The 113,937-nt window shown below is 66.8% G+C and carries 104 protein-coding genes, 3 tRNA genes and 1 pseudogene (1 of these 108 only partly in view); 40 read left to right on the plus strand and 68 right to left on the minus strand.

Features of this window, described 5'->3' with window-relative positions; all coding sequences use genetic code 11:
- A pseudogene (locus tag IM708_RS07710) lies at positions 1-103 on the minus strand (transposase); the annotation flags it as partial.
- A gap of 460 nt (positions 104-563) precedes the next feature.
- The gene (locus IM708_RS07715; RefSeq protein WP_209425770.1) at positions 564-1,628 is read right to left on the minus strand and encodes a tellurium resistance protein; all 1,065 of its coding nucleotides are present in this window, start codon (positions 1,626-1,628) and stop codon (positions 564-566) included.
- A 178-nt stretch (positions 1,629-1,806) separates the two neighbouring features.
- On the opposite strand from IM708_RS07715, the gene IM708_RS07720 reads away from it, so the two are divergent.
- Positions 1,807-2,538, plus strand: a complete 732-nt coding sequence (locus tag IM708_RS07720; RefSeq protein ID WP_209425772.1) for a hypothetical protein — start codon at positions 1,807-1,809, stop codon at positions 2,536-2,538.
- Between the two features lie 85 nt (positions 2,539-2,623).
- Positions 2,624-3,304 (plus strand): M48 family metallopeptidase, encoded by a 681-nt coding sequence (locus IM708_RS07725; RefSeq protein WP_209425773.1) that lies wholly within the window; start codon positions 2,624-2,626, stop codon positions 3,302-3,304.
- Between the two features lie 117 nt (positions 3,305-3,421).
- Here the strand turns inward: IM708_RS07725 and IM708_RS07730 are convergent, their stop codons facing one another.
- From IM708_RS07730 to fabI, 3 genes are all read right to left on the minus strand, one after another.
- Entirely contained in the window at positions 3,422-3,973 is a 552-nt protein-coding gene (locus tag IM708_RS07730; protein ID WP_209425918.1) for a VOC family protein, read from the minus strand.
- 261 nt (positions 3,974-4,234) lie between these two features.
- The gene (gene gpt, locus IM708_RS07735) at positions 4,235-4,741 is read right to left on the minus strand and encodes a xanthine phosphoribosyltransferase (RefSeq protein WP_209425774.1); all 507 of its coding nucleotides are present in this window, start codon (positions 4,739-4,741) and stop codon (positions 4,235-4,237) included.
- A 133-nt stretch (positions 4,742-4,874) separates the two neighbouring features.
- On the minus strand, positions 4,875-5,699 hold the full coding sequence (fabI, locus tag IM708_RS07740; protein ID WP_209425775.1) for an enoyl-ACP reductase FabI: 825 nt from the start codon (positions 5,697-5,699) through the stop codon (positions 4,875-4,877).
- 149 nt (positions 5,700-5,848) lie between these two features.
- Between fabI and pdxH the strand changes: the two genes are divergently transcribed.
- The 7 genes from pdxH to IM708_RS07775 all read left to right on the plus strand — a co-directional run bounded on the left by pdxH (position 5,849) and on the right by IM708_RS07775 (position 12,474).
- Positions 5,849-6,466 carry a pyridoxamine 5'-phosphate oxidase gene (pdxH, locus tag IM708_RS07745; protein WP_209425776.1) on the plus strand — a complete coding sequence of 206 codons (618 nt, stop codon included), beginning with the start codon at positions 5,849-5,851 and terminating at the stop codon, positions 6,464-6,466.
- A 90-nt stretch (positions 6,467-6,556) separates the two neighbouring features.
- Positions 6,557-7,087, plus strand: coding sequence for a cold shock domain-containing protein (locus IM708_RS07750; RefSeq protein ID WP_209425777.1), 531 nt, complete (start codon positions 6,557-6,559; stop codon positions 7,085-7,087).
- The gene (locus IM708_RS07755; protein WP_209425779.1) at positions 7,088-7,573 is read left to right on the plus strand and encodes a DUF192 domain-containing protein; all 486 of its coding nucleotides are present in this window, start codon (positions 7,088-7,090) and stop codon (positions 7,571-7,573) included. It abuts the gene before it with no gap.
- Positions 7,574-7,624: 51 nt separating this feature from the next.
- Positions 7,625-7,701 (plus strand) — tRNA-Pro (locus IM708_RS07760).
- Between the two features lie 254 nt (positions 7,702-7,955).
- The gene (gap, locus tag IM708_RS07765) at positions 7,956-8,957 is read left to right on the plus strand and encodes a type I glyceraldehyde-3-phosphate dehydrogenase (protein ID WP_209425781.1); all 1,002 of its coding nucleotides are present in this window, start codon (positions 7,956-7,958) and stop codon (positions 8,955-8,957) included.
- A gap of 415 nt (positions 8,958-9,372) precedes the next feature.
- Entirely contained in the window at positions 9,373-9,855 is a 483-nt protein-coding gene (locus IM708_RS07770; protein ID WP_209425783.1) for a host attachment protein, read from the plus strand.
- Between the two features lie 111 nt (positions 9,856-9,966).
- Entirely contained in the window at positions 9,967-12,474 is a 2,508-nt protein-coding gene (locus tag IM708_RS07775) for a cation:proton antiporter (protein ID WP_209425784.1), read from the plus strand.
- A 51-nt stretch (positions 12,475-12,525) separates the two neighbouring features.
- Here IM708_RS07775 and coaD read toward each other — a convergent pair whose 3' ends face one another.
- From coaD to IM708_RS07790, 3 genes are all read right to left on the minus strand, one after another.
- Positions 12,526-13,032 carry a pantetheine-phosphate adenylyltransferase gene (gene coaD, locus IM708_RS07780; RefSeq protein ID WP_209425786.1) on the minus strand — a complete coding sequence of 169 codons (507 nt, stop codon included), beginning with the start codon at positions 13,030-13,032 and terminating at the stop codon, positions 12,526-12,528.
- A 77-nt stretch (positions 13,033-13,109) separates the two neighbouring features.
- Positions 13,110-13,541, minus strand: a complete 432-nt coding sequence (locus IM708_RS07785) for a CBS domain-containing protein (protein WP_209425788.1) — start codon at positions 13,539-13,541, stop codon at positions 13,110-13,112.
- Between the two features lie 80 nt (positions 13,542-13,621).
- A complete protein-coding gene (locus IM708_RS07790; RefSeq protein ID WP_209425790.1) occupies positions 13,622-14,536 on the minus strand; it encodes a LysR family transcriptional regulator in 915 nt (304 codons plus the stop codon).
- Positions 14,537-14,636: 100 nt separating this feature from the next.
- On the opposite strand from IM708_RS07790, the gene IM708_RS07795 reads away from it, so the two are divergent.
- The 6 genes from IM708_RS07795 (at position 14,637) to IM708_RS07820 (ending at position 20,903) form a co-directional block, all read left to right on the plus strand.
- Positions 14,637-16,136, plus strand: coding sequence for a CoA-acylating methylmalonate-semialdehyde dehydrogenase (locus tag IM708_RS07795; protein ID WP_209425792.1), 1,500 nt, complete (start codon positions 14,637-14,639; stop codon positions 16,134-16,136).
- Between the two features lie 287 nt (positions 16,137-16,423).
- Complete coding sequence (rsfS, locus tag IM708_RS07800; RefSeq protein WP_348524952.1) at positions 16,424-16,750, plus strand: ribosome silencing factor; 327 nt, start codon at positions 16,424-16,426, stop codon at positions 16,748-16,750.
- 17 nt (positions 16,751-16,767) lie between these two features.
- Entirely contained in the window at positions 16,768-17,238 is a 471-nt protein-coding gene (gene rlmH, locus IM708_RS07805; RefSeq protein ID WP_209425794.1) for a 23S rRNA (pseudouridine(1915)-N(3))-methyltransferase RlmH, read from the plus strand.
- A gap of 57 nt (positions 17,239-17,295) precedes the next feature.
- Complete coding sequence (gpmI, locus tag IM708_RS07810) at positions 17,296-18,825, plus strand: 2,3-bisphosphoglycerate-independent phosphoglycerate mutase (RefSeq protein WP_209425795.1); 1,530 nt, start codon at positions 17,296-17,298, stop codon at positions 18,823-18,825.
- A gap of 249 nt (positions 18,826-19,074) precedes the next feature.
- Complete coding sequence (locus tag IM708_RS07815) at positions 19,075-20,409, plus strand: S41 family peptidase (protein WP_209425796.1); 1,335 nt, start codon at positions 19,075-19,077, stop codon at positions 20,407-20,409.
- Positions 20,406-20,903, plus strand: a complete 498-nt coding sequence (locus tag IM708_RS07820; protein WP_209425797.1) for an RNA pyrophosphohydrolase — start codon at positions 20,406-20,408, stop codon at positions 20,901-20,903. The genes IM708_RS07815 and IM708_RS07820 overlap by 4 nt, the downstream gene beginning before the upstream one ends.
- A gap of 30 nt (positions 20,904-20,933) precedes the next feature.
- Here IM708_RS07820 and IM708_RS07825 read toward each other — a convergent pair whose 3' ends face one another.
- Positions 20,934-22,160, minus strand: coding sequence for a glycosyltransferase family 87 protein (locus IM708_RS07825; RefSeq protein ID WP_209425798.1), 1,227 nt, complete (start codon positions 22,158-22,160; stop codon positions 20,934-20,936).
- 137 nt (positions 22,161-22,297) lie between these two features.
- On the opposite strand from IM708_RS07825, the gene IM708_RS07830 reads away from it, so the two are divergent.
- Both IM708_RS07830 and IM708_RS07835 read left to right on the plus strand, forming a co-directional pair.
- On the plus strand, positions 22,298-23,476 hold the full coding sequence (locus IM708_RS07830; protein ID WP_209425799.1) for an MFS transporter: 1,179 nt from the start codon (positions 22,298-22,300) through the stop codon (positions 23,474-23,476).
- A gap of 77 nt (positions 23,477-23,553) precedes the next feature.
- Positions 23,554-24,369, plus strand: a complete 816-nt coding sequence (locus IM708_RS07835; protein WP_209425800.1) for a TlpA family protein disulfide reductase — start codon at positions 23,554-23,556, stop codon at positions 24,367-24,369.
- 3 nt (positions 24,370-24,372) lie between these two features.
- Here the strand turns inward: IM708_RS07835 and IM708_RS07840 are convergent, their stop codons facing one another.
- Positions 24,373-25,800: an amidase family protein gene (locus IM708_RS07840; protein WP_209425801.1), complete on the minus strand. Its 1,428-nt coding sequence runs from the start codon at positions 25,798-25,800 to the stop codon at positions 24,373-24,375.
- 117 nt (positions 25,801-25,917) lie between these two features.
- Between IM708_RS07840 and IM708_RS07845 the strand changes: the two genes are divergently transcribed.
- The 5 genes from IM708_RS07845 (at position 25,918) to IM708_RS07865 (ending at position 30,309) form a co-directional block, all read left to right on the plus strand.
- Positions 25,918-27,369 carry an amidase family protein gene (locus IM708_RS07845; RefSeq protein ID WP_209425802.1) on the plus strand — a complete coding sequence of 484 codons (1,452 nt, stop codon included), beginning with the start codon at positions 25,918-25,920 and terminating at the stop codon, positions 27,367-27,369.
- On the plus strand, positions 27,366-28,808 hold the full coding sequence (locus IM708_RS07850) for an aldehyde dehydrogenase family protein (RefSeq protein WP_209425805.1): 1,443 nt from the start codon (positions 27,366-27,368) through the stop codon (positions 28,806-28,808). Before IM708_RS07845 ends, IM708_RS07850 begins: the two co-directional genes overlap by 4 nt.
- 11 nt (positions 28,809-28,819) lie before the next feature.
- Positions 28,820-29,560 carry an SDR family oxidoreductase gene (locus tag IM708_RS07855; protein WP_209425807.1) on the plus strand — a complete coding sequence of 247 codons (741 nt, stop codon included), beginning with the start codon at positions 28,820-28,822 and terminating at the stop codon, positions 29,558-29,560.
- Between the two features lie 93 nt (positions 29,561-29,653).
- Positions 29,654-29,728: transfer RNA gene (locus IM708_RS07860), tRNA-Gly, on the plus strand.
- Between the two features lie 251 nt (positions 29,729-29,979).
- Positions 29,980-30,309, plus strand: coding sequence for an HPF/RaiA family ribosome-associated protein (locus IM708_RS07865; RefSeq protein ID WP_209425809.1), 330 nt, complete (start codon positions 29,980-29,982; stop codon positions 30,307-30,309).
- Positions 30,310-30,746: 437 nt separating this feature from the next.
- Here the strand turns inward: IM708_RS07865 and IM708_RS21560 are convergent, their stop codons facing one another.
- The 31 genes from IM708_RS21560 to IM708_RS08020 form a co-directional block, all read right to left on the minus strand.
- Positions 30,747-34,208 (minus strand): caspase family protein, encoded by a 3,462-nt coding sequence (locus tag IM708_RS21560; protein WP_209425811.1) that lies wholly within the window; start codon positions 34,206-34,208, stop codon positions 30,747-30,749.
- A gap of 11 nt (positions 34,209-34,219) precedes the next feature.
- Complete coding sequence (locus tag IM708_RS07875; protein ID WP_209425812.1) at positions 34,220-36,505, minus strand: C1 family peptidase; 2,286 nt, start codon at positions 36,503-36,505, stop codon at positions 34,220-34,222.
- 214 nt (positions 36,506-36,719) lie between these two features.
- Positions 36,720-37,736, minus strand: a complete 1,017-nt coding sequence (locus tag IM708_RS07880; RefSeq protein WP_209425813.1) for a FliM/FliN family flagellar motor C-terminal domain-containing protein — start codon at positions 37,734-37,736, stop codon at positions 36,720-36,722.
- Positions 37,737-37,807: 71 nt separating this feature from the next.
- On the minus strand, positions 37,808-39,475 hold the full coding sequence (locus IM708_RS07885; protein ID WP_209425815.1) for a ribonuclease J: 1,668 nt from the start codon (positions 39,473-39,475) through the stop codon (positions 37,808-37,810).
- Entirely contained in the window at positions 39,472-40,245 is a 774-nt protein-coding gene (locus IM708_RS07890; RefSeq protein ID WP_209425817.1) for a type III pantothenate kinase, read from the minus strand. Before IM708_RS07890 ends, IM708_RS07885 begins: the two co-directional genes overlap by 4 nt.
- A 13-nt stretch (positions 40,246-40,258) precedes the next feature.
- On the minus strand, positions 40,259-41,002 hold the full coding sequence (locus tag IM708_RS07895) for a biotin--[acetyl-CoA-carboxylase] ligase (RefSeq protein WP_209425818.1): 744 nt from the start codon (positions 41,000-41,002) through the stop codon (positions 40,259-40,261).
- On the minus strand, positions 40,992-42,431 hold the full coding sequence (gene nuoN, locus IM708_RS07900) for an NADH-quinone oxidoreductase subunit NuoN (protein ID WP_209425820.1): 1,440 nt from the start codon (positions 42,429-42,431) through the stop codon (positions 40,992-40,994). The genes IM708_RS07895 and nuoN overlap by 11 nt, the downstream gene beginning before the upstream one ends.
- Positions 42,432-42,445: 14 nt before the next feature.
- Entirely contained in the window at positions 42,446-43,987 is a 1,542-nt protein-coding gene (locus IM708_RS07905; protein WP_209425821.1) for an NADH-quinone oxidoreductase subunit M, read from the minus strand.
- On the minus strand, positions 43,987-45,951 hold the full coding sequence (gene nuoL, locus IM708_RS07910; protein WP_209425823.1) for an NADH-quinone oxidoreductase subunit L: 1,965 nt from the start codon (positions 45,949-45,951) through the stop codon (positions 43,987-43,989). The genes IM708_RS07905 and nuoL overlap by 1 nt, the downstream gene beginning before the upstream one ends.
- Before the next feature lie 3 nt (positions 45,952-45,954).
- Positions 45,955-46,260: an NADH-quinone oxidoreductase subunit NuoK gene (gene nuoK, locus IM708_RS07915; RefSeq protein WP_209425825.1), complete on the minus strand. Its 306-nt coding sequence runs from the start codon at positions 46,258-46,260 to the stop codon at positions 45,955-45,957.
- Between the two features lie 104 nt (positions 46,261-46,364).
- Positions 46,365-46,979 carry an NADH-quinone oxidoreductase subunit J gene (locus tag IM708_RS07920; RefSeq protein ID WP_209425827.1) on the minus strand — a complete coding sequence of 205 codons (615 nt, stop codon included), beginning with the start codon at positions 46,977-46,979 and terminating at the stop codon, positions 46,365-46,367.
- A complete protein-coding gene (locus tag IM708_RS07925; RefSeq protein ID WP_209425829.1) occupies positions 46,976-47,386 on the minus strand; it encodes a carboxymuconolactone decarboxylase family protein in 411 nt (136 codons plus the stop codon). Before IM708_RS07925 ends, IM708_RS07920 begins: the two co-directional genes overlap by 4 nt.
- 6 nt (positions 47,387-47,392) lie before the next feature.
- Positions 47,393-47,887: an NADH-quinone oxidoreductase subunit NuoI gene (gene nuoI / locus IM708_RS07930; protein WP_209425830.1), complete on the minus strand. Its 495-nt coding sequence runs from the start codon at positions 47,885-47,887 to the stop codon at positions 47,393-47,395.
- A gap of 1 nt (position 47,888) precedes the next feature.
- Entirely contained in the window at positions 47,889-48,926 is a 1,038-nt protein-coding gene (gene nuoH, locus IM708_RS07935) for an NADH-quinone oxidoreductase subunit NuoH (RefSeq protein ID WP_209425832.1), read from the minus strand.
- Between the two features lie 152 nt (positions 48,927-49,078).
- On the minus strand, positions 49,079-51,088 hold the full coding sequence (nuoG, locus tag IM708_RS07940; protein WP_209425834.1) for an NADH-quinone oxidoreductase subunit NuoG: 2,010 nt from the start codon (positions 51,086-51,088) through the stop codon (positions 49,079-49,081).
- A 3-nt stretch (positions 51,089-51,091) separates the two neighbouring features.
- Positions 51,092-51,544: a DUF5333 family protein gene (locus tag IM708_RS07945; RefSeq protein ID WP_209425836.1), complete on the minus strand. Its 453-nt coding sequence runs from the start codon at positions 51,542-51,544 to the stop codon at positions 51,092-51,094.
- An 8-nt stretch (positions 51,545-51,552) separates the two neighbouring features.
- Positions 51,553-52,848 carry an NADH-quinone oxidoreductase subunit NuoF gene (gene nuoF, locus IM708_RS07950; RefSeq protein WP_209425837.1) on the minus strand — a complete coding sequence of 432 codons (1,296 nt, stop codon included), beginning with the start codon at positions 52,846-52,848 and terminating at the stop codon, positions 51,553-51,555.
- Between the two features lie 9 nt (positions 52,849-52,857).
- A complete protein-coding gene (locus IM708_RS07955; RefSeq protein WP_209425839.1) occupies positions 52,858-53,082 on the minus strand; it encodes a DUF5337 domain-containing protein in 225 nt (74 codons plus the stop codon).
- An 11-nt stretch (positions 53,083-53,093) separates the two neighbouring features.
- On the minus strand, positions 53,094-53,681 hold the full coding sequence (locus IM708_RS07960; protein ID WP_209425841.1) for an NADH:ubiquinone oxidoreductase: 588 nt from the start codon (positions 53,679-53,681) through the stop codon (positions 53,094-53,096).
- Between the two features lie 51 nt (positions 53,682-53,732).
- Positions 53,733-54,875, minus strand: a complete 1,143-nt coding sequence (locus IM708_RS07965) for an NADH-quinone oxidoreductase subunit E (protein ID WP_209425842.1) — start codon at positions 54,873-54,875, stop codon at positions 53,733-53,735.
- A gap of 12 nt (positions 54,876-54,887) precedes the next feature.
- The gene (locus IM708_RS07970; RefSeq protein WP_209425844.1) at positions 54,888-55,829 is read right to left on the minus strand and encodes a hypothetical protein; all 942 of its coding nucleotides are present in this window, start codon (positions 55,827-55,829) and stop codon (positions 54,888-54,890) included.
- Positions 55,826-57,040 carry an NADH-quinone oxidoreductase subunit D gene (locus tag IM708_RS07975; protein WP_209425845.1) on the minus strand — a complete coding sequence of 405 codons (1,215 nt, stop codon included), beginning with the start codon at positions 57,038-57,040 and terminating at the stop codon, positions 55,826-55,828. Before IM708_RS07975 ends, IM708_RS07970 begins: the two co-directional genes overlap by 4 nt.
- Positions 57,040-57,219, minus strand: coding sequence for a hypothetical protein (locus tag IM708_RS07980; protein ID WP_209425847.1), 180 nt, complete (start codon positions 57,217-57,219; stop codon positions 57,040-57,042). Before IM708_RS07980 ends, IM708_RS07975 begins: the two co-directional genes overlap by 1 nt.
- On the minus strand, positions 57,219-57,824 hold the full coding sequence (locus IM708_RS07985; protein ID WP_209425849.1) for an NADH-quinone oxidoreductase subunit C: 606 nt from the start codon (positions 57,822-57,824) through the stop codon (positions 57,219-57,221). The genes IM708_RS07980 and IM708_RS07985 overlap by 1 nt, the downstream gene beginning before the upstream one ends.
- Positions 57,825-57,832: 8 nt before the next feature.
- Positions 57,833-58,366, minus strand: a complete 534-nt coding sequence (locus tag IM708_RS07990; RefSeq protein WP_209425850.1) for an NADH-quinone oxidoreductase subunit B — start codon at positions 58,364-58,366, stop codon at positions 57,833-57,835.
- Positions 58,357-58,722: an NADH-quinone oxidoreductase subunit A gene (locus IM708_RS07995; protein ID WP_209425852.1), complete on the minus strand. Its 366-nt coding sequence runs from the start codon at positions 58,720-58,722 to the stop codon at positions 58,357-58,359. Before IM708_RS07995 ends, IM708_RS07990 begins: the two co-directional genes overlap by 10 nt.
- 258 nt (positions 58,723-58,980) lie before the next feature.
- On the minus strand, positions 58,981-59,766 hold the full coding sequence (locus IM708_RS08000; protein ID WP_209425854.1) for a crotonase/enoyl-CoA hydratase family protein: 786 nt from the start codon (positions 59,764-59,766) through the stop codon (positions 58,981-58,983).
- Positions 59,763-60,620 carry a hydroxymethylglutaryl-CoA lyase gene (locus tag IM708_RS08005; RefSeq protein ID WP_209425855.1) on the minus strand — a complete coding sequence of 286 codons (858 nt, stop codon included), beginning with the start codon at positions 60,618-60,620 and terminating at the stop codon, positions 59,763-59,765. The genes IM708_RS08000 and IM708_RS08005 overlap by 4 nt, the downstream gene beginning before the upstream one ends.
- Complete coding sequence (locus tag IM708_RS08010; RefSeq protein WP_245243066.1) at positions 60,613-61,275, minus strand: glutathione S-transferase family protein; 663 nt, start codon at positions 61,273-61,275, stop codon at positions 60,613-60,615. The genes IM708_RS08005 and IM708_RS08010 overlap by 8 nt, the downstream gene beginning before the upstream one ends.
- A complete protein-coding gene (locus IM708_RS08015) occupies positions 61,272-63,212 on the minus strand; it encodes a biotin carboxylase N-terminal domain-containing protein (RefSeq protein ID WP_209425856.1) in 1,941 nt (646 codons plus the stop codon). The genes IM708_RS08010 and IM708_RS08015 overlap by 4 nt, the downstream gene beginning before the upstream one ends.
- Positions 63,212-63,718, minus strand: coding sequence for an O-acetyl-ADP-ribose deacetylase (locus IM708_RS08020; protein ID WP_245243067.1), 507 nt, complete (start codon positions 63,716-63,718; stop codon positions 63,212-63,214). The genes IM708_RS08015 and IM708_RS08020 overlap by 1 nt, the downstream gene beginning before the upstream one ends.
- Before the next feature lie 63 nt (positions 63,719-63,781).
- On the opposite strand from IM708_RS08020, the gene IM708_RS08025 reads away from it, so the two are divergent.
- The gene (locus IM708_RS08025; protein WP_209425857.1) at positions 63,782-64,267 is read left to right on the plus strand and encodes a hypothetical protein; all 486 of its coding nucleotides are present in this window, start codon (positions 63,782-63,784) and stop codon (positions 64,265-64,267) included.
- A gap of 10 nt (positions 64,268-64,277) precedes the next feature.
- Here the strand turns inward: IM708_RS08025 and IM708_RS08030 are convergent, their stop codons facing one another.
- The 7 genes from IM708_RS08030 to IM708_RS08060 all read right to left on the minus strand — a co-directional run bounded on the left by IM708_RS08030 (position 64,278) and on the right by IM708_RS08060 (position 72,673).
- Positions 64,278-64,679, minus strand: a complete 402-nt coding sequence (locus tag IM708_RS08030) for an ASCH domain-containing protein (RefSeq protein ID WP_209425858.1) — start codon at positions 64,677-64,679, stop codon at positions 64,278-64,280.
- A 64-nt stretch (positions 64,680-64,743) separates the two neighbouring features.
- On the minus strand, positions 64,744-65,313 hold the full coding sequence (locus IM708_RS08035; protein ID WP_209425859.1) for a thermonuclease family protein: 570 nt from the start codon (positions 65,311-65,313) through the stop codon (positions 64,744-64,746).
- 141 nt (positions 65,314-65,454) lie between these two features.
- Positions 65,455-67,059: a carboxyl transferase domain-containing protein gene (locus IM708_RS08040; RefSeq protein ID WP_209425860.1), complete on the minus strand. Its 1,605-nt coding sequence runs from the start codon at positions 67,057-67,059 to the stop codon at positions 65,455-65,457.
- Between the two features lie 57 nt (positions 67,060-67,116).
- Complete coding sequence (locus IM708_RS08045) at positions 67,117-67,593, minus strand: lysozyme inhibitor LprI family protein (protein ID WP_209425862.1); 477 nt, start codon at positions 67,591-67,593, stop codon at positions 67,117-67,119.
- A 4-nt stretch (positions 67,594-67,597) separates the two neighbouring features.
- On the minus strand, positions 67,598-68,761 hold the full coding sequence (locus IM708_RS08050; protein ID WP_209425864.1) for an isovaleryl-CoA dehydrogenase: 1,164 nt from the start codon (positions 68,759-68,761) through the stop codon (positions 67,598-67,600).
- A gap of 195 nt (positions 68,762-68,956) precedes the next feature.
- Positions 68,957-69,709, minus strand: a complete 753-nt coding sequence (locus IM708_RS08055; protein WP_209425865.1) for a cytochrome c biogenesis protein CcdA — start codon at positions 69,707-69,709, stop codon at positions 68,957-68,959.
- A 126-nt stretch (positions 69,710-69,835) separates the two neighbouring features.
- Positions 69,836-72,673 carry a ribonuclease E/G gene (locus IM708_RS08060; RefSeq protein ID WP_209425866.1) on the minus strand — a complete coding sequence of 946 codons (2,838 nt, stop codon included), beginning with the start codon at positions 72,671-72,673 and terminating at the stop codon, positions 69,836-69,838.
- A gap of 360 nt (positions 72,674-73,033) precedes the next feature.
- Between IM708_RS08060 and IM708_RS08065 the strand changes: the two genes are divergently transcribed.
- On the plus strand, positions 73,034-73,384 hold the full coding sequence (locus IM708_RS08065; protein WP_209425867.1) for a hypothetical protein: 351 nt from the start codon (positions 73,034-73,036) through the stop codon (positions 73,382-73,384).
- Here the strand turns inward: IM708_RS08065 and IM708_RS08070 are convergent.
- The 5 genes from IM708_RS08070 to rplM form a co-directional block, all read right to left on the minus strand.
- Positions 73,375-74,721 (minus strand): sigma-54 dependent transcriptional regulator, encoded by a 1,347-nt coding sequence (locus IM708_RS08070; RefSeq protein ID WP_209425926.1) that lies wholly within the window; start codon positions 74,719-74,721, stop codon positions 73,375-73,377. The two genes, IM708_RS08065 and IM708_RS08070, sit on opposite strands and share 10 nt — an antisense overlap.
- 89 nt (positions 74,722-74,810) lie before the next feature.
- The gene (locus IM708_RS08075) at positions 74,811-76,529 is read right to left on the minus strand and encodes an ATP-binding protein (protein WP_245243075.1); all 1,719 of its coding nucleotides are present in this window, start codon (positions 76,527-76,529) and stop codon (positions 74,811-74,813) included.
- A gap of 111 nt (positions 76,530-76,640) precedes the next feature.
- Positions 76,641-77,309, minus strand: coding sequence for a phosphoribosylformylglycinamidine synthase subunit PurQ (gene purQ, locus IM708_RS08080; protein WP_209425869.1), 669 nt, complete (start codon positions 77,307-77,309; stop codon positions 76,641-76,643).
- 321 nt (positions 77,310-77,630) lie between these two features.
- Positions 77,631-78,125, minus strand: coding sequence for a 30S ribosomal protein S9 (rpsI, locus tag IM708_RS08085; protein WP_209425870.1), 495 nt, complete (start codon positions 78,123-78,125; stop codon positions 77,631-77,633).
- A 2-nt stretch (positions 78,126-78,127) separates the two neighbouring features.
- Entirely contained in the window at positions 78,128-78,592 is a 465-nt protein-coding gene (gene rplM, locus IM708_RS08090; RefSeq protein ID WP_209425871.1) for a 50S ribosomal protein L13, read from the minus strand.
- Between the two features lie 497 nt (positions 78,593-79,089).
- Here rplM and IM708_RS08095 point away from each other — a divergent pair.
- Positions 79,090-79,161 (plus strand) — tRNA-Ser (locus IM708_RS08095).
- A gap of 14 nt (positions 79,162-79,175) precedes the next feature.
- On the opposite strand, the gene IM708_RS08100 is transcribed toward IM708_RS08095, so the two are convergent.
- Positions 79,176-79,973 (minus strand): SseB family protein, encoded by a 798-nt coding sequence (locus IM708_RS08100; RefSeq protein ID WP_209425872.1) that lies wholly within the window; start codon positions 79,971-79,973, stop codon positions 79,176-79,178.
- Between the two features lie 195 nt (positions 79,974-80,168).
- On the opposite strand from IM708_RS08100, the gene IM708_RS08105 reads away from it, so the two are divergent.
- On the plus strand, positions 80,169-80,738 hold the full coding sequence (locus IM708_RS08105; protein WP_209425874.1) for a hypothetical protein: 570 nt from the start codon (positions 80,169-80,171) through the stop codon (positions 80,736-80,738).
- A 28-nt stretch (positions 80,739-80,766) separates the two neighbouring features.
- Here IM708_RS08105 and cobU read toward each other — a convergent pair whose 3' ends face one another.
- The 6 genes from cobU to IM708_RS08135 all read right to left on the minus strand — a co-directional run bounded on the left by cobU (position 80,767) and on the right by IM708_RS08135 (position 87,494).
- Positions 80,767-81,288, minus strand: a complete 522-nt coding sequence (gene cobU, locus IM708_RS08110) for a bifunctional adenosylcobinamide kinase/adenosylcobinamide-phosphate guanylyltransferase (RefSeq protein WP_209425875.1) — start codon at positions 81,286-81,288, stop codon at positions 80,767-80,769.
- The gene (locus tag IM708_RS08115) at positions 81,285-81,815 is read right to left on the minus strand and encodes a histidine phosphatase family protein (RefSeq protein WP_209425876.1); all 531 of its coding nucleotides are present in this window, start codon (positions 81,813-81,815) and stop codon (positions 81,285-81,287) included. The genes cobU and IM708_RS08115 overlap by 4 nt, the downstream gene beginning before the upstream one ends.
- On the minus strand, positions 81,806-82,537 hold the full coding sequence (locus tag IM708_RS08120; protein WP_209425878.1) for an adenosylcobinamide-GDP ribazoletransferase: 732 nt from the start codon (positions 82,535-82,537) through the stop codon (positions 81,806-81,808). The genes IM708_RS08115 and IM708_RS08120 overlap by 10 nt, the downstream gene beginning before the upstream one ends.
- Positions 82,537-83,550 (minus strand): nicotinate-nucleotide--dimethylbenzimidazole phosphoribosyltransferase, encoded by a 1,014-nt coding sequence (gene cobT / locus IM708_RS08125; RefSeq protein WP_209425880.1) that lies wholly within the window; start codon positions 83,548-83,550, stop codon positions 82,537-82,539. The genes IM708_RS08120 and cobT overlap by 1 nt, the downstream gene beginning before the upstream one ends.
- Positions 83,551-83,627: 77 nt before the next feature.
- Positions 83,628-86,126, minus strand: a complete 2,499-nt coding sequence (locus IM708_RS08130) for an ATP-binding protein (protein WP_245243068.1) — start codon at positions 86,124-86,126, stop codon at positions 83,628-83,630.
- A 198-nt stretch (positions 86,127-86,324) separates the two neighbouring features.
- Positions 86,325-87,494: an RsmB/NOP family class I SAM-dependent RNA methyltransferase gene (locus IM708_RS08135; protein WP_209425882.1), complete on the minus strand. Its 1,170-nt coding sequence runs from the start codon at positions 87,492-87,494 to the stop codon at positions 86,325-86,327.
- Between the two features lie 108 nt (positions 87,495-87,602).
- Between IM708_RS08135 and IM708_RS08140 the strand changes: the two genes are divergently transcribed.
- The 5 genes from IM708_RS08140 (at position 87,603) to xth (ending at position 95,551) form a co-directional block, all read left to right on the plus strand.
- Positions 87,603-88,775 carry an aminotransferase gene (locus IM708_RS08140; protein ID WP_209425884.1) on the plus strand — a complete coding sequence of 391 codons (1,173 nt, stop codon included), beginning with the start codon at positions 87,603-87,605 and terminating at the stop codon, positions 88,773-88,775.
- Positions 88,776-89,185: 410 nt separating this feature from the next.
- Positions 89,186-91,111 carry an elongation factor G gene (locus IM708_RS08145; RefSeq protein WP_209425885.1) on the plus strand — a complete coding sequence of 642 codons (1,926 nt, stop codon included), beginning with the start codon at positions 89,186-89,188 and terminating at the stop codon, positions 91,109-91,111.
- A 120-nt stretch (positions 91,112-91,231) separates the two neighbouring features.
- The gene (locus IM708_RS08150; protein ID WP_209425886.1) at positions 91,232-93,091 is read left to right on the plus strand and encodes a SurA N-terminal domain-containing protein; all 1,860 of its coding nucleotides are present in this window, start codon (positions 91,232-91,234) and stop codon (positions 93,089-93,091) included.
- Between the two features lie 13 nt (positions 93,092-93,104).
- Complete coding sequence (trpE, locus tag IM708_RS08155) at positions 93,105-94,619, plus strand: anthranilate synthase component I (RefSeq protein ID WP_209425887.1); 1,515 nt, start codon at positions 93,105-93,107, stop codon at positions 94,617-94,619.
- A 155-nt stretch (positions 94,620-94,774) separates the two neighbouring features.
- Positions 94,775-95,551 carry an exodeoxyribonuclease III gene (gene xth / locus IM708_RS08160; RefSeq protein WP_209425888.1) on the plus strand — a complete coding sequence of 259 codons (777 nt, stop codon included), beginning with the start codon at positions 94,775-94,777 and terminating at the stop codon, positions 95,549-95,551.
- A gap of 71 nt (positions 95,552-95,622) precedes the next feature.
- Here the strand turns inward: xth and IM708_RS08165 are convergent, their stop codons facing one another.
- From IM708_RS08165 to IM708_RS08195, 7 genes are all read right to left on the minus strand, one after another.
- Positions 95,623-96,825 carry an FAD-dependent monooxygenase gene (locus tag IM708_RS08165; protein WP_209425889.1) on the minus strand — a complete coding sequence of 401 codons (1,203 nt, stop codon included), beginning with the start codon at positions 96,823-96,825 and terminating at the stop codon, positions 95,623-95,625.
- A 92-nt stretch (positions 96,826-96,917) separates the two neighbouring features.
- Positions 96,918-97,340, minus strand: a complete 423-nt coding sequence (dksA, locus tag IM708_RS08170; protein ID WP_209425890.1) for an RNA polymerase-binding protein DksA — start codon at positions 97,338-97,340, stop codon at positions 96,918-96,920.
- Between the two features lie 281 nt (positions 97,341-97,621).
- Positions 97,622-98,353 (minus strand): proteasome-type protease, encoded by a 732-nt coding sequence (locus tag IM708_RS08175; RefSeq protein ID WP_209425891.1) that lies wholly within the window; start codon positions 98,351-98,353, stop codon positions 97,622-97,624.
- A 36-nt stretch (positions 98,354-98,389) separates the two neighbouring features.
- On the minus strand, positions 98,390-99,193 hold the full coding sequence (locus IM708_RS08180; protein ID WP_209425893.1) for a transglutaminase family protein: 804 nt from the start codon (positions 99,191-99,193) through the stop codon (positions 98,390-98,392).
- Positions 99,190-100,143 carry an alpha-E domain-containing protein gene (locus IM708_RS08185; RefSeq protein WP_209425895.1) on the minus strand — a complete coding sequence of 318 codons (954 nt, stop codon included), beginning with the start codon at positions 100,141-100,143 and terminating at the stop codon, positions 99,190-99,192. The genes IM708_RS08180 and IM708_RS08185 overlap by 4 nt, the downstream gene beginning before the upstream one ends.
- 178 nt (positions 100,144-100,321) lie before the next feature.
- Positions 100,322-101,734 (minus strand): circularly permuted type 2 ATP-grasp protein, encoded by a 1,413-nt coding sequence (locus tag IM708_RS08190; RefSeq protein ID WP_209425897.1) that lies wholly within the window; start codon positions 101,732-101,734, stop codon positions 100,322-100,324.
- A 157-nt stretch (positions 101,735-101,891) separates the two neighbouring features.
- A complete protein-coding gene (locus tag IM708_RS08195; protein ID WP_209425899.1) occupies positions 101,892-103,799 on the minus strand; it encodes a CoA-transferase in 1,908 nt (635 codons plus the stop codon).
- Between the two features lie 127 nt (positions 103,800-103,926).
- Here IM708_RS08195 and IM708_RS08200 point away from each other — a divergent pair, with 127 nt between their 5' ends.
- The 8 genes from IM708_RS08200 (at position 103,927) to IM708_RS08235 (ending at position 112,673) form a co-directional block, all read left to right on the plus strand.
- Positions 103,927-104,907 (plus strand): zinc ABC transporter substrate-binding protein, encoded by a 981-nt coding sequence (locus IM708_RS08200; RefSeq protein ID WP_209425901.1) that lies wholly within the window; start codon positions 103,927-103,929, stop codon positions 104,905-104,907.
- Between the two features lie 15 nt (positions 104,908-104,922).
- A complete protein-coding gene (locus IM708_RS08205) occupies positions 104,923-105,705 on the plus strand; it encodes a metal ABC transporter ATP-binding protein (RefSeq protein ID WP_209425903.1) in 783 nt (260 codons plus the stop codon).
- Positions 105,702-106,841, plus strand: a complete 1,140-nt coding sequence (locus IM708_RS08210; protein WP_209425905.1) for an iron chelate uptake ABC transporter family permease subunit — start codon at positions 105,702-105,704, stop codon at positions 106,839-106,841. Before IM708_RS08205 ends, IM708_RS08210 begins: the two co-directional genes overlap by 4 nt.
- Complete coding sequence (locus tag IM708_RS08215) at positions 106,838-107,977, plus strand: metal ABC transporter permease (protein WP_209425907.1); 1,140 nt, start codon at positions 106,838-106,840, stop codon at positions 107,975-107,977. Before IM708_RS08210 ends, IM708_RS08215 begins: the two co-directional genes overlap by 4 nt.
- Before the next feature lie 558 nt (positions 107,978-108,535).
- Positions 108,536-109,666 (plus strand): LysM peptidoglycan-binding domain-containing protein, encoded by a 1,131-nt coding sequence (locus IM708_RS08220; protein WP_245243069.1) that lies wholly within the window; start codon positions 108,536-108,538, stop codon positions 109,664-109,666.
- Positions 109,667-109,719: 53 nt separating this feature from the next.
- Positions 109,720-110,775: a peptide chain release factor 1 gene (gene prfA, locus IM708_RS08225; RefSeq protein ID WP_209425908.1), complete on the plus strand. Its 1,056-nt coding sequence runs from the start codon at positions 109,720-109,722 to the stop codon at positions 110,773-110,775.
- A complete protein-coding gene (prmC, locus tag IM708_RS08230; RefSeq protein ID WP_209425909.1) occupies positions 110,772-111,623 on the plus strand; it encodes a peptide chain release factor N(5)-glutamine methyltransferase in 852 nt (283 codons plus the stop codon). The genes prfA and prmC overlap by 4 nt, the downstream gene beginning before the upstream one ends.
- 231 nt (positions 111,624-111,854) lie before the next feature.
- On the plus strand, positions 111,855-112,673 hold the full coding sequence (locus tag IM708_RS08235) for a DUF4167 domain-containing protein (RefSeq protein WP_209425910.1): 819 nt from the start codon (positions 111,855-111,857) through the stop codon (positions 112,671-112,673).
- Between the two features lie 42 nt (positions 112,674-112,715).
- On the opposite strand, the gene msrB is transcribed toward IM708_RS08235, so the two are convergent.
- Entirely contained in the window at positions 112,716-113,213 is a 498-nt protein-coding gene (gene msrB / locus IM708_RS08240; RefSeq protein WP_348524953.1) for a peptide-methionine (R)-S-oxide reductase MsrB, read from the minus strand.
- Between the two features lie 94 nt (positions 113,214-113,307).
- Here msrB and dnaG point away from each other — a divergent pair, with 94 nt between their 5' ends.
- On the plus strand, positions 113,308-113,937 hold the beginning of the coding sequence (gene dnaG, locus IM708_RS08245) for a DNA primase (RefSeq protein WP_209425912.1). The gene runs 1,302 nt beyond the window's last position; only the first 630 of its 1,932 coding nucleotides appear in the window; its start codon is at positions 113,308-113,310; its stop codon lies beyond the right edge, outside the window.

The following is a 113,937-nucleotide window of genomic DNA, read 5'->3' on the forward strand; positions in this document are numbered from 1 at the left end:
CGCGCTCGGCGGCATTGTTGGTCAGGCGGATCCGCCCATCATCCAGGAAAGCGGTGAAGGCGCCCCAGCGCTCGCGTTTGGGCGGCATCAGATAGTCGATGGCGTCGAGACCCATCATGGACTAACAGAAAAAGTGGACCACTCGATGGGGGCGAGTCCAAACCGGACCCAGAATTCGTCTAACTTGCTTATTATTGTGATAATTGGGAAACTTTGCGTGACCCTGTGCCGCGTCGTGCGGACCCAATCCTCTCGCCCGTGGTCGTCGGCGCCGGGCCGCCGTGAGTGACAATCTGCACGGTGAAATGCCGGCAACTTCCGCCAGTTGTCGTGGAACACTTCGGTTACAACGCATTGATTTCTATTCGTCCGAATAAAACTTATTATGGGGCACAGACCCATCGATATCATTGGTTCTTAGTCGCGGTTTGGTGCGGCTCCTTTGGCTGCGCAGCAAAGGAGATGAACCTCGGGCACAGCGAACGCCGATGAATTTCGCAAGGTCGCGATGCGATAGTTCGGTTCCTTGGTGAAATCCGGCCTTGATAATTTGACCGTCAGCGTCACCCACGGCGACCCGCTGCTCCATCCTGGGGGTTCCGCGATCCGCCAGTGACGCCATCGCGGGGGACGCTGATCGCCGCGGCGTTTGTCTTTGCCGCAAGCCCGCCCTGTGCCCAGTCGCGTAGGATACGCACCGCAACCGGCATGTTCAGCCCCGTTGCGGCCAGGACCAGCGCCGCGCCCAGCCAGGCACCCGCGGGATCCGGCAGCGCGCGCAGTACCGCGGATGCAAGCGCCGCCAGCGGAAAGGTCAGTGCGCCCCAGAACGGCGTGAAACCCGCCGCAAGAAGCCAGCGCCCGGCCATGACCAGGACAGCCAGCAACGCCAGCCCGGCCACCGCAAAACCCAGCGCAAGTTCGCCCCACCCCAGAAGTGCCGCGACCGTGGCGAACAGGCTGACCGGCGCCAGATGGATCGCCAGCAACGGGCGCAGCGGTGCCGGTGGCACACGGGTCGCAAGCTGGCGCAGGCTTTCGGCCCAGATCAGCAAGGCAATGACAAGCGTGATCCAGAAGATCGCCCGCGCGACCCCGACCTGACCCAGCGGGATCAAGGCCAGCGGCGCCAGGATGTAGCCGACGAACACCAGATGAAAAAACGGCGTGACCACGCGCGCTTCCTCGGGGCCCTTGAGGAAATTGCGCGCGATCATCACGCCAAGACCCGCGAGCAACGCCACACCCACCCAGACCAGTCCGCCCGCCAACCCCGGCGCATAGGGCACCAGCGCCGCTGCCGTCAGCATCACGCACAGGACCCCCGCGGAAACGCCCGCCCGCCCCGGCAGAACACGCAGTTCTTCGGCGTGGACGCCGGGACGACGCAACGGCTTGGAGGCCAAAGCGACGGCAGCGAAGGCGAAGAGCAGGACGGCGCCGCCCAAAAACGCCTCGGCCAGGCCGGCGATGACCGGGATTTCCGCGCCCAGGGTCCGCCAGGCCAGTCCCAGGCCAAGCAGCCCCATGATCGGCGGAAATATTGCCGGCGGCACGCGCTGCCACAGGCCGGGGGGCGTGCTGGGCAGCGGAGGGGGCGGCGGGAAATGGCGCTTGGACTTGGTCATGCCGGCATCCGGGTGTGGTTCCGCCCGATAGTCACCCGCGCAGACGGTCGGGGGCAAGGGGTGCTGTCGCCCGCCGCGCCGGACAGCATGTCGCAGCCGGCGCTCGCTTGACACCGGGTGTCCGCAGCCGCAGCGTGCGCCCCACGCCCAGCCAGCACCGCCAGCCAGAGGCCCCGCGATGTCAGACCCCACGATTCTCATGGTCTTTCTGGCCGCGCTGATCACCGCATTGGCGACCGGCCTGGGCGCGCTGCCGCTTCTTGCGATGAAAGAAGCCAGCGCGCGCACGCAGGGCGTCGGCACGGCGATCGCGGCGGGTCTGATGCTGGCGGCCTCGTTCGGGCTGATCCAGGAAGGATTCGCGCTGAACGCGCCGCGCACGCTCTCCGGGATCGTCGCTGGGCTTCTGCTGATCTGGATCGCGCGGGCGCTGCTTCCCGCGCCGACCGAGGTGACCGCCAGCGCCTCGGCCCGGCGGAAGATCTTCCTGATCATGGCGGTCATGACCGCGCATTCCGCCGCCGAAGGCATTGGTGTCGGCGTCGCCTGGGGTGGGGGCGAACGCCTGGGCGAGTTCATCACGCTCGCCATCGCGCTCCACAACATACCCGAGGGGCTGGCGATCGCGCTGGTGATGGTCCCGCGGGGGGCATCGGTCCTGCGCGCCGGGCTTTTCGCCATCGGGTCGAGCCTGCCGCAACCGCTTCTGGCGGTGCCGGCCTTCCTGTTCGTCCTGACCTTCGCGCCATGGCTGCCGGTCGGGCTGGGCCTGGCGGCGGGCGCGATGCTGTGGATGGTCTTCGCCGAACTTCTGCCCGAAGCCGCCGGTCAGGTCGAAAGCGGGCTGCTGGGCTCGCTGGTTACCATGTCCTTCGCGGCGATGCTGGGCGGCATGCTGCTGCTGGAGTGATCGGCGCGGGAATCCTGATGTCTTGCGCGATCACATCGACCTTGGGTGACTTGCTCTGGCAGCCGCCGCGCGCCATATCAGATGCATGCTCAAGCTCACACCATTGCTGCTGGCACTGGCCTACGCGTTTCTGGTCTACCAGTTTTCATCCTGGCGGACCCGCCGCGAACTGGACGCGCGTTCCGCCCAGCTGGCCGATCGTCAGCTGAACGCGCTTTGCGACCGGATGGCGCAAGCTCTGAATCTTCCGAAGATCAAGGTGCACGTCTACGACATCGAACCGATCAACGGTCTGGCCGCGCCGGATGGGCGCATCTTCATTACCCGCGGCTTCCTGCAGAAATACCGCGCCGGCGCGGTCTCGGCCGAGGAGCTGGCCTCGGTCATCGCGCATGAACTGGGTCATGTGGCATTGGGCCATACGCGCAAGCGGATGATCGACTTTTCAGGACAGAACGCGATCCGGCTGGCGCTGGCCACGGTCTTCAACCGGTTCCTGCCCGGGATCGGGCCGCTCATCGCCTCCGGGCTTGTGACGCTGCTGGCCGCGGGGCTGAGCCGGTCGGACGAATACGAGGCCGACGAATACGCCGCGGCCCTGCTGACCAAGGCAGGCATCGGCACCGCGCCGCAGAAGGCGCTGTTTGCGAAGCTGGAAAGGCTGACGGGGATGGGCGGCGGGCCACCCGCTTGGCTGGCGAGCCATCCCAGCACCGAGGACCGCATCAAGGCCATCGAAGCGCTGGAAGCGCGCTGGTTGGCCTGACCGGCGCTCTTGCTACGGAAAATGGGCGGGACCGAAGCCCCGCCCCTTACCAATACCTTCTCAGAACGCGGACGGTATCGCACGGATGTATGAAAAGACCGTGACGCGCTGCGCGGCTCAGGTGACTGGTTCCTTCTCCAGTTCCTTGGCATGCAGCCAGTCGGCGTGCTTCGGCGCGCGCTTCGTCTGGCTCCATTCCTCGAGCATCTCCCATTTCACGGAGTCGAGGCGTTTGAGCATCGCCTCCTCCTCGGGGTCCGGGCAGGCCAGTTCGATCCGGTGGCCATTGGGGTCGAAGAAATAGATCGAATGGAAGATCGAATGATCGGTAACGCCCAGCACGTCGACCCCGTTCGCCTCCAGATGATCCTTGAACGCAAGCAGCGTGTCTCGGTCCTTGACCTTGAAGGCGATATGCTGGACCCAGACCGGCGTGTTCGGATCGCGGCCCATCTCGGGCTTAGTCGGCAGTTCGAAGAAGGCCAGGATATTGCCCTGCCCGGCATCGAGGAAGATGTGCATGTAGGGATCGGGCTCGTGCGTTGACGGCACCTTGTCCTCGGCGATGGCCAGAACGAAATCCATGTTCAGGATCCTGGTGTACCATTCGACCGTCTGCTTGGCGTCGCGGCAGCGATAGGCCACGTGGTGCATCTGCTCGATCTTCAGGGTCGGCGTGGTGATCGGGGCGTTCATCGCAAGCTCTCCATATCGTTGCATCTGCAATGGCATGCCGCCGATACACCACATCTACTGATTCGAGTCAACTCGTTGCAGGTGCAATGACCTGTACGGTGATCAACAACGTTCGCGCGCCCCGAGCGCGACGGCCGCGGACAAAGGTTTCATTGCGGTTAATCGGCCCAATTAACCCACCTGAATCATGGTGTTACAATTTGGTCCGCATGCGGACCGCTGCCCGCGCAGGGCTCAATCGCGCCCGCGGTAGGGCTCGACATATTGCAGCGCCATGTCCCAGGGGAAGAAGATCCAGGTATCCTGGCTCACCTCGGTGATGTAGGTCTCCACCATCGGCTTGCCCTTCGGCTTGGCGTATACCGTCGCAAAATGCGCCTTCGGATAAAGCGCGCGCACGAGTTCGAGCGTCCGTCCGGTATCGACCAGGTCGTCCACGATCAGCACGCCCTCGCCCTGGTTGCCCATGATCTCGGGGTTGGGGGCCTTGATCAGTTCCGGCTCCGCCTGGGTCTGCCGGTCGTAGCTCTTGACCGACACGGTATCGACAACGCGGATATCCAGTTCGCGGCTGACGATCATCGCGGGCGCCATGCCGCCACGTGTGATGGCCACGACCGCGCGCCAGTATCCGTCATCGGGACCAAGCCCCTGCAGGCGCCAGGCCAGCGCGCGCGCATCGCGATGAAGCTGGTCCCAACTGACGTGGAACCCTTTCTCATGGGGCAGACGATCCTGCATCATATCCTCCTTCCATCAGCGATCGACTCAAACCCGCAACTTCGGCGATAGCAGCGGAGGCGCAACTTGCGCGCGCGTGAACACCCGCCCCGCCGGGCCGAGAAGCCAGCGCCACCGAAATACCGTCCCGTGATCAACTTTCCTTGCGCCCCGTGACCGCATCGATATCCGGCGCATCGACCGCCTTCATGCCGACAACATGATAGCCCGCGTCGACATGCAGGACCTCGCCCGTCGTCCCCGATCCCAGGTCCGACAGAAGGTAGAGCGCCGCCTTGCCGACTTCGTCCTGCGTCACGTTCCGGCGCAGGGGCGAGTTCAGCTCGTTCCATTTCATGATGTAGCGGAAATCGCCGATGCCACTGGCGGCTAGGGTCTTGATCGGTCCGGCACTGATCGCGTTCACGCGGATGCCATCCTTGCCCAGATCCTCGGCGATATACATGACCGAGGATTCGAGCGCGGCCTTGGCCAGACCCATGACGTTGTAATGCGGCATGACCTTCTCGGCGCCGTAGTAGGTCAGGGTCAACAGGCTGCCGCCGGGGCGCATCATCGCCGCGGCCCGCTGGCAGACGGCGGTAAACGAATAGACCGAGATATCCATCGTCATCCGGAAATTCTCGCGCGAGGTGTCGACGTAGCGACCGCGCAACTCGCTCTTGTCCGAAAAGCCGATGGCGTGGACGACGAAGTCGATCTCGTCCCACATGTTCTTCACGTCGGCGAACAACCGGTCGAGCGAGTCCATGTCGCCCACGTCGCATTCGAAAAGCCGCGGCACGCCAAGGCGTTCGGCCAGCGGATGAACACGTTTCTTGAGGGCCTCGCCCTGGTAGGAAAAGGCCAGTTCGGCCCCCTGCCCCGCCAGCGCCTGTGCAATTCCCCAGGCAATGGACTTGTCATTTGCCAGACCCATGATCAGGCCGCGACGCCCCTGCATCAACCCTGCCGACATGTCGCTCTCCACCTTGCCAGGACGTCGTGCCCAGCTTTAGGCGAAAGCCAATGCCCCATCAAGGCCGGGCGATCTGCGACGGTTTTGGCTGTTGCATTCGACGCGGCCCGCTGCAACGGTCCGCTCCAAAGCTAACCGAGGTGTTCACGATGACCGAGGATCAAGCCGCCCGCAGCGGTATCTTCGCCGGCGACGATCCCTTCCACGTCGCCCGCCGCTGGCTGGAAGAGGCCGAGAAGACCGAACCGAACGATCCCAGCGCCATCGCACTCGCCACAGTCGACGCAGAGGGCCGACCGAATGCGCGCATGGTGCTCCTGAAGGGGATCGAGGAGGGCGGCTTCGTCTTCTACACCAACTTCGGCAGCGTGAAGGCGGTCGAGATCGAGACCGCGGGCCAAGCCGCCTTCGTTCTGCACTGGAAATCCCTGCGCCGCCAGATCCGCGTGCGCGGCCGCGTCCAACGGGTCGAGGGGACCGTGGCCGATGCCTATTTCGCGTCGCGCTCCTTGCAGTCGCGGCTGGGGGCCTGGGCATCGCGTCAGTCGCAGCCGCTGGCGTCGCGCACCGCGCTGATGGGCGAGGTCGCGCGGCAGACCGCAAAGCTGGGTCCGAACCCGCCGCGCCCGCCTTTCTGGGGCGGTTACAGAATCACTCCGTTCGAAATCGAGTTCTGGGCGGATGGCGCCTTCCGGTTGCATGACCGGTTCCGCTGGACACGCAATGCGGTAGCGGATCGGTGGAAGGTGACCCGTTTGAGCCCCTGATCACGATTTCCAGATGACGAAGCTTGAATTTCGCGGCACATCGGCAGAGAATTAACCATTGTCGTTGCGCCGGGTACTGGGTGACCGAGCATGGTGGAAGTCGATCCCGCGCTACCCAAGGTTCGGGGCCTTGTGAAATGGTTCGACCCCGCGAAGGGGTTCGGCTTTATCGTCGCGGACGACGGTGGCCCGGATATCCTTTTGCATGTCAACGCCCTGCGCAACTATGGTCAGAGTTCGGTCTGCGACCGCGCCGGAATCGTCGTCAGCGTGCAACAGACGCAGCGCGGCCTTCAGGCAGTCGAGGTTTTCGAAGTCATCCCCCCACCGCTGGAACTGGAAGACGATGTCGGTCATCCGGACATCACCGAGGCCGACATCCTCGCGCTGCCGCTGGAGCCCGCGCGGGTGAAGTGGTTCGACAAGATCAAGGGTTTCGGTTTCGCCAATGTCTTCGGTCGAAGCGAGGATGTGTTCATCCACATGGAGTCGCTCCGCCGCTCGGGCTTTGCCGATCTGCAACCCGGCGAAGCCGTCGCCTTGCGCATCCTGGAGGGCGAGCGCGGTCGCATGGCAATCATGATCGCCGCCTGGGAAGCTGGCCTGCGGAGTGCGCGCTGAATGCAACGCGCGACTTTTCTGGCCGGCGCAATCTTCGCGTTCCTTTGTCTTTTCGTTGCCCCCGTCTCGGCGGCCTGTCGCGACGACGTGGTGCATCTGCGCGGTGAATGGGGACAGGTGCGCTTCTCGGTCGAGTTGGCAGATACGCCCGCAAGCCGTGCGCAGGGTCTGATGAACCGCCCGTCGATGCCGCGCATGGCCGGCATGCTGTTCATCTACGAACGCCCCGATCGCGCGGTCTTCTGGATGGAAAACACGCTGATCCCCTTGGACATGCTGTTTCTCGACGAAACCGCAACCGTCAGGCACATCCACAACGAGGCGCGTCCGCTTGACCGCACGCCCATCGACGGGGGCGAGGACGTCTTGTTCGTGCTGGAGATAAACGGCGGCCTTGCGCGGCAACTCGGGATAACACCGGGCAGCGAATTGCGGCACCCGCGCGTCGACCCGGAACTGGCCGCCTGGCCCTGCCCCGACGACTGACCGCGCATTCGTGCTTTTCAGCCTGCGTTGCGTGGGCTATGGAGCCTTCGTCGGGGCGTGGCGCAGCCTGGTAGCGCGTCGGTTTTGGGTACCGAAGGTCGTCAGTTCGAATCTGGCCGCCCCGACCAGCATCTCATTCTCCGCGCGATTCGAAACCCGCAACCTGGGCGTGAACCGGGGTGGCGCCTTGCGCCTCGGCGCTGCACACTGTCGGCGAAGGTTAGCGCCAACATCGGGTGGTTCGGGAGGTTTGCGCTAACACGTTGCCGTTAATGAGTTTTCCGCCTTTCACCGACGCCGCTCCGCCGGTATAGCATGATCAGACACGGGGACGCGGGCCGGGACTGTCCGCGCGGCGGAGTTTCGGACCGGAGGCGTTTTCATGACCATCACCATCGGTATCAACGGATTCGGGCGGATTGGGCGCTGCACGCTGGCGCACATTGCCGAAAGCGCGCGCAACGATGTCGAGGTGGTGGCGATCAACGCTACCGGCCCGATCGAGACGAATGCGCATCTGCTGAAATACGACAGTGTCCACGGCCGTTTTCCCGGCCAGATCCGAGTCGAGGGCGACCGGCTGGACCTGGGCCGCGGGCCGATCAAGGTGTTTTCGACCTACGACCCGACAGAGCTGGACTGGCAGGGTATCGACGTCGTGCTGGAATGCACCGGCCAGTTCAATGATCGCGCCAAGGCTGCGGTGCACCTGGACCGTGGCGCGAAGCGGGTGCTGGTCTCGGCGCCGGCGAAGAACGCGGACAAGACCGTGGTGTTCGGCGTCAATCACCGCCAGCTTCTGCCCGAACATCTGGTGGTTTCGAACGGGTCCTGCACGACGAACTGTCTGGCGCCGCTGGTCAAGGTGCTGCACGAGGCGTTCGGAATCGAGTCGGGCATCATGACCACGATCCACAGCTACACCGGAGATCAGCCGACGCTGGACCGCCGGCACAAGGATCTTTATCGCGCGCGCGCCGCGGCGATGGCGATGATCCCCACTTCGACCGGCGCGGCGAAGGCGTTGGGAGAAGTGCTGCCGGAGATGGCCGGGCGGTTGGACGGCACCGCGATGCGCGTGCCGACCCCGAACGTGTCCGCCGTCGACCTGACCTTTGTCGCGTCGAAGGACGTGACCGTGGCGGACGTGAACGAGGCGGTGCGGGCGGCGGCCGCGGGGTCGATGGGCGCGGTGCTGGCCTACGATCCGGAGCCCAAGGTCTCGATCGATTTCAACCACACGACGCACAGTTCGATCTTTGCGCCGGATCAGACAAAGGTCGTCGGCAAGCGGACGGTGCGGGTACTGGCGTGGTATGACAACGAATGGGGCTTTTCCTGCCGCATGGCCGACGTCGCCGCGCTGATGGGTCGGCTGGACTGAGGCTACAGCGCCCCGGGCGCTGACACGGGTGAAACGATAGAAACGGGCAAGGGTCCAAGCTTGGACCTTTCGTCAAGCCATTGAAGTTATATGGCATATTTTCCGCCGTTAACCTCATTGAAATCTCTGGAAATCAGTTCGCGAGTCCCCCTGAAAAGCCAGCGGGCCGGTGCTGATCGAACCGTTCTTGCTGCATCCTTGCCGCCGGGTTGAGTGCGCTCCCAAGCCCCCGCCTAAGGGCATTCTGCCGGTCCCTGCCCAAGGCGGAGGTCGCGCAGTCCACGGACGGCTGCGCAGCAGAATGCAATCCACTTTCAGCGCGCCCTGCCCGGTTGACCCGTGACCGCGCTGGTTGCAGGATGTCGGCGTGGATCGCGCCGGGCGACCGGGCGCCGTACCACGCAAGGAGGGACGCATGCCGATCGAGAAGCGCAGGATCTGGGCCCTGGTGATGAATTCGACCCATGCGCGGATCGTTCGAAGCCTGGGTTGGCGACCCGGCGACGACGACGAGAACGGACCCCCGGCCGAGATCGACCGCCAGATCGAGGCCAAGCAGCTGCGCGACGTGATGGCGGACCGGCCGGGCCGCAGCTTCGCCTCGGTCGGATCGCGGCGCTCGGCGATGGAATACGGCTCGGACCCGCTGGCCGAGGAAACCCGTGGTCTGATCCGCGAGGTGATCGAACTGCTGGAAAAAGGCCACCGCAAGGGCGCCTTCCGCGAACTGGCGGTCTATGCCGAGCCACAGGTTCTGGGCGAGTTGCGCAAGATGCTGCCCAAGACCCTTCAGGATAGCGTGGTAAGGGAGGCGACGGCGAATTACGCAAATCTCGCGCCGCAGGATCTGGCTGCGAAGATTTCAGCCGACCTGAAACTTGCGCCTGCCGGGCGCTGACCGGGCGCGCAAAGGCGCCAGTATTTCGCCGGCGTCACGAAAATTGAAACCGCACCCCTTTGCCCCCCGGGTTCGGCAAGCTATTGATTAAAGACCAACACCCGGACGCGCATGGAACTTTTTGTCATTGTCGCCATCATTGCGGCCCTTTTCGCCGTGATCGGACTTGCAGAGCCGGTCGCGGCTCGGCTGCGGTTGCCGGCGACCGTGATCCTTGCCGTCCTGGGCACGGGAATCGGCGGCAGCGCGGCGTTTTTCCTGCACACCGGCTTTACCGACGCCTTCGACCCGGTCGCCGAGGCGATCCTGGCGCTGCCGATCCGGTCCAACCTGTTTCTCTATGTCTTTCTGCCAACGCTGATCTTCCAGGTCGCGCTGACCCTGGATGTGCGGCGGATGATGGACGACTGGATGCCGATCCTGGTTCTATCGGTCCTGGCGGTCGGGGTAGCCACGGTTGTCGTGGGCTACGCGCTTTTTGCGGTGGCCGGCCTGTCGCTGATGGTCTGCCTGATGGTCGGGGCGATCGTATCGACGACCGATCCCTCGGCGGTTGTCGGCATCTTCCGGTCGACCCCGGCGCCGCAACGGTTGGCGCGGATCGTCGAGGGCGAGAGCCTGCTCAACGATGCCGCAGCCATCGCGCTGTTTGGCCTGTTCTTTGCCTTCATCGCGATCGGTGTGCCGTCGCCAAGCCTGGGCGAGGCGCTGCTGGAGTTTCCCTGGCTGGTCGCGGGCGGTGTTTTTGTCGGCTGGGCGGCGGCGCGCCTGATGCTGCCGGCGCTGTCGCGCCTGGGTGCCCATCCGCTGGGCCAGGTGTCGCTTTCGGTCGCCCTGCCCTACCTGGTCTTCGTGCTGGCCGAAAACGGACTGGGCGTCTCGGGCGTGATCGCGGTGGTCGCGGCCGGGCTGACGCTGAACTTCCTGGGCCCGGGCCAGTTGTCGCCGCAGGCGGTGGAGAAGCTGCGCGATACCTGGGACTTGCTGGGCTACTGGGCCGGGGGGCTGATCTTCGTTCTGGCGGCGCTGCTGATCCCGCGGCTGCTGGCCGACCTGCGCCTGTTCGATCTGGTGCTGATCGGCGTGACGGTGCTGGCCGCGCTGGCGGCGCGGGCGCTGATCCTGTTCGGCCTGCTGCCGGTGCTGACCACGCTGCGCCTGTCGCCGCAGGTGGAGCCGCGCTACCGCGTCGCGATCCTCTGGGGCGGATTGCGCGGGGCGGTGACGCTGGCGCTGGCGCTGGCGGTGACCGAAAGCTTCCGCATCCCGCCCGACGTCAAGCGCCAGGTGGCGATCATCGCCACGGGCTTCACGCTGTTCACGCTGCTGGTGCAGGGCACGACGCTTCGGCTGATGATTGCCCGGCTGGGGCTGAACCGGCTTTCGCCCATCGACACGGCGCTGTCGGCGCAGGTGGTCGCGGTCGCGCTGCAGACGGTGCGCGATACCGTATCCGAGGCGGCGCGCGACATGGGCCTGACGCGCGAGACCGTGCGCGACGAGGCCAAGCGCTATGCCGAACGGGTCGATGCCGCGGTCCATGCCGCCGAGGAGGCCGCCGGCATCCTGGACCGCGACCGCATCACGCTGGGCCTGGTCGCGCTGGCCGGGCGAGAGCGCGACCTGATCATCGATGACTTCCGCGAGCGCACGATCCCGGCGCGGCTGGCCAACCGGCTGCTGCTGGATACCGACCGCCTGATCGAGGCGACGCGCACGGGCGGCCGCCTGGCCTATCTGAACGAGGCGCGACGCCGGCTGCGGGCGGCGCGGGGGCAGCGGGTGGCCGAATTCCTGCACAACCGCTTGCGCCTGTCGGGCCCGCTGTCCAGCCAGACCGCCGACCGGTTCGAGCGGCTGGTGGCGGTGTCGCTGATCCTCAAGCAGTTGCACGGCTTCATCGACACCCGTATCCGCCGCATCCACGGCAAGCGCGTCGCCGACCTGCTGCACGATCTGCTGGAGCGGCGCGCGGAAGAGACCGAGCAGGCGCTGGAAGGGCTGCGCCTGCAGTTTCCCGGCTATGCCGAGCAACTGGAACGCCGGCTGATCCGGCAGATCGTGCTGGCGCAGGAAGAGCGCGAATACGCCGCGCTGGTCGAGGACGGCCTGATCGGCCCCGAGCTGTGGCAGGCGCTGCTGGTGCGCATCCAGAAGCGCCGCGACGCGCTGGAGGTCCGCCCGCCGCTGGATCTGGCCGTGCAGAAGTCCGAACTGGTGCGCCAGTTCCCGCTTTTCGCCGACATGGACGAGGCGCAGCGCCGGCGGCTGGCACGCCGTCTGCGCACTGTCTATGCCGCGCCGGGCGACCGGCTTCTCAAACGCGGCGAAAATCCGCGCCGGGTGTGGTTCATCGCCTCCGGCGCGGTCGAGGTGGAACGCGGCACCCAGATCGTGCGGCTGGGCCGCGGCGAGATGTTCGGTCACCTGGCGCTGTTGCGGCGCAGCGCGCGCCGCGGCCAGATCACCGCCATCACGCATTGCACGCTGCTGGCGCTGGACGAGGCGCAGTTCCTGTCGCTGCTGGGCCGCAACAAGGCGCTGCGCGCGGCGGTGCTGGCGAGTGCCGAAAAGCGCGGCGTGACCCTGGACCTCACGGGGCTGACCGAGGCCGCCTGAGCGTACTGGAATGCGGGCAAGCGACGGACCGGGTAACGCTGCGCAGGCGCCCTAGCGCGGGTGAACCGGCCCGAAATTCTCGCGCATGCGGGTGTTGACGGCGGGCGTCACGAACTTGCTGACATCCCCGCCCAGCCGCGCAATCTCCTTCACCAGTTTCGAGGCGATGGCCTGGTGTCGCGCCTCGGCCATCAGGAAGACGGTCTCGATCCGGTCGTCGAGCGCGCGGTTCATGCCGACCATCTGGTATTCGTATTCGAAATCCGCCACGGCGCGCAGGCCGCGGATGATGATCTGGGCGCCGACATCGCGGGCGCAGTCGATCAGAAGGTTCTCGAACGGATGGGCGACGATCTCGGTCCCGAAGCGTTCGGACAGTTTCGCCGATTCCGCCTCGACCATCGACACGCGTTCGTCGAGCGAGAAAAGCGGCCCCTTGTCACGGTTGATCGCCACGCCGATCACCAGCCGGTCGACCAGCACGCAGGCGCGCTTGATGATGTCGATATGGCCCAGCGTGACCGGGTCGAAGGTTCCAGGATAAAGCCCGACGCGCATACCGCCCTCCCTGCCCCGCTGCATGCCGACCCTAGAAACAGGATTGGGCCGGGCGATGCAAGTCCGCCCGCGCGGCGTCAGTGCCCCATGATCATCCCGGTAAGCGCGTCCTTCTCGTACTCGAGTTCGGCCAGGCGGGCGGCGACCACGTCGCCGATGGAGATGAGACCGATCATCGCGTCGTCCTCCATCACCGGCATGTGGCGAAAGCGCTTTTCGGTCATCGTGCGCAGCACCTTGTCGGCAAGATCGGTGGGCGCGCAGCCATAGATCTGGCGGGTCATGATCCGCTCCACCGCGTCGCTCAGGCAATCGGTGCCGCGCTTGCCCAGTTCGCGCACGATGTCGCGTTCGGACAGGATGCCCGCGACCTTGGCGCCGTCGGGCGAGACGATGACCGCGCCGATCCGGCGCGCGGCCAGCAACTCGACCACGTCGCGCAGACTGGCGTCGGGCGCGATGGTGACCACGCCGGCGGGCTTGTTCTTGAGAATCTGCGAAACGAGCATGCGCGACCTCCTGCCAGGGGCACACCGGGACAGCGCGCCCTCAAATCGTCCTGCAAACGTCCGACAGGCACGCCGTTCTGTCAAGCTTTCAGCGCAGGTCCGTCACTTGCCGCCTCCAGCCGCGCGATTTCCGCTTTCAGGCCGGCGCTCAGGGCCGCCGCGAAACGGTTGAGGCGCACCACCGCCCGGTCGTCGGCGTGGCGCACCAGGTGAAAGGCGCGTGTCAGGCCGAAAGCGCCGGTCAGCACGCGGCGCACGCCCGGCGTCGCCGGCAGGGCAAAGTCATGAACGACCCCGACGCCCGCGCCGGCCCGGATCAGCTGCAACTGGACCGAGACGGAATTCGAGGCGAGCGCCGGGGCCTCCACCCCCAGGTCGGACAGATAGTCGAGTTCCCGGTCGAAGATCATGTCGGGGATATAGCCGATCACCCGATGCGCCGGCAGGTCGGACGGCGCGGCGAGCGGCGGCGCGCCGGCGAGGTAGCTGTCGGCGGCCGCCAGGTGCAGCCGGTAGTCGGAAATCTTCTGCACCAGCACGCGGCCCGATTCCGGCGGGCTGACGGCGATGACCATGTCGGCCTCGCGCCGGGTCAGGTTGAAGACGCGCGGCAGCGCGACGATCTGCACCTCGAGCCCCGGGTTCGCGGCGCAGATGGCGGCCACGACCTGGGGCAGCAGGTAGTTCGCGCAACCGTCGGGCGCGCCCACGCGGATCTGTCCCTGTATCCCCTCGCCCGGACCGGCCAGCGTGTCGCGGGCGCGCGCCATCTCGGCCTCGACCGACTGGGCATGCGCCAGAAGCCGCCCACCCTCGTCCGTCAACTGGTAGCCCTGGGGCGAGCGGGTGAAAAGGCGCGCGGCCAGCGCCGCCTCCAGGCGGGCGATTCTTCGGCCCACTGTCGCCGCGTCCAGTTTCAGCACGCGGCCCGCCGCGCTCAGGCTTTCGCCGCGCGCCACGGCAAGGAAGATGCGCAGATCGTCCCAGTCGGCCATCGCCCCACCTTTGCAGAATTGCAAGACGCCTTTTGGGAAACTGCCCCTGTTCATGCCAATTCTGCAAGGCTATTCTGTGGCAAACCCAGAGGAGGAAACCATGCGAGAGATCGGACACTGGATCGACGGCAAGCGCGTCGCTGGCACATCGGGGCGTCATGCCGATGTCTTCAACCCCGCGACGGGCGAGGTGCAGGCGCGCGTGGCGCTGGCCTCGAAGGACGAGATGGACGCCGCCGTCGCCGCGGCGGCGAAGGCCCAGATGGCCTGGGGCGCGACCAACCCGCAGAAACGCGCCCGCGTGATGATGGCGCTGGTCGGGCTGATCAACCGCGACATGGACAAGCTGGCGGAAATGCTGTCGTCCGAGCACGGCAAGACCTTTCCCGACGCCAAGGGCGACATCCAGCGCGGGCTGGAGGTGATCGAGTTCTGCATCGGCGCGCCGCATCTGCTGAAGGGCGAATTCACCGACAGCGCCGGCCCCGGCATCGACATGTATTCGATGCGCCAGCCGCTGGGCGTGGTGGCGGGCATCACGCCGTTCAACTTCCCTGCCATGATCCCGCTGTGGAAGATGGGCCCGGCGCTGGCCTGCGGCAACGCCTTCATCCTCAAGCCCAGCGAGCGTGACCCCTCGGTCCCGATCATGCTGGCGGAACTCTGTCAGGAGGCCGGCCTGCCCGATGGCATCCTGCAGGTAGTCAACGGCGACAAGGAGGCGGTGGACGCGATCCTGGACAACGAAACCGTTCAGGCGGTGGGCTTCGTCGGCTCCACCCCCATCGCGCAGTACATCTACAGCCGGGCCACGGCGAACGGCAAGCGCGCGCAATGCTTCGGCGGCGCCAAGAACCACATGATCATCATGCCCGACGCCGACATGGACCAAGCCGCCGACGCGCTGGTCGGCGCCGGCTTTGGCGCGGCGGGCGAGCGCTGCATGGCGATCTCGGTCGCGGTGCCGGTGGGCGAGCAGGCCGCCGAGGCGCTGCGCGAACGGCTGGTGCCGAAGATCGAGAAGCTGAAGGTCGGCCCCTGGACCGCCGGCAACGATGTCGACTTCGGCCCGGTCGTGACCAAGGCCGCCAAGGAAAACATCCTGCGGCTGGTCGAATCCGGTGTCGAGCAGGGCGCCGAACTGGTCGTCGACGGGCGCGATTTCCGGATGCAGGGCTACGAGGACGGCTTCTTCGTCGGCGCGCATCTGTTCGACCGCGTCACGCCGGAGATGGACATCTACACGCAGGAAATCTTCGGCCCGGTCCTGTCGATGGTCCGCGCCGCCAGCTACGAGGAAGCGATCGGCCTGGCGATGGACCATGAATACGGCAACGGAACCGCGATCTACACCCGCGACGGGGACGCGGCCCGCGACTTCGCCAGCCGGATCAACATCGGCATGGTCGGCGTGAACGTGCCGATCCCGGTGCCGCTGGCCTACCACACCTTCGGCGGCTGGAAGAAGTCGGGTTTCGGCGACCTGAACCAGCACGGGCCGGACGCCTTCCGCTTCTACACCCGCACCAAGACCGTCACCGCCCGCTGGCCGAGCGGGATCAAGGAAGGTGGCGAGTTCAACTTCAAGGCGATGGACTGAACAGGCTGGCGGCCGCGGGGAGGTCCCGTGGCCGGCACGCCCGATTGAGCAAAGTTTCCGTTATTTGACGGAAAGGAATACGCTAATCCTTGCCGCACCCAATTGGTCATGATCAGACCAGGCGACTTCTGCATCCGCGACTGCCGCGGCCGATTGAGAATTGGTCCATGCGATGCTATATTTGATGAAAGTATGTCATCCAGGAGGACAGGAAACTGTCGTATATCGACCCGGCCGCCCCTGCGGCTCCCGCCACGAACGCAGCGCCCACCCTTTCGGGCGACGTCATTCTGGATCTGATCCTGCACTCGCTGGAAGACGACAAGGCCGAGGACATCGTGCAGATTGATCTGCGCGGGCGTTCGTCCATGGCCGATCACATGGTGATCGCTTCGGGTCGGTCCTCGCGGCAGGTCAGCGCCATCGCCCAGAAGCTTCTCGACCGCCTGAAGGAGAAGCTGCGCCTATCCGCGCGGGTGGAGGGCAAGGAAACCGGCGACTGGGTGCTGATCGACACCGGCGACGTGGTCGTGCATGTCTTCCGCCCCGAGGTGCGCGAATTCTACCAGCTTGAAAAGATGTGGCAGGTTCCGTCGGGCTTCGCGCGCGCCTGAGGTAGGGCGGCGAACGGATGCGCGTGCATCTCTGCGCTGTCGGCCGCTTGCGCGCCGGGCCCGAGCGCGATCTGCTGGACGACTATCTGAAGCGTTTTGACCGCACCGGGCGCCCGCTGGGGCTGGGGCCGCCGCAGGAGCATCAGGTCGAGGACAAACGCGGCGGCGGCATGGCTGGCGAGGGCGCGCTTCTTGCGCGCGCCTGTCCCGAAGGCGCGGTGCGCGTCGCGCTCGACGAACGGGGCAGAACGCTCGATTCGCCCGGTTTTGCGCAATGCCTCGCCGACTGGCGCGACGGCGGGGCAAGCGATCTTGCCTTTCTCATCGGCGGCGCAGACGGTCTGGACCACGATCTGCGCGCGCGCACAGATTTCTCGCTGTCTCTGGGCGCAATGGTCTGGCCGCATCTGCTGGTCCGCGTGATGCTGGCCGAACAACTCTACCGCGCCGCCAGCATCCTGGCAGGAAGTCCCTATCACCGGGCCTGAGCGGGCATTGCCGCGCGCCCACCCGGCACCTATCTCGAGATGAAACCGGAGACACGCATGAACACCGTTGGCCCCGTCGTGCTCTGCATCCTCGATGGATGGGGGCTGAGTCCCGCGCACGAGGGCAACGCCGTGGCGCAGGCGCGCACGCCCTGTTTCGATCGGATCATGGAAACCTGTCCGACTGCGACGCTGATCACGCATGGCCCGGATGTCGGCCTGCCGACCGGGCAGATGGGCAATTCCGAAGTGGGCCATACCAATATCGGCGCGGGCCGGGTCGTTGCCATGGATCTGGGCCAGATCGACCTCGCGCTCGAAGACGGCTCGTTCGCGCGCAACGCGGCGCTGCAGGAGTTCATCGATGCGTTGCAGAAGACCAGCGGCACCGCGCATCTGATGGCGCTGGTGTCCGACGGCGGGGTGCATGGTCATCTGCGCCATCTGCGGGCAGCGGTGGACGCGATCGCCGGTGCCGGCGTTCCGGTCGCCATCCATGCCCTGACCGACGGGCGCGACGTGGCGCCGACGTCGGCCGCCGGTTTCCTGTCCGGACTGGCGGCAGGCCTGCCGAAGAACGCGCGCATCGCCACGGTGATCGGGCGCTATTGGGCCATGGACCGCGACCGCCGCTGGGAACGGGTCGAACGCGCCTATCGCGCCATGATCCGCGGCGAAGGCGAACGCGCGCCCGACACCCGCGCCGCGGTCGAATGGGCCGCCGCGCGCGGCGAGACGGATGAATTCATCACGCCGACGGTGATCGACGACTGGAAGGGCGCGCGCGCCGGCGATGGCTTCTTCTGCCTGAACTTCCGCGCCGACCGGGCGCGCGAGATCATGGCGGCGATCGGCGCGCCGGCCTTCAACGGGTTCAAGACCGGGCGGCGGCCGGATTGGGCCATGCTGCTAGGCATGGTCGAATACTCCGACGCCCACAACGCCTTCATGCACACGGCTTTTCCAAGGCGCTGCATCGTGAACACGCTGGGCAGATGGGTGGCGCGGCAGGGACGCCGCCAGTATCGCCTGGCCGAGACCGAGAAATACCCGCATGTGACCTTCTTCCTCAACGGCGGCCAGGAAGACCCCGAGGCGGGCGAGGACCGCTACATGGCGCCCAGCCCCAAGGTCGCGACCTACGATCTGGCGCCCGAGATGGCCGCGTCCGAGGTGACCGACCACCTGGTCGCGGCCATCGAGGCCGGCTACGACCTGATCGTCGTGAACTACGCAAACCCCGACATGGTGGGCCATACCGGTGATCTGGCGGCCGCGACACGCGCCTGCGAGGCGGTGGACGCGGCGCTGTCGCGCGTGCTGCCGGCGCTGAAGGCCGCGGGCGGCACCATGCTGCTGACCGCGGACCACGGCAATGCCGAGCAGATGATCGACCCCGCCACCGGCGGACCACATACCGCGCATACCACCAATCCGGTGCCTGTCGCCCTGATCGGCGGGCCGGAAGGGGCGCACCTGCGCGATGGACGGCTGGCCGACGTCGCGCCGACGATCCTGGCGCTCATGGGCCTCTCGCCCCCGCCCGAGATGACCGGACGGAACCTTCTCGGCCCGGTGGGGGACTGAGGCCAACCGAGACGCGCGATTGTGAACTGAACCCCGCGCCAATCTGGCTACCTTGACCATGACCCGCGTTTGGCGCTGCATGTCGGCGAAAGTCCGGTATAAGCGGATACGCCGCAGCGGCGCTGTTGCGGGGCGAAAGGGCCTTCGGGGGCATTGACCCGGAACCGCGCTTCGATTTGGATGGGCGCAAGCGAAATCGGCCGCATGACGGCCCAGGTCGGGCATCAGACCCGCAAACGGGAAGAGAAGATGAGGACATTTCTTGCGGCAGCGCTGGCGGGCATGATCGGCGGTGCGCTTCTGACCACACAGGTCGCCGGCCCGCTGATCGCGCAGGAGCAGGCGCGCAGCCAGTCGGTCTACCAGCAACTCGAACTGTTCGGCGACGTGTTCGAGCGTATCCGCGGGCAATACGTCAACGAGGTGGATACCGGAGAGCTGGTCGAGGCAGCGATCAACGGCATGCTCAGCTCGCTCGATCCGCACTCGAGTTTTCTTTCGCCGGACGATTTCGAGGATATGCGCGTTCAGACCCGCGGCTCCTTCGGCGGGCTGGGGATCGAGATCTCGCAGCAGGACGGGTTCGTGCGCGTGATCGCGCCCATCGACGACACCCCCGCCGACAAGGCGGGCGTGCGGGCGGGCGATCTGATCACCCATGTCGACGGCGAGTCGCTGCTGGGGCTGACGCTGCAGCAGGCCGTCGAACAGATGCGCGGGCCGGTGGGGTCCGAGATCGTCATCACCATCGTCCGCGAGGGGGTGAACGAGCCCTTCGAGTTGTCGATCATTCGCGACACGATCCGCATTCAGGCCGTTCGGATTCGGACCGAAGGCGACATCGTGGTGGTCCGCGTCACGACCTTCAACGAACAGACCTACGACAACCTGCAAGCCGGGCTCGAGGACGCGGTCGAGGAGCTTGGCGGCAACGACCGGCTGCGCGGCATCGTCCTGGATCTGCGCAACAACCCGGGCGGGTTGCTGAACCAGGCGATTCGGGTGACAGATGCCTTCCTCGACCAGGGCGAGATCGTCTCGACCCGCGGGCGTGAGCAGGCCGACAGCGAACGCTACAACGCCTCCGCCGGCGACCTGATCGAGGGGCGTCCGATCGTCGTGCTGATCAACGGCGGTTCGGCCTCGGCGTCCGAGATCGTCGCCGGGGCGCTGCAGGATCACCGCCGCGCGGTGGTCGTGGGCACGCGCAGCTTCGGCAAGGGATCGGTCCAGTCGCTGATCCCGCTGCGGGGGAACGGCGCGATGCGGCTGACCACGTCGCTCTACTACACCCCCTCAGGCCGGTCGATCCAGGCGCTTGGCGTCTCGCCCGACATCGTCGTGCCGCAGCCGCAACGCGTCGATCCGACCGAAGGCGAAGAAACCACCACCCGGCCGCCGCGCACCGAATCGAGCCTGCGCGGCGCCATCGGCGCGCAGTCCATCTCGGACGACGAGCGCCGGATGATGGAGGAAGAAGAACGCGCCGCCGAGGAAGTCGCGCGCCTGCGCGAGGAGGATTACCAGCTTGCTTACGCGCTGGATATCCTGCGCGGCCTCTCGGCCATGAACGGGCGGCAATGACGCCCGAGGCGATCGCGGCGCTGCCCTACCGGCCCTGCGTGGGGATCATGCTGATCAACGCGCAGGGCGAGATCTTTGCCGGTCAGCGAATCGACGCCTCGGCCCCGGCTTGGCAGATGCCGCAGGGCGGGATCGACCCCGACGAGGACCCGCGCCAGGCCGCCCTGCGCGAACTGCAGGAGGAAACCGGCGTCGAACCCGCGCTGGTCGAGGTTCTGGACCAGACCCCGGATTGGCTGCGCTACGACATCCCTGCCGACCTGGTGCCGCGCATCTGGGGCGGACACTACCGCGGCCAGAAGCAGCGCTGGTACCTGATGCGGTTTCTGGGCCGGGACGACCAGATCGACCTCGACGGCAAGCATGCGGAATTCTCGACCTGGCGCTGGATCGACGCCGATACGATGCTGGCCGCGATCGTGCCCTTCAAGCGCCAGATATACGCGCAGGTCATCGCGGCCTTCCGGCCCTATCTGCGCGCGGGATCGGGCTGACGCGGCGCGCTCCGTCGCCTGCGGCAGCGATCACGCCGCGGAACGCCCGCCGAGCCGCGCCGCGGGACGTGCAAGGCAAAATGCGCCAAGCGCCAGAAGCAGCAGATAGATCGGCCCGCTCATCGATAGCGTCGACTGCAGCACCTCGGCGTAGTTCGGATCGGTCTGCATGGGCAATGTATAGGTGCCCAGCATGCCCCAGGCGCCACCGAGCCAGCACAGGCAGACCAGCATCCCCTTCTGCGCCGCCGAACAGCGGGTGACGATCTCGCGCGCGATCAGGGCAAGGCCGACGCCGAAGATCGTCATGTCGTAGTCGTAGGTATAGGGGCTGATCGCGACCGAGGCGAAACACGCCACCGCCAGGGCATGGCGCAACTGCCAGCGCCGCGCCGTCCAGATCACCGCGGTCAGCGCCGCGGCCGCCACAGTCGCCTGCGCCAGCAGGGCGTGCTGCGGCGCAATGCCCAGCGTGTGCAACGCCGCATAGAGCGAGGTCATTCGGAACATCGGATAATAGCCCGCCTGCAGAAAACCGCCCGCCTCGTGCACGCCGCCAAGAAAGGCCGCCCAGATCGAGACGCCGAACACCAGGGTCGCCAGACCGGAGCTGAAAACGACCGTTGCGGCCGCGACCGCCAGCACACGCCAGTCTCCGCGCGCCAGCACCAGGACCCCCAGCGCGACGCCCAGATGCGGCTTGATCACCATCAGCCCCAGCGCCAGCCCGGCGCTGGCCCGCCCGCTAAGCAGCATCAGGCAGAAGGCGCCGACCAAGGCGCCGGTCAAAAATCCGTTCTGCCCGATCAGCGCGGTCACCATCAGGACCGGCAGCAACGCCAGAAGCACGAAGGTCAGATGATGCCCCGCGATGCGGCGCAGGACCAGCACATAGGCGGCAAGCGTCACGGCGATGAAGATCGAGTAGGCCACGGCGCGCCCCGCCATCGGCAAAAGCGCCGCGATCAGGTTGAACTGCGGCGGATAGGTCCAGGGCATGAAGCTGTCACTGCCATTGAACGCGTGCTGCACCGCCCGCATGCTGCCGAAATGATAGGCCTCTTCCAGCCGCCCTTCGCCGATCAGCAGCCCGACCAGGTAGAACGCGTCGAAATCGACGAGGGTATTTGCGGCCCCCAGTTCCGGCAGCGCGATGTTCACATGCACGACAAGAAGGCCCAGCATGGCCAGGATCGCCGCAAGCAGCAGCGGACTGGTCTCGATCACCGTGCCCTTTTCGCGCAGCAAGCTTGTCATGATCGCCCCCTCGGTTGCCGCGCGCAGTCTGCCGCGCGGCGGTAAAGGAAACGTTCCGCCCGGCGCCACTGGACCTTTGCCGCGACATGAGTGAGTGTCGCGCCGGTAATTAACATGTGTCGCAGTCGGGGGCGGGAATGAAGCTGGGCATTGCCTTTCTGGTCGTGGGCTACCTGTTCAGCCAGTTCTATCGGGCGTTTCTTGCCGTCCTCAGCCCGGTGCTGGGCGTCGATCTCGGCGCCGGGGCCGATGATCTGGCGCTCTCGTCCGGCCTCTGGTTCCTGTCCTTTGCGCTGATGCAGCTTCCGGTCGGCTGGGCGCTCGACACCCTCGGTCCAAGGCGGACTTCGGCCTGGCTTCTGGGGGTCGCGGGCGGCGGCGGGGCGCTGATCTTCGCCCTGGCGCAGTCGCCGCTTCACCTGCACATCGCGATGGTGCTGATCGGCATGGGATGCTCGCCCGTGCTGATGGCGACCTACTACATCTTCGGTCGGATCTATTCGGCGCGCGCCTTTGCCACGCTGGCCGGCACGGTGATCGGCGTGGGGACGCTGGGAAACATCCTGGGCGCCTGGCCGCTGGCCTGGGCGGCAGAGACCTTCGGCTGGCGTGAGACGGTGATGGGCCTCGCGGCGGTCACGCTCGCGTCCGGCGTGGCGCTGGGTTTCCTGGTTCAGGACCCACCGGCGCTGGAGGATGACGGCAATGGGCGCGGCTCCCTGCTGGACGTGCTGCGCATCCCCGGCCTCTGGCTGATCCTGCCGCTGATCTTCGTGAACTACGCGCCGGCGGCGGGGCTGCGCGGCCTCTGGGTCGGTCCCTATTACGCCGATGTCTACCAGGCCGGCAGCGTCGCCATCGGGCATGTCACGCTGCTGATGGCCTTCGCGATGGTGCTGGGGGCCATCGCCTACGGCCCGCTCGACCGCATCCTGGGCACGCGCAAGGGCGTGGCCCTGGGCGGCAACCTGATCTGCGTGGCCTGCCTCCTGGCACTCTGGGCGTTTCCGACGGCGGGGTTCTGGACCTCGGCGCTGCTGCTCGCGGCGGTGGGCATGGTGGGTCTGTCCTTCCCGCTGATGATGGCGCACGGGCGCAGCTTCATCCCGGCTCGTGTGCTGGGCCGGGGCGTGACGCTCCTGAACCTCTTTTCCATCGGGGGCGTGGGGATCATGCAGATGGTTTCGGCCCGCATTCATGCTGCGACGCCCGCCACCCCGGTCGAGGCGCCCTATGCCGCGATCTACCTGTTCTTCGCGCTGTCGCTGCTGGCGGGCTGCGCCGTCTACGCCTTTTCGCGGGATCGGCTGGACTGAGTGCCGGACGGGGCCGCCGCAGCCCCTGACGCTTTCGTGGGTTGCGCCGCGCGCGCCCGCCGGGCAGGACACGGCGCATGAGTGCCGTGACCATCGGACCCTTCGTGCTGGGAATCGACCGCGCCGCCGCATTGGGCGGAATCGCGATCTTCCTTCTGGTGGCCGAGGTTCTGGGCCGGCGGATGGGGGGCGCCGCGGGGGCGGCGCTTCGGTCCTGGGCCGTACAGATCGTGCTTTTCGGCGGGATCGCCGCCCGGCTGGGCCATGTCGCCACCTATTGGGACGCCTATGCCGACGCGCCTTGGCGTGTGCTGGCGATATGGCAGGGCGGATTCTCGGGCCAATGGGCGGCCGGCGCAGTGCTTCTGGTCACGATCCTGGCGATGAACCGCGCACGCGCGATGCTGAAGCCGGGGCTGCTGGCGCTGGTGCTGGGCATCGTCGCCTGGCAAGGCGTGCTTTGGCAGGCCGGTCCCCTGCCGCGCACGCTGGTTAGCGAACAACGGTTCGAGACGTTGACCGGACCGGACTTTGCCCTGTCCGATCATGCCGGCCGGCCCATCGTGCTGAACCTCTGGGCGACCTGGTGCCCGCCCTGCCGCCGCGAACTGCCGATGATGGCCGAGGTCGCGGCCGAGAACGCCGGCATCACCTTCGCCTTCGCCAGCCAGCGCGAGGCGCCGCAGCGGGTCGCGCAATACCTGGTGATGGAACGGATCGACCTGCCGAACGTCGTCCTCGACCTCAATGGCGATCTCGGCCGGCACTACGGCAGCCTCGGCCTGCCGACGACCGTCTTCATCGGCGCCAACGGCAAGCTGGTTTCCCTGCATGTCGGCGAGATCGCGCGCGAACGGCTGGAGGCCGAGGTCGCGCGCCTGCTCGCGGACTGACCCTCAGCCCCGCGCCCAAAGCTTGTCGCAAAGCCGACCCAGCCGCGCCTCGATGGCCGCCATCGCGTCGACCACCAGATCCTCGCGCCAGCGCCGCCCGACGATCTGCACGCTGACCGGCACCGGCCCCTGCGGCAGCTCGGACAGCCGCGCCGGCATGTTGCCCGCCGGCAGCCCCAGGTAGTTCATCGAAAACGACCAGTGCCCCGCGCCCAGCGAATCGCGCAGCCCCTCGTCCCCCTCGATGTCGCGGTCGGGCGCGAAGAAGGGTGCGGGCAGGAACGGGGTCAGGACCAGCGGATGCGTCGTCAGAAGTTCGGACCAGCGGCGCGCATGATGCGTGCGCCTGGCGATGATCTGCAGGTACTCGGTCGGCTTGAAGGGCGGGAAGTGCTGGAAATACCGATCGAACAGCGTGCGGATCGTCTCCGACCCCATCGCGGCGATATCCGGCCCCATCAGGTGCTTCACCTCGGTCATCAGCGCGCGGTAGCCTTCGATGGCGGTCTCGCGCAGCGCGGGCGGGTTGATCTCCTCGACCTGGTAGCCGGCGTCGGTCAGCGCCGCGCGGGCATCGTCCAGCGCCCCGGCCACCTCGGGATGCAACTCGGCGTCATGGACCTCGCGGGTGAAACCGACGCGGATCGGCCCCTCCAGCTTCTCGCCGCGCCAGGGCAGCGGGACGTGGAAGGGATCGCGCGGATCGGCGGCGATCATCGCTGGCATCGCCGCGTGCAGGTCGCGCGCCTCGCGCACGATCAGCCCCTGCACCGACATCGACTGCGCCAGCATGCCACGTTCCGCCTTCTGGCTGGGGTTCCACGCCGGCACGCGGCCCAGGCCCGGCTTGACCGTGACCGCCCCGGTCGCCGCCGCCGGAAAGCGCAGGCTGCCGCCGATGTCGTTGCCATGCGCCAGCGCCCCCATGCCCGACATCACCGCCGAACTCGCCCCGCCCGAGGACCCGCCGGTCGAGATGTGTCGCCCCCACGGGTTGTGCGTGCGCCCGAAAAGCGGGTTGTCGGTATCGGCGCGGAAGGAAAACTCCGGCGTGTTCGTCCGCCCGATGACCACGGCGCCGGCATCCTGAAGGTTCTTCACCAGCGGCGCATCCTCGGGCGCGATCGCGTCCTTCAGCGCCACCACCCCGTTCGATGTCGCCTGCCCTTCCTGGTCGACATTGATCTTGATCGTGACCGGCACCCCGTGCAGCGCGCCCGGTGTCGCGCCGGCGGCGCGCGCCTTGTCCAGCATCCGCGCCCGCTCCAGCGCCGCCTCCCCCAGATCGACGACCACGGCGTTCAGATCGGGATTGACCGCGCGCATCCGCTCGACCGCGGCCTGCACCGCGTCTTCGGCGCGGACCTCGCCCCGGCGCGTCAGATCGGAAAGCGTCGCAGCGCCCAGTTGCCAAAGCGGTCTGTCGATCATATCGGTCCCCTGTTCGATTCCGCGTCAGGTTAGACCCGCGCGCGAACCGGCTGCAACGACTTGTTTGCAATTTCCGACCGGACGCATAATCTGCGATCGTTCACAGATGAAGAAGCCATGCAGAACACCCCCGACACCCGCTTCACCGGCCCCGAACTCTGCGCCCTGACGGCGACCGAGGTGGTGGCGCTTCTGCGCCGCGGCGAGGTTGCCCCGTCCGAGGTGCTGGAGGCGTCGCTGACGCGCATCGCGCAGGTCGAACCCGCGGTCAACGCGGTCGTCACCCCCTGCCCGGACCGCGCCCGCGCCGCATTGTCCGACCTGCCGGATGCCGCCAAAGCAGCGCGCGATCATCCCGGATGGCTCGCCGGCCTACCCATCGGCGTGAAGGACCTGACGGCGGTGTCGGGCGTGCGCTGCACGATGGGATCGCGGGCCTTCGCCGAGTTCGTCCCCGACACGACCGACCCCCTGATCGCCCGGCTGGAGGGGCGCGGCGCGGTCGTCGTGGGCAAGACCAACACGCCCGAATCCGGCGCCGGCGGCAACACCTGGAACCATGTCTTCGGCCCCACGCGCAACCCGTGGAACACCGCACGCAACTGCGGCGGGTCCTCGGGCGGGGCGGCGGTTTCCGTCGCCACGGGCGAGGTCTGGCTCAGCCACGGCAGCGACCTAGCCGGCAGCCTGCGCACGCCGGCGGCCTATTCCGGGGTCATCGGGCTGCGCCCCTCGCCCGGCCGCGTCGGCGGCGCGCCCGACCTGCACGGCTTCAACACCGAGGCGGTGCAGGGCCCGATGGCGCGCAACGTCGCCGATACGGCGCTTTTCCTCGATGCGATGTGCGGCTTCGATCCGATCTGGCCGCTGTCGATCGACGCCCCGCAAACGCCCTACCAGCAGGCCGTCGCGCAGGCCGGCCCCAGGGTCCGCATCGGTTTTGCCCCCGACCTCGGCGGCTTCGGCTTCGTCGATCCGGTGATCCGCGCCGCCATGTCGGCCGCAATGGCCGCGGTGGAGCGCGCGGGCGGCCGGGTCGAGGAAACCTGCCCCGACCTGCCGGGGCTGGAGCGCACCTACCTGACCCTGCGCGCGATGTTCTGGGCGGCCCTGCCCGGCCGCGCCGCGCCCGAGGTTCAGGCGCATTACAAGCCGACCCTGCAGCAGAACATCGCCCAAGGCCGCGACCTCAGCGCCGATACGATCTACGACGCGCAGCTTGGCCGGACGCTGCTTTATCACAACATGCGCCGGTTCCTCGACCGCTTCGACGTGCTCGCCTTCTCGACGATGGGCGTACCCGCGGGTCCGGTCGAACAGGAATTCCCGCCGGTGATCGACGGCAAGCCGGTGACCGACTACGTCGACTGGCTGAAATTCTCGTTCCTCTCGGTCGTCACCGGCCTGCCGTCGCTGTCCATGCCCTGCGGTTTCACACCCGACGGCATGCCCGTCGGCCTGCAACTGATCGGCCCGCCGCGCGGCGAGGCGACGCTCCTCGCCACCGCCCGGGCGATCGAGGATGCGCTCGGCGGCCCCCTTCCCCCGATTGATCCGAGGACAGCATGAACGAACTCTGGTTCGACCCCGCGCGGGTCGCCATCGGCGGCGATTGGGCCGCGACCGATCGCACCTTGCCCGTGGTCGACCCGTCGACCGGCGAAACCGTCGCCCAGATCGCCCGCGGCACGGCGAACGAGGTCGACGCCGCCGTGCGCGCCGCGCAGACGGCGCTGGACGGGCCCTGGGGCGCGCTGGACGCGACCGACCGCGGCCGCCTGCTGACGCGGCTGGGTCGCCTGGTCGAGGATCGCGCCGAGGTGCTGGCGCGGATCGAGGCGCAGGACGTGGGCAAGCCCCTGAAGCAGGCGCGGGCGGATGCGCTGGCACTGGCCCGCTATCTGGAATTCTACGGCGGCGCCGCCGACAAGCTGATGGGCGAGACCATCCCCTACCGCCCCGGCTACACCGTCTACACGTTGCGCGAGCCGCACGGCGTGACGGCGCATATCGTCCCCTGGAACTACCCGATGCAGATCATCGGCCGCTCGGTCGGCGCGGCGCTGGCGATGGGCAACGCCTGCGTCATCAAGCCGGCCGAGGAGGCCAGCCTGACCGCGCTGGCTTTCGTCCGGCTGGCGCAGGAGGCGGGCTTTCCCACCGGCGCGATCAACATCGTCCCCGGCCTGGGCGAGGAGGCGGGCGCGGCGCTCTCCGCCCATCCCGGCGTGCAGCATATCAGCTTCACCGGCTCGGTTCCCGTCGGCAGCCTGATCCAGGCGGCGGCGGCCAGAAACGTCGTTCCGGTCACGCTGGAACTGGGCGGCAAGTCCCCGCAACTGGTGTTCGAGGATGCCGATCTGGACGCGGCGCTGCCGTTTCTGGTCAATGCCGGCCTGCAGAACGCGGGACAGACCTGTTCGGCCGCCTCGCGCATCCTGGTCGCCCGCCGCCGCTACGATCAGGTCGTGGATCGGATGGCCGCGCGCTACCGCGCCGTCAGCGTCGGCCCGGCGCTGTCGGACCCCGATGTCGGCCCCTTGATCTCGGCCCGGCAGCGCGAGGTCGTGCAATCCTATCTCGACCGCGCCGCGGATCTGACCCTGGCCGCCGAAGGCCGGATCGCCGCCGACGCGCCCGCCGGGGGGCACTACCTGGCGCCGCGCCTGCTTTCCGGCGTCACCGCCGACCACCTGCTCGCGCGCGAAGAGATCTTCGGCCCGGTTCAGGTCGTCATCCCCTTTGACGACGAGGACGAGGCCGTCGCCATCGCCAACGGCACCGATTTCGCCCTTGTCGCGGCGGTCTGGACCGACAGCGGCGCGCGCCAGATGCGGCTGGCGAAACGGCTGCGCGGCGGCCAGGTCTTCCTCAACACCTATGGCGCCGGTGGCGGGGTCGAACTGCCCTTCGGCGGCGTCGGAAAGTCCGGTCATGGCCGCGAAAAGGGGTTCGAGGCGCTCTATGGCTTCTCGACCCTGAAGACCGTCGCCGCCCATCACGGATAACAGGAGAGAGCATGCGACTGGAAGGAAAGACCGCCATCGTCACCGGCGCCGCGTCGGGCTTCGGCGCCGGCATCGCGCGCCGCTTCGCGGCCGAGGGGGCGCGCGTCATGGTCGCCGACCTGAATGCCGAGGGCGCCGAGGCGCTGACCGCCGAAATCGGCGGACTGGCGCAGGCGGTCGACGTGGCCCGGGACGCAAGCGTACGCGCGATGGCCGAAAAGGCCCTGTCGGAATGGGGGCGGGTCGATATCCTGGTCAACAACGCCGGCATCACCCACCTGCCCCAGCCGATGGAGGAGGTGAGCGAGGAAGAGTTCGACCGCGTCTTCGCCGTCAACGCCAAGTCCGTCTACCTGACCGCGCGCCACCTCGTCCCGGCGATGAAGGCGGCGGGATCGGGCGCGATCCTCAACATCGCGTCCACGGCGGGGGTCTCGCCGCGGCCCCGGCTCAACTGGTACAACGCCTCCAAGGGCTGGATGATCACCGCGACGCGCGCGATGGCGGTCGAGCTGGCGCCGCACGGGATCCGCGTCAACGCGCTGAACCCCGTCGCCGGCGAAACCCCCCTTCTGAAAAGCTTCATGGGCGAGGATACGCCCGAAATCCGCGCGAAATTCCTTTCCACGATCCCGATGGGCCGCTTCTCGACCCCCGAGGACATGGCGAACGCCGCGCTCTTCCTCTGCTCGGACGAGGCGGGGATGATCACCGGCGTCGGGCTGGAGGTGGACGGCGGGCGCTGCATCTGACTGGCACCGAAGGCGCGAGGGGAATCGCGCCCCGCGCCGCATTTTCCGCTTGCAGCCGCACCGCGCATCGCCTAATCAGCCGCCATCAACGGAGCGGGCGTAGCTCAGGGGTAGAGCATAACCTTGCCAAGGTTAGGGTCGTGAGTTCGAATCTCATCGCCCGCTCCAGATTTCCAAGCCGACATGACCGCACTTCGTGAACGGACCGCACGCTCGGGTTCCATCAGCCTTTTCTGATGATGGCAAACCCGTGAAGGCAGCGTTCCGCCGCCAGGCGAAACCCTTTCCGCTTCCCCATCCCACGCGACCCGCACAGCCGGGATTGCAGACGCCGATGACGCCCGGCGCACAGGGTCGCATGCCCTTGCGCCGCAGGGTCCGGGTGCCTACGTCGAACCGGGCAACAGACGGAGGATCGCATGCACATCCAGGTCAACACCGATCGCAACATCCAGGGTGACCAGCGGCTGGAGGAGGTGGCCGAGAAGATCGTGACCCAGGCGGTCGCCAACCTTGCCCCGCGCCTGACCCGGATCGAGGTTCACCTGCAGGACGAGAACGCCCAGAAATCCGGCCCCGACGACATCCGCTGCCTGATGGAGGCCCGCCCCGAGGGGCTGCGCCCGATGTCGGTCACCCACAACGATTCGAACGTCGAAGCCGCCCTGCGCGGCGCCGGCCGCAAGCTCAAGGCGCTGCTGGACAGCGAGTTCGGCAAGCTAGACCGCCGCCCGAACCCGACGCGCTGAGGACCGCGCGCCCCGGACATTTCCCCGCGGGGAAATCGGGCGCGGCCGCACCAATCGCGGGAAACCGGTTAACAAGTGGTGATTTCCCCGCGGGGAAACCGGGGCGTCAGCGCGTGCCGCGAGATGCCGGACAGATGCGGCCATTTCCCCGCGGGGAAATCGACCGCAGCGGCACCAGTCGCGGAAAACCGGTTAACAACTGGTGATTTCCCCGCGGGGAAACCGGGGCGTCAGCGCGTGCCGCGAGATGCCTGACAGATGCGGCCATTTCCCCGCGGGGAAATCGACCGCAGCCGCACCAGTCGCGGAAAACCGGTTAACAACTGGTGATTTCCCCGCGGGGAAACCGGGAGCGTCAGCGCGTGCCGCGGGATGCCGGACAGCTGCCGGCATTTCCCCGCGGGGAAATCACGCCTTCCGCATCCCCGGCCGTTCCATCAGCCCAGCGGGATATTGGCGATCAGGCTCCTGCGGGTCGCGCCCAGGCGGTCCTTGACGATCTCGCGCACCTCGTCATAGGCCGCGTTCCCCAGGATGAGGCGCTGCGCCGACAGCCAGAATTCCACCTTCTTCCGCCCCCAGGACACGAACAGGATATTCTTCTGCGTGTCGCTGTGAACGAAGGCGAAGGCCCCCAGGGCCATCGCCACATCCGCGCCCGCCGCCTCGGCCGAGGCGAGCTGGAAGCTGCTGCCCGAACTGCGGCTGGTCTGGAAATCGAACAGCTTGATCGCGCCGTCCTCCTCGCCCAGTTTTTTCATCGCATCCAGCGCGGACTTGACGATGGCATGCTGGTTGCCGGTGGCGACCGCCGAAAGCGCACCCAGCGCGACGCTTTCGAAGCTGCTGTCGCTTTTCAGCTTCTCCTGCATCTCGACCCCGTCGGACAGCCGCACCCAGCCCAGCCAGGTCAGCACCTCCAGGTAAAGGCGGTACCAATCCTCGCGCGCGGCGATCGGGTCATGGGCGTGATCGGCGGCGCGCTGTGCGAAAAGTGTGGAGAGCAGCACATCCTCCTTCTGGCCGGGGCTGAGCGTGTCGAACAGCGACACCACCCCCGATCCCGTCACCGCCGCCTTGAGCGCCTGCTGCGCCTCCAGCGCCGCGGTGTCGAGGTCGAGCGGCCCGCCGCTCCGCGGCACCGGCTGCGCATAGGCCGATGTGACCTTGGCGCCGCCGCGGCGGTCGGCGGCAAGCGGGATGGCGCGCACGAAAGCCGCGCGGTTCTGGTCACGCGGGGCGGCGGGCGGGGCGCTTGCGGCGGCTGCGGGGGTTGCGGCGGCGCCGAAGGGGCTGGTCACCGGCGCCGGTGGCTTGGGCACGCCCTTGCCCGACCACTCCACGTTCGCGCCGCGCGTGTCGATATGCACGAAGCTGTTGTAATAGCCGATCCCGCCGTTGAAGGCGCCTTCCGCGTCGCGCATCCAGCGCAGCGCCTGCGCCGCCTCGATGGCGCTGAGCCCCGAAACCTTGAAATCGAGCGCGTTGAAGCGAAGGTGCAGGCTGCTGGACGCACCGCCGATGCAGGCGTTGTAGGCGGGCGCGCGGTAGGCGTTGGTGATGGTGATCGGCTTGCCCAGACGCGCGCGGAACCGATCCAGGACCTGCGCCGTGGTGGCGATGTTCATCCAGAGGTCGCTGGGCGGGAATTGGTTCTTGCCGAAGCAGGCCGATCCGGAATCCCCGTGACTGCCGCCGAGCATCAGAAACTCCTCGGGCTTGAAATGCTTCAGGCCAAGCCCGGTGATGAAATCGCGGAAGGCACCGTATTGCGGCCATGACGCGCTGGCCGACCGGGTCCCGGCGGAGCGGGTGGCGGGGGACGGGGCGTCGTCGGGCTCGTCCCCCTCTTCGCCGCGCAGGAAGCCCGCGGCGGTGGGCAGCGCGGGGGCGGACTTGCCGCCGGCGGTGGTGGCGGTGGTGACCGTCAGGGATGCGCCCGGACGCGGCGCGCCGCCATCGTGCGCGTGCTTCGGCCAGAGCGAGAAGGGCTGCTGGCGGGCGAAACCCGGATCGCGCAGCAGTTGCTTGTCGAGGTTGGGGATCTGTATGTCCATGCCGATCTCGCGCTCCACCCGGTCGCGCAGGTCGACGTAATCGCCGCGATAGCGCCCCTGATCCCAGACCCGAAGCATCGCGGCGGTGAAGGCGCCATGTTCGTCGCCGTCATAGGCGAACTGGTGATCCTGGCAGGCGCCCAGGCCCATCACATCGGCCTTCACCACCATGTCCAGCGGGTTGAGAAGCACCTTCGAATCGATCCGGGCGTAGGAGGAGGCGCGGCTGCGATACTCGTCCAGGTTTTGCCGCCAGGTCTTGCTTTCGACGTTGCGCGGCATGCAGCGGGGCCGCAGGAGCATCCCCGCGTTCGGGAACTCGGGCATCGGCGTCGAGAACGGATTGACCCGGATCGGCGTGCCGGAATGGCAGGTATCGGCGACATAGAGGATGCGCACCCCCTCGCGGAAGCGCGACCAGAGGACGTAGAGTTCGTCATCGACCACCTGACTGTCGAAAAGGCAGAGCGTCTCGTCCATGGCGGTGCCGGTGCCGTCGTCCTCCTCGTCGCCGTTCCAGTCGGGCAGTCGCCCGCCATGGCCGGCCATGGTGATCATCAGCATGTCGCCGGCGTGCAGGTCCTCGGCGGCCTTCGCGATCCGGTCGATCATCGCCTGTCGCGTGGCGTCCTCGGTCAGCAGCAGGGTGGTCTCAAACCCCTGCCCCCGCGCCAGCCGCTCCATCGCGATGGCGTCATTCTCGCAGCCCAGCAGCGCCCCGTCCCAGCCCGAGTAATGCTGCGGATCGACGAAGTTCAGCCCGAGGTGGAGCGAGACCGCCCTGCCCTTCGGCCGCTCGACCGGCGCGTCGTCCAACGCAGCCGCCCGCGCCGCGCTGCGCGCGCGGTGCTGCAGCGCCTCGGGCGTGCCGAAGGCGCCGCCGGGCACGAAGATCGGGGCGTCGCGGCGGCGATTGGCGAGTTGGGCGATCTCGCGCGCGAACTTCGCGGCGACGTCGCCGTAGCCGTCATCGGTCGGGTGCAACTCGTCGTACCAGCGATGCGATCCGACGGTGTTGCGGCAGTCGATATAGGTCACATGCGGCATGTTGGTGACCATGCGCCGCAGGCCGCGGTTGAACCGGTCCATCATGTCCACGGCGATCCCCGCCTGCAGGGTCCGGTCGTTGATCCCGCGCCGCTCCATCGGCCGGCCCAGCCAGGGGCCGCGGTTGGGCAGCGCGTAGTCGTAGCCGTGCACCAGGATCTGCACATGCGGAAACGCCCCGTGGACATCGCGCAGGATACGCTCGAAATCCCCGAAGGCGGCGGCGAGGACCTGTTCGAATGACGGCTTGAGGTAGTCGCCGGGCTTCAGGTCGACATGGTAGCTTTCCAGATGGTTGGCCAGTTGCCCGCGGCGCAGCAGGTCGTTCCCGCCGCCGGAAAGCAACAGGATCGACGCGTTGGTGTCGCGCAGCGCGGGGATGTATTCGGCCTTCGCCGCCATGTCGCCCAGAAGATCGCCCGCGGCGCTGACGCAGTGGACGGCATAGGGCTCCATCAGGTGGTCGATCGTGTCCTTCAGCTTCAACGGGTACTGCCACCAGCTGTCGCCCTCGGCCACGATGATCGGACCGGAATAGCCCCCCGCCAGACGGTTCACGAAGGCCCGCTGCCGGCGCATGCGCGCGAACCAGTTGGCCAGGTTCAGCACCATGGCCGAGCGCACCTCGCCCTCGGGGCCGACGGGGATCACGACGGTTTCGGGGTTCAGCTGGAAGGCCGGCGAGAAGGCCTCGGTGCCCTCGGGGTCGAGGATGAAGTACTCGGCGATCTCGCTTTCGTCGGTGGAAAGGTCGCCAAGGCGTGACATCAGTTCGTCGATCGTGATCCTGCGCATGGTCGTGCTCCTCAGCCCTTCTGGATAGCTCTGGCGGGTTTGACGGGGTCGCGGGGCGGGGCAGCACCGCCGCGCAACCTGCTGATCGTTCTGAATATTTCCTTCGAGACAAGCGGATCGCTCTGCAGGTCCGAATAGGGCACGCGCCCGGTCGCGAGGCTGCGGGAATCTAGTTCGCGTAATTCCGAAAAAGCGATCCGCGCGAAATCGCCGAACTCGGCGACGTCGCGGTCGATGCGTTCGCGCCCCGTGGTCATGCCGAGGAACGGCCGCGGCGGATGCGAGGGATGCGTGCGGTTGCGCGTTTGCGGATTGTCGTCGGGCTGCGGCGCCGCAGCGTCCGCGGGCGTGGCCTCGGGCGGCGCGCCTTCCAGAAAGCGGTCCTCGAACGAACGCGAGACGAGTTGCAGCAGCGAGCCGCTGTAGACGCCGAAGCACAGGCGGTCTTCCAGCGCCGGCGACGGCAGGTAGATGCGCGCCCGCGGCGGGGGCATCGCGGGGGCGGCGTCGTCCTCCGCGGCGGTGCGCAGCGGCGGCGGCACTGGCGTCTCGACGCCGACGATCTGAATCTTGTTCATCTTCTCGACCAGCGGCACCACCCATTTGCGGGCGCGCGGCAGGCCGATGGCGGGGTGGATCAGCGACAGCGTGGTGATCCGCCGGTGCAGGTCGTCGAGCGCGGCGCTGTCGTGCTTGTCCAGATAGCGCAGCATCTCATGCAGGACGAGGACGCCTGCGCCTTCGGTGACGATGTGCAGCTCGATCCCTTCGGCGGCGGTCAGTTTCAGCAGGTCGCGCAGGACCTCTACCAGCGGCCCCGGGTTTGCCGGCGCGTCCAGATCGTCCAGATCCTCCTCGGGCAGGTCCTTGGTGCCGTGGACCGCGCGCCGCGCCGCCTGTTCGATATCGCGCCAGAACGCGCGCCCGATGCCGCGCAGCTGCATCTCGATCAAGGCGTCAAGCTGCGGACCCAGGGTCTTGACCTGCTTGTAACAACTGTCGAAGACGGTCGTCAGCACCTCCAGCGACTTCTCGACGAACTGGTTGCACCAGAAGATGTTGTAGGGATAGAGGTCGAGCGCCGCGATCTCGGACTTGCGGGCGATCGCGGCGGAGACCGCCGGATTGATCCCTTCCAGGCTTCCAGGAATCCAGAGCAGGACCCCCCGGCGCCGGCGCGGCCCGTCGGCTTCGGTGCTGTCGCAAAGGATCTTTCCGAGGTAGTCGCGCGTGGTGCGCCAGGTCTTTTCCTCGGACGGGTAACTGCCGATGTCGACGTGAAAGCCGTCATCGAGATGCAGGTAATGCCCGAGCAGAAGATGGCAGCGCGCGGAGCCCGTCTGGATCATGCCCATCGACCGGGACAACCCCTGCGGTCCCAGCGCGATGTCGAACGCCTCGGGCGCCGAGACGCCGAGGCGCAGCACCCAGCCATCCATCACCGTTTCTGCCCAGTCGCCGTAGCGCCAGAGGGCGATGCCGGGCAACCCCTCGTGCCCGCCCCAGTCCGGCCCCCAGGAGTTGAGCACCAGAAACCCGTCGCGGGTGTAGCCGACGATGACGAAGGCATGCGCGCCCAGATCCTCGTGCTTGTAGGCGCCGATTTCGGTCGTGTCCGGCGCGAAGGGAAGGCGCCAGCCCTCGTGCGCCATGGCCGAGACGAGGATGGCGCCGGTATCGATCAGCGCCGCGTGGTAGTGGTTCAGGACCGGGTCCAGACGGAAATAGGCGCCAAGTCCGATCTCCCGCGCGGCTTTTGCCTGATCGACCGTGGGCATCCATTGACTGGCGACGGGCCCCAGACCCCAGTGCGCGCTGGGCCAGCAGCGCGCCGGATCGGACGGCGAGGCGCCGGGCGGGATATCGAGGCAGACGCCGTGGTGGTAGAACGCCTTGATCGCCGAGCGCAGCGAGCGGATCCTGTCCCGTGGTGTGCCCCGCGCCCTGAGTTGCGTCTCCAGCGTGGCGGCGTTGAGTTCGGGGTATTCGTCATGAAAGGCGGCCAGATAGAACAGCATGTCGGCGCTGACCAGATCGTGCCGGGCGAGCGCCGTCGCCTCGGTGCCGTGCGCCTGATGGCGGCGTTGCAGGTCGACGAGGTTGGCAAGCGCATGCCCGACGCAGCGCCCCGACGGACCCTGGTCGCGCACCAGGAAATTGAAATCCTGCCGGTCGGGGATGACGCGGTTTCGCAGCACCGCCAGCGAGGGGACATACTTCAGATCGCGCGAATCGAACCAGTCGCGCGCAACCGCGTTTCGCGAAATGAGGGAAACGAATTCTTCGCGCGTCGGCATTCTGCGCCCCTGACCGGGCCGGGGCAGATGATCCCTGAACGGCCCGCAGATTTATGACCTGAACAAAAACGGACGTCGTCAAATACAATGAGGGATTGTGCCACAGATCCCGCAATTCGCAAAGTGAAAGAATACGCGCGGGGGGACACGGGGGCGCGTGAAGTTCAACCGGACGGAAGCCCCGCCCGGTGGCCCGAGGGGGTTGCGCGGGGCGTCAGGCCGTGGTGACGGGGTTGGGCGCGGGCGGGTCGGTGGCGGGGACTTCGGCGACCGGCTGCGACACGCGCGCGGGGACGGCGTGGTCTTCGAACGCGACCTCGGATGTGCCGGCGTCACCGGCCTGAACAAGGCGAATCGCCCGCATGGCACGGTACTGCCCGAGCCGTCCCAGGCCGATGACCTGCCCGTCGAGGGCCTCGATCTCCACTTCCTCGAGCTTGGCGAGCGGCAGGGAGAGCTGGCTGCCGACCCCCAGTTTCATGACATCGGAAAGCGAGAGGGTGATGCGGCCGAGAACCGCCTGTAACTGCGCGGGCGCCGTCATCACCTGCGACTGAAGCGCCCGCGACCAGGCATCCCCCTGCCCCGTGCGCGCTGCGCGCCGGTCGGCGGCATCCTCTGTCGCCGGTGCCGGGGCGCTGTCGGTTGTCGCCCCCTCCGGCAGGGCCAGGACGAAACGTCCGTCACGGCGGACATCGTCGCCGATCAGCGACAGCGGCTGAACGAAGAGGTCGAAGCGCGGGGATTCCAGGATCAGTTCCAGCAGGCGGTAGTCGGTCGGAAAACGCAGGAAGCGAAAGCCGTGGTCCTGTCCGTCCGGCGCGTGCGCGTCGAATTCGGCGAGCGCGGCATCGATCAGTTCGGACAGAAGCTGCGCATCGGTCTGGGTTGCGCGGCGCTGGGGCGGTGGGGTGCGCGACAGCCTGCCCACGGTCATCGCCTCGATCAGCGCGACGCTGGCGACCGGATCGAAGATGGCCAGCCCCATCGCCCCCGAAGGGTCCGCGATCAGGCCGGCGAAGGCATCGCTGTCGACCAGTTCCAGTAGTTCCGCGAGCGTCGCGCTGCGGCGGCTGGCGGTGGCGCAGCTGCCGACCAGCCCCGGGATGCGACTGGTCGCCCGCGCCAGGGCCTTGGCGAGGTGGCGTTCCGCGTCCTGCGCCGCCTCTGCCGTGGGGGGGCGCACACCCAGCTTGCGCCGGATGACGGGGTTGCGCTGCGTCTGTTCCATATGCCGGGCCCTGCCTTTGGCGCAAGATCGCAGGCGTTGCTTAACGAATGCTTGCGAAGGACCGGTTCAGGCTATTCGGCGAGGCGGCTGACGACCACGGTGACTTCGGGCTTCTTGCCGATCTCGTCCAGGCAACAGGTCCTGACGGCGCGGCGAATGGCCTCGGTCAGCTTGTCGTCGTTGCCCAGGACCTTCCGGTCAAAGCGCTCGATCACGTCGGCCAGTTCATCCTCCAGCACCTCGTCCAGCGCGCGGCGCGAGCGGCCCTGCGGCGCGAGGCCCTGGCAGTCGGCCCAGGCATCGCCCATGGGGCGATCATCCTCGTCCAGAAGAAGCGTGACCATGACATGGCCGTTGAGCGCGAGCTTGATGCGTTCGCGCACGACGCCGTCGAGAGCGCCGTAGACCGCGGTTCCGTCGAGATAGAGGCGCCCGGTCTCGACATATTCCGCCACGACGGGGGTGTCGCCGGTCAGGTCCAGCATGGTGCCGTTGGGGGCGATGGCCGAGGCGAAACCCCGTGCCGCGGCGAGTTTCGCGTGCTTGCGCAGGTGCCGGTGTTCGCCGTGCATGGGGATGATCATGGCGGGGCGGACCAGATCGTGCATGCGTTCCAGATCCGGCCGGTTGGCATGTCCCGAAACGTGATAGAGGCCGCCGGAATTGTCCAGCACCTCGACCCCGCGTTCAGAGAGGTCGTTGACCACGCGCAGCACCGACCTTTCGTTGCCGGGAATGGTCATCGAGGAAAAGAGGAAGGTGTCGCCCTCCTTCAGATCGATGCCCATGTAGGTTCCGCGGGCCAGTTGCGCCGAGGCGGCGCGCCGTTCGCCCTGGCTGCCGGTGGAGATGATCAGCAGGTTCTCGCGCGGCATGTCGCCGGCTTCCTCGGGCGTGACGGTGGTGGGGAAATCGTGCAGCAAGCCCGCCTCGGTCGCGGTGCGGACCATGTTGTGCATGGCCCGCCCCATGAGGCAGACCGACCGGCCGGCATCCCGCGCCGCCTGTGCCATCGTGCGCAGGCGCGCGACGTTGGAGGCGAAGGTGGTTGCCACCATCAGACCCGGCGCTTCGGCGAAAAGACGCTGCAGCGGTTCGGCCAGCGTGCTTTCGGACCGGCCCTGATGGGTGTTGAAGATGTTGGTCGAATCGCAGACCAGCGCCTTGATCCCAAGATCGCCGATCTCGCGATAGAGTTTCTCGTCAAAGGGTTCGCCGACGCCGGGCGAGAGGTCGATCTTGAAGTCGCCCGTATGCAGGATGCGGCCCGCCGGCGTTTCGATCAGCATGGCCGAGGCTTCGGGCAGCGAATGCGAGATCGGCAGGAACTGCACGGTGAAGGGCCCCGCCTCGATCGGGTCGCGGGGCTTGGCGGTCTGCACGCTGTCGAAGGACTGCCCGCCTTCCTGCATCTTCTTCTTGGCGATCCGCGCGGTGAAGTTGCGCGCATAGACCGGCGCCTTCAGCCGGCTCCAGAGTTGTCCCAGCGCGGTGACGTGATCTTCGTGCGCGTGGGTGACGAAGATCGCATCGAGCCGATCCCGACGCTCTTCCAGCCAGGCGATGTCGGGCAGGATCAGATCGACGCCAGGTGAGCCGTCCATGTCCGGAAAGGTCACGCCCAGATCGACCAGGATCAACCGTTCCTTGCCCTTCGGTCCGTATCCATAGACATAGGCGTTCATGCCGACTTCGCCGGCCCCGCCCAGGGGCAGATAGATCAGTCTTTCCGGTTTCATGCAGTTTTCCCGTTCAAATCGTGGATGATTCTGAGGCCATGCATGGTCAGATCATCTTGAATGTCGTCAAATAGGGCCTCGCCCGAGGCGAACAAGGGCGCAAGCCCGCCCGTGCCGATCACCCGCATCGGGCGTTCGTGTTCGGCCTTTATGCGCTCGCATATCCCGTTCACAAGCCCGACGTAACCCCAGAAAACGCCCGCCTGCATGCATTCGACCGTGTTCTTGCCGATCACGCGGTCGGGGCGCGCGACATCGACATGCGGCAGGGCGGCCGCGGCCATGTGCAGCGCCTCCAGCGACAAGTTCACCCCCGGCGCGATGACGCCGCCGATATAGGCGCCGTCGGTATCGACCACGTCGAAGGTGGTGGCGGTTCCGAAATCCACGACGATCAGATCGCCGCCGTGCAGGTCGAACGCGGCGGCGGCGTTCACCAGTCGGTCGGGGCCGACCCGGGTTCCGGGATCGACGCGCGGCGCCACCGGCAAGCGGCATTCGGGCTTGCCCACGACCAGGGGCCGACAGTCGAAATACCGGGAACAGAGCACGCGCAGATTGAAAACCACCCGCGGCACGGTCGTGGAGATGATGACTTCGGTGATCTTCGCCTCGATCTTCTGCAGGTTCATCAGCGTCGAGAGCCACACATAATACTGGTCCGCGGTGCGCTGATGCTCGGTCGAGGCGCGCCATGTGGCGACGAAGCGCTCGCCGTTCCAGATCGAGAAAACCGTGTTGGTGTTGCCGCAGTCGATGCAGAGCAGCATGGGCGACCCTCCGTCAGGGAAAGAAGACATCCGCCGCCGGCACCGTGACGCGGCCCTGCGCGGTCTTGAGAACCAGCGTGCCGCGGGGGTCGATCGTCTCGAATATGCCCTCGTGCACGGCGGTCGGCGTGCGGGCCTCGATCCGCTCGCCCAGGCGTGCGGCGCGGGCCAGGAAGGCCGCGCGCAGGGGGGCGAAACCCTGTTCGCGCAAGCGGTCTTCCCAGCGGGCGAAGGCGGCGGCCAGATGATCGAGCAACGCCTCGGCGCCGAGGTCGATCCCGGCCTCGGTGCGCAGGGCGACCGGGGGAAAGCGCGATTCGGCGTCCGGCGGCGGGGCGTGGCGCAGGTTCACGCCGATCCCGATCGCCAGAAGCCCCGATGGGCCGGTTTCAAGAAGGATGCCCGAGAGCTTGCCGCCGTTGAGGAGCAGATCGTTGGGCCATTTCAGCCGGAACGCGCCGCTGAGCCCGGTCAGGGATTCAAGCGCTTCGTGAAGGGCGAGCGCCGCGACGAAGCTGCGCAGCGCCATGCGCGCCGGCGGCTCGTCCAGGCGCATCGCCAGGGTCGCCGCGAAATTGCCGGGGGGATCGCGCCAGTCGCGGCCGCGCCGGCCGCGTCCCGCCGTCTGGCGGCGCGACAGGATCCAGCAGGGCCCGCCCAGGGTCGGGCCGCGACGCAGGGTCTCGGCATTGGTGCTGTCGACCGTCTCCAGCACCACGCGGTCGTAGCCCGTGGGCCAGACCGGTCTACTGGACAAGCGCCTGCGCCGCCAAGGCGGCCGCCCCGTCAACGCCGAAAAGGTTGAAGACACCGAGCACCATCGCCCCGGCGGACACCGCCAGCAGCACCCGCTGGACCATGCCGACGTCGGCGTCGAGCGCCTCGCGCTCCTCACCGAAGTACATGTAGTAGACGATGCGCAGGTAGTAGAACGCGCCGATCACCGAGGCGATCACGCCCGCGACGGCCAGCCAGACAAGGCCCGCCTGCACCGCGGCGGCGAGGACCGAGAATTTCGCCCAGAAACCGACCAGCGGCGGCACCCCGGCCAGCGAGAACATCAGCACCAGAAGCGCCAGGGCGGGGATCGGCTGCGTCTTCGGAAGCATGTGCAGATCCTCGATCTGCGTGACCGGGCGACCGTCGCGGCGCATGGCGAGGATGAAGGCGAAGACGCCGACGTTCATCGTCAGGTAGATTGCCATGTAGAGCAACGTCGCCTGCACACCCGCGACAGTGCCGGCGGAAAGCCCGACAAGCGCGAAGCCCATGTGGGTGATCGACGAATAGGCCATCAGCCGCTTGATGTTGCGCTGCAGGATCGCGGCGATGGCGCCCACGAACATCGACGCCACGGCGAGGAAGGCCAGGATCTGCGACCAGTCGCCGGGCGCCGCGCCGAAGGCATCGTGCAGAAGCCGGGCCAGCAAAGCCATCGCCGCGATCTTCGGGGCGGTGGCGAAAAAGGCGGTGACCGGGGTCGGCGCCCCCTCGTAGACGTCCGGCGTCCACATGTGGAAGGGCACGGCCGAGACCTTGAAGGCAAGCCCGGCAAGCATGAACGCCAGGCCCATCAGCAGGCCGATCGACAGATCCCCGTCCTGAACGGTCGAGGCGATGCCGTCGAACCGCGTGGTGCCCGCGTAGCCGTAGACCAGCGACGCGCCATAGAGCAGCAGGCCCGAGGCCAGCGCGCCCAGCATGAAGTATTTCAGCCCCGCCTCGGTCGAGCGGGCGCTGTCGCGGCGGAAGGCGGCCATGACGTAGAGCGAGAGCGACTGAAGCTCCAGCCCCATGTAGAGCGTGATCAGGTCGCCGGCCGACACCATGACCATCATGCCCACCGTCGCCAGCGCGACCAGCACCGGATATTCGAACTTCAGCAGGTTCTGACGCGCCAGGTACTCGTAGCCCATGGCAAGCACCGCAGCGCCGGAGACGAGGATCGCGACCTTCGCGAAGCGCGCGAAGGCGTCGTCCACCATCATCCCGCCGAAGACCGGGCGGGCTTCGGGCGCCAGCGTGCCGACCAGCACCGCCAGCAGCAGCAGGATCGCGACCGTCATCCAGAGCACGATGCCCGCGACCTGGTCCTTGCCGAAGAAGGCCCCGAACAGCAGCGCTGCCATGGCATAGATCGCCAGCAGGATCTCCGGCAGGGCAATCGTCAGATCGAGCGAAGTCATTGTCGGTCAGCCTTTCAGTTTTGGACCAGCGCCGAGGCAGCCTCGTGCGCGGCCAGCGCGGCGTCGTACTGGCCCACCAGCGCCGAAACCGAGGGACCGATGATGTCGGTCACCAGCGAGGGATAGACCCCGAGGATCAGCGTCATCGCCACCAGCGGCGCGAACATCGCCTTCTCGCGCCGATCCAGGTCCGGGATCGACTTCAGGCTGGCCTTGATCAGCGGTCCGAAGACCACGCGGCGATAGAGCCAGAGGCCGTAGCAGGCCGCGAAGATCACGCCCGAGGCCGCGAACAGCGCCACCCAGGTATTGACCTGGAAGACCGCCATGAAGGTCAGGAATTCACCGACGAAGCCGCTGGTGCCGGGCAGCCCGACATTGGCCATGGTGAACAGCATGAAGACCAGCGCATAGGCCGGCATTCGATGCACGAGGCCACCGTAGGCCGAAATCTCCCGGGTGTGCATCCGGTCGTAGATGACGCCGACCGCAAGGAAGAGGGCGCCCGAGATGAAGCCGTGGCTGATCATCTGGAAGATCGCGCCATCGACGCCCTGCCGGGTCGCGGCGAAGATCCCCATGGTCACGAACCCCATGTGCGCGACCGAGGAATAGGCGACCAGCTTCTTCATGTCCTCCTGCACCAGCGCTACCAGCGAGGCGTAGACGATGGCGATCGCCGAGAGCCAGAGGACCATCGGCGCGAAGATGTCGGACGCGACCGGGAACATCGGCAGCGAGAAGCGCAGGAAGCCGTAGCCGCCCATCTTCAGCAGCACCGCGGCCAGGATGACCGACCCCGCCGTCGGCGCCTGCACGTGGGCGTCAGGCAGCCAGGTGTGGACCGGCCACATCGGCATCTTCACCGCGAAGGACGCGAAGAAGGCGAGCCACATGAGCGACTGCATCCCCCCCACGACCTGCCAGCCGAGCAGATTGACCGGGCCCGCGCTGAACTCGTGCGTCAGCAGCGTCGGAATGTCGGTGGTGCCGGCGTCGACATACATGGCGATCATCGCCACCAGCATCAGGACCGAGCCGAAGAAGGTGTAGAGGAAGAACTTGAAGGTCGCGTAGATCCGCTCCTTCCCCCCCCAGATGCCGATGATCAGGAACATCGGGATCAGGCCGGCCTCGAAGAAGAGGTAGAAAAGCACGAGGTCGAGCGCCACGAAGACGCCGATCATCAGCGTCTCGAGCACGAGGAAGGCGATCATGTATTCCTTCACCCGGTGCGTCACGTTCCAGCAGGCCGCGATGGTGATCGGCATGAGGAACGTGGTCAGCATCACGAAGAGGATCGAGATGCCGTCGACGCCAAGCTTGTAGGTGAGGCCGAGGATCCATTCCCGTTCCTCGACATGCTGGAAGCCGGTATTGGCGGGGTCGAAGGTGAACAGCAGGATCAGCGAGATCACGAAGGTCGCCGCGGTCGCAACCAGCGCCAGCCATTTCGCATTCTGCTGGGACGCCGCATCGTCGCCGCGCAGGAAAAGCGCCAGGATCACCGCCGCGATCGCCGGGGTGAAGGTGATGATCGAAAGCAGGTTCAGCATCAGTACGCCCCCCCGGTGAGCGTGACCCAGGTCACCAGCAACGCGATGCCGATGACCATCGCGAAGGCGTAGTGGTAGACATAGCCTGACTGCACGCGGGCATAGAGGCGGTTGACGAAGGGCAGGATCCCCAGCGCGAGGCCATTGAGCCCGCCGTCGATGGTGGCGCCGTCACCCTTCTTCCACAGCATGCGGCCAAGCCAGCCCGCGGGACGGACGAAGACCGCGTCATAAACCTCGTCGAAATACCACTTGTTGAGCAGGAAGTTGTAGAGAATCGGCTGGTTCGCGGCCAGTTTGCGCGGCAGGTCCGTGCGCCGGATGTAGAAGAGCCACGAGAGGCCCAGCCCCAGCAGCATCGCGACGAAGGGCGAGACCTTGACCCAGGCGGGTACGTAGTGCGCCTCGCTGACAAGGTTGTTGCCCTCGGCCATGTGGATGGAGGCACCGAACCAATCGCGCACCTCGCCGGTCGAGCCGAAGAACGGCCCGTACCACACGACGCCGGCAAAGACCGCACCCACGGCCAGAACCGCCAGCGGGATCAGCATGATCGTCGGGCTTTCATGCGCGTGCTCATGCGTGTGCCGGTCACCGCGCGGCGTCCCGAAGAAGGTCAGGAACATCAGCCGCCAGGAATAGAACGAGGTCATCGCCGCGCCTGCGACCAGCAGCCAGAAGGCGTAAGTCGTGCCCGACGCGAAGGTGCTTTCGATGATCGCGTCCTTCGACACGAACCCCGCGAGCCCGATCGAGGTCAGCGGAATCCCGACGCCGGTGATGGCCAGCGTGCCGATCATCATCGCCCAGAAGGTCCGCGGCATCTTGTGGCGTAGCCCGCCATAGTTCCGCATGTCCTGTTCATGATGCATCCCGTGGATGACCGAACCGGCCCCCAGAAACAGCATCGCCTTGAAGAAGGCGTGCGTCAGCAGGTGGAACATGGCGACCGAATAGACGCCGACGCCGGCGGCAACGAACATGTAGCCCAGTTGCGAACAGGTCGAATAGGCGATCACCCGCTTGATGTCGTTCTGCACCAGGCCCACGGTGGCCGCGAAGAACGCGGTGAAGGCGCCGATCATGACGATGAAGGCGGTCGCCGCGTCGGCGTATTCCATCAGCGGCGAAAAGCGCGCCACCAGGAAGACGCCGGCGGTGACCATGGTCGCGGCGTGGATCAACGCCGAAACCGGGGTCGGGCCCTCCATCGCGTCGGGCAGCCAGGTGTGCAGGAACAGCTGCGCCGATTTGCCCATCGCGCCGATGAACAGGAAGAAGCAGATCATGTTGATCGCGTTCCAGTCGGTCCAGAGGAACCGCACGCTCGCCTCGGCCAGCTGGTCGGCCTGCGCGAAGATGTCGTCGAAGCGGATCGAGTCGGTCAGCAGGTAGATTGCCATGATCCCGATGATGAAGCCGAAGTCGCCGACACGGTTGACGACGAAGGCCTTGATCGCCGCGGCGTTCGCACTCGCCTTCTTGTAGTAAAAACCGACCAGCAGGTAGGACGCGAGGCCCACCCCCTCCCAGCCGAAGAACATCTGCACGAGGTTGTCGGCGGTGACCAGCGCCAGCATGGCGAAGGTGAAGAAGGACAGATAGGCGAAGAAGCGCGCCTTGTAGTGCTCGCTCTCCTCGAAGTTGTCGTCATGCGCCATGTAGCCGAAGCTGTAGAGATGGACCAGTGCCGAGACGGTCGTGACCACGATCAGCATCACGGTCGTCAGCCGGTCCAGCCGGAACGCCCAGTCGCCGACCAGCGTGCCGGAATCGATGAAACGCAGGATCTGGATCGACTGCGGCGTGCCGTCATAGGTCAGGAATATGACCCAGGACAGAAGCGCGGACAGGAACAGCAGCGCGGTCGCCGTGACCATCGCCGCCTTCTCGCCGATGATGCGCCAGGCGAAGCCGCAGATGAGGGCGCCGATCAGAGGGGCCAGGAGAAGCGTCGTCGCCATAACTCAGCCTTTCATGACGTTGACGTCTTCGACATCAATCGTGCCGCGGTTGCGGAAGAAGCAGACAAGGATCGCAAGGCCGATCGCGGCCTCGGCGGCGGCGACGGTCAGGACGAACATGGTGAAGACCTGACCCACCAAATCCCCCAGGTGACTGGAGAACGCCACGAGGTTGATGTTGACCGAAAGCAGGATCAGCTCGATCGACATCAGGATGACGATCACGTTCTTCCGGTTCAGGAAGATGCCGAAGATCCCGATGACGAACAGCGTCGCCGCTACCGTCAGGTAATGTTCCAATCCCACCATTCGCGTCCCTCCGGGCCTTCAGGCCCTAGTTATTCTTGTTCGACCAGCGCGCGATCAACCGAGCCTTGCCGCCCCCCTAGTGACCAGCCAGCCGAGGGTATCGGTCACAGCCCCTGCCCCGGCTTCACGTCCTTCAGTTCCATCGCCTTCGCCGGGTCACGGTACATCTGCGCCAGAACGTCCTGGCGCTTGACGTTGACGCGCTTGCGCAGCGTCAGGACGATGGCGCCGATCATGGCGACCAGCAGGATCAGACCGGACAGCTGGAACGCCAGAAAATACTGGTCGTAGATGATCATCCCCAGCGCCTTCGTGTTATGCACCTCGCGTATGTCGGGGGTGACCGCCTGGCGCAGACCCAGCGCGCCGTCCGCCTCGACCCACGACCCGAAGAGGAGCGCCAGCTGCATCAGGATGACCAGCCCGATCAGCGACGCGAGCGGGAAATAGCGCGCCATCCCCGCCTTCAGCGCCGCGAAGTCGACGTCGAGCATCATCACGACGAACAGGAACAACACCGCAACGGCGCCCACGTAGACGATGATCAGCAGCATCGCAATGAACTCGGCGCCAAGGAGCACGAAGAGCCCGGCCGAGGACAGGAAGGCGAGGATCAGCCAGAGCACCGAATGCACCGGGTTGCGCGCGATCACCACCAGGAAGCCTGCGCCGATGACCACGATCGCGAAGGCGTAGAAGGCAAAGTCGGCGACGCTCATTCGTCTGTCTCCTTCATCTCGGCAAAGACGCTTTGCGCGATCTCAAGTGCCTTCTGCATGGCGGGCAGTCCTCCGAACATGCTCATCTGCCAGATCACCTCGGCAATCTCGCGCTCGGTCGCCCCGGCCTCGCGGGCGTGGCGCACGGTCAGGCGCAATTGCGGCTCGGCCTGCGCGCCCAGAACGGTCAGCGCGCCCAGGGTGACCAGCAAACGGGTCTTCGCGTCCAGCCCCTCGCGGTTGAAGGTGCGGCCGAACCACATCTCCATCATGTCCGCAGGCATCGTCGGAAAGCCCTTGTCGAAGGAGGCGAAGGTCTGCTTTTCCATTGCCGGATTGAACGCGCGCAGCATCTGCTGGCTGCTTTCCATCATCTGCCGGAACATCTGCGCGAAGGGTTCGTTCATGGGGTTCTACCTGTAGGGCGCGTCGATTTCGAGGTTGCGCGCGATCTCGGCCTCCCAGCGGTCGCCGTTGGCCAGAAGGCGGTCCTTGTCGTAGAACAGTTCCTCGCGCGTTTCGGTGGCGAATTCGAAGTTCGGCCCCTCGACGATGGCATCGACCGGGCAGGCCTCCTGGCAAAAGCCGCAGTAGATGCATTTCGTCATGTCGATGTCGTAGCGCGTGGTCCGGCGGCTGCCGTCCTCCCGCGGTTCGGCATCGATGGTGATCGCCTGCGCCGGGCAGATCGCCTCGCAAAGCTTGCAGGCGATGCAGCGCTCCTCGCCGTTGGGATAGCGACGCAGCGCGTGTTCGCCCCGGAATCGCGGCGAAAGCGGTCCCTTCTCGTGCGGGTAGTTCAATGTCGCCTTAGGGGCGAAGAAGTAGCGAAAGCCCAACCCGAAACCCTTGATGAAATCCATCATTAGGAAATATTTGGTGGCGCGCGTCCAGTCCATCGTGGTCATGTCAGCCTCCAATCACCCAGCGAGCATAGGCCCCGCCGAACAGTTCGAACTTCGCGAAGAACGCCACGATCACCACCCATGCCAGCGACAGCGGCAGAAAGACCTTCCAGCCGATCCGCATCAGCTGATCGTAGCGGTAGCGCGGCACCACGGCCTTCACCATCGCGAACATGAAGAAGAAGAAGGCCATCTTCGCGACCATCCACCACGGCCCGTCCGGCAGGAACGGCACAGGGGACAGCCAGCCACCGAAGAACAGGAGGCTGATCAGGGCGCACATCAGGAAGATGGCGATGTATTCCCCGGCCATGAACAGAAGGTAGGCGGTCGAGGAGTATTCGACCATGAAACCCGCAACCAGTTCGGATTCCGCTTCCGGCAGGTCGAAGGGGGGGCGGTTGGTCTCGGCCAGGCACGACACGAAGAACAGCACCACCATCGGCAGATGCGGCAGCCAGTACCAGTTGAAAAGCCCCCAATCGCCCTGCTGCGCCGCGACGATGGCGCCAAAATTCATCGACCCGGTCGAGATGATGACGCCGATGATGATCAGGCCCAGCGAGACCTCGTAGCTGATCATCTGCGCCGCGCTGCGCAGGCTGCCGAGGAAGGCGTATTTCGAATTCGACGCCCATCCGCCCATGATCACGCCGTAGACCTCCAGCGAGGCGATGGCGAGAACGAACAGGATGGCCACGTTGATATCCGCCAGCACCCAGCCGTCGTTGAACGGGATCACCGACCAGGCAAGGACGGCCAGGACGAAGCTGAGCATCGGCGCCAGGAAATAGACCGGGCGGTCGACGCCGGCCGGGATCACGACTTCCTTGACGACATATTTCAGCGCGTCGGCCACCGATTGCAGCAATCCCCAGGGACCGACGACATTGGGCCCGCGCCGCATCTGCACCGCCGCCCAGACCTTGCGGTCGCCATAGACCAGGAACAGCAGGCTGATCATGACGAAGCCGAGCAGCAGCATCGACTGCGCCACGATCAGCATCGTGATGCCCAGACCGGTATCAAGAAAATCTGCCATCTGCCTCAATCCTCAGACCGTCCGGGGCGCGGCTTGCTCCGCCCGATAGCCGGGCCGCCTGACGCGCCCCCGCTCTTAACCGTATCCCGGCAGCGGTTTCTACCCCGTGCGGAAAGTTTTGCCGCGCCGATGCCGTCGTTCCCCATCATCGCCTATTCCGCCGCCAGCTGTGTACCGCCCCGGCCCTGTGCCATCGCCGACAACTGCGCCATCAGGATCGACGCCCGCGCAATCGGATTGGTCAGATAGTGGTCCGCGATGGCATAGGTGAAATCACCCTTGCCGGGCGCGCCGGCCTTCAGTGGCTGCCAGTCATTCTCGGCCACCTCGTCGATGGCCTCAAGATGCGGCACCGCTTCGACGAGTTTCGCGCGAAGTGCGGGCAGATTGTCGAAGGGCAGCACCGCGTCCAGTTCCGCGGAAAGCGCGCGCAGGATCGCCCAGTTCTCTTTCGCCTGCCCCGGGGGCGCATTGCCGCGCAGGGCCAGTTGCGGCCGTCCCTCGGTGTTGACGAAGATCGCGTTCTCCTCGGTATAGGCGGCGGCCGGCAGGATGATATCGGCACGGTGCGCGCCGCGATCGCCATGGCTGCCCTGATAGATCACGAAGGGACCATCGGGAATGTCGGCTTCGTCCATGCCGAGGTTGAAGACCACCTCGGCCTCGTTCAGCGCGGCGTTCATGCCGCCCTCGGTCACGCAGCCGGCATCCATCGCCCCGACACGGCTGGCGGCGGTGTGCAAGACCAGCATGCGCCCGCCAAGTGCCTCGGTCAACGCCATGGCCTGGGCCAGGACCGCGTCGCCGTCCTGCCCCATCAGCGCGCCCTGCCCCACGATCACCACGGCTTCTTCCGCCGGCTTTGCGCCCTTGACCGCCTTCAGCAGCGCCGCGCGGTCGGTGCCGCATTCGGTCACGTCGTAGGTCAGATCCGCCTCGCGCCCGAGGCGGTTGACCTGCGCGCCGGCAAGCCAGGCCTTTCGGATGCGGGCATTCAGCACCGGCGCCTCGTCCCGCGGGTTGGTCCCGATCAGCCAAATCGTGCGCGCATGGTCGATATCCTCGATCGCCGCGGTGCCGACATAGGCGGACCGGTTCCCGGCGGGCAGTTTCGATCCGTCGACGCGGCATTCGACACGGCCATCCTGCCCCTCGATCAGTTGCTTGAGCGCAAAGGCAGCTTCCACCGGCGCCAGATCGCCGATCAGACCGGCCAGCTTGCGGCCCTTCATCGCCTCGGCTGCCGCCTTCAGCGCCTCTGGCCATGTCGCGGGTTTGAGCTTGCCGTCGCGGCGGATATAGGGCCGGTCCAGCCGTTGCCGCCGCAACCCGTCCCAGACGAACCGCGTCTTGTCGGAAATCCATTCCTCGTTCACGCCATCATGGTTGCGCGGCAGGATGCGCATGACCTCGCGGCCCTTGGTATCGACGCGAATGGAGGACCCCAGCGCATCCATGACGTCGATCGACTCGGACTTGGTCAATTCCCATGGCCGCGCGGTGAACGCATAGGGTTTCGACACCAGTGCCCCGACCGGGCAAAGGTCGATAATGTTACCCTGCATGTTCGAGTCGATCAGCTTGCCCAGATAGGTCGTGATCTCGGCATCCTCGCCGCGGCCGGTCTGCCCCATGTCGAACACGCCGGCCACTTCGCTGGTGAAACGCACGCAGCGGGTGCAACTGATGCAGCGCGTCATGTGGGTCTCGACCAGCGGGCCGAGGTCAAGGTCAAGGTTGGCGCGCTTCGGCTCGCGGTAGCGGCTGAAATCGACGCCATAGGCCATCGCCTGGTCCTGCAGGTCGCATTCGCCGCCCTGGTCGCAGATCGGGCAGTCCAGCGGATGATTGATGAGCAGGAACTCCATCACCCCCTCGCGCGCCTTCTTGACCATCGCAGAGTTGGTCCTGACGACCGGCGGTTGCCCCTCGGGCCCCGGACGCAGGTCCTTTACCTGCATCGCGCAGCTTGCCGCGGGCTTCGGCGGGCCGCCGACAACCTCGACCAGGCACATCCGGCAGTTCCCGGCGATGGACAGCCGCTCGTGGTAGCAGAAGCGCGGGATCTCGATGCCGGCCTGTTCGCAGGCCTGAATCAGCGTCATCGCCGGCGGGACCTCGATCTCGCGGTCATCGATGATGATCTTGCGAAGCTCGCTCATGATTTACCTTTCGCTCAGTCGCCGGCCAACCGGCGTGCCCGCCGCCATTTCGGCCCGGCCCAGTGCGCAGATCGATGCCGGATCGTCCATCCGTGCGCCCTTCGATTCCACATAGGCCCGCACTCGCGTGCTCAGGCGCTCCCGCTCGTCCTCGTCCTCGACGAACCCCTCGATCTGTGCGCGGGTGAAGCCCAGACGCCGGGCCTGATTGTAGAGCCCGAGGAAGTAAGTGGTCCGTGCCAGTCGTCCCGGGCCCGCCAGGCTTTCGCAGCGTCTGACGATCTCGGCCACGGTGGCGGCCAGATAGAGGCCGTTATAGATCTGGGGATCGTTGCGCAGGGTCTCGTTGACCTCGGCCTGGCCCATCTGGCGCGGCTCCGCCGCGGCCATCGCGCCGGCGGGAACCGCCAGCGCAAGCGCCAGGACCGCAACCCGTGTGTGTGCTAGAAACTGCATGCTCCGCCTCATTCTGCCGCCATGGCCGGTGTCCGGCCTTTCATCTGCGCGCGGATCCGGTCCTCGATCTCGTCGCGGAAGTTGCGGATCAGGCCCTGGATCGGCCAGGCCGCAGCATCGCCGAGGGCGCAGATCGTGTGTCCTTCGACCTGCTTGGACACATCCCACAGCATGTCGATCTCTTCCAGCCCGGCCTCGCCGCGCACCAGTCTGTCCATGACCCGCATCATCCAGCCGGTGCCTTCACGGCAGGGCGTGCACTGTCCGCAGCTTTCGTGCTTGTAGAACTTCGAGAGCCGCCAGATCGCCTTGATGATGTCGGTCGACTTGTCCATCACGATCACCGCGGCCGTTCCCAGCCCCGATTTCTGATCGCGCAGGTAGTCGAAATCCATGATCGCCTCGCGCATATGCTCGCCGCGGATGCAGGGAACCGAGGATCCGCCCGGGATCACCGCCTTCAGGTTGTCCCAGCCGCCGCGAATGCCGCCGCAATGCGTGTCGATCAACTCCTCGAAGGTGATCGACATGGCTTCTTCGACCACGCAGGGGCGATTTACATGCCCGGAAATCGCGAAGATCTTCGTGCCGGCGTTGTTCGGCCGCCCGAATCCCGCGAACCATGCGCCGCCCCGGCGCAGGATGGTCGGCACCACGGCGATGGACTCGACGTTGTTGACCGTCGTCGGGCAACCGTAAAGCCCCGCGCCCGCCGGGAACGGCGGCTTCATCCGGGGCATGCCCTTGCGGCCCTCCAGGCTTTCCAGAAGCGCGGTTTCCTCGCCGCAGATATAGGCGCCCGCCCCGTGGTGCAGGTAAAGGTAGAAATCCCAGCCGGACTTCGCCGCGTTCTTGCCCAGAAGCCCCGCATCATAGGCCTCGTCGATGGCGGCCTGCAGCGCTTCACGCTCGCGGATGTATTCGCCGCGGATATAGATGTAGCAGGCATGCGCGTTCATCGCAAAACTGGCGATCAGGCACCCCTCGATCAGCGTGTGCGGATCGTGGCGCATGATTTCACGGTCCTTGCAGGTGCCCGGCTCGGACTCGTCGGCATTGACCACCAGATAGGCGGGCCGTCCGTCGCTTTCCTTCGGCATGAAGGACCATTTCAACCCGGTCGGGAAGCCGGCCCCCCCACGCCCGCGCAGGCCCGAGGTCTTCATCTCGCTCACGATCCAATCGCGGCCCTTGGCGATGAGATCGGCGGTACCGTCCCAGGCCCCGCGGGCCCTCGCGCCCTTCAGCGAACGGTCCTGCATCCCGTATAGGTTGGTAAAGATGCGGTCCTGGTCCTTCAGCATGTGCTGTCCTCAGTTGTTCCGACGTTCCCGCCAGAGACGGAAGGTTACAATCAGCGCCCAGGCAAAGGCCGCGAGCGCCAGGAAATCGATCAGAAAGGCGAACCGGGGTTCCCAGCCGTAGAACCCCCCGGCCCAACTCAGCCCCATCCAGACAAGCATCGTCACCACAAGGACCGCGGCCACCTGACGGACCTGCCGGGCATGTTGCCGTTCCTGATCGCTTCGCTGGCTCACGCGCGTCGCCTTCAGCCGGTCACGGTTTCGGGGTCGCCCCCGGCGGCCAGAACACGCGCCTGCGCCACCCAGGCATCGCGGGTGGCGCGGCCCTTGAACCCCTCAAGCGACTCGTCGACCCAGGCGATCTCGGCCTCGGTCCAGGCGGCGATCTGGTCGAAATGATAGATCCCCTTTTCGTGCAGCAAGGTCTCCAGCGCCGGACCGATGCCCTTGATCTTCTGCAGGTCATCCGCGGCATCGCCGCGCGGGCCGGGCAGCGGGGCGGGCCGCGTTCCGGTCATGGCCGAGGACGCCGGTGCATCCGCGACGCTCGCGCGTGCGGGCGCGGTGGCCGAGGGCGCCGGCGCGGTCACAGGGGTAGCCTGCGCCGGCGAGCGCTTCGCGACGCTGGCACCTGACACGGGCGGCGGCAGATCCCGGCGGGGCAGCCCCAGGATCAGGCCCACGACCAGCCACAGCACGGCGGCCACCGCCACAGACCCGTTCGCACCCAGGCCGATGACCACAAAGGAAACACCAAAGGCCACTACCGCCATGCCGGTGGCTATGGTCCAGCCCGCCAGCAGCGGCGAATTGATCGGCTCGCGTTCAGTCATCGGTCGTCTCCCTTTCGGTCAGGCCCGGCCTTCGGGCGAATTGTGATGGAGTCAGTCCTTCGCAGCCTTTCCCTTTCCCGACCCGCTCTGCTCGGCGAGCTTGCTTGCCTGTCCCACCCAGTCATCACGGGTGGGACGTCCCTTGAAACCTTCGAGTTGCACATCGACCCAGGCGATCTCGTCCTCGCTCCAGGCGGCGATCTGGTCGTGGTGGAAGAATCCCATGCCGTTCAGCAGTTCTTCCAGCTTCGGCCCGATGCCCTTGATCTGCTTCAGATCGTCCGCCTTGCCCTTGCGCGGCCCTTCCAGCGTGGGAGGCGGCGTGCCGGGGGCCTCGACCGGCGGGGCGGCGGGTTCCGTCTTCGGCTTGCCGCGCTCCTTCGCCGGCGCTTCCTGCACCGTGGTGCCGGTCTCGTCGACGGGCAGGCCGTTGGCGGGCTTAGGTTCCTTCTTCTTCGACGGCTCGGTGTCCCTCGCGCGCCCCTTTGCCTTCTCGCCCAGCCAGGGGGTCAGGATGGGGACTTCGGTGCCGTCGATCCGCTTGATCGTATCGCCCAGATCCAGTGCGAGGGCGATTGACGCGTTATGCTTCTCGGTCTTCTTGCCCGCAAGGCTGGTCTGCTCCTCCGCCGGTTCGGAGGAAAAGCGCCCGTTCTGCGGACCTGGCATGGGCACCCGGCCGGCGGCCAGCTCATCCAGGATTTCGGCGAATTTCTCGGACGTCAGATCCTCGTAGTAATCCTTTCCGATCTGCACCATCGGGGCATTGGCGCAAGCGCCCAGGCACTCGACCTCTTCCCAGCTGAAGCGGCCATCGTCGGACAACTGGTGCGCCTTGGGCGCGATCTTCTCGCGGCAGACGGCGATCAGATCCTCGGCCCCGCAGATCATGCAACTCGTTGTGCCGCAGACCTGCACATGGGCCAGACTGCCCACCGGCTGCAACTGGAACATGAAATAAAAGGTCGCCACCTCGAGCGCGCGGATGTAGGGCATCGCCAGCATGTCGGCGACCTGCTCGATCGCCGGGCGCGACAGCCAGCCTTCCTGTTCCTGCGCGCGCCAGAGCAACGGAATGATGGCGCTGGCCTGACGGCCTTCGGGATACTTGCTGATCTGCCCCTGCGCCCATTCCTGATTGGCGGGCGTGAAGGCGAAGCTTTCGGGTTGGTCGGGGTGCAGGCGGCGCAGCATCACATCTTCCGGTCAGGGGGTACAGTCGATCAGGGTCAGTTGTCCGGGCGCGGTCACGAAGGCCGGACCGGGGGCGTCGAGCATCTGCGCGATCGTGGCGCGCAGATCGGCCTCGCCCGCAGGCGAGAAGTCGGGCGGCAGGTTGTAGACGCCGGTCATGTTCAGCGACATGAAGGCCACGACGGAGTCTACCGTGTCCACCCGGTCCGAGGTGTCCAGAACGCAGTCGCTGGTATCGGCCAGAAATTCCAGCACCGCGCGCACGCCATCCGGCCCGAAACGTTCGGCGAGCATCGCATCGGCATCGGCGGGCGCATCGTCGTCGGTCAGTTGTGCGATCGCCGCATCGTAAAGCGCGGCATCGCCCGCAGGGTCCGCCGCGCAGACCGCATCGGTCAGGCGAAAGGCATCGGGTCCCGCATCGAGGTAGAGGTGCCCAGCCTCGAAGAATGCCGCCGTCGCCGCATAGGACTCGGCCGGCGCGATCTCTGCCGCGGTCATCACCACTTCGGCCTCTTCTCGCGTGACTGCGCAATCGTTTGCGCGGATCGCCGCGACAACCCTAGCCGCGCGCGCCGGCGGCAATATGCCCGCTGACAGCGCATCCATGCCCAGCCATTCCGCCGCGTGCGCGTCGAGATCGATCTCCTCCTGAAGCCGGGCGAATAGTGCCGCGTCGCCCGATCCGTCAGTCGCGCAAAGGGACGGCATCAGGGTCAGGTGGTCCTCTTCGTCGATTGTCAGCTGCCCGCCGAGGTAGAGCAAATCCAGGATGTCGTCCAACTCGGCGATCTCGATCCCCAGCGCTTCGGCCGCATTGTCGGCGCCCTCAAGCGACAGGTCGCACCCCGCGTCGCGCATCGCGCCCAGAAAGGCCGCGGCCTTCTCGGGCGTGTCCGCCGCGGCGGGCGCGGACAGACCCATCGCCAGAAGAAGGGGCGCCGCCTGTCTCACCGGTCGATCTCTCCGAAGACGACGTCCATGGTGCCGATGATCGCGGCCACGTCGGCCAGCATGTGGCCCTTGGCGACATGGTCCATCGACTGCAGGTGCAGATACCCTGGCGCGCGGATCTTGGCGCGATACGGACGGTTGGTCCCGTCGGCCACAAGGTAGACGCCGAACTCGCCCTTCGGGGCCTCGACCGCGGCATAGACCTCGCCGGCGGGCACATGAAAACCCTCGGTGTAAAGCTTGAAGTGATGGATCAGCGCTTCCATCGAGGTCTTCATTTCGCGGCGACTGGGCGGCGTGATCTTGCCGCGGGCCAGGATGTCGCCCTGCCCGTCCGGCGCGCGCAACTTGCCGATCGCCTGCAGAATGATCGAGGTCGACTCGCGCATTTCACCCATCCGGCACAGGTACCGGTCGTAGCAATCGCCGTTCTTGCCGATGGGGATCTTGAAGTCGAACTCGTCGTAGCACTCGTAGGGCTGCGCGCGGCGCAGATCCCAGGCCAGGCCCGAGCCGCGGACCATCACGCCGGAATACGCCCAGTCCAGAATCTCCTGCTCGGAGACGATGCCGATATCGGCGTTGCGCTGCTTGAAGATGCGATTCTCGGTCAGCAACCCGTCGATGTCGTCGAGGACCTTGGGGAATTCGTGCGCCCATTCCTCGATATCGTCGATCAGCGCCGGCGGCAGATCCTGATGCACGCCGCCGGGGCGAAAATACGCCGCATGCAGCCGCGCCCCACAGGCGCGCTCGTAGAAGACCATCAGTTTCTCGCGCTCTTCAAACCCCCAGAGCGGCGGCGTCAGCGCGCCCACGTCCATCGCCTGGGTTGTGACGTTCAGCAGATGGTTCAGCACGCGCCCGATCTCTGAGAAAAGGACGCGTATCAGGCTCGCCCGACGCGGCACCGGCGTTCCCGTTAGCTTCTCGATCGCCAGGCACCAGGCATGCTCCTGGTTCATCGGCGCGACGTAGTCGAGCCGGTCGAAATAGGGCAGGTTCTGCAGGTAGGTGCGGCTTTCCATCAGCTTTTCGGTGCCGCGATGCAGCAGCCCGATATGCGGGTCGCAACGCTCCACGATCTCGCCGTCCAGCTCGAGCACAAGGCGAAGGACTCCATGCGCCGCAGGATGTTGCGGGCCGAAGTTGATGTTGAAGTTGCGGATCTTCTGCTCGCCCGTCTGGGCGTCGCCGAACTTGCCGTCCATCACGAAGCTCCTCCGCGCAGGTGATCCAGACGCCCGGCCATGACCCACAGAAGCACGACGATCGCCAGCGGGAAGACCGCGACCAGCGCCCAGTAGGGATTGATCCCGAAAGCCGGCAGCAACCGGAAGAGCGGCAGGATCACCAGCGCCGCCATGACGATGAAAACCAGGAACTCCATCAGCGCGCCTCCTGCTTCTCGTCACCCGGCAGGATGTAGTCCGCACCTTCCCAGGGCGACATGAAATCGAACTGCCGGTATTCCTGCGTCAGCTTCACGGGCTCGTAGACCACGCGCTTCAGCGCCTCGTCATACCGCACTTCGGTGTAGCCGGTGGTCGGAAAATCCTTGCGCAGCGGATGGCCCCGGAACCCGTAGTCGGTCAACAGGCGCCGCAGATCCGGATGGCCGCTGAACAGGATACCGAACATGTCGAACACCTCGCGCTCGAACCAGTTGGCCGAAGGATGCACGCCAGTGATCGACGGCACCATCGTCTCTTCGCGCACGGCGGCCTTCAGGCGGATGCGCTGGTTCCGGTACATCGACAGGAAATGGTATACCACGTCGAACCGCGCTTTGCGCGCCGTCCAGTCGATGGCGGTGATGTCGATCAGCGTCGAGAAACGGCAGGTCTCGTCCATCTTCAGGAACTGGACCAGCCCCGGCAGCGCGTTCACCGCCACTTCCAGCGTCAACTCGCCATTCGCGATGGTCGCGCCACTGACCGCGTCGGACTGTCGGTTGCGGATGTAGTCCCCGAGTTCGTGCAAAGCGTCGGACATGGAACCTCTCAGCGGATCAGGGTGCCGGTGCGGCGGATCTTGCGCTGCAGCTGCAGTATCCCGTACAGCAGCGCCTCGGCCGTCGGCGGGCAGCCCGGCACGTAGATGTCCACGGGCACGATGCGGTCGCAACCGCGCACCACCGAATAGCTATAATGGTAGTATCCGCCGCCGTTGGCACAACTGCCCATGGAGATGACGTAGCGCGGCTCGGGCATCTGGTCGTAGACCTTGCGCAGCGCCGGGGCCATCTTGTTGGTCAGCGTCCCGGCCACGATCATCAGGTCCGACTGGCGCGGGCTGGCGCGCGGCGCGGTGCCGAAACGCTCCAGATCGTAGCGCGGCATAGATGTGTGCATCATCTCGACCGCGCAGCAGGCCAGGCCGAAGGTCATCCAGTGCAGCGACCCGTTGCGCGCCCAGTTGATGATGTCGGCCGTGGTCGTCAGCAGGAAACCCTTGTCCTGCAGCTCGGAATTCAGCGCAACGGCGGCGTGTTCGTGGTCCGCCCCGGCCGTGTTCGCACCCGTCATCACTCCCATTCCAGGGCTCCCTTCTTCCACTCGTAGGCAAAGCCCACGGTCAGCACCACCAGGAACACCATCATCGACCAGAAGGCCGTCATGCTCATCTCGCCGAACGCCACAGCCCAGGGGAACAGGAAGGCGATCTCAAGGTCGAAGATGATGAACAGGATCGCGACCAGATAGAAACGCACATCGAACTTCATTCTGGAGTCGTCAAAGGCGTTGAACCCGCATTCGTAGATCGAAACCTTCTCGGGGTCCGGGTTGCGCACGGCGATGATGATGGCCGACAGCAGCAACACCAGCCCCAGTCCAAGCGCTATGAAGAGGAAGATGATGATCGGCAGGTAGTTTCGCAGAAGGTCGTCCACCGCTGGCTCCTCTGGCAATCGTCGCGCTCGTGTCGTGCGCGTCTCGGGCTGTCCTTCACTTACTCTCGCGGTCGGGGCGGGTCAACCGAAGGCGCGGCAGAGCGCTGCGGCAGAAATGCGGAAATTCATCACATTGCAGGCGCGCGTGCGCCCGCGGCAGCCCTCGGCGCCGCAATGCAGCAGAACCTGCAGAGGGCGCTCACCACCCCTGCCCGCAACGATTCATCGGGCCGCGGAAAAATCCCGGCCAGTCGCGCCTCAGTGCTGCCAGGACGGTTTGCGTCGCGCGAAGAAGGCTTCAATCCCTTCGTGCGCCTCGTCGCTTTCCCAGCGCTCGACCAGTTGCGCGATGGAATGATCCACGTCATCCGCCCCGATCCGCCCCCCAAGCCGCTGCGCCAGCGCCTTGGCCGACGCCACCGCGCCGGGCGCGCAGGACAGATACGGCCTGACCTCGGCCTCGATCGCCGCGTCCAGTTCGTCCGGCCCCACCGCGCGGGCCAGAAGGCCCAGCCGCACGCCTTCTTCCGCGTCGAAAAGACGCGCCGACATGAACACTCGCCGCGCCATCGCCTCGCCCATGCGCGCCAGCACATAGGGTCCGATCGTCGCCGGAATCAGCCCCAGCCGTGTCTCGGTGAACCCCAGCTTCGCGCCGGTCACGCCGATCGCGACATCGCAGACCGAAATCAGCCCCATGCCACCGCCAAAGGCCTGGCCCTGCACGCGACCGATCAGCGGCTTCGGAAGTCGATTGAGCGCGCCAAGCGCCGCGGCCAGCTTGCCGGCCTCATCGCCGCGCGTCGCCGCATCCGCGGCCATCTGCGCCTGCATCCAGGCCAGATCGCCGCCCGCGCAGAAGCTTTCGCCGGCGCCGGTCAGCACCACTGCACGCACGCGGTCGTCGGCCGCCAGTTCCGCCGCCGCCTCGCGCAACTCGACGATCATGCGGGCCGACATCGCGTTGTGCTTTTCGGGCCGGTTCAGCACCATGCGCGCCACGCCGCGGTCATCGCGCTCGATCAGGATGGTCTCGTAGCTCATTCGATCCGCCTCATTTCCCGTGCCCGTGCCGCGGCCGCCTCGATGACCGCGCGATCCAGACCCGTGTCATATCCCAGACGCTCGATCCGGTCGACCGCGGCCTCGGTGGCGACATTACCCTGCGCGCCGGGCGCAAAGGGGCAACCGCCAAGCCCGCCTACCGCGGCGTCGAAGACCCGCAGGCCCAGGTCCAGCGACGCCTCGATATTGTCGCAGGCCCGCCCGCCGGTGTCGTGGTAGTGCCCCGCCAGCCGGTCGGCCGGCGCCACCGCCAGCACCGCGCGCAGCATCCTGATGATGCTCTCCGGCACGCCGCGGCCGACGGTGTCGCCCAGGCTGATCTCGTAGCAGCCCAGTTCCAGCAGCGTTTCGGCCAGCCGGGCGACGGCGGCGGGCGGCGTCGGCCCGTCGAAGGGGCAATCCGTCACGCAGGAAATATAACCGCGCACCGGCATCCCGTCGGCCTTCGCGGCCTCCAGGATCGGGCGGAAACGGTCAATCGACTCGGCGACGGTGCAATTCAGGTTGGCCCTCGAAAACCCTTCCGAGGCCGAGGCGAAGACCGCAACCTCATCCGCCCGCGCCGCCCGCGCGCCCTCGTAGCCGCGCATGTTGGGGGTCAACGCCGCGTAGCGCACGCCCGGCGCCCGGACGATACCTGCCAGAACCTTCGCCGAATCCGCCATCTGCGGAACCCACTTCGGGCTGACGAAACTCGCCACCTCGATCCGCCGGAACCCCGCGCGCGACAACAGGTCGACCAGCGCGACCTTCTCCGCCGTCGGGATCATCCGCTTCTCGTTCTGCAAACCGTCGCGGGGTCCGACCTCGAAAATCTCGACCTTGTCACCCATCGGGCACCTCGTAGAAGTCCTGCAGATAGAGCTCCGCCGCCCCGTCCGCTGCCTGCGCCGCGACAAAGCCCGGCCGCGCCACCAGCCGCGCGTGATAGTCCGCCAGCGCCGGGATGCCGTCCAGCCGCACGAAACGCCGCGCGATCTCCAGCGATGCGCCGATCATCACGTCGGCGGCGGTGAAGCCCCCCGCCAGCAGCCAGTCGCGCGTCCCCAGCCGGCCGGCCACCCCTTCCAACACGCGCTGCAAGCGCAGGGCTTCCAGCCGCGCCAGTGCCGGGCTGCGCGCCGCGGGGCGCAGGACGATGTGCTGGAAGGTCAGCACCGCCAGGTGCTGCGCGATCGTCTCGCCGTGGTGCAGCGCTTCCAGATACGCCGCCCGTTCGGGGTGCCCCGGCGCGCGGGCCAGCTCCGGTGCGCGCGTTTCGGCCAGGTATTCCAGGATCGCACCCGACTCGACCAACGTCGTTCCGTCAAGCTCGACCGCCGGCACCCGCCCCGCGGGCGAGATCGCCAGGAAGCCCGGATCGCGCAGCGCCTTGCCGCCGAAACTGCGGTAGCGGACCTCGTGGGCGATCCCGGCTTCGTGCAAAAACCAGAGGATCCGGAAGGACCGCGATTGTGGGGCGTGATAGAGGATCACCGGCGCGCTCAATGCTCCTCCTCCAGCCGGATCAGCGGTGCGCCGGCCTCGACCTGGCTTCCCGCCGCGGCCAGGATCTCGGCCACCACGCCAGCGCGGCCCGCGGCCAGCGTGTGTTCCATCTTCATCGCCTCCAGCACCGCCAGTCGCGCGCCCTTTTCCACCGCCGCGCCCGGTTTCACGAAGACGGCCTTGACCAGCCCCGGCATCGGCGCCGTGACGACGCCCGCCCCGGCGCCCGCCGAGGCCTCCACCGCCAGCGGATCGGGCAGGGTGAACCCGACCGTCGGCGCGCCGAAAACCGTCACGCGCCCCGCCCGCCGCACCGCGCGCCCCGGCGCGGCCTGCCCGTCGATCCACCAGCGCCCGCCACGCCACTCGGCCCGCATCTCCTGCCCCGCCAGCCGGATGCCGAACGCGCCGTCGGTCCGCCGCGCCACGGCCACCGGGTGAACCTCCTCGCCGCGCTGCAACACCACCGTCTGCCACAGCGGCGACCAGAGCGCGAAGCCGCTCAGCGGCCCCGGCGCCGCGTCGAACCCCTGCGCCGCCAGCGCGGCCAGCGCCAGCACCTGCGCGCCGACCTCGGGCTCGGCGACCAGCGTTTCCAGGTCGCGACCGATCAGCCCGGTATCCACTTCGCCCGCGTTGAACCCTTCGTGCGCCGCCAGCGCGCTCAGGAAATCGAGGTTGGTGACCGATCCCGCCACCTCGGTCCCGGCCAGCGCCGCGCGCAGCCGCGCCAGTGCCACCGCCCGCGTCGGCCCCTGCGTCACCACCTTGGCAATCATCGGGTCGTACCAGGGGCTGATCGCGTCGCCCGGCCGCACGCCGGTATCGACGCGCGCCCCCTCGGGAAAGGCCAGTTGATCCAGCCGCCCGGTCGCCGGCAGGAAGCCCGCTGGCACATCCTCGGCGTAAAGCCGCGCCTCGAAGGCATGGCCCCGGATCGCCAGGTCGGCCTGGCTGCAGGGCAGCGCCTCGCCGGCGGCAACGCGCAGCTGCCATTCGACCAGGTCGACGCCGGTAATCGCCTCGGTCACCGGATGCTCGACCTGCAGCCGCGTGTTCATCTCCATGAACCAGAACCCGTCGGTCCTCAGCCCGCGCGAGCCGTCGACGATGAACTCCACGGTCCCCGCCCCGCGATAGCCGATCGCCTCGGCCGCGCGCACGGCGGCCGCGCCCATCGCGGCGCGCACCTCCTCGGTCATGCCCGGTGCCGGCGCCTCCTCGATCACCTTCTGGTGACGCCGCTGGAGCGAGCAGTCGCGCTCGAACAGATGCAGCGCGCGCGCGCCGTCACCGAAGACCTGCACCTCGATATGGCGCGGCTTCTCGATCCATTTCTCGATCAGCACGGCATCGTTGCCGAACGCCGTCGCCGCCTCGCCCCTGGCGCTTTCCAGCGCCTCCAGGAAGTCGGCCGGGCGTTCCACGCGCCGCATCCCCTTGCCGCCACCGCCGGCGACGGCCTTGATCAGCACCGGATAGCCGATGGCATCGGCCGCGCCGGCCAGATGCTCGGGGTCCTGGTTGGTGCCGTGATAGCCCGGCACCACCGGCACGCCGGCCTCCTCCATCAGCTTCTTGGCGGCGTCCTTCAGCCCCATTGCCCGGATGGCGCTGGCCGAGGGGCCGATGAAGGTCAACCCCGCGGCCTCCACCGCCTCGACGAAATCGGGGTTCTCGGAAAGGAACCCGTAGCCCGGATGGATCGCCTGCGCGCCCGTGGCCAGCGCCGCATCGATGATCGCCGCGCCCTTCAGGTAGCTGTCCTTCGGCGCCGGCCCGCCGATGGCGACCGCCGCATCGGCCATCTCGACATGCAGCGCACTTGCGTCGGCCTCGGAATAGACGGCGACGGTGCCCACGCCCATCGCGCGCGCGGTTCGGATGACCCGGCAGGCGATCTCGCCCCGGTTGGCGATCAGGATCTTCGCGAACATCAGCCCTCCATCGCCGCGCGGTGATTTGCGGCACTTTCCTCGGAAAAACAGCAGAAGATGACCTCGGGGCGCGGATCGTCCTTCAGCATCCCGGCGACGGTGGTCACCGCGACCCGCGCGGCATCCTCGGGCGGATAGCCGTAGACCCCGGTCGAGATCGCCGGGAACGCCATCGACCCGGCGCCCAGTTCGCGCGCCACCCCGACGCTGCGGCGGTAGCAGGACGCCAGCAACTCCGCCTCGCCGGCATCGCCGCCCTTCCAGACCGGCCCGACGGTATGGATCACCCAGCGCGCCGGCAGGTCGTGCCCGCCCGTGACGCGCACCTTGCCCGTCGGACAGCCGCCCAGCGCGCGGCATTCCTCCAGCAGCCCCGGTCCCGCGGCGCGGTGGATCGCCCCGTCGACCCCGCCGCCGCCCAGCAGCGACTCGTTGGCGGCGTTGACGATGGCATCGACCTTCAGCGTGGTGATGTCGGCGGTGACGACCTTCATCGGCAGATCCATGTCCTCCTCCCCTGGTTCGACACCGGGCTTGCCCCGGCCGCCCCATCGTAGCAGATCAGGGCGATGTACAAACGCCCCCTCCTGCCCCATGGCACCCGGCCGCCCGACAGCTTCGCGGGGCCCGGCTTCATCGCCCGCCCCCTGCGCCTGACCGATGCCGAGGATGACTTCGCCGCCGTCGTCGCCTCGACCGACCGGCTGCGCGGCGCGATGGACCCGCACGATCCCTGGCCCGACGGGCTGACGCTGCGCGAAAATCGTGTCGACCTTGGCTGGCACGAACGCGAACACACCGCCGGGCACAGCTTTGCCTGGACGGTGCGCGACCCCGGCGACCGGCTGACCCTGGGCTGCGCCTATCTCTACCCCGCCGACCGCGTGGGGGCCGACGCGATGGCCTTCTGGTGGGCGCGTACAGGGCACGAGGCGCTCGACACGCCGCTCGGCGCGGCCTTCCGCGCCCTGATCGCCGCCCTGCCGCTGTCCTGCGCCTTTCCGGGGCGCGACGAAACCTGGGCGGACTGGCAAACGCGCGCGTCGCGGTTCTGAACCTGTCATCTCAGCCCCCCTTCGCCGCGAAATCCTCGACGACGCGAAAATCCTCGAAGATCAGTTCCATCGTCGGGCTGAAGGTGCCGCGCCGCTCGAAATACCACTGGTGATCGGCCCGCCAGCCCGCCAGGTCCGCGTTCTCGCCCTCGCGCAGCGCCATCTCCTCGGTCACCTCGTCGAACCGCACCCGCACCACCGCCAGCGTCTCGATGACCAGCGCTGCATCGCCATTCGCTTCGAGGGCGATGTCGCGTTGGCCGACCAGGGGTTCGGCCTCACCCATCGCAAGATCCGCCACCGGCATGCAGGTCGCGCGTTTGCGACCCGATCGCACCAGCGCCAGCAGGCGCGCGTTCAACTCGGCCGGCTCGGCGAAAGTGAAGCTGCGCGCGCCAGGATAGCGCGCCATGGCCTCCGCCAGCGTCACCACGTCTCGCCCGCGCCAAGGCGCGCCTCCGGCCACACGCGGCTGCTCAGCCGCACCAACCGGCGCGCCGTCCCCCGTCGTAGGGCCGCGCCAGCCCCGCAGCGATCAGGCCCCGCCCGACCGGCACGGCATCGGCGCGCAGATCGACCAGCGCCCGCCCGTAGCGGTCGGTCCCCAGCCGGCGAACCGTGACCTCGTCCGCGGTCCACAGCGCCTTGCGCAACGCCCAGGTCGCGGCCAGCGCCTTCGCCGCTTCGGTCGGGCATTGCGGGCTGAACAGCTCGGGCGCATCGAACCCGACCAGCCGCGCGCGCTCGGTCCCCGTACCGGGGCACCACAGGCTCACCGTGTCGCCATCGATGACCGACACCACCCGGCACCCCGCGCTCGGCGCCGTTCGCCAGCCCGAAATCGCATCCGCCACCTGCGGCAACCCGGCAAGCGCCAGCAGCGCCACCGTCGCCACCTTGCTCCACAGCCCGAACCGCCCGCGCCGGCCATAGCGCCCCGGGCGCGTCCGTCGCGGCCAGCGACGCGGTTTGCGGCGCCGCCAGACCGCATGCGGCCTTGACCAGCCACGGCCCGCGCGGGTCAGATAGGCGGCAAGATGCTTCATCTCCCCGACCCTCTCGGCAAAAGATGGTCAGAGGGTGAACCCCACCCGCACCCACCGACCGTTGCGCGCACCGACCGGCAAGCCGTCGCGACGCAGGGACGCGGTATGGGCGTGATCCATGCATGACACATACGGACATTCTTACATCCTGAAGACGCCGAAGCGCGTCTCGGGGATGGGCGTATTGAGTGCCGCCGACAGCGACAGAAACAGCACTTCGCGCGTCCGCCGCGGATCCACGATCCCGTCGTCCCACAGCCGGGCCGACCCGTAGAGCGGATGGCTCTGCCGCTCGAACTTCTCCAGCGTCGGCCGCTTGAACTCCGCCTCGTCCTCGACCGACCAGCTCTCCCCGGCGCGCTCCATCGCATCGCGCCGGACCGTCGCCAGCACCCCGGCCGCCTGCTCGCCCCCCATCACCGCCACGCGCGACGCGGGCCAAGTCCACAGGAACCGCGGGCTGTAGGCCCGTCCCGCCATCCCGTAGTTCCCCGCCCCGAACGAGCCCCCCACGATCATCGTGATCTTCGGCACCGAGGTCGAGGCGACGGCAGTCACCATCTTCGCGCCATGGCGCGCGATGCCCTCGTTCTCGTACTTCCTGCCGACCATGAATCCGGTGATGTTCTGAAGGAATATCAGCGGGATACGCCGCTGACTGCACAGTTCCACGAAATGCGCGCCCTTGATCGCGCTTTCCGAGAAGAGCACCCCGTTGTTCGCCACGATCCCCACCGGGCAGCCCATCACATGCGCGAACCCGGTGACCAGCGTTTCGCCGAAGCGCGGCTTGAACTCGTCGAAATAGGACCCGTCGACGACCCGGGCGATCAACTCGCGGATATCGTAGGGCCGGCGCAGATCGGTGGGCACAACGCCCAGAATCTCCTCGGGGTCATAGGCCGGCGGCTCGGGCGCTTGCCAGACGACGGTCTCGGGCTTGCGGCGGTTCAACTGCCCCACCGCGCGGCGCGCCAGCGCCAGCGCATGCGCGTCGTCCTCGGCCAGATAGTCCGACACGCCCGACAGCCGCGTGTGCACGTCGCCCCCGCCCAGATCCTCGGCGGTGACCACCTCGCCGGTCGCCGCCTTGACCAGCGGCGGCCCCGCCAGGAAGATCGTGCCCTGATCGCGCACGATGATGGAAACATCCGCCATCGCCGGCACATAGGCGCCCCCGGCCGTGCACGACCCCATCACCACGGCGATTTGCGGAATGCCCTTCGCGCTCATCTGCGCCTGGTTGTAGAAGATCCGCCCGAAATGGTCGCGGTCGGGAAAGACCTCGTCCTGGTTGGGCAGGTTCGCCCCACCCGAATCGACCAGATAGACGCAGGGCAGATGGTTTTGCTCGGCAATCTCCTGTGCACGCAGGTGCTTTTTCACCGTCAGCGGGTAATAGGTCCCGCCCTTCACCGTGGCGTCGTTGCACAGGACCATCACATCGTGCCCCTGCACCCGCCCGATCCCGGCGATGATCCCCGCGCCCGGCGCATCGCCGCCGTAGAGCCCATGTGCCGCCGTCGCGCCAATTTCCAAGAAAGGCGAGCCGGTGTCCAGCAGGTTCGCGACCCGGTCCCTCGGCAACATCTTGCCCCGCTCCAGATGCCGCGCGCGCGCCCGTTCGCCGCCACCCGCGGCCGCCTGCACGGCAGCTTCGGCGACCACCTCCAGCGCCTCGATCTGCGCGGCGCGATTGGCGCGAAACTCCTCAGAACCGGTCAGCGCCGCCGATACAAGCTTCATCGCTCCGTCTCCTCCTGCCTGCCGCACCGCGCGCTTCCCGCGCCGCGCATCGCCTCATCACTCGGCCCCGCCCAACCGCAACGCCTGCTCTGCGGTCAGGTTCAGCCGGCACCCCAGATACGCGCCCGAGGCGCCGGTCCCGCCCCACCACTGCAACGCCGCGTAGTCGCAACTCGCGTCGTGAAAGACGATCCACGTCCGCTGCATCGCGCGCAACGCAGCCTCGACCGACGGCTGGTCCAGGCCCGCTTGCCGCGCCGCGGCGTCCTGCCGTCGCGCAGCGGCAATCGCCTGCCCGTAGCGCGTGTTGAGCAGATCATCCCACCAGCCCAGTTCCGCATCCAGGCAGCCGTTGATGCCGAGCGTGGTATGACCGGCCGGGCTGGCGTCCATGCAGGCCCGCGCTGCGCTTCCGGCACAACCCGCCGCATTGCCGCGCTCGACACAGGCTGCCAGCGGCGCGGGATCGAAGTCGCGTATCTCCGCGCTCGCCGGCCCGGCCAGCATCAGCACGAGAAGGGCCAGCGCGCGCATCTTCTCAGCCCATCGACGCCATCAACTCGCGCCCGACCAGCATACGCCGGATCTCGGACGTGCCGGCGCCGATTTCCATCAGCTTCGCGTCGCGGAAGATCCGGCTGACGGCGCTGTCGTTCAGGAAGCCCGCACCGCCGAGGGCCTGCACGGCCTGATGCGCCTGCTTCATGCCCTCCTCGCTGGCATAGAGCACGCAGGCCGCCGCATCCTGGCGCGTGACCTGGCCCCGATCGCAGGCCCGCGCCACCGTGTAGACATAGGCCCGGGCCGAGTTCATCGCCGTGTACATGTCGGCGATCTTGCCCTGCATCAGCTGGAAATTCCCGATCGGCTGGCCGAACTGCTTGCGCTCGACCATGTAGGGCATGACTTCATCCAGGCAGGCCGCCATGATCCCGGTCCCGATGCCCGAAAGCACCACGCGCTCGTAGTCGAGACCCGACATCAGCACCGAAACGCCGCGTCCCTCCTCGCCCAGGACATTCTCGAAGGGGACCTCGCAATCCTCGAATATCAACTCGCCGGTGTTGGAGCCGCGCATGCCCAGCTTGTCGAAATGCGGACTGGTCGAGAAGCCCGTCATCTCCTTCTCGATCAGGAACGCGGTGATCCCCTTCGATCCCGCTGCAGGATCGGTCTTGGCATAGACGACCAGCGTGTCGGCTTCGGGTCCGTTGGTGATCCAGTATTTCGTGCCGTTCAGCACATAGCGGTCGTTCTTCTTCTCGGCGCGCAGCTTCATGCCCACGACATCCGATCCCGCGCCCGCCTCCGACATCGCCAGCGCGCCGACATGTTCGCCGGTGACCAGTTTCGGCAGGTATTTCGCGCGCTGCTCAGGCGTGCCATTCAGCCGGATCTGATTGACGCAGAGGTTGGAATGCGCCCCATAGGACAAGCTGACCGAGGCCGAGGCCCGCGCGATTTCCTCGACCGCGATGACATGCGCCAGGTAACCCATGCCGGCGCCGCCGTATTCCTCCTCGACGGTGATGCCCAGAAGGCCCAATTCGCCCATCTCTCGCCAAAGCTCGGCGGGAAAGACGTTGTCCCGGTCGATCTTCTCGGCCATCGGCCGGACGCGCTCCTGCGCCCAGCGATGCACCATTTCCTGAAGCGCCTGGACATCGTCGCCCAGTTCGAAACGCATAGATGCGGTGAACACGCGCCCCTCCCTCTATTTGAACACCCGTTCAATAAAATACCGCCCTCGCCTTCCCCGGTCAAACGAAAACGCAAGGGACCCGCCGCCGTCGCCGCGCGCTGGGCGCGTGGCGACGGCTCGTGTCGTGCCGCCAGAGGCGGCTCAACTTGAAACGCCCCTAGCGCCGGGGAAAGGACATCTGCAGCCGGGTCGACCCTACCCCAGCCTCTCGAGCACGGGAAAGGCCTCCAGAAGCCAGAAAGAGAAATCCGCCATCGCCCCGGTAATCAACGCCACGCCGACCAGGACCAGAAGAGCGCCCATCGTCTTTTCGATCACGCCCAGCCAGGGACGCATCCGCGCCATCAGCGCCATCGAGCGGCCGATGAAAACCGCCGCCAGCAGGAAAGGCAGGCCCAGTCCCAGCGCATAGACCGCCAGCAGTCCGGTCCCGCGCGCGACCGAATCCTCGGTCGCGGCCAGGGTGATGATCATGCCCAGGATCGGGCCGATGCAGGGCGTCCAGCCAAAGGCGAAGGCCAGCCCCAGCACATAGGCGCCAAAAGCCGACCCCCCCTGGTCGCCCGGATCGATCCGCGCCTCGCGCTGCAGAAGGCCGATCCGGAAAAGACCCAGAAAATGCAGGCCCAGGACGATCACGACGAAACCGGCGATCTGCGCAAAGGTCTCGCGGTATTCCAGAAACAGCCGGCCAAGCGAGGAGGCGGTAAACCCCAGGAAGATGAAGACCGTGCTCAACCCCATGACGAAGAACAGCGCCGGGACCACCGCCTTGCGCGCCCCCTGCCCCTCGTCGGTCAACTCGCGCATCGAGATGCCGGACATGTAGGCCAGGTAGGGCGGCACGATCGGCAGCACGCAGGGGCTGAGGAACGACAGAACGCCGGCGACCAACGCCACTGTCATCGCCGGCAGCAATGCCGCGTCGAATAGGTCTATGCCGAACATGGATCGCTCCGCCTGGCCCGCCTTCAGGGCTGTTAGCCTGCGGCACGGGAAAGGTCACGGGGGGCGCGAGTCACATCCCCGGCAGATGACGACCCAGGCTGTCGGGCCGGGGTCGCGATTGCAGCGTCAGCGCCCCAGCGACCACCAGCCGCGACGCCTCGGCTTGGCCGGCTCGGACCCCGCATCGGCACCAACGGGTTCGGGTTGCCGCGCCTTCTCCTCGTCCTCCGCAGCCTCAGGGGACGGAGGAGCCACGGAGTCTGCCTCCGGCTCGGACTGAACGGGCTCCGGTTGGTCAGTATCGGCAGCCGGTGTTGGGTCCTCCGGCTTCTGTTCGACCGCGGCCTGGCCATCCTCTGCCGAAGCGGACTCCGCGGTAGCCGGCATAACTCCCTCGGACGCTGCGCCTGCCGCCTCGACAGCGGTATCCGCTTCAACCGGGGCCGGCTTGGGAGTCCGCTTCCGCCGCGTCCGCGGCTTCGGGGCGGGCTTTTCGGCCTCGGTCGTCGCCACGACGTCTTCGGGGGCCTCCGGCGCGGTCGCCTCCGACGCCTCCGGGGCATCCTCGGCGACCTTGCGGCGCGAACGACGTTTGCGCACAGGCTTGGCGGGCGCTTCGGCCACCGCGGCGGGTTCCTCGCCCGCGATCTGGTCGGCGCCGGATCGCCCGGCCTCTACGGCGGCAGCGGGTGCCTGCGACGGCTCGACCTCGGTCTCGGCCACAACATCCTTGCCGTCCGTGCGTTCGGCCTCGCCGGCTCCTGACTGCACGTCCGCAGCCTCGTTGCCCTGGCCGCCGCGGCGCCGACGGCGACGGCGGCGCTTGCGCCGGCTTCCGTCGCCCGGCCCACCATCGGCCTGCCCGCCATCAGACTGGCCGCCATCGGCCGCACCTGCCTCGTCCGACTGTCCGGCAGTGTCACCCACCGGCTCGGCGCGCTCGACGGTCGCCGCGGCTTCGTCCTCCTCGACATCCGTGTCGTCGACGATATCGTCCACTTCCGACATGGTTCGCGCGTCGAGCGAGACCACCGGCGCTACCGGCACCTGCACAACGCGCGTCGCGGTCTTGAACTTCTCGATCGCGAAATCCGGGCTGACCAGCGACGGATCGGCCTCGATCCGGATCGCCATGCCGTAGCGCGCCTCGATCTGGGCCAGATGCTCGCGCTTGACGTTGAACAGGTAGTTGACGATGCCCACCGGCGCACGCACCAGCGCTTCGCGCGTCTTGGCCCGCGTACCCTCTTCCTCCAGCGCCCGCAGGATCGACAGCGCCAGGCTGTTGTCCGACCGGATCAGCCCGGTGCCGTGGCAATGCGGGCAGGGTTGGGTCGTGGCCTCCAGCATGCCGGGGCGCAACCGCTGGCGCGACATCTCCAGCAGCCCGAAGCCCGAGATGCGTCCGACCTGGATGCGCGCGCGATCGTTCTTCAGCTTTTCCTTCAGGCGCTTCTCGACGGCGGCGTTGTTCTTGCGCTCCTCCATGTCGATGAAGTCGATGACGATCAGCCCAGCCAGGTCGCGCAAGCGCAACTGCCGCGCGATCTCGTCGGCGGCTTCCAGGTTCGTCTTCAGCGCCGTGTCCTCGATCGACCCCTCGCGCGTCGACTTGCCCGAGTTGATGTCGATCGCCACCAGCGCCTCGGTCACCCCGATGACGATATAGCCACCGGATTTCAGCTGCACCGTCGGGTTGAACATAGCGCCCAGGTAGCTTTCGACCTGAAAGCGCGCGAAGAGCGGCAGCGTCTCACCGTAGAGCTTCACGTTCTTGGCGTGGGACGGCATGATCATCTTCATGAAGTCCTTGGCCACGCGGTAGCCGGCCTCGCCCTCGACCAGCACCTCGTCGATCTCGCGCGAATAGAGGTCACGAATCGACCGCTTGATCAGGTCGCCCTCCTCGTAGATCGGCGCTGGCGCCACGGATTTCAGCGTCAGGTCGCGGATTTGCTCCCACAGCCGGAACAGATATTCGTAGTCGCGCTTGATCTCGGCCCTGGTGCGGTTCGCCCCGGCGGTGCGGATGATCAGCCCGGCGCCCTCGGGCACCTCCATCTCGCCGGCGATGTCCTTGAGTTTCTTGCGGTCGACGGCGTTGGTGATCTTGCGGCTGATGCCACCGCCACGGGCGGTGTTGGGCATCAGCACGCAGTAGCGGCCGGCCAGGCTCAAGTAGGTGGTCAGCGCCGCGCCCTTGTTGCCGCGCTCCTCCTTGACGACCTGCACCAGCATGATCTGGCGCACCTTGACCACTTCCTGGATCTTGTAGCGGCGCGGACGTTGCCGGCGGGCCGGGCGCACCTCGTCCGAGACGTCTTCGTCGGCGACGGACTCGATCTGATCGTCGATTTCCGTGGCGTGGTCGGCGGCGCGGTAGGGCTCGGCGTCGTCTTCCTCGTCGCGCGCGCCGTTCGTGTTGGGCGCGATCGGCGCGGCCTCGATCTCGTCGTCCGCATCCAGATCGACGATGTCCATGCCGCCGATGTCGCGCTGACTCACCGACGCGGTGTCGAGCACGGCTTCCGCCACGGCCGGCGCATCCGCCGACACCGGCGTTTCGGCCTCTCCACTCTGCTGCTCCGCGTCGGTCGCGCCCGCGGCTTCATCGGACTTGCGCCGATCCGACCGCTTGCGCCGACCGTTGCCATTGTCGTCGTTCTGGCTGCGGGCATAGGCGCGCTCTTCTTCCAGAAGCGCCTTCCGGTCGGCGACCGGGATCTGATAGTAATCCGGATGGATTTCGGCGAAGGCGAGGAAGCCGTGCCGATTGCCGCCATAATCCACAAAGGCCGCCTGCAACGAGGGCTCGACCCGCGTGACCTTCGCCAGATAGATGTTGCCGGCTAACTGGCGACGATGCGCCGTTTCGAAATCAAATTCCTCGACCTTGTTTCCGTCGACCACGACCACGCGGGTTTCCTCCGCATGGGTGGCATCGATAAGCATTTTCTTGGCCATAGATACTCGCTTGCCCCGACAGCCCCCTGTCCCGGCGGCGAAGCACCAGGCAGGGTCGTGGCAGGGAATGTGTGTGAAGCGATGATCGGCGGCACGGACGAACCGGAACAGCGTTGCCGCGTCCTCGGTCTCTGTCTGTTGCTTTCGCCAACCTTCATCGCGGTTCTGTCCTTGACGCCCGTCGGGCGCCGGTTTCGTGCCCGGCCTTCCCAACGGGTGCCGAGCAATTCAAGGGCCCGCAACCGGGCCTTTACGCCAGGGCAATCCTTGTGACGGGGCACTGACGGTGAATTCCATGCGGCCCACGCCAACGGGCGCGAGCCGACACGCAACCATAAGGGGGAATGTATGGAAACTTCAATGCCGAAAATGCAGGCGCTTCCCGCGCCATTGGCCGATGCCCAAGATTCAGGCACTCGCCGCGCGGTTGTGCGTGACGCCGCGGCATCGCCCTGGCGCCACTGCCTCGATCTTCTCCAGTCGGGTGCCAGGCCCGGCAAGCTTCGTTGGGCGGGTGGAAAGGCGATTCTCTTTCCCGCTGGCCATGCCCTGAACCGCTGGCAAAGCCTTTCATTCAGGTTAACAAAAAAACCGTTTCATATCAAAATCAATATCTTGCGCGATTGCTCAAGCTTGAGCAACCGCGCTCAAAGCCACGCCTTCAGGGCTTTGACAAGGTTTCCCGGTTCCTGCCGCAGCGATCAGACGTAGTCGGACCGGCTAAGCCCATACTTCGCCATCTTCTCGTTCAATGTGCGACGCGGAAGGCACAGCTCCTCCATCACGGCCACGATGGAGCCCTTGTGACGCTTCATCGTGGTATCGATCAACGTCCGCTCGAAGGCCTCGACATACTCCTTCAGCGGCTTGCCCTCGGTCGTCATCGCGCTGCCGGCGGTCTCGTTGTCCGCCATCACCAGCGAAATGACCGACCCCGACCCGCGCCGGCTCTGCAGCACCACCTGCTCGGCGATCGAAATCAACTGACGGATGTTCCCCGGCCAAGGCGCCTGCAACAGATGCGCGGCATCCTGCGCCGAAAGATCCGGCGCGGGGCAGCCGTATTCCTCGGCGAAGGTCTCGGCGTAGGACTGGAACAGCGCCATGATGTCCTCCCCGCGGGCACGCAGCGGCGGCAAGGTCAGCTTCATCGAGGCCAAACGAAAATACAGGTCCGGTCGCAGCGCGTCCTCCACGGTGCGGTCAGGGGCGTGGTTGTTGCAGATCGCCACGATCCGCGTCGCCGCGGGCGCACCTTGTTCGTTGATGAAGGTCAGAAGTCGCGCCTGAAGCGCCGGGCTCAGCGCCTCGACATCCTCCAGACAAAGCGTGCCACCGCGCGCTTCCTCGATCAGCGGCAGGCCCCCGGTTTCCTTGACCGGCCCGAACAGGCGCGCAGCCAGCCTCCCCTCGTCCTCGCCCTGGCAGGAGACCGACACGAAGCGCTTGCCCGCACGCGGCCCCACCGCGTGCAGCGCATGCGCAACCATCGTCTTGCCGGTGCCGGTCTCGCCATCGATCAGCACATGCCCGTCCGCCTGCCCGTAATCCAGGATATCCTCGCGCAGCCGCGTCATCACCGGCGAGGCCCCGACAAGTCGACGCATGATCGTCTTGCCATCGGCCAGCTCCTGGCGGAGCGCGCGGTTTTCCAACGCCATCGCGCGCGCCTTGACCGCGCGACGGGCAAGGTCGGTCATCTTCTCAGGATCGAAGGGCTTTTCCAGAAAGTCGAACGCCCCCAGCCGCATTGCCTCGACCGCCATCGGCACGTCACCGTGGCCGGTAATCAGGATCACCGGCAGGCTTGCGTCGATCCCCATCAGGCGTTTCAGCAGCGCCATGCCGTCCATTCCAGGCATTCGGATATCGGTGATCACCGCGCCTGGAAAGTCTGGCGTGATCGCGCGCAAAGCCTCCTCGGCGCTCGCGTGCGCCTCGGGCTGGAAGCCCGACAGCGACAGCCACTGGCTGATCGACTGCCGCATGTCCTTCTCGTCATCGATCACGAGGATCCGGGCGCTGCGGGGTCGGTCGGTATCGGTCATCGGCTCTGCCCTGATCATGTCGTCGTGAATGTCCATCGTCATCTGCTGTCACCTGAGGTCTTGCGCAGCCCTCCAGAGGCTTGCGGAGTTCATTCGGCCGCGGCACGGACGCCGCCGCGCAGGACAGGCAGCGCCACATCGAAGGCCGCGCCCCCTTCGGGCATGTTGCGTGCCGTGATCCGCCCTCCGTGGTCCGCGACGATCCCGGAAGATATCGCCAATCCCAGCCCGACGCCTTCGCCCGATTTCTTCGAGGTGTAGAAAGGCTCGAATACCGAATGAATGTCGGCTATTCCGGTTCCATTGTCGCGCACCGTTAAAGTTACCGTGTCGCCCTCGGTCAGAAGCAGGTCGATCTGCGGGGCGTTGACGCCGGAAGTTGCATCGACCGCGTTTCGCATCAGATTGATGATAACCTGCTCCAAGCGCAATCGGTCTCCCATCACCATCGCGGGATGATCGGGCAACGTGCGCACGACAAGGATACGGCGCTCGCGCAGGCTGGGTTCCATCATTGTCAGCGCCTCGGCCACGCAATCGCGCAGATCCAGGGGCTCGAACGCATCGCCACCTTTTCGGGCAAAGGACTTGAGCTGCCGAGTGATCGCACCCATCCGGTCAATCAGATCGTCGATTCGCTGAAGCGAGACGAGCGCCTCTTCGCTGCGCCGTCGATTGAGCAGGAGACGGGCACCGGCCAGGTAGGTTTTCATCGCCGCCAGCGGCTGATTCAATTCGTGACTCACCGCCGCCGACATTTCACCCAGCACGGCCAGTTTGGAACTCTGCGCCAGCGTCTGTTCGGCGACGTCAAGGTCCTTCTGCGCTTTCTCTCGCGCGGCAATCTCGCGTTGGAGGCGCTGGTTGAGTTGGCGAAGCTGAACCGACTCGCGTTCGAAAGCTGCGGTTTGCGACCAAGCGCGACGCGACAGCAGGTAGAAAACCAATGCCAAGAGCAGCGCGAAACCGGTGATGACCAACGCCAGCACCCCGTTCACGCTTTCGCGCACGCCATCGTACCGTGTGTAGGAGACCATTCGCCAGCCGCGGAACGGCACGCGGATCTCCGAACGAAGCACGCCGTGATCGCTCAGAAACGTGTCAGGGCCGATGCCCGCCCAATCGGCCGTAGCGCGCAGCGCCCGCGCTAGCGCCGAGGGTGCATCGAACAAAGCAAGCGCTTCAATCTCGGACCTGCCACGCCAGCGCGGTTCGGTCGAAAGTATGATCTTGCCTGCGCTGTCGGTCATCGTCACGACGTCGGCGAAACCGGTCCAGGCGCGTTCGAATTTCACTAGGTCGACCTCGACCGCGACGACACCCAGCAACTGACCTCCGGCGCGCATCGCTCGAGCGAAGCCGAAGCCGTATCCGCCAGAATCTCGCTCGTGGACGGCAAAGATCGTGTCGTTGGCACGACGCGCATCCACGAAATGGACATCCTGCTGGCGCATCACGCCCAGCCGGTTCCGGTCGGTCGCTCCGACCACCCGACCGGTAGCGTCCATAAGTTCGATCGCTCCGGCTCCGACCTCGGCCTGGACCGCCATCAGCAGTTGAGAGATCATGGCATAATTGCCCGATTGCAGCGCATCGCGCAGCGCCGGGTCGCGGGCCAGCAAGATCGGCACAACCTGCGTGCGCTGCATCTCGGACTGGATATTGCCGGAATAGAGCACCAGCCGCAGTTCCGCGCGGTTGCGCGTATCGACGGTGAAATTTTCGGTCAGGAAATCGTTCAGGAGCCAGACTGTAATCCCGGCGACAAGTGTCAACAACCCAACGACGAGCTTGCCCCAAAGGGGCATTCCCGCTTGCGCCACCGTTTCGGCGGTCGGCTCGTTGGATATCTCCCGGCTCATCGCCGCATTCTACGCCCGCGCGAAGCAGCACTCAAGCTGGCCCGGATGGCAGACAAATCAGGCCGGCGCCAATGCGCGGATCAGCCCGGAGAAAAGCGCGCGCCCGTCGGTACCGCCATGATGCGGATCGATGGCACGTTCCGGGTGCGGCATCAGTCCCAGGACCCGGCGATTGCTCGACAGGATACCGGCAATGCCACGCATTGCGCCATTCGGGTTGTCCAGATACCTGAAGGCCACGCGCCCTTCACCCTCCAGCCGGTCGAGCGTGGCTTCATCCGCGCAGAAATTACCGTCATGATGGGCAACGGGAAAAATGATCTGCTGACCGGGTGTGTAGCCGTCGAGATAGGCACTGTTGCTTCCGGTGACTTCCAGGCTGACCGGCTTGCAAACAAATTTGAGCGCCGCGTTGCGCATGAGCGCACCCGGAAGAAGGCCGGTCTCCAGCAACACTTGAAAACCGTTGCATACACCGAGGACATACCCGTCGCGCTCCGCAAACTCTGCCACCGCGCGAGCGACAGGAGATCTCGCGGCTATGGCACCGCAGCGCAAATAGTCGCCGAAGGAGAACCCCCCCGGCAGGCCGACCACGTCGACCCCGACTGGCAGCTCTGCATCCTTGTGCCAGACGCGCACGACCTCTGCCCCGGCAGCCTCGAAAGCAACGGCCATGTCGCGGTCGCAGTTCGACCCGGGAAAGGTGATGACCGCTGCCTTCATTCGCGCCTCCTCTCAATCGACCGGTCGCGTCTAACCTGAGGCGCCCGGCAGGAAAAGGCCGAACGTGCAACTTCTCCCGAATGTCAGTGATCTCGATGGGCACTCTGAATCGGCAGTATTAGCAAGTACAGGAACTGGCCTTGAAGCAAGCCATCGGCGTTTCACCGACTACCCTTCAACATTTTCGCCCGCTGAAGTACATACATCCTGCCCCTCGAACCTTCCCGACCGATCCGAGCGGAGAGCGAACATCGGTTCGGAATGGCCTACGAAGAAAAAGGCCCGCCAAAGCGGGCCCTTGATTCGTGCAATTCTTAGCGATCAGCGCTTCGAGAACTGGAAGCTGCGGCGCGCCTTCCGCCGACCGTATTTCTTCCGTTCGACCACGCGCGAATCGCGGGTCAGGAAGCCAGCAGCCTTCAGCGCCGGGCGCAGTGCCGGGTCGTAAAGTTGCAGCGCCTTTGATATGCCATGCTTCACCGCGCCGGCCTGACCCGAGAGCCCGCCACCGGCAACCGTTGCCATGACATCGAACTGATCGGAAACACCAGCCACTTGGAACGGTTGGCGCAGAATCATCTGCAGGACGGGACGGGCGAAGTATTGTGCCAGTTCCTTGCCATTCACGATCACCTTGCCGTTTCCCGGCTTGATCCAGACGCGGGCAACGGCGTCCTTGCGCTTGCCCGTCGCATACGCGCGGCCAAGGTCGTCGCGCATAGGCTCGCGCGGTGTTTCGGTTTGCGTCTGATCTGTTGCGGCTGTGCCGGCAACGGCATCTTTCAACGCATCAAGGGTCTTGATCTCTTCGGCCATGATCAGGCGCTCCGCGTGTTCTTCTTGTTCATCACCCGCAAGTCCAGCACTTCAGGCTGCTGGGCCTCATGCGGGTGCTCTGCGCCGACGTAAACCCGCAGATTCGTCATCTGCTGACGCGCCAGCTTGTTGCCCGGCAACATCCGCTGCACAGCCTTCATCACGACGCGCTCGGGGTGTTTGCCCTCCAGGATTTGGCGGGCCGTACGGCTCTTGATGCCGCCAGGATGACCGGTATGCCAGAAGTAGGTCTTGTCGTCGCGTTTCTTGCCCGTCATCTGCACCTTGTCGGCATTGACGATGATGACATTGTCGCCCATGTCCATGTGAGGGGTGAAGGTCGCCTTGTGCTTGCCGCGCAGGCGATTGGCGACGATCGAGGCGAGGCGACCCAGAACGATACCCTCGGCATCGATCAGGATCCACTTCTTCTCGATATCCGCCGGTTTCGCGGTATAGGTCTTCATGTCCGAACCCAGTCGAGTGAATGGAGGTGGAGGGCTTGCCCCCCACGAATGGTTGCCCTTCTACAGCACAGCGCGCGCAGGTCAACAGAGATCGTTCACAATAAATCTTTCTATATCAGTATATTACGTATTCGGTATTAAAATACCCCATTTTGGAGTTCGAATATTCGCTCTTCTTCCAGCTTGTGCGGTTCGGGACGAGTCGCTATGCAGCTCGCGGGCGGACATGGCGGAACTGGCAGACGCGACGGACTTCGACCAGTGCGCGAGCACGAACAGGAGTGCCCCTCCGGAAACGGCGGGAGCAGAACGGCTCAAATTCGGGGAACCCTCACGGATGGTGCCGGTGGCGATCCCGAGCCAAGCCCCGTGCCGGAAACGGCCGGGGAAGGTGTAGAGACTAGACGGGCCGCAGCTAAAGTCACCTTCGGGCGACCATGCTGAAGGGATAGTCCGGACCACGAACGCGTTGCCCGGTGCAAAAGGGCGGTGCGGCGGCGGAAGCCGAAGTGGTGCGAAAATCCGTTTCCCAAACGGGAGTCCGGGTTCGATCCCCGGTGTCCGCACCAAGCTCCGCGATCACCTACTTCAACCGAGGTGGGCGCCCCGGTTCCAACCCCACGTTCACGCCATCTGCCGGTTCGGGCACGACATATGATCTGGGCGCCAGCGTCCGGCCGACCTTTTGGATCTGCCTCATCATGGAAGAAGAAGGGAACACGACATCAAGCGACCCTCTCTCCAATCCCGACAACTCCAGTGCCTCAGCTACCGCGCGTGCCAGTGCCGCACGTACCGGAGCGGCCACACCATCGAGTGCCAACAGATGTCCGCGCATGCCGCCTTGCCAAATCACACCTGCTAGCACCGCGATCTTCAGCCCCGGCAACCTTGAGAGCCTCCGTTCCAATGCAGGAATCAAGTGCGACAAGGCTGCGTCAGATAGAGCAATCGGTTGGAAAGCCTCTGGCAAGGCTTCCAATTCCTCGGGCGCGGGAAGAGACAAGGTTTCCGCCAACCAGTTGACAACTTCTGGCGGGAGCAATTCGGCATACGTACTATCTGCATTGACGATCATCGAAAGCCCGCTGTCTTCTTGCGCCAACATCGCCACCAGGACCCGCCCCGGCAACGCGGCGTAGGCGGTCGCGTGACCCGCGAAAGACGCCAAGCGCGACTCGCTGTCGAAAACCAGGACGGCGCGTCCATCGTCGACATCGAAGACACGCGGGCTGAGACGGTCACCCTGCGCCTCCTCGGTCAGCAAGACGAACAGTTCGGAACTTATCAATTCTGAATGGAACGCAAGCCTGAACGCTGAATCATCTGGGCGAACCCGCATTCGCCTGAGCGCTGCGTCGAGTGGTGAGGTTTCAGGCATTGAGGCACCCGTTGCGTGATCTCGCCGGATCCCCAATCCGTTCCGGATACCTACACCTGTTGCTTTCGTCCGGTTCCGCGCCATCAGTGACTCATTCCTTGGCCGACTTCGGTCGGATTGACCATGAAAATCTCTAGCCCCGTCGACCATGCTGGACTACTCTGTCACAAACAACCGCGCAGAAGGGGGAATAGCATGCGTTTGATAAGTGCGGCGGTCGCGGGGATGGTGCTTTCGCTTGCTGCATGTATCGATGTCGACATGGAGACCGCCGTTCTGGGCGCGGATCAGGCGCGAGTGACGGGCCACATGCAGGTTCAGCGTCAGATGTACGAGATGATGGGGTCGTCGGGCGATTTCTGCTCGGCCGAAGACGGGGGCGTGATCGAACTGACCGACACTCATGCCCGCTGCGTCGTCCAGCAGACCGGCACCTTCGCCGAGATATTCGAAAGCGGTAACGGTGAAGGGCCGACACCCGAAGCTATCGATCTCGGTGACGGCACCGTTCGCGTCGTCTTCCCGCTGGGAGAAATGTCGGGTGAATTGGATGAGGTCGCGCAAGATCCGAACATGATCGCGATGTTCCGTCCAATGATGGAAGGGCACAGCATCGTGTTGCGTATCTCGGGCGCCGAGATTGTCTCGTCCAATGGTATCGTGTCCTCCGACCGAACCAGCGCGATGATGAAATTCGCACTGACCGAGTTGATCGATCAGCCAGACGCGATCCCGGCGACCTTCGAAGCGGTGGTACGCTACTGAAGCCGCAGAAGCAGGTGACTGGGCTTTCTTACGTACCTTTCAGGACGATTTTCAGGCCGGCGACAACGAAGATTACCCGATTTGCGCGGGCAGCGAACCTCTGGTTCAGGCGCCCTGCCTCATCCCGAAAGCGACGCGCAAGCGCGTTGTCCGGGACGATGCTCAGCCCGACCTCGTTGGCGACCGCCACGACAGGTGCGCGCCTGGCCTCCAGCGCCGCTTCCAGCAAAGCGATCGCGTTCTTCAGATCACTTCCCGCCAGCAGATGATTGCTCAGCCAGAGCGTCAGGCAGTCGATCAGCACGGGTGCCTGATCGGGGATCCGATTCAACGCTGCGGCCAAGTCGCGCGGCGCCTCGACCGTAACCCACCATGCCCCGGAGCGCTGTGCAAGATGATGCGCGATGCGCTCCGCCATCTCTGCGTCGCACGCCTCGGCAGTAGCCAGGTAATATGGGCTGTGAGTTTGGTTCTCAGCCAGGATCAGGCCTTCTGCAATCGCGCTTTTCCCCGAGCGCGCACCGCCGAGGACCAATGTGAATTCGGTCATGGTTCCACCTTCGCGTCAAAGACACGCCAGGAGCCGAAGGCAATTTTCGCATCCCAGCCGACGCTGCCTTCGTACCGTGCGATGGCAGCCTTGATGACGCCGGCGTGAGTGACCAGAAGGGCCGGTACCGCGCCCTGCCCTGCGTCAGTCAACGCAGCACAGGTACGCGCTGAAAGCTCCGCAACCGTTTCGCCGCCATGGGGACGCGCATTCAGCAGATCGCCAGCCCAGGCGTCCAGTTCATCGCGCGGCAACGTTGACCAGGGTCGTCGCTCCCACTTGCCGAAGTCCATCTCGATCAGCCTTTCGTCGACGGTCAGTGGCACAGCGCGCGTTGAAGCCAGAACCCGAGCGAGGCGCAGGCACCGAGTCAGTGGCGACGAAAGCACACGCCGGAAAGCAGGTAGATCGCGCGCGATCCGGTTGACTTGATCTTCAAAATCTTCTCCCAACGCCAACTCGGAACGCCCGTAGCACAAGCCCTCGGACCCTTCAGGTCGGGTATGGCGCAACAGGATCAGAGCCATGCCAGTAGCCCCAGCCAGAAACCAAGGAGTCCCACCTGCTGACAGGCACCCAAGACATCCCCGGTGATTCCACCCCAACGCCGCAGCGCAAGCCACCAGATGCCGCTCGCGCCAAGGGCAAGTCCTGCCAAGCCAGTCACTAGCGCAGCGCCGTGAATCCAACCCGAAAGTGCCAATGCCACCGCGACGGCACCCAGTAGCGCGATCCAGCCGTTCGGCATCAAGGGCCCCGTCATACCTGTTCCAGCGCCTTGCGCCCTTAGATAGGGACCGCGAATCAGGACCAAGGTCATTGCCCCACGGCTTAGCGCCTGACCTGAAACCAGGGCGCCCGGCGCCGCAGGGCCCAGTTCAGCAAGCGCCAACAAACTGGCACCAAGCGTCAGCCCCAGAGCTAGCGCTCCGAAGCTGCCGATCCGCGGATCGCGCATGATTTCCAGTGACTTCTCGGATCCGGCGCTCGACCCGAGCGCGTCGCAGGTATCAGCGAGTCCATCCTCATGCAAAGCGCCGGTCAAGATGATCCCGGCGACCAACGCGGACAGCGCCGCAAGATGAACGCCCCACGACGAAACTGTGGCCAAATAAATCCCAGCCTGTGCCGCGCCGACCAAAAGTCCGACTGTCGCAAACCAACCGGGTGCTGCCGCAAAATCGGCTGCGTTCAGCCGGCCTGCCGGCAACCGGGTCAGGAAGTTCAAGGCCGCGCGCGCGCCCCGCATCAGCTTGATCCGTCGCTCACACCGGCTTCAGCGAAGCTGGCCATGTCGGTCATGATTTGCGCCGCCGCCTGAACCAGGGGCCAGGCCAGCAGCGCCCCTGTGCCCTCGCCCAATCGCATTTCCAGCTCCAGAAGCGGCCGCGCTTTCAGCCAATCCAAGAGCACTCCATGACCCGCCTCAGCCGAGCGGTGAGCGAAGACGAGGGCCTCCCGGATTTCTGTGGTCAGTGCCAGTGCCAACATTGCCGCGGCCGTTGCAATAAAGCCATCGACCAATACCAACCGCCTCGTTTTCGCCGCTTCACACATCGCGCCCGCCATCATGACGATTTCGAATCCACCATACTCGGCCATGGCACGATCCGCCGTAAGTTGCCCGGGCGTCCTCGCGCAGGCACGCTCCAATACGGCAAGCTTGCGTTTCAGCCCGGCGTCATCCAGTCCAGTGCCGCGACCGACCAGGCGCTCCAGAGGCAACCCCGTCAGCTTGTGCGCCAACACCGCAGCGCTGGCTGTGTTTCCGATACCCATCTCTCCAAACGCGAGCGCGTCTCCAGGGCAATTGCGCGCTATCGTCGCGCCCGCGACCAGCGCGCGAGAGACCTGCGCATCAGTCATCGCCGCCTCATCGAGGAAACTCGAGGTTCCCGGGCCCATTCGCCGGTCAAGAAGAAGTGGGTGTGATATGGGCGGTCCGACAACGCCAGCGTCGACCACTAGTAATTCAACCCCAACTACTCGCGCGAATACATTCGCCGCCGCGCCACCCGCCAGAAAATTCTGTACCATCTGCGCGGTGACTGCTTGCGGAAACGCAGAAATGCCAGCAGAGGCGATTCCGTGGTCTGCGGCAAAGATCGTGAGCGTACAACATTTCATCCGCGGCGAGGGGGTGCGTTGCACGGCGGCAATCTGCGCGGCAAGCGCTTCAATACGTCCCAGCGATCCTAGCGGTTTGGTTCGCGAATCGATTGTTTGCCTGATCAGATCTTCGAGGCTGGCGGCGCTCTGCATCGCGTTGTTCCTTCTCGCTACCGGGATCTAGGCAGCGCGCGAGACCGACGCAACGGTACACCTACAGATTGGCTGGATCAGTCTGCTCGATCCGTGCCGACGACCTTAAGTCGTCGCGCGTCGGGAGGATACTCGGCGAGCAGGTCGCTGATCGCCGACGTGAGTTGTTCCAACGAGAAAGGCTTGCCCAGAAAGACGGAACGCGGCGTGCGCGCCAAGCCGGCACTCACCGTATCTTCGGTATACCCCGAGATAAAGACCACGGGGACGCCGGGGCGCGACTTGATCGCACGCGCCACCCAGCCCGGCCCGTCGAGCCCGGGCATGATCACGTCGGTAACGAAGATGTCGACACGCAAATCGGAATCGGCCAGAAACTCCAGCGCCTGCTCTCCGCTATCAGCCTCGATCACCTGGTAGCCCTGGATCCTGAGCGCCCGGGCCGCAAAAGCGCGCACCGGCGCCTCGTCTTCGACCAGCAGAATTATGGCGTTGACCCGTGATGGCTCCGCCTTGCCTTCGGGTTCGGTCTGCGCGTTCGCTCTTTTCGGCTTGGGCGCTTTTTCGGTTTTCTGCGCGCCTGAGTTCTGCGCCATCCCTGAATCTGGTTCATCCGCAGCAGATTCAGAAGCGGCGACGAATACGGTGTCGCGGCGCGACGCTGCTACGTCAGCGGTTCGGGTCGCTGCCTCCATCGAAAAGTAGAGTGAAAAGGTGGTACCCGCTCCTTCGATTGAGTCAGCGAAGATGTATCCGCCCATCTGTTTCACGATCCCGTAGGCTGTGGACAGGCCCAAGCCCGTACCTTCGCCCGTACGCTTGGTGGTAAAGAAGGGTTCGAACACCTTCTCGATCATGTCGACAGGGATTCCTACACCTTCGTCGATGACGCGAATAACGGCGTATTCGCCGGCGGGCAGCCGGACACGGCCGAGTTCGGTTTCTGTCTTGAACCTGGCGCCGCGCGTCTCGATGCGGATCTCTCCGCCCATTGGCATTGCGTCGCGGGCATTCACGACAAGGTTCATGATCACCTGTTCAAGTTGCCGCCGATCAGCGCGAATCGTACCCAGCGACGCGTCATGGTCCAACGTCAGCGTAATCCGTTCGCCGACCAGCCGTGTCAGAAGGTGGGTCAGTTCCTCCAGCAGGCTTTCGAGGGACAGAAGTTCGGGCTTGAGCGTTTGCTTGCGTGAGAAGGCCAGAAGCTGCCGCACAAGAGATGCGGCGCGGTTGGTATTCTGCTGAATCTGCGTGAGGTCGGAAAAATCGGGATCGAAATGGTCACGATTGAGCAACAACAGATCGCAATGGCCCGAAATTGCGGTCAAAAGATTGTTGAAGTCATGCGCGACGCCGCCAGCGAGCTGTCCGATCGCCTGCATCTTCTGGCTTTGCACGAAACGCGCTTCGAGTGATTTCATCTCGGTCGCGTCCGTCAGCACTGCGACAAGACGCTGCTCGGAACCCGGTCCGGTGGCGCGCCGCAGCGTAATCTGCACGAAGGTTTCCTGCGCGGGCAATGTGGCGCTCAGTACCTCTGGGCGGTTGAGCGCGCGACCCGTACGTGCGTCCTCGAACCAGTCGGTAACTGGACGGCCAAGCCCCTCGACCACCTCCCAGAAGAAAGGCGCCTCGCCCGGCGCAAGACCGAGGAGCGCGCGCGCCTGACGGTTGGTCGCCTCGATCCGACCGTCAGGCGCAAGTTGCATCAGTGCTACCGGCAGATCATCAAAATCCGGGCGTGTATTTGGTACATTCGCCTGAGCACTCAGCCAGAGAGGCAGGAACACGACGTCAAGCTGGCCGTCGTGACCTGAGACAGCGAAGGCAAGGCAGGTGACACTTTCGCCCGAGACTGGCAAGCACACAGTACGACAGCTGCCTGCGGCAATCCCTGCAATGCCTTCGTCCAGAAACCGCTGTACGGGTTCCGGCGCGGGAACTCCGGCACTGGGCGACCAGTCCAGATAGTGCCGCATCGTACTGTTTGCGGCAACCGGCGCTCCTTCGGCGCCGAGCGTCAGAACCGGCAAACCAAGCGCATCCACGGCACGAGGACGATCCTGCGCCCCGCGAACAATGCGCCATACCAGAAGCTCGCCCTGCTCTGCCAGATCACGCGCACTGTCGAGTCGAACAACCGACAGGCGCAACGAGGCGCCCGGCCGCCCGAAGTCTCGCAGGGCATGACCTTGCAGGAGAGCATCAGCAGTCAGTAAATCGACCATCGCCTCGGGGTCTGCGGTCCATGTGGCGAGCATGGCCGCTGGAGTGCAACTCGGATAGGTCTGTGCCGCAGAATTGCACTCAAGCAAGCGACCATCCAATCCCGTGATCAGCACGGGATCTGGATCGTTTCGGGTCATTGTCGCGATCCGGTTCACAAGTCCCGCCAGATCGGCCCGTTGACGTTCGCGAGCAATGACCGCGCTCACTGCAAGAAGAATGAACGTACAGCCGACCGAAAGCAGCGCTATGACTTCGACTCCGCCACCGAACAATAACGCCGCGGCCAGCGCCAGCACTCCGAAGGAACCCAAGATCCAGCGCACCGCGGCGAGCCGAGCCAGCAACAGAAAAACCGGACGCCAAGCTGATGGCGCCGGTTGTTTCGCACTCTTCCCCTCTAGGTTTCGTGCATCTGAAATGATCGAGCTCGCGGAAGACACGCGCGCCACCTTTCGGTTCACCCTTCGGACTGACCTGGCAGATTAATGGATAATATTGGGTTAAGAAAGTCGGCGCGGATGGGGAATCGATGCGAAGCTTGGCTAGAGCTTCCGAAGTATTGAGAGAAAGAATCCGTCGCCTCCCTCGATTGGCGCCCAAACATGACGGGCGACTTCGGCCCAATCGGAGTAATCATCCAGAAAATTTGCAACGCGGACACCGTTCTCGTCATCGAACAGCGAACAAGTCACGTAAGCAAGAAGGCCGCCGGGCGTCACCAGATCGGCGCATTGGGCAAGGATTGTGTCTTGGGTTTGCTGAAGCTCGATGAGACGATCTGGCGTTAGGCGCCACTTGGCTTCGGGTGTGCGCCGCCAGCTGCCGGAGCCGGAACAGGGCGCATCTACCAGCACGCCGGACCAGTGGCCACGGGGTGATGACACCAAGCTAATGTTATCGCCCGCGCGGGCCGCGCGGGCCGGCAGGTCTTGCATTCGGCGAGGGTCAATGTCGTGCGCGCTTACCTCGAATCCAAGAGCGGCCAACGCCAGCGCCTTCCCGCCCCCACCCGCACAGTAATCGAGGATCCGCGCGCCTTCAGGAAGATGCTCGCCCAGGGTCTCGACGACCGCCTGTGACGCGGCATCCTGCAGCTCGATCGCGCCAGAGGCAAAACTGTCGCTCTGCCTCAGCCGTCGTACAGCGCCCGTCAATTCCAGTGCCTGCCGGGCAAGGGGATGCGGGCGGGCCGAAATGCCCAATCCTTCGAGATCCACCATCACCGCCGATGGGTTGGCGCGCCCTGCATGGACACGTACGAAAACCGGCGCCCGCTCGCGCATCGCGGCCAGGACGGCGTCGGCGCGGGCGCCCAAAGAAGCGTCAAAATGCGGCAGAAGCCAGTTGGGGCAATCGCCGGAGACCGCGCGCGACAAGGCGGGCGGCGATGCGGAAAGCGCAGCGGACTCCTCTGCCGACGGCGGGGCGGGGCTGTGGTTGGAACCCGTCCAGCCCTCGGGGGCCTGACCGTCCATGCGCAGCATGCCGAGCATCAGCGCGCGCCCGGTTTCTGCGGCCGCCCCCGACCACGCCAGGGACGAACGGCGCTGGCGCAAGGCGCGGAAGGCCCAGTCCCGAACGGCTTCGCGGTCGCCCGATCCGGCGTAACGCGCGCCACGTGCCCAGCGAGTGAGCGCGACTTCGGCGGGCTCGCCTGCAAGAATACGGTCCAAGATCTCGATGGCGGCGGATTGGCGGGCAGCAGGTGTCATGGCTGCCTCAGTGCGACAGGGATGCGCGCTTGGCAAGTCGCTGCCGGGTGCTTGTGCCCGATGCGTCGGTCGGGCAACGTGCGGCAGATCAGACGACCGGAGTTGCCTATGCTGCCCCTCAATCCTGCCGTTGCCGCCACGCTCGACCCGCCGGTGATGGAGGCTCGACGCTGGCTGGCGGAAACGACCCTGCCGGAGGGGCTGGCGCTCCTCAACCTCAGCCAGGCGGCACCGGTCGACCCGCCACCGGCGGCATTGCGGGCCGCGATGGCGCGCGCGGTCGAGCAGGATCCGGCCGTCCACCTTTATGGTCCTGTGCTGGGAAATGCGGACCTGCGCGCGGCGCTCGCCCACCGGACGGCGGCGATCTACGGTGGCGCGGTCGAACCCGAACAGGTCGCCATAACCTCGGGCTGCAATCAGGCGTTCTGCGCCAGCGTCGCGACCCTGGCCGGGCCGGGGGACGCCGTGATCCTGCCGATGCCGTGGTACTTCAACCATGCGATGTGGCTGAGCCTGCAGGGGATCGACTGCGTCCCACTGCCGACCGACGCAGTCCTTCTGCCCGACCCCGACCATTGCGCGACGCTGATCACGCCGCGGACGAAGGCCATCGCGCTAGTCTCGCCCAACAACCCCGGCGGCGTCGAATACCCGGCCGAGCTGATCGGGGCGTTCGCGGACCTGGCCGCGCGCCACGGGATCGCGCTGATCCTCGATGAGACCTACCGCGACTTCGATGCCAAGGACGGCCCGCCGCATGGGCTGTTCGCCGACCCGGGCTGGGCGGAGGTGCTGATCCATCTCTACTCCTTCTCGAAGGCGTACCGGCTGACGGGGCACCGGGTCGGGGCGATCATCGCCTCGGCCGCGCGGCTGGCGCAGGTGGAGAAGGTGCTGGATACGGTGACCATCTGTCCGTCGGGTCCCGGGCAGATGGGGGCGCGCTGGGGGATCGAGAACCTGGAGGACTGGCTGGCGGGCGAGCGCACCGAGGTGCTGCTGCGTCGCACGGCGATCAGGGCCGGTTTTGAGGATCTGCCGGGTTGGGAGATGTTGGGTTGCGGCGCCTACTTCGCCTATGTGCGCCACCCGTTCGACGCCCCCGCCCCCGATGTCGCCCGGCGGCTGCTGGCCGAGGCGGGGGTGCTGATGCTGCCCGGCACGATGTTCCGCCCCGCGGGCGCGACCGAGGGCGCGCGCGAATTGCGCATCGCTTTCGCGAACGCCGACGTCGGGCAGATCGCGGAACTGACCCGCCGGCTGGGGGCGCTGAAGTGAGGCAAAACGGCTTGCTTTGGCGCCGGATCGCGCCGAAATGGAGGGGCGTCCGCTAGCGGACCATCGATCTACCCATTGATATTATTATATATAAGCCGTGATGTTAATCTCATTGAAAGCTTTGGCTCCGGGTCGATGGGGGTGGCGAATCCGAAATCGCGCGCCCTGCTCCGGTCAAGCCGTTTCCGGTGCCGGTGATCGCCTGGACAGGATGGCAGCCCGACACCGGCCCCGACGCGCGCGCCGGTTGTATCGACCCGATGGCATGGACCCGGCCCGACTCGGTGATTGACGCATGACCCTGCGACAGGCGATCATCGCCCCCGGAGGCGGTTCTGCCCGCGCATCCAAAGCTGCGGGCGGCCGAAGGGAGCGTCGGTCCACCGGCGCAGCATCAGGGGGGAGGGGCCATGCGGTGCATCACGGTTCTGGGGCCGTCGCAGTCGGGCAAGTCGACACTCGTGCAGCACCTGGCCGCGCTCGACGGTGGCCGGGGAACCAGCGAGACGATGGAGCCGCTGACGATGACCACCTTCGAATACCTGGGCGAGCCGTGGTGCGCGCTGGATCTGCCCGGCGGATCGGAATACGCGGCGCTGGCACAGGGCGCGCTGATGGCCTCGGACGCGGCGGTGCTGGTGGCGCCGGCCGATCCCGAGGCGGCGATGCTGGCCGCACCCTGGCTGCGGGTGATCGAGGCGTCGGGCACGCCGTGCTTTCTCTTCGTCAACAAGATGGACGCAACGACAGCCCGGGTGCGCGACATCGTGTCCGAACTGCAGGGCTATTCCAACCACTCGATCGTGCTGCGCCAGATCCCGATCCGCGAGGGCGAGACAGTGGTGGGCGCGGTCGACCTGATTTCGGAACGCGCGTGGCGCTATCGCGACGGGCAGCAATCGGCGCTGGTGCGGATGCCGGCGGGCCCGGTGGCCGAGCGCGAGGCCGAGGCGCGCGGCGAGTTGCTGGAGCAGATGTCGGAATACGACGACGCGCTGCTGGAGGAACTGATCGAGGACCGCGAACCGGCGACCGGCGCGCTTTATGCCATCGCCCGGCGCGAGCTGAGCGAGAACGTCCTGATCCCGGCGTTCCTGGGCGCGGCAGAGCGATCGAACGGCGTGAACCGGCTGATGAAGGCGCTGCGCCACGAGGCGCCTGATGCCGGCCGACTGCGCGAACGCCTGGGCGGCGCGCGCGCGGTGGCCTTCCAGGCCGAGATCCGCAAGCATCTGGGCAAGGTCGTCGCGATCCGGGCGCTGGAGGACGGCATGGCCATCGGCCAGACGCTGGCGGGCGGTAACCTCGGCGGATTGCAAAAGCCGGGCGGTGGCGCCGGCGGGCCGATGGCCGCGGGCGAAGTGGCGCTGGCCGTGAAGTCCGACCACCTGGGGGCGGGCCTGCCGCTGCGACCCGACACCGCCCTGCCCCGGCCGGACTGGGCGGCGGGACACACGCCGATGCTGACGCGCGTTCTGATCCCCGGCAGCGAGCGCGACGAGGTGCGGCTGTCCGCGGCGCTGTCCCGGTTGGCCGAGTGCGACCCGTTCCTTCGGCACGAGACCGAGGATGAGACCGGGCAGCCGGTCCTGCGCACGCAGGGGCCGCAGCACCTGCGCCGCGTTCTGGCGGTGCTGGAGACCGGTTTCGGCCTCACGGTGACGACGCGCGAGCCGCAGGTGCCGTGGCGCGAGACGATCTCGGGGCGCGCCGAGGTGCGCTATCGTCATCGGAAACAGACCGGGGGCGCCGGGCAGTTCGCCGATGTCGCGCTGATCATCGAACCCCTGCCACGCGGCGAGGGTTTCCGCTTCAGCGAAACCGTCAAGGGCGGGGCGGTGCCGCGCAACTACATCCCCTCGGTCGCCGAAGGGGCCGAGGATGCGATGGACCGCGGGCCGCTGGGGTTTCCGGTGATCGACATTTCGGTGACGCTGACCGACGGCAAGCACCACGCCGTGGACAGTTCCGACCACGCCTTCCGCACCGCCGGGCGGATGGGCACGCGCGAGGGGCTGACGCAGGCCGGCCCGCTGCTGCTGCAGGCGATCGAACGGATCGACATCCATGTGCCCTCGGCCTGTTCGGGGGCGCTTGTATCGCTGATCTCGGGCCTCAAGGGTCAGGTGCTGGGCTTCGACCGCGACCCCGACCAACGCGGCTGGGACCTGTTCCGCGCCACCCTGCCGGCGACGGCGCGCGACGACCTGCTGGGACAACTGGCGGGGGTCACCCAGGGGACCGCCTGGCTTGAAGCCAGTTTCGACCATTTCGAGGAGGTCTACGGCCGCGAAGCCGACGCGATCAGCAAGGCGCGTCTGGCGGCGTTGGCCTGACCGCGGCAGCCGCGGCGCCGCGCCTTCTCAGGCTGACCAGCAAGGGGCAATCCGCTTGCTCCCCGGCGACGGTGCCCTTACACAGGGGTCCGAATTCGCATTGCCGGAAGGGCGCGCCGCATGGCCAAGAAGAAGAGCAGCCAGAACATCCTGGTATGGGTCCTGATGGGCCTTCTGATCCTGGGCCTTGCGGGCTTCGGGATCGACGGGTTTCTGGGCCAGCGGGTGCGCGCCATCGGCTCTGTCGGCGGGCAGGAGATCACGGTCGACCAGTACGCCCGGTCGCTGCAACAGCAGATGCGCGGGATCGAGGGGCAGACCGGCCAGGCGATGAGCTTTGCGCAGATGCAGGCCATGGGACTGGACCAGCGGGTGCGGGCGCAGTTGGTGACGCAGGCCGCGCTGGATGCCGAGGCGGAACGGATCGGGTTGTCGCTGGGCGACGAGAACGTCAGCCGCGCGCTTGCCGAGATCGGCGCGTTTCGCGGGCCGAGTGGCGAGTTCGATCGCGACAGCTACCGTTTCGCGCTGCAGAACGTCGGGATGACCCCCCGCGAATTCGAGGATGAACTGCGCCGCGAAACCGCGCGCGGCATTCTGCAGGCGGCGACCGCCGGCGCCGTCGACACCCCCGCGAACCTGCGCAGCGCGCTGCTGGATCACTACGCCACGCGCCATTCGCTGGCGATCTTCCGGCTGACCGAAGCCATGCTGGACACCCCGGTCGAAGACCCGACCGCGGCCGAGATCGAGGCGTTCTACGACGCCAATACCGAACGCTTCATGGCGCCCGAGATCCGCCATGTCACCTATGCCTGGATCACGCCGCCGACGCTGTTCGACACGATCGACGTCGAGGAGGAGGCGCTGCGCACGCTCTACGACTCGGGCCTGGCGGAGTTTGTCCAGCCCGAGCGGCGCCTGGTCGAACGCCTGGTCTATCCCGACGAGGATGCCGCCACCGACGCCTTTGCGCGGCTGCAGGAAGGTGAGGTCGAGTTCGAGGATCTCGTGGCCGAACGCGGTCTGGACCTGGACGACACCGACATGGGCGATGTCGCCCGCGCCGATCTGGGCGCCGCCGGCGACCCGGTTTTCGCCTTGACGGAACCGGGCCAGGTGACGGGGCCGCATCAGACCTCGGTGGGGCCGGCGCTGTTTCGCATGAACGCCATCCTCAGCGCGCAGGAAGTCACCTTCGAGGAGGCGCGCCCGGATCTGGAGGACGAACTGGCCGCGGACCGCGCCCGGCGCATCATCGCCGATGACTACGACATCTACGAAGATCTGCTCGCCGGCGGCGCAACGTTGGAAGACCTTTCGCAGGAGACTGCGCTGGAACTCGGCACGATCGACTGGTTCGAGGACAATTCCGAGGGGATCGCGGCCTATGCCGAATTCCGCGCCGCGGTCCGCGCGGCGGATGAGGACGACTTTCCGGCGATGGTCACGCTGTCCGATGGCGGGTTGTTCGCGTTGCGGCTGGACGGGATCACCGCCCCCGCGCCGCGCCCGCTGGCCGAAGTCCGCGACGAAGCCTTGCAGGGCGCACGCGCCGAACGCGTCGCCGCGCAATTGATGACGCAGGCGGAGGACATGCAATCCGCGCTGGCCAACCAGGGCGTCGACGCGTTCGCCGAAGCCAGCGGTCTTGAGCCTGACCGGATAGCGCAGATCACCCGGCTTGACCGTCTTCCCGACCTGCCGGACGAGTTGATCGAGACCCTCTTTGCCGCCGAACCCGGCGCCCCGGTGATCGCGGCGCAGGGCGACACCGTTCTGCTGGCGATGCTGACCGACCGGCAGCCGCCCGATCTGCAGGACCCGCAGACCGATCGTCTGATCGCCTCGATCGACAGCCAGATCGGCGCCGCGCTGGCGCAGGACGTCTTCAGCTATTTCGCGCACGCGCTGGAACGCGAGGCTGGCATCTCGCTCAACCAGGCCGCCATCGAAGCGGTGCACGCCAACTTCCGCTGACCGCAGGTCCCAGGTGTCCGACGCCCCCCTCCTGCCCGACTTCGCCACCTTCGATGCCGGCTGGCAGCGCGGAGAGAACCAGCTTGTCTGGGCGCGCTTGGCGGCGGATCTCGACACGCCCGTCTCGCTTTACCTGAAGCTTGTCGGCACGCGGCGCGACAGCTTCATGCTGGAATCGGTGACCGGCGGCGAGGTGCGCGGGCGCTATTCCGTCGTCGGCATGAAGCCCGACCTGATCTGGCAATGCCACGGCGACCGCGCCCGGATCAACCGTGACGCGCGCTTCGACGACACCGCCTGGCAGGATCAGGACGCCCCGCCGCTGGACGCGCTGCGCGCGCTGCTGGCGGAAAGCCGGATCACGATGCCCGCTGACCTTCCTCCCATCGCGGCGGGGCTCTACGGCTATCTGGGCTATGACATGATCCGGTTGGTCGAACACCTGCCGCAGGTCAATCCCGACCCGCTGGGCTTGCCCGATGCGGTGCTGATGCGCCCCTCGGTCGTCGCGGTGCTGGACGGCGTGAAGGGCGAGGTGACGGTCGTCGCGCCCGCCTGGACCGGATCGGGCCTGTCCGCGCGCGCCGCCTATGCGCAGGCGGCGGAACGGGTCATGGAAGCGGTGCGCGACCTTGAACGCGAGGCGGCAGGCGTGGGCCGCGCATTGGGTGCCACGACACAGGTAGGCGAGGCGCGGTCCAACATCGCCAAGGCCGACTACCTTGCCGCGGTGGAAAAGGCCAAGGATTACATCCGCGCCGGGGACATCTTTCAGGTCGTCCCCTCGCAACGCTGGGCGCAGGACTTTCCGCTGCCGCCCTTCGCGCTCTATCGCAGCCTGCGGCGCACTAATCCCTCGCCCTTCATGTTCTTCTTCGATCTCGGCGGCTTTCACGTCATTGGTGCCAGCCCCGAAATCCTGGTCCGCCTGCGGGGCAACGAGGTGACGATCCGCCCCATCGCCGGCACCCGTCCCCGCGGCGACACGCCCGAGGCGGATCGCGCGCTGGAGGCCGATCTGCTGGCCGACGAGAAAGAGCGCGCCGAGCACCTGATGCTTCTGGACCTAGGGCGAAACGACGTCGGCCGCGTGGCAAGGATCGGTACCGTGCGCCCGACCGAGGAATTCGTGATCGAGCGCTATAGCCACGTCATGCACATCGTCTCGAACGTGGTCGGCGAACTGGCCGAGGGCGAGGACGCGCTTTCGGCCCTGCTGGCCGGCCTGCCCGCCGGTACGGTGTCCGGTGCCCCCAAGGTCCGCGCCATGGAGATCATCGACGAACTGGAACCCGAAAAGCGCGGCGTCTACGGCGGCGGCGTCGGCTATTTTGCCGCCAATGGCGAGATGGACATGTGCATCGCGCTGCGCACGGCGGTGCTGAAGGACGAGGTGCTCTACATTCAGGCCGGGGGCGGCGTGGTCTACGATTCCGATCCCGAGGCCGAATGGCAGGAAACCGTCAACAAGGCCCGCGCCCTGCGTCGCGCCGCCGAGGATGCCGGCCGCTTCGGACGCGGGAACTAGGGTCGACCACGATCAGATTGGATCTTTGGGATTCACAGATGGGTTGATTTCTGATCGATGCTGACTGCCGGAGAGGTGGCGGCAAGTTGGCAACCCCGGTCCTTGCCGTCCCCGTACGCAACTGGCAATGTCGCGGGCGCAATCGGGGCCAATGCATGAAGATCGCGACCTTCAACATCAACGGAATCAAGGCCCGGGCATCGGTTCTGGCGCGCTGGCTCGACGAAAGCGCGCCGGACATGGCGGTGCTGCAAGAGATCAAGTCGACCGACGCGACATTCCCGCGCGAGTTGATCGAAAGCCGCGGCTATCATCTGGCTCTGCACGGCCAGAAGGGCTTCAACGGTGTCGCGATCTTGTCGAAACGGCCGCTCTCGGATGTGCGTCTGGGCCTGCCCGGCGACGACGAGGACGCACAGGCGCGCTGGATCGAAGCGCGCGACAGCGAAAGCGGCCTGCGCCTTTGCGGGCTCTATCTGCCCAATGGCAATCCCGCACCGGGGCCGAAGTTCGACTACAAGCTCGCCTGGCTGAAGCGCTTGCTGGCGCGTGCCCGCGTCCTGCTGACCGAGGAGGCGCCGCTGGTTCTGGCCGGCGACTGGAACGTGATCCCGCAACCGATCGACGCAGCCCGCCCGCAGGCCTGGCGCGATGACGCGCTCTTTCTGCCGGAAAGCCGCGCAGCCTTTCGCCGGATCGAGGCGCTGGGATTCTACGATGCGCTGCGATTGCGCCACCCCAGACCCGGTCAATACACGTTCTGGGACTATCAGGCCGGCGCACGGCATCGCAACGACGGGATTCGCATCGACCACCTGCTGCTTTCGCCGCAGGCCGCCGACCGGCTGTCCAATTCATGGATCGAAACCGAACCCCGTGACTGGGAAAAGCCCTCCGACCATACACCGGTCTGGATCACGCTCGATCTTTAGGCCGGACCGAGGGCGTCTCGTTCTGTCCCGGCGACCGCCTCATCTGCCTTGCCCCTGCAAGCATGCACCGATCACTCGGCGCGGGTCACGTCGTGGCCATGAACCCAGGCAAAACGGCCGAGTGCCAGGCCCGGCGCCACCCGCCCGGCGAGGCGCAGCAACGCATGTCCCAGCGGCGCAACCGGCGCGCGCAGGTGGTAGGCGCGGGCATTGCGGTCGGCGGCGGCAACGATTGCGCGGCACCGCGGCAGGCGGTTGCCCTCGAATCTGGCCAGGGCGGCAGCCGGGTCGTCCGGCCGGGCAGCCAGTTCGGCAGCGAGCACCCAGGCATCCTCCAGCGCCATGTTCGCCCCCTGCGCCAGGAACGGCAGCGTCGAATGCGCCGCATCGCCCAGGATCACCGCGCGACCGCGCCCGTCATGCCAGCGGCGGGCGACAGGATGCCGGAACAGCCCCCAGAGCCAGGCGTGCTCGACCTGCGAAAGCCAGTCAGGCACCGGTCCACCAAACCCGGCAAAGGCCGCGCGCAGCGCCTCGGGATCGTCGCTGTGCGTCCAGCCTTCGGCAGCCCATTGCTGCCGCTCCTCGACCGCGACGAGGTTGCGCAGCGCGCCGCCGCGCAGCGGATAGCTGACCAGGTGCCGACCCGGTCCCATGAAGACCTGCACCACACTGCGCCCGGGATCACCGGGGAAAACGGCGCGCCAGGCAACCTGACCGGTGAAAAAGGGGCGCGACGGCCCGGCAAGCGCCGCGCGCAGCACCGAGCGGACCCCATCCGCGCCGATCAGCAATCCGGCCGGCAGGCGCGCGCCGGTGTTCATAACCGCATTCGCGCGCTCGGCCAGGTCGACGGAGGAAACGCGCTGCAGCAATTGCACCCTGATCCCCGCCGTCCGCGCCGCGCCTTCCAGCCCGGCGATCAGATCGGCGCGGTGGCAGAGAAAGAAGCCTGGCTCCGGGGGCAGGTCCATGCGGGTGACCAGACGACCGCGATGATCGCGCAACTCCACCGCCTCGGCCCGGTCGCCCAGACCAGCGGGGTCGATCCCCAGAGCGGCCAGCACCCGCGCGCCGTTGGGGCTGATCTGCAACCCGGCGCCGACCTCGGCAATCTCGGCCGACTGTTCGAGCACCGCAACATCCGCCCCGTATCGCCGCAGCGCCAGCGCCGCGCCCAGACCCGCAACGCCGGCGCCGATCACGGTCGCGTCCAGCCCGGACAGGACCGCAGATATAGCGGCAGGCTCGGGGATCGGTCGCGGTTGGTTCATCCAGGGCCTTCTGCGGTCATCGCTGCGATCAAATGCAGGGCGCCGCACCCGGGTGGGCGCGGCGCAATCCTTCCGGCGATCTGCGCGCGGGGTCAGGCGTCGCGGTGAACGCGCTCCCGCCGCTCGTGCTTTTCCTGAGCTTCCAGCGTCATGGTCGCGATCGGCCGCGCATCCAGCCGGCGCAGCGAGATCGGCTCGCCGGTCCGCTCGCAGTAGCCGAACTCGCCGTTCTCGATCCGCCGCAGCGCCGCATCGATCTTCGACACCAGCTTGCGTTGCCGGTCGCGGGTTCGCAGTTCCAGCGCGCGGTCGGTTTCCTCGGACGCGCGGTCGGCGATGTCGGGAAGGTTGCGGGTGCCGTTGGCAAGACCGGCGAGGGTCTCTTTCGAGCCGTTCAGGATATCCTCCTTCCAGGCCAGAAGCTTTCGGCGAAAGTATTCGAGCTGGCGTTCGTTCATGAACGGCTCGTCCTCCGCAGGTCGGTAGTCATCTGGAAGGAAAGTCTCGGGTTTCATCAGCACATCCCCATTACTCTGGCGGGTGACGGCATGTGAATCAACGGGTTGCTTCTCAGCTGTCATCCGGGCCCCCTTGGCGCGGCTCTTAGCGCAGCATATCGGGATTGTCACGCAGATAATCGCGTCTTGAAGCGGTTTCACATCTAGGTGTTGTGTTTGGCCTGTAGATGCACGCAAAAGGCGACACACGGACCCTGAGATGCGCGCGGAAGTGTTTTCGCCGCCGGATCACCCCTCCGGCGCCGGCCCGAGTCACCGCAGCATCGCAGTGACTCGGGTCACAGTTCGATCTTCTGGAACGCCTCTCGCAGCGCGTTCGACCAGGCCTCGGACATCGCGCGGAACTGGGCGTCGCGCGCCTCGATCCGGCGGTATTCGCTGACCCGGCAGGTGTCGCGCTCGATGACGCACAGATCGAGCGGCATCCCGACCGAGAGGTTCGAGCGCAGGGTCGAATCCATCGACAGAAGCACGGCCTTCTTCGCGTCCAAGAGCGAGGTTTCGCGGTACACCACCCGGTCGAGAATCGGCTTTCCGTACTTGTGCTCGCCGATCTGCAGGAAGGGCGTGTCCTCGGTCGCCTCGATGAAGTTGCCCTCGCGGTAGATCAGGAACAGGCGCATGTCGCCGCCGCGTCGCTGCCCGGCGAGCAGCACGCTGGCGGAGGCGCCCTGATCGTCGCCGCTTGCCGCGAACTTCTCGTCGATGCCTTGGCGGACCTCGGCCAGCATGGAGCCGACGATCTCGGCCACGTCGAGCATCGTCTCCGCCTTCATGATCGAGGTGTGCTCGGACGCGTCCGGGTCGTCGATGGCCTCCTGCAGGCGGGCGATCGTGGTTTGCGTGACCGACAGGTTGCCGGCCGACAGGATCGCGATCACGCGCTCTCCCGGCTCCTCGAACAGATACATCTTTCGATAGACGGCGATGTTGTCGAGGCCCGCATTGGTTCGGGTATCGGACAAAAGCACCAGGCCCGCATCCAGCCGAAGCCCCACACAATACGTCATTTCCGGTCTCTGTCCCCGCGCGAGTCGGCTGTCTGTCTATTGCTGCACCGCCTCGACCGCAACGGTGACTTCAAGGCTTTCCACGCCCGAGCCGCGCGCGATACCCCGGATCGGGGCGGCCGCGCGGGCATCGGAGCCGGCGCCCAGGCGAATGTAGCGGTCGTCGGGGCAGCATCGGTTGGCCGGGTCAAAACCGATCCAGCCCAGCCCGTCGACCCAGACCTCGGCCCAGGCATGCGCGGCCTCGTGATCGTTGCCCTGCGCATCGGCAAAGAGATAGCCCGAAACGTAGCGGGCCGGCATGTCGCGCACGCGGGCGCAGGCGATCAGGGCATGCGCGTGGTCCTGGCAGACGCCCTCGCCCAGTGCCAGCGCCTCGGCGGCCGTGGTGTGCGCATGGGTCGCGCCGGGGCGGTAGGCGATGGCATCGGCCACCGCATCGGCCAGCGCATGCGCCAGTGTCAGCGCATCGCCTGTCGCCGACTGCGCCAGTTCGGTCAGCGCGGCATCGGCGCGGGTCGGCGAGGTGGCGCGCAGCCAGGCCACCGAGGGGATCGTCTCACGATGGCCGCGCAGGACGCCCGACTGATCCGTGGTCGACACCTCGCCCCGCACCTGCACCGCGATCTCGGAGACCGGGCCGGTCACCGTCCAGGCCTGCACCCAGTCGCCCGCGCCATCGCGAAAGCCGCCGCCCTTGATGCCCCCGGAGACGCTGACATCCCAGCGCACGACGCGCTGCCCGGTACAGCGCGACGGGGTCAGCCGGTGGCTTTGCACGACGCCGCGCACCGGCTGGTCGTAATGATAGCGCGTGAGGTGGTCGACCTGGATCTTCATCGCACATCCCCGCTGAGGTAGCTGTCATGGACCTTCTGGCCGACCGCGCCGACCTCGTCGATGAAGCGCGACAGGAACTCGTGCAGCCCGACGTCGAAAATCTCGGCGACTTCGGTTTCGGCCAGCCGGGCCAGCATCTGCCGCGCCGCCGATTGCGCCGGCGTGCGCCGGCCGTATCCCCGGCCCAGCCGCTCCAGATGGGTGTTCAAGCCATCGACGCAGGTGATCAGCGCGCGCGGGCATTGCGGGTTGAGGATCAGGAAATGCGCGATCCGCGCCGCCGTCACCTCGCCGCCGTAAGCCCAGTGAAACGCGCGGTGCGCCGACATCGCGCGCAGGAGCGTCATCCACTGGTAGTTGTCCAGCCCGGAACCCACGAACTCCACCTGCGGCAGCAGGACGTAGTATTTCACGTCGAGCAGGCGGGCGGTGTTGTCGGCGCGTTCCAGATGGTAGCCGACATGAAGAAAGTCGTAGTTGTCGTTGCGCAACTGCGTCGAGTCGATCGTCCCGCGGATCAGCGCCGTGGTGCGCATCGTCCAGTCGGTGAGCTGGCTCAGCGAGAGCTCGCTGCGCGGCGTGCGTTCCAGTTCGCGCAGCTCTTGGTAGGCGGTGTTCAGCGCGTCCCAGACCTGCGCGGTCAGCGCGGTCCGCACGATCCGGCCGTTTTCGCGCGCCCGCGTCAGGCAGGCCGCGACCGAGGACTCGTTCTCCTGATCGAAGAAGAAGTGGCTTTCGATGTTGCGCTGGATCGGCTCGCCGTACTTCTGCGCGAACTGGATCGAGGTGCCGGCCGCGCGCAGCAGGGCGTCCCATTCGTTGCGGTAGCCGTGCCCGACGTTGGGCACCAGCGCGATGCGCGCGCCGACCTCCAGAAAGCGCGCGGCGGTCTCGGCGCGCTCCATGTAGCGCGCGAGCCAGTAGAGGTTCGAAGCGGTGCGGCTCAGCATGGCGCGGCCTCGGGCAGCCGGGGCAGGCCGGCAGGCGTGGAATTGCACAATTTTGTGCGCTTTCGCAAGTCACTGAACCCGAACGGAAAAAGTGACCCCGTTAACCACAACGAAACCTTTTGCCGAGCCGACGCAAGCGCCGCCGCCCGGTCCCCGGCATATGCTCCGCCTGCCCCGCTCATTCCGCCATCACCCATGTATCCTTCACGCCGCCGCCCTGGCTGGAGTTCACCACCAGCGACCCCTCGGTCAACGCCACGCGGGTCAGCCCGCCGGGCACCAGTTCGATCCGTTCGCCGACCAGGCAATAGGGGCGCAGGTCGACATGCCGGGGCGCCACGCCTTCCTCGACGAAGGTCGGCACCGTCGACAGCGCCAGCGTCGGCTGGGCGATGTAGTTGTGGGGCTGCTCGGTCAGCTTGGCGCGAAATGCCTCGATCTGTTCCTTCGACGCCTTCGGACCGACCAGCATCCCGTATCCGCCCGAGCCATGTACCTCCTTCACCACCAGTTCCGGCAGGTTTGCCAGAACGTGCTTCAACTCGTCGGGCTTCGCGCATTGCCAGGTCGGCACGTTTTCCAGGATCGGCTCCTCGCCCAGGTAGAAGCGCACCATTTCGGGCACGTAGCAATAGATCGCCTTGTCGTCGGCCACGCCCGCGCCGGGGGCCGAGGCGATCGCCACGCCGCCGGCGCGGTAGACATCCATCAGCCCCGGAACGCCCAGCATGGAATCCGGGCGAAAGCACAGCGGGTCGAGGAACGGGTCGTCGATCCGGCGGTAGATCACGTCGACCCGTTCGGGCCCCCGCGTGGTGCGCATCCAGACATGCTCGCCCTCGACGAACAGATCCTGCCCCTCGACCAGTTCGACGCCCATCAGGTCGGCCAGGAACGAATGCTCGTAATAGGCCGAGTTGAAATGCCCCGGCGTCAGGATCACCACGGTGGGGTCGCCCGGGCACTTTTCCGGCGCGACCGAGGCCAGCGTGCGGCGCAGCAGCGAGGGGTAGCTGTCCACTGGCTCGATCCGGTTGGCGCCGAAGAGATCCGGGAACATCCGCATCATGATCTCGCGGTTTTCCAGCATGTAGCTGACGCCCGAGGGCGTTCGGCAGTTGTCCTCGAGCACGTAGAATTCATCCGGGCCGGTGCGCACCAGGTCGATGCCGACGATATGGCTGTAGACGCCCTTGGGCGGGCGGATGCCGGCGACGGCCTTCTCGTAGGCCTCGTTCAGGTAGACCAGCCGCTTGGGAATGCGCCCGGCGCGCACGATCTCGCCCCGGTCGTAGACATCGGCGAGAAAGGCATTGAGCGCGCGGGCACGCTGCTTGATGCCGCGTTCCAGGCGGCGCCATTCGGCATGGGCGAAGACGCGGGGGAACATGTCGAAGGGGATCAGGCGGTCGGGGTCGCCGCCTTCGCCATAGACCGCGAACGTGATGCCGATACGCCGGAACAGCGCCTCGGCCTCGGCCTGCTTGAGGCTGCGCAGTTCGGCCGGCATGGTGTCCATCCAGTCGCGCAGCTTCGCATAGGGCGGCCGGACGCCGCCGGCGTCGTACATTTCGTTGAAGAAATCGATCATGGCATCCCCGTCATCCTGAGCCCAAGGGTAGTGCAAGCGGCCACCTTCGGAAAGGGCACTGCACAGCGATCAGGCATGCGCCTGTGAAAATGGCGTCTGTGGCGGCGGTTTCGCCCATAATCCGGGCAATGTCGGAGTTGTCGTCGGTTCATCCGCCTCATGCCGCGCCGTCCTGGCGGAAAAGATGCGGGCGCTCCAGCGGCCCGGGCAGGATGCGCCCCAGCTTCATCCGCGTGAAGGCCGACCCGGAATAGCGCGTGACATTGCGGTAGAAGCGCGCCTGCAGTTCCGCGACCATCCGGCCATAGGCCTCGGCCAGATCATCCTCGACGCGGAAGCCGTCATAGGTGACGATCACGTCGACCGGCGCACCCAGCGGCGCGCACAGCGCCTCGACCCGCGCGCGAACCTGCGCGATATCCTCGGCGCTACGAATTCGCATCTTCTCGAAATTGATGTAGAGGCGCTTTTCCTCGGCGTTCAGCGTGATCCGGTCGTCCAGGTCCAGATGCAGCAGGTCGCGCCGGATCTCCATCGGCTCCGGCCGGAAGATGCGGAAATCCATCTCGGTCACGGCCTCGACGATCGGGCGGAAATCCATTTGCGCGATCACGTCGCGTTCGACCTCCAGCCCTGGCGCCACCTCGCGCAAAGCAACGCCGTCTGGTGTCAGCTCAAAGACCGCGCGTTCGGTCACATAGAGAACCGGCCGCCCCTGCCGCCCGGCCCGCGCGCCGGAAAAGGTGATCTGCTCGACCGCCGGGATGAACTTGCGCGACCGCCCCTCGGCATGGATGCGCAGCACGCCGTCGGCGACCTCCACGTCCAGCCCGCCGGCGGTCAGGGTGCCGGCAAAGACCAGGCTGCGCGCGTTCTGGCTGATGTTGATGAACCCCCCTGCCCCCGCCAGCTTCGGGCCGAAGCGCGAGACGTTGACGTTGCCCGCGGCATCGACTTCGGCCAGGCCCAGGCAGGCCATGTCCAGCCCGCCGCCATCGTAGAAATCGAACTGCTGGTTCTGGTGGATCAGCGCCTCGACATTCACCGCCGCGCCGAAATCGAGGCCGCTGGCCGGCTGGCCGCCGACCACGCCCGGCTCGGTCGTCAGGGTCAGGTGATCCAGCAACCCCTCCTCGCCCGCCACCGCCGCCACGCCCTCGGGCATGCCGATGCCCAGGTTGACGATGCCGTTGACCGGCAACTCGAACGCGGCGCGCCGGGCGATGATCTTTCGCGCGTCGAGGGCCATGGGCGGTAAAGCCCCCTGCGGCGCGCGGATGACCTGCGCGAAGGCCGGCGAATACTGCGTGGCGTAGGTCTGCATGTGATGCCCGGGCGGGGCCAGCACGACGGCATCGACCAGCGGCGCCGGGATCACCACGGCGCGCGGGTTCAGGCTGTGCGCCGCGGCGATTCGTTCGACCTGCACGATCACCATCCCGCCCGAATTGCGCGCCGCCATCGCCTGCGCCAGGTTGTCCAGGACCAGCGCCTCGTGCTCCATCGTGATGTTGCCGGCCTCATCGGCGGTGGTGCCCCGCAGCAGGGCCACGTCGATGGGAAAGAGGCGATAGGCCAGCCAGGTCCAGCCGCCGATTTCCAGCAGCTCGACCATCTCCTCGGCGGGGTCGGGATGCACGCGCCCGCCGCTCTGGCGCGGATCGACGAAGGTCTCCAGCCCGACATGGCTGATCGTCGCGGGGCGGCCGGCGGCGATGTCGCGGAACATGTGGCTGATCACGCCCTGCGGCAGGTTCCAGCCCTCGATCCGCCCCTCCAGCGCCAGTTTCGCCACCTTCGGGATCAGCCCCCAATGCCCGCCGATGACGCGCTTCAACAGCCCTTCATGCCCCAGCCGGTTGAGCCCGCGGTCCTTCCCGTCGCCCTGCCCGGCGGCGAAGATCAGGCTCAGCCCGCCCGGCGCGCCGGTCTCGATGAAGCGCGCCTCCAGCGCCGCCAACAGATGCTCGGGCACGCCGTTGCCGACGAAGCCGGATGTGGTGATCGTGTCGCCGGGCCGGATCAGCGCCACCGCCTCCTCGGCCGAGACCAGCTTGCGTTTCATGGCTCCCCCTGTGCTTGGGGTGGAGTATCCGCGGGCAGTTCCGGCAAGGCAAGCGCGCCATGACGGGGGTTGACAGTTTTTGCGAATGATTATCATTTGCGCGGATTGACCCAACCGGAGTTTCCCGATGTCCCCTCGCCTGGCCGCCCCGCTGATCGCCCTGTCCCTCGGCCTCGCCAGCCCCGCCGCGGCATCCGCCGACGCGCCGCTGCGCGTGCTCGCGACCGTCGGCGTGCTCGCCGATGTCGCCGCCGCCGTCGGCGGCCCCTGCACCGAGGTCGAGTCGCTGATCGCCGCCGATGTCGACCCGCACGAATACAGCGCCCGCCCCTCGGACATCGGGCGGCTCGAAAGTGCCGAGCTGATCCTCTATGTCGATTTCGCGCTGGAGGAGCAGCTGGCCAGCGCGCTCGAGCGTTTCGCGGAACGGGTGCCGACCCTCGGCGTCCTTGCCGCCGCCTTCGATCGCGCGGACCTTCTGTCCGACCCCGACTCGCCCAACGCCATCGACCCGCATGTCTGGATGGACGCCCGCAAATGGTCGCGCCTCGCCCCGGTGATCGCCGAGGCGGTGGCCGATGCGCGCCCCGCCTGCGCCGCCGACGCCCGCGCCAATGCCGACACCTTCGTTGCGCAACTCGACGCGCTGCACGGCTGGGTCGCGGACGCCATCGCCACGATCCCGGAGGGCCGGCGCCTGCTGGTCACCGCGCATGACGCCTTCGAGTATTTTTCGGCCGCCTACGGGATCGAGGCCAGCGAGGCGATCGAGGGCCTCAGCACCACGACCGAGGCCAGCATCGCCGATATCCGCGCCGTCGCGGATTTCGTGACCGAGCGGCAGGTGCCCGCGGTCTTCGTGGAAACCACCGTCAATCCCCGCACGATCGAGGCGATGGTGCAGGAGGTCCGCGCCCGCGGCCACGACGTCGCCATCGGCGGCACGCTCTATTCCGACGGGATGGGCGCGGCGGGCACGGCCGAGGGCACCTATATCGGCATGCTCCGCGCCAATACCGTGACCATCGTCAACGCGCTCGGCGGCACGCTTCCGTCCTGGCCCGAGGCCCTTGTCGACTGGGCCGAAGCGTGGTCAGTGTCGGACTGAACCCGCGGGGAGACCATGCAGGACCAGCCGCTGCACGAGCCGCAATTCGCGCTCCATGTCGAGGATCTGACCGTCACCTACGGCGCGCAGCCGGCGCTGTGGGACATCGACCTCGACATCCCGCCGGGGGTCATGGCGGCGGTGGTGGGGCCGAACGGGTCGGGCAAGTCGACGCTGCTGAAATCGGTGCTGGGGCTGATTCGGCCGGTCGCCGGCCATGTGCGGATCTTCGGCCGGCCCATCGCGCAGGGCCGCGGGCGGGTGGGCTATGTCCCGCAACGCTCGGCCGTCGACTGGGACTTTCCGACGACGGTGCTGGATGTCGTCACCATGGGCCTTTACGCGCGGATCGGCTGGCTGCGCCGGCCGGGCCGCGCGCATCGCGATCAGGCGATGGCGGCGCTGGCGGAACTGGGCATGCAGGACTTCGCCGACCGCCAGATCAGCCAGCTCTCGGGCGGCCAGCAGCAGCGCGTCTTCATCGCCCGCGCGCTGGTTCAGCAGGCCGACCTCTACCTGCTGGACGAACCGCTGGCCGCGGTTGACGCCACGACCGAGCGGATCATCATGGACCTGCTCAAGCGGCTGCGCGACCAGGGCCGCACCATCGTCGTGGTCCACCACGACCTGACCACGGTGCGGCGCTATTTCGACTGGATGGTGATGCTGAACGTCCGTATCATCGGCCAAGGGCCGGTGGCGCAGGTCTTCACCGCCGAGAACCTGCGCGCCGCCTATGGCGGGCAACTGGCGCTGATCGAGGGCGGCGCGGTCGACCCCGCCGATCCCCACCCATGACCGCTGTGCTGGAGGCGCTGGGTCTGCTGTTCCAGCCCGGAATCGTGCAGACCGTGGTCCTTGGCGCCGCCCTCCTCGGCGGGCTGGCCGGCGCGCTGGGGGCGTTTGCCGTGCTGCGCCAGCAAAGCCTGCTGGGCGACGCGCTGAGCCACGCCACCCTGCCCGGAGTCTGCCTGGGCTTCCTGGTCGCCGGCAGCCGCGATCTGGGCGCGATCCTGCTGGGCGCGTTCCTGGCGGGCGGGCTGGCGGCGCTGTCGATCATGCTGATCACGCGGGCCACGCGGCTGAAGACCGACGCGGCGCTGGGGATCGTGCTCAGCGTCTTCTTCGCGGCGGGGGTGGTGCTGCTGACCGTGGCGCAGGGGCAGCCGGGCGCGGCGCAGGCGGGGCTCTCGACCTTCCTTTTCGGGCAGGCGGCGGCGATCCTGCGCACCGACCTCTGGATCATGTCGGGCGTGGCGGCGCTGGCCGCGGGCACGCTGGCGGCGCTGTGGAAAGAGGTGAAGCTGGTCACCTTCGACCCCGACTATGCCCGCGCCCTGGGCCTGCCGGTCTTGCTGATCGAGGGCGTGGTGACGCTGCTCATCGCGCTCGCCATCGTGGTCGGGCTGCAACTGGCCGGCGTGATCCTGATGGTCGCACTGCTGATCGCGCCGGCCGCGGCCGCCCGGCAATGGGTGCGCAGCCTGGGCGCGATGGTCTGGCTCTCGGCCGGGCTGGGCGCCGCGGCGGGAATCACCGGCGCGCTGATCTCGGCCACCGGGCGCGGGCTGTCGACCGGGCCGGTGGTGGTGCTGGTGGCAAGCGCACTGGTGCTGGCCTCGATGTTGCTCGCGCCAGAACGCGGGCTGATCTGGCGCTGGGGCCGCGCGGCGCGGGCGCGGCGCGGCATCGCCGGACGGCGCGTGCTGGCGGCGTTTCACGGCCTGGCCGAGGCCCATGACGACCCCGCCTATCCGACCGAGGAGGGGATGCTGACCACCCTCATCGGCCGGCCCGGCCCCGGCGTGATGGAGCGGCTGGAACGCGACGGCATGATCCGCCGCGTCGACCACCCGCCCGAAACCACCCGCCACTGGGAACTGACCGAACGCGGCCACGACCGCGCCAAGCGCGACCAGGGGGGGCGGCCATGATCGCCGCCTTCCTCGACAGCACCGCGGCGATGATCGTGCTGACCGGGGTGCTGGTCGGAGTCTCGGGCGCGCTCTTGGGCACGTTCCTGGTGCTGGGCGGGCGGGCGATGCTGACCGACGCGATCAGCCACGCCATCGTCTTCGGCATCATCGTGGTCTGGCTGCTGACCCGGCAGATGGCGGGGCCGGTGCAGGTGATCGGCGCGGCCGCCGCCGGCATGCTGACCGTGCTTCTGTCCGAGGCGCTGGCGCGCACGCGGCTGGTGCGCACCGACGCGGCGATCGGGCTGGTGTTTCCGGCGCTCTTCTCGGCCGGGGTGATCCTGATCGCGCTGAATGCCCGCAACGTCCATATCGACACCGAAAGCGTGCTCTTGGGCGAGATCGGCTTCGTCTGGCTGGAGACCGTGACGGTCGCGGGCCTGCGCGTGCCGGTGGCGGTGCTGACGCTGGCGGCGGTGCTGGCGGTGAACCTCGCCTTCGTGCTGGGCTTCTGGAAGGAACTGAAGCTGGCCACGTTCGACCCGGTTCTGGCCGCAGCCCTCGGTTTTGCGCCGGGGCTGATGTTCCACGCGCTTCTGGCGCTGACCAGCGTGACTGCGGTCGCGGCCTTCGACGCGGTGGGCGCGGTCCTCTTCATCGCCTTCGTGATCGTGCCCCCGGCGACGGGCTTTTTGCTGACGCGCCGGGTCGGGCGGATGGCGGGGCTGGCGGTGGGGCTGGCCGCGGCCTCGGCCGGGGCGGGCTACGCGCTGGCGGTGCGCTGGGACGTGTCGATCGCCGGGATGATGGCGCTGATGACCGGCGTCTTCTTCACGCTGGCGCTGCTGCTGGCGCCCGATCAGGGCCTGATCGCCCGCGCCCTGCACCTGCGCGCCGAACGCGCCGCCAACGACGCCCGCACGCTGGTCGCGCATCTCTTCACCCACCAGCACACCGCGGCGATGGACGCCGAGAACACCGCCCGCGCCCTGATCGAGCATCTGCGCTGGCCCGAAGCCCGCGCCCGCGCCGCGATCCTCAGCGGCCTCGACCGCGACCTGGTGCGGCGCGAGGGTCCTCTCTTGTGGCTCACCGAAAAAGGCCAGGCCATGGCACGCGGCATCTTCGACCCCGCCGGCCGCGGCACCGGCTGACCCGCCCCCCTTCTCCCCGCCCCGTCCGCGGCGGACCGGACCCCGGAGGCGCTCCCGCCCCTCGTCAGGCTGTGCGCTCCGCGCACGAACCTTCCTCGCGTTGGGCCGGGCGCCGCGCGCTTCGCGCGCGGCGAAAAGAGGCCCCGCCGCCAGGGGCGGGCAATCCCCACCCCCTCCGGCATTATCTGTCCGAAAATATCCCGGGGGGTGAATTGGCGCAGCCAAGAGGGGGGCAGCGCCCCCCTTTTTGCTTCTCACGCAAAGCCTCTCAAGCCGGCGCAGACCTTGCCAAATCCCTGCCCCACCGTTCGGATCTGCCATACGTTTGCCATACGCTTGCCAGCCGCTTGCCATACACTTTCCAGCACCCTGCCGACGCTTCGGATAGCCCCCTGCGATGACGGCGCGCCCCTCCCCGCTATTCCGGCCCGCGGCCCCAAGGGAACCGGATTTGGCGTCTACACGTTGTGTTGAAGGGCTGTCAGCCGCGCATTCATGGGATATAAGGCGACAGAACGGGGCCCGAAGGGCTCGCCGGAACAGACGGAGCAGGTCAAAATGAACAGAACGCGTTTTCGGATGTGCGGGCGCGGCCCCATCGTCGGCGCCCTCCTCGCCACCGGTTTCACCCTCTCGGCCTGCCAGGACACTTCGCAACTCGACTGGGATCTGCGCGGATCCGACACGTTCAGCACCGCCGATGCCGCGCGCACCGTCACGGTCACCCGCCCCGAGCCCGACGCCCGCGGCGTGATTGCCTATCCGGGATACCGGGTCGCGGTCGCGCGGCCCGGCGATACGGTCCGCGGCATCGCGCAGCGCGTCGGGGTCGATCCGCAGGCGCTTGCGCAACAGAACGCGCTGAATTTGGAAACCGCGCTGCGCGGCGGTGAAACGCTCGTGTTGCCCGGCGCTGGCAGTACCGGCGAGACGGGCATCGCGATGACATCGCTCGATTCCCCCGCCACCGGCGGCGCGCCCATCCGCCACCAGGTGCAGCGCGGCGAGACCGCCTTCACCATCGCCCGCCTCTACAATGTTTCCAGCCGCGCGCTGGCCGACTGGAACGGGCTTGGCGCCGATATGGAGGTGCGGGAAGGCCAGACACTGGTCATTCCGGTCGCCGGCGCGAACGACGAACCCTCCGATCGCATGGCCGCCCTGCCCCAGCAGACCGACGCGCAGCCGACCGCGGCGGCCCCGGGTCGCGGCTCGCCCACACCGCCGCCGCCCTCGGCTTCGCAGCCTCTGCCATCCTCCGACCCGGCACCGGCCGGCCAGACCGCAGCGACCCCGGCGCAACCGCCAGTGGCCGACATGCAGGCCGACCGCACCGAAGGCGCCCGCCTGGCGATGCCGGTGGACGGACGCATCATCCGCGCCTATGCCCGGGGTCGGAATGACGGTATCGGCATCGGCGCTGCGGCCGGCACGCCGGTGCGCGCGGCGGCCAATGGGACCGTCGCCGCCATCACCCGCGACACCGACCAAGTCCCGATCATGGTTGTCCGCCATGACGGCAACCTGCTGACCGTATACGCCAATATCGACGACATCCGGGTCGAGCGCGGCGCCACCGTTCGCCGCGGCCAGACCATCGCCACCGTCAGGACCGGCGATCCGTCCTTCCTGCATTTCGAGGTGCGCGAAGGTTTCGAAAGCGTCGACCCGATGCCCTTCCTCCAGTAGACGCGCCGCGATCCGGCCTTGACGGGGCGCCCGCGCGGCGCCAAACCCGCGCCATGCTGCCCGCCGAGAAACTGGATCAGATCCTGCGCCGTCACGGCTACCTGGAGGCGCGCCTTGCGGAAGGCGCGTCCCCGGAAGAACTGGCTGAAATCGCGCGCGAATACGAGGCACTGAAGCCGGTCGCAGAAGCCATCCGTGCGTGGCGCGAAGCGCAGGTCCAGCGCGCCGAGGCCGAGGCGATGCTCGGCGACCCCGAGATGCGCGCCCTCGCCGCGGACGAGATCACTCGGCTGGAGGCCTCGATCCCCGAACTCGAGGCACAGATCCGCCGGTCGCTTGTGCCGCGGGACGCGGCGGACGACCGGCCCGCCATCATCGAGATCCGCCCGGGCACCGGCGGTGAAGAGGCCGCGCTTTTTGCAAGCGACCTGATGCGCATGTATCAACGCTACGCCGAGGCCCAGGGCTGGCGGACCGAAGTGATCAGCCTGAGCGAGACGGAGCTGGGCGGCGTGCGCGAGGCGGTCGTGCGCGTGAACGGCATCGGGGCCTTTGCACGGCTCAAGTTCGAATCCGGCGTGCATCGCGTGCAGCGGGTGCCGGTCACCGAATCGGGCGGTCGCATCCATACATCGGCCGCGACCGTGGCCGTCCTGCCCGAGGCGGGCGAGGTCGACGTGCAGATCCCCGACAGCGAGTTGCGGATCGACACGATGCGCGCCTCGGGCGCCGGCGGGCAGCATGTGAACACCACGGATTCCGCGGTGCGCATAACCCATCTGCCAACCGGCATCGTGGTGACGAGTTCGGAAAAATCGCAGCATCAGAACCGGCGGCTGGCGATGCAGGTGCTGCGCGCCAAGCTTTTCGATGCCGAACGCCGGCGCCAGGCCGATGCCCGCGCCGCCGACCGCCGCGCACAGGTCGGCAGCGGCGACCGGTCCGAGCGCATCCGGACATACAACTTCCCGCAAGGGCGGCTGACCGACCACCGCATCAACCTGACTCTCTATGCGCTGCCGCAGGTCATGGCCGGCGATCTGGAACCGGTGATCGCCGCCCTGAGCGCGCATCACGAGGCCGCGAAACTGGCCGAGATGGAGACATGACACCGCGCGCGTTTCTGCCGTCGGCGATCGCCCTATTGCGGTCGGCCGGCGTGGACGATCCTGCACGCGACGCGCGGCGGCTCTTGGCGCATGCGCTGGGTCTGCCCGCCGACCGACTGACCCTGCATCTGGACGATGCCCTTTCAGCGCCCGCGCAGGCCCGTTTCGACGCCGCGCTGGCGGCGCGTGCCGCACGCCAACCGGTCAGCCAGATCATTGGGCAGCGCCTTTTCTGGGGGCGCGCGTTTGCTGTCACGCCGGATGTACTCGACCCGCGGCCCGAGACGGAGGTCCTGATCGCCTCGGCGCTGGCGTCCCCCTTCTCGCGCGTTCTCGACCTGGGAACCGGCACGGGGGCGATCCTGCTGACCCTGCTGGCGGAGCGGCCGCAAGCCGTCGGCATGGGCGTCGACATCTCGGATGCTGCGCTGAAGATTGCGTCGGAGAATGCGAGGGCGCTGGGCGTCGCGGATCGCTGTGAACTGGTCCCCTCCGACTGGTTTGCCTCCGTCGAGGGCGAATTCGATCTGATCGTTGCCAACCCACCCTATCTGTCGACGGAGGAGTTGGAGACTCTGGCCCCCGAAACCCGCACGTGGGAGCCCGAACTGGCGCTGCTCGGTGGCGCTGACGGCCTCGATGCCTATCGTCGTATCGTCGAGGGCGCTGCCACGCACCTGGCGCCGGGTGGCCGGTTAATCATGGAAATCGGACCGACCCAAGGCGCGCCGGTGATGGCGCTGCTGGAGACCGCCGGCTTTGCCGGGCTCATCTGCCTTCCCGATTTCGACGGCCGCGACCGCGTCGTTGGCGCGTTGGCCCCGTCTGCCGCGAATCGTGACCGCTAACGCCCGGCAGCGGGCATCAAAATCGTTCCAATTTTGCCGATCACGAAGGTTTTTTGCGGTTTCGGGGTTGTACCGCGGGCCGCGGCGTGTTTACTCCTGACATGTGCCTGGGGCGATCGATGTACTGCCCGACTCCCCTGTGACGCACCACTACCCGAGAAAGACCCGATGCTGGCGCACCCAACGGTGCCCTGCGGGTCGCAAGGCTCAGCAAGGCCGGAACAAAACCGTATGAGACCATCCAAGCAACGCTCGCGTTCGAAATCGAACCGGCCCAAGTCGCTGGGCAATATTGTCAATCGCGTCTTCGACAGCTCCGGGCCCGAGGGCAAGGTGCGCGGCACACCGCAACAGATAATCGATAAATATCTGGTGCTTGCGCGCGATGCGCAACTCTCGAACGATCGTGTCGCGGCCGAGAATTTTCTGCAACACGCCGAACACTACACGCGCATGCTCAGCGAAGCGCAGCGTGAGATGGCGCGCGATCAGGAAGCCCGTCGCGAGCAGGGCCAGAGCCAGCAGAACCAGCCGCAGCACGGGCAGAATCGCCGGACCGACAACCGCGACTCGGCGGATCGCCAGGGGCGCGATGATCAGGACTCCGGCCAGGATTCCCGCGAAGGCACCGGCGACGACAGGCATGGACAAAACCATCCTCGCGGTGATCAACGTGCCGAGGACCGCGGCGACCATGGCCGGGGACGCGGCGGCCGGGAACACGCCCCCCTCTCGTCTGTCGATGAGGGTGATGAAACCGACTCGATGCTGGTGGAAACGCCTGAGTCCCGCGCGGGGCATGAACCCGGCAACGCGACCGAGCCCAAGGATCAGCCGGATCAGCCCAGATCGAGGTCGCGCGGCTCGCGTCAAGCGGCGCATGGCGCGGATACCGCGGGGCAGGCCGGCGACGCCCAGGGCGTGCAGTCAGACGGAAGCGACGCGGCAAAACCCACTCGACAGCCGCGGGCGCGCCGCACATCGCGCAAACCGAAGTCCGACGATCCAGGGCCCGGTTCGGATGGCGAAAGCGCTGCCGCGGCCGAATGATCGGTGACCGAAGCCGGCAGCGGTGCCGCCGGCTGCGTCCGCTCAGTCCGGTTCGAATTCCATCGCCAAGCCGTTGATGCAGTGCCGCTTGCCCGTGGGCGGTGGCCCGTCGTCAAAGATATGCCCCAGATGCCCCCCGCAGCGCGCGCAGTGGACTTCTGTCCGGCGTATGAAGAACAGCCGGGTATCGTCCTGCGTGCCGACCGCGCCGTCGATCGCCTCCCAGAAACTGGGCCAGCCGGTGCGGCTGTCGTATTTCGTCTCGGACCGGTAAAGCGCGTTGCCACATCCCGCGCAGGTGTAGGTCCCGTCGCGGCTTTCGTTCAGCAGGGGCGAGCGTTCGCCCATATGTTCGTTGGTGTAGGCACGTTCTGTTGCGTGTTCGCGCAGGATGTCAAAGCGGGCCGGGGAAAGCCGCGCACGCCATTCCGCCTCGGACAGCGCGACCTCGAAAGGGCCAGGGGCCACGGCGAAGGCGGAAACGGGCAGTTGACTCAGCCCCAGTGCGCCCAGACCGGCGATGGCAGATCGACGTGAAATCATCTGATGATCCTCTTTGCGATACCCGCAGCGTTGACCTATATCAGGGTATGACCTCCGCAACCTTCCGCCGCGTCACAACTCCGTCACCCGCATGAGCCTGCCCGCCGGCTTCCTCGACGACTTGCGCAACCGTGTCTCGATCGCGCAGGTGATCGGGCGCAAGGTCATGTGGGACCAGCGCAAGTCGAACCAGGGCAAGGGTGATTTCTGGGCACCCTGCCCGTTTCATCAGGAAAAGACCGCGTCGTTCCATGTCGATGATCGCAAGGGCTTCTATTACTGCTTCGGGTGCCATGCGAAGGGCGATGCGCTGACCTTTCTGCGCGATTCGGAAAACCTGTCATTCATGGAAGCGGTTGAACTGCTGGCACGCGAAGCCGGCATGACCATGCCGGCGCGCGATCCCGAGGCGAAGGCGCGCGCGGAGCGACGGTCCGACCTCTCCGATGTCTGCGAAGCCGCTGCGCGATTCTTCAGTCGGCAGTTGAACGGCGCCGGTGCCGCAGCCGCGCGTGACTATCTGGATCGTCGCCGGATGTCCGACGCCACCCGCGAACGTTTTTCCATCGGTTTTGCCCCGGACGCGCGGCAGGCGCTGTTCACGCATCTGACCGACGCCGGGATTGCTCCGGCGGCAATCGAGGCCGCCGGGCTTTGCCTGGCCCCCGACGGTGGCGGCGCGCCCTATGACCGCTTTCGCGGCCGGATCATGTTTCCGATC

Source organism: Pararhodobacter sp. SW119, from assembly GCF_017811755.1.
Lineage (GTDB): Bacteria > Pseudomonadota > Alphaproteobacteria > Rhodobacterales > Rhodobacteraceae > Pararhodobacter.

Excerpts from the sequence above, each read along its gene's own strand:
- IM708_RS08145 (WP_209425885.1), top strand. The coding sequence starts at position 89,186 with ATGCGGTGCATCACGGTTCTGGGGCCGTCGCAGTCGGGCAAGTCGACA.
- IM708_RS07775 (WP_209425784.1), top strand. The coding sequence starts at position 9,967 with ATGGAACTTTTTGTCATTGTCGCCATCATTGCGGCCCTTTTCGCCGTG.
- fabI (WP_209425775.1), bottom strand. The coding sequence starts at position 5,699 with ATGTCGGCAGGGTTGATGCAGGGGCGTCGCGGCCTGATCATGGGTCTG.
- IM708_RS07960 (WP_209425841.1), bottom strand. The coding sequence starts at position 53,681 with ATGACTGAACGCGAGCCGATCAATTCGCCGCTGCTGGCGGGCTGGACC.
- IM708_RS07975 (WP_209425845.1), bottom strand. The coding sequence starts at position 57,040 with ATGGACGGCAAGTTCGGCGACGCCCAGACGGGCGAGCAGAAGATCCGC.
- rlmH (WP_209425794.1), top strand. The coding sequence starts at position 16,768 with ATGCGCGTGCATCTCTGCGCTGTCGGCCGCTTGCGCGCCGGGCCCGAG.
- IM708_RS08000 (WP_209425854.1), bottom strand. The coding sequence starts at position 59,766 with ATGAGCTACGAGACCATCCTGATCGAGCGCGATGACCGCGGCGTGGCG.
- IM708_RS07980 (WP_209425847.1), bottom strand. The coding sequence starts at position 57,219 with ATGGAGTTCCTGGTTTTCATCGTCATGGCGGCGCTGGTGATCCTGCCG.
- IM708_RS07795 (WP_209425792.1), top strand. The coding sequence starts at position 14,637 with ATGCGAGAGATCGGACACTGGATCGACGGCAAGCGCGTCGCTGGCACA.
- IM708_RS08165 (WP_209425889.1), bottom strand. The coding sequence starts at position 96,825 with ATGAACCAACCGCGACCGATCCCCGAGCCTGCCGCTATATCTGCGGTC.
- cobU (WP_209425875.1), bottom strand. The coding sequence starts at position 81,288 with ATGACCGAATTCACATTGGTCCTCGGCGGTGCGCGCTCGGGGAAAAGC.
- IM708_RS07925 (WP_209425829.1), bottom strand. The coding sequence starts at position 47,386 with ATGAACGAACCCTTCGCGCAGATGTTCCGGCAGATGATGGAAAGCAGC.
- IM708_RS21560 (WP_209425811.1), bottom strand. The coding sequence starts at position 34,208 with ATGCGCAGGATCACGATCGACGAACTGATGTCACGCCTTGGCGACCTT.
- IM708_RS07890 (WP_209425817.1), bottom strand. The coding sequence starts at position 40,245 with ATGCTGCTCTGCATCGACTGCGGCAACACCAACACGGTTTTCTCGATC.
- IM708_RS07875 (WP_209425812.1), bottom strand. The coding sequence starts at position 36,505 with ATGCCGACGCGCGAAGAATTCGTTTCCCTCATTTCGCGAAACGCGGTT.
- IM708_RS07965 (WP_209425842.1), bottom strand. The coding sequence starts at position 54,875 with ATGCTGCGCCGCCTGCACCCCGACCAACCCGAAAGCTTCGCCTTCACG.
- dksA (WP_209425890.1), bottom strand. The coding sequence starts at position 97,340 with ATGAAACCCGAGACTTTCCTTCCAGATGACTACCGACCTGCGGAGGAC.
- IM708_RS08175 (WP_209425891.1), bottom strand. The coding sequence starts at position 98,353 with ATGACGTATTGTGTGGGGCTTCGGCTGGATGCGGGCCTGGTGCTTTTG.
- IM708_RS08190 (WP_209425897.1), bottom strand. The coding sequence starts at position 101,734 with ATGATCGATTTCTTCAACGAAATGTACGACGCCGGCGGCGTCCGGCCG.
- IM708_RS08135 (WP_209425882.1), bottom strand. The coding sequence starts at position 87,494 with ATGACACCTGCTGCCCGCCAATCCGCCGCCATCGAGATCTTGGACCGT.
- coaD (WP_209425786.1), bottom strand. The coding sequence starts at position 13,032 with ATGCGCGTCGGGCTTTATCCTGGAACCTTCGACCCGGTCACGCTGGGC.
- IM708_RS08005 (WP_209425855.1), bottom strand. The coding sequence starts at position 60,620 with ATGGGTGACAAGGTCGAGATTTTCGAGGTCGGACCCCGCGACGGTTTG.
- purQ (WP_209425869.1), bottom strand. The coding sequence starts at position 77,309 with ATGAAGGCAGCGGTCATCACCTTTCCCGGGTCGAACTGCGACCGCGAC.
- IM708_RS08195 (WP_209425899.1), bottom strand. The coding sequence starts at position 103,799 with ATGAAACGCAAGCTGGTCTCGGCCGAGGAGGCGGTGGCGCTGATCCGG.
- IM708_RS08060 (WP_209425866.1), bottom strand. The coding sequence starts at position 72,673 with ATGGCCAAGAAAATGCTTATCGATGCCACCCATGCGGAGGAAACCCGC.
- xth (WP_209425888.1), top strand. The coding sequence starts at position 94,775 with ATGAAGATCGCGACCTTCAACATCAACGGAATCAAGGCCCGGGCATCG.
- IM708_RS08040 (WP_209425860.1), bottom strand. The coding sequence starts at position 67,059 with ATGAAGCTTGTATCGGCGGCGCTGACCGGTTCTGAGGAGTTTCGCGCC.
- IM708_RS07990 (WP_209425850.1), bottom strand. The coding sequence starts at position 58,366 with ATGGGAGTGATGACGGGTGCGAACACGGCCGGGGCGGACCACGAACAC.
- IM708_RS08220 (WP_245243069.1), top strand. The coding sequence starts at position 108,536 with ATGAACAGAACGCGTTTTCGGATGTGCGGGCGCGGCCCCATCGTCGGC.
- IM708_RS07840 (WP_209425801.1), bottom strand. The coding sequence starts at position 25,800 with ATGATCGACAGACCGCTTTGGCAACTGGGCGCTGCGACGCTTTCCGAT.
- nuoN (WP_209425820.1), bottom strand. The coding sequence starts at position 42,431 with ATGACTTCGCTCGATCTGACGATTGCCCTGCCGGAGATCCTGCTGGCG.
- IM708_RS07715 (WP_209425770.1), bottom strand. The coding sequence starts at position 1,628 with ATGACCAAGTCCAAGCGCCATTTCCCGCCGCCCCCTCCGCTGCCCAGC.
- nuoI (WP_209425830.1), bottom strand. The coding sequence starts at position 47,887 with ATGACCACGATGGACTGGACGCGCGCCACCAAATATTTCCTAATGATG.
- nuoK (WP_209425825.1), bottom strand. The coding sequence starts at position 46,260 with ATGGTGGGATTGGAACATTACCTGACGGTAGCGGCGACGCTGTTCGTC.
- IM708_RS07770 (WP_209425783.1), top strand. The coding sequence starts at position 9,373 with ATGCCGATCGAGAAGCGCAGGATCTGGGCCCTGGTGATGAATTCGACC.
- IM708_RS08045 (WP_209425862.1), bottom strand. The coding sequence starts at position 67,593 with ATGCGCGCGCTGGCCCTTCTCGTGCTGATGCTGGCCGGGCCGGCGAGC.
- prfA (WP_209425908.1), top strand. The coding sequence starts at position 109,720 with ATGCTGCCCGCCGAGAAACTGGATCAGATCCTGCGCCGTCACGGCTAC.
- IM708_RS08070 (WP_209425926.1), bottom strand. The coding sequence starts at position 74,721 with ATGACCGATACCGACCGACCCCGCAGCGCCCGGATCCTCGTGATCGAT.
- IM708_RS07750 (WP_209425777.1), top strand. The coding sequence starts at position 6,557 with ATGGTGGAAGTCGATCCCGCGCTACCCAAGGTTCGGGGCCTTGTGAAA.
- IM708_RS07820 (WP_209425797.1), top strand. The coding sequence starts at position 20,406 with ATGACGCCCGAGGCGATCGCGGCGCTGCCCTACCGGCCCTGCGTGGGG.
- nuoG (WP_209425834.1), bottom strand. The coding sequence starts at position 51,088 with ATGAGCGAGCTTCGCAAGATCATCATCGATGACCGCGAGATCGAGGTC.
- IM708_RS07720 (WP_209425772.1), top strand. The coding sequence starts at position 1,807 with ATGTCAGACCCCACGATTCTCATGGTCTTTCTGGCCGCGCTGATCACC.
- IM708_RS08120 (WP_209425878.1), bottom strand. The coding sequence starts at position 82,537 with ATGCGGGGCGCGCGCGCGGCCTTGAACTTCCTGACCCGGTTGCCGGCA.
- gpmI (WP_209425795.1), top strand. The coding sequence starts at position 17,296 with ATGAACACCGTTGGCCCCGTCGTGCTCTGCATCCTCGATGGATGGGGG.
- IM708_RS08150 (WP_209425886.1), top strand. The coding sequence starts at position 91,232 with ATGGCCAAGAAGAAGAGCAGCCAGAACATCCTGGTATGGGTCCTGATG.
- IM708_RS08105 (WP_209425874.1), top strand. The coding sequence starts at position 80,169 with ATGCGTTTGATAAGTGCGGCGGTCGCGGGGATGGTGCTTTCGCTTGCT.
- IM708_RS07845 (WP_209425802.1), top strand. The coding sequence starts at position 25,918 with ATGCAGAACACCCCCGACACCCGCTTCACCGGCCCCGAACTCTGCGCC.
- IM708_RS08015 (WP_209425856.1), bottom strand. The coding sequence starts at position 63,212 with ATGTTCGCGAAGATCCTGATCGCCAACCGGGGCGAGATCGCCTGCCGG.
- IM708_RS07785 (WP_209425788.1), bottom strand. The coding sequence starts at position 13,541 with ATGCTCGTTTCGCAGATTCTCAAGAACAAGCCCGCCGGCGTGGTCACC.
- IM708_RS08205 (WP_209425903.1), top strand. The coding sequence starts at position 104,923 with ATGCAGGACCAGCCGCTGCACGAGCCGCAATTCGCGCTCCATGTCGAG.
- IM708_RS08035 (WP_209425859.1), bottom strand. The coding sequence starts at position 65,313 with ATGAAGCATCTTGCCGCCTATCTGACCCGCGCGGGCCGTGGCTGGTCA.
- IM708_RS08215 (WP_209425907.1), top strand. The coding sequence starts at position 106,838 with ATGATCGCCGCCTTCCTCGACAGCACCGCGGCGATGATCGTGCTGACC.
- rpsI (WP_209425870.1), bottom strand. The coding sequence starts at position 78,125 with ATGGCCGAAGAGATCAAGACCCTTGATGCGTTGAAAGATGCCGTTGCC.
- IM708_RS07945 (WP_209425836.1), bottom strand. The coding sequence starts at position 51,544 with ATGCAGTTTCTAGCACACACACGGGTTGCGGTCCTGGCGCTTGCGCTG.
- IM708_RS08100 (WP_209425872.1), bottom strand. The coding sequence starts at position 79,973 with ATGCCTGAAACCTCACCACTCGACGCAGCGCTCAGGCGAATGCGGGTT.
- IM708_RS08075 (WP_245243075.1), bottom strand. The coding sequence starts at position 76,529 with ATGCCCCTTTGGGGCAAGCTCGTCGTTGGGTTGTTGACACTTGTCGCC.
- IM708_RS07830 (WP_209425799.1), top strand. The coding sequence starts at position 22,298 with ATGAAGCTGGGCATTGCCTTTCTGGTCGTGGGCTACCTGTTCAGCCAG.
- IM708_RS07905 (WP_209425821.1), bottom strand. The coding sequence starts at position 43,987 with ATGCTGAACCTGCTTTCGATCATCACCTTCACCCCGGCGATCGCGGCG.
- gap (WP_209425781.1), top strand. The coding sequence starts at position 7,956 with ATGACCATCACCATCGGTATCAACGGATTCGGGCGGATTGGGCGCTGC.
- IM708_RS08235 (WP_209425910.1), top strand. The coding sequence starts at position 111,855 with ATGAGACCATCCAAGCAACGCTCGCGTTCGAAATCGAACCGGCCCAAG.
- IM708_RS08065 (WP_209425867.1), top strand. The coding sequence starts at position 73,034 with ATGCCGAAAATGCAGGCGCTTCCCGCGCCATTGGCCGATGCCCAAGAT.
- IM708_RS07850 (WP_209425805.1), top strand. The coding sequence starts at position 27,366 with ATGAACGAACTCTGGTTCGACCCCGCGCGGGTCGCCATCGGCGGCGAT.
- nuoF (WP_209425837.1), bottom strand. The coding sequence starts at position 52,848 with ATGCTGAAGGACCAGGACCGCATCTTTACCAACCTATACGGGATGCAG.
- gpt (WP_209425774.1), bottom strand. The coding sequence starts at position 4,741 with ATGCAGGATCGTCTGCCCCATGAGAAAGGGTTCCACGTCAGTTGGGAC.
- IM708_RS07755 (WP_209425779.1), top strand. The coding sequence starts at position 7,088 with ATGCAACGCGCGACTTTTCTGGCCGGCGCAATCTTCGCGTTCCTTTGT.
- cobT (WP_209425880.1), bottom strand. The coding sequence starts at position 83,550 with ATGCAGAGCGCCGCCAGCCTCGAAGATCTGATCAGGCAAACAATCGAT.
- IM708_RS08185 (WP_209425895.1), bottom strand. The coding sequence starts at position 100,143 with ATGCTGAGCCGCACCGCTTCGAACCTCTACTGGCTCGCGCGCTACATG.
- IM708_RS07920 (WP_209425827.1), bottom strand. The coding sequence starts at position 46,979 with ATGAGCGTCGCCGACTTTGCCTTCTACGCCTTCGCGATCGTGGTCATC.
- IM708_RS07865 (WP_209425809.1), top strand. The coding sequence starts at position 29,980 with ATGCACATCCAGGTCAACACCGATCGCAACATCCAGGGTGACCAGCGG.
- IM708_RS07855 (WP_209425807.1), top strand. The coding sequence starts at position 28,820 with ATGCGACTGGAAGGAAAGACCGCCATCGTCACCGGCGCCGCGTCGGGC.
- IM708_RS08200 (WP_209425901.1), top strand. The coding sequence starts at position 103,927 with ATGTCCCCTCGCCTGGCCGCCCCGCTGATCGCCCTGTCCCTCGGCCTC.
- pdxH (WP_209425776.1), top strand. The coding sequence starts at position 5,849 with ATGACCGAGGATCAAGCCGCCCGCAGCGGTATCTTCGCCGGCGACGAT.
- IM708_RS08140 (WP_209425884.1), top strand. The coding sequence starts at position 87,603 with ATGCTGCCCCTCAATCCTGCCGTTGCCGCCACGCTCGACCCGCCGGTG.
- IM708_RS08025 (WP_209425857.1), top strand. The coding sequence starts at position 63,782 with ATGTACAAACGCCCCCTCCTGCCCCATGGCACCCGGCCGCCCGACAGC.
- IM708_RS08030 (WP_209425858.1), bottom strand. The coding sequence starts at position 64,679 with ATGGCGCGCTATCCTGGCGCGCGCAGCTTCACTTTCGCCGAGCCGGCC.
- IM708_RS07725 (WP_209425773.1), top strand. The coding sequence starts at position 2,624 with ATGCTCAAGCTCACACCATTGCTGCTGGCACTGGCCTACGCGTTTCTG.
- IM708_RS07835 (WP_209425800.1), top strand. The coding sequence starts at position 23,554 with ATGAGTGCCGTGACCATCGGACCCTTCGTGCTGGGAATCGACCGCGCC.
- IM708_RS07885 (WP_209425815.1), bottom strand. The coding sequence starts at position 39,475 with ATGAAACCGGAAAGACTGATCTATCTGCCCCTGGGCGGGGCCGGCGAA.
- IM708_RS07880 (WP_209425813.1), bottom strand. The coding sequence starts at position 37,736 with ATGGAACAGACGCAGCGCAACCCCGTCATCCGGCGCAAGCTGGGTGTG.
- nuoH (WP_209425832.1), bottom strand. The coding sequence starts at position 48,926 with ATGGCAGATTTTCTTGATACCGGTCTGGGCATCACGATGCTGATCGTG.
- prmC (WP_209425909.1), top strand. The coding sequence starts at position 110,772 with ATGACACCGCGCGCGTTTCTGCCGTCGGCGATCGCCCTATTGCGGTCG.
- IM708_RS07815 (WP_209425796.1), top strand. The coding sequence starts at position 19,075 with ATGAGGACATTTCTTGCGGCAGCGCTGGCGGGCATGATCGGCGGTGCG.
- IM708_RS08115 (WP_209425876.1), bottom strand. The coding sequence starts at position 81,815 with ATGGCTCTGATCCTGTTGCGCCATACCCGACCTGAAGGGTCCGAGGGC.
- IM708_RS08055 (WP_209425865.1), bottom strand. The coding sequence starts at position 69,709 with ATGTTCGGCATAGACCTATTCGACGCGGCATTGCTGCCGGCGATGACA.
- nuoL (WP_209425823.1), bottom strand. The coding sequence starts at position 45,951 with ATGGCGACGACGCTTCTCCTGGCCCCTCTGATCGGCGCCCTCATCTGC.
- IM708_RS08210 (WP_209425905.1), top strand. The coding sequence starts at position 105,702 with ATGACCGCTGTGCTGGAGGCGCTGGGTCTGCTGTTCCAGCCCGGAATC.
- IM708_RS07985 (WP_209425849.1), bottom strand. The coding sequence starts at position 57,824 with ATGTCCGACGCTTTGCACGAACTCGGGGACTACATCCGCAACCGACAG.
- rplM (WP_209425871.1), bottom strand. The coding sequence starts at position 78,592 with ATGAAGACCTATACCGCGAAACCGGCGGATATCGAGAAGAAGTGGATC.
- IM708_RS07790 (WP_209425790.1), bottom strand. The coding sequence starts at position 14,536 with ATGGCCGACTGGGACGATCTGCGCATCTTCCTTGCCGTGGCGCGCGGC.
- IM708_RS07825 (WP_209425798.1), bottom strand. The coding sequence starts at position 22,160 with ATGACAAGCTTGCTGCGCGAAAAGGGCACGGTGATCGAGACCAGTCCG.
- IM708_RS08180 (WP_209425893.1), bottom strand. The coding sequence starts at position 99,193 with ATGAAGATCCAGGTCGACCACCTCACGCGCTATCATTACGACCAGCCG.
- IM708_RS08020 (WP_245243067.1), bottom strand. The coding sequence starts at position 63,718 with ATGGATCTGCCGATGAAGGTCGTCACCGCCGACATCACCACGCTGAAG.